The 114,608-nt window shown below is 56.1% G+C and carries 110 protein-coding genes and 1 pseudogene (1 of these 111 running past the window's edge); 70 read left to right on the forward strand and 41 right to left on the reverse strand.

The features are described 5' to 3' along the window. Positions 1-721 precede the first annotated feature (721 nt). The 3 genes from AACY26_RS01920 to AACY26_RS01930 all read left to right on the forward strand — a co-directional run bounded on the left by AACY26_RS01920 (position 722) and on the right by AACY26_RS01930 (position 5,889). Positions 722-3,631 (forward strand): ribonucleoside-diphosphate reductase subunit alpha, encoded by a 2,910-nt coding sequence (locus AACY26_RS01920; RefSeq protein WP_339510434.1) that lies wholly within the window; start codon positions 722-724, stop codon positions 3,629-3,631. A gap of 430 nt (positions 3,632-4,061) precedes the next feature. Further along, the gene (locus AACY26_RS01925; RefSeq protein ID WP_339510436.1) at positions 4,062-5,315 is read left to right on the forward strand and encodes a ribonucleotide-diphosphate reductase subunit beta; all 1,254 of its coding nucleotides are present in this window, start codon (positions 4,062-4,064) and stop codon (positions 5,313-5,315) included. Positions 5,316-5,559: 244 nt separating this feature from the next. Beyond that, entirely contained in the window at positions 5,560-5,889 is a 330-nt protein-coding gene (locus AACY26_RS01930; RefSeq protein WP_339510438.1) for a hypothetical protein, read from the forward strand. A gap of 68 nt (positions 5,890-5,957) precedes the next feature. On the opposite strand, the gene AACY26_RS01935 is transcribed toward AACY26_RS01930, so the two are convergent. Further along, a complete protein-coding gene (locus AACY26_RS01935; protein ID WP_339510440.1) occupies positions 5,958-6,737 on the reverse strand; it encodes a class I SAM-dependent methyltransferase in 780 nt (259 codons plus the stop codon). 87 nt (positions 6,738-6,824) lie between these two features. Between AACY26_RS01935 and AACY26_RS01940 the strand changes: the two genes are divergently transcribed. Both AACY26_RS01940 and AACY26_RS01945 read left to right on the forward strand, forming a co-directional pair. After that, positions 6,825-7,277, forward strand: a complete 453-nt coding sequence (locus AACY26_RS01940; protein ID WP_339510442.1) for an Rrf2 family transcriptional regulator — start codon at positions 6,825-6,827, stop codon at positions 7,275-7,277. Positions 7,278-7,728: 451 nt separating this feature from the next. Then, positions 7,729-8,985, forward strand: coding sequence for an OprD family porin (locus AACY26_RS01945; RefSeq protein ID WP_339510444.1), 1,257 nt, complete (start codon positions 7,729-7,731; stop codon positions 8,983-8,985). A gap of 58 nt (positions 8,986-9,043) precedes the next feature. Here the strand turns inward: AACY26_RS01945 and AACY26_RS01950 are convergent, their stop codons facing one another. Continuing rightward, positions 9,044-9,787, reverse strand: coding sequence for a class I SAM-dependent DNA methyltransferase (locus AACY26_RS01950; RefSeq protein WP_339510446.1), 744 nt, complete (start codon positions 9,785-9,787; stop codon positions 9,044-9,046). 298 nt (positions 9,788-10,085) lie between these two features. Between AACY26_RS01950 and AACY26_RS21305 the strand changes: the two are divergent. Together AACY26_RS21305 and AACY26_RS21310 are read left to right on the forward strand one after the other, a co-directional pair. After that, a pseudogene (locus tag AACY26_RS21305) lies at positions 10,086-10,862 on the forward strand (MCP four helix bundle domain-containing protein); the annotation flags it as partial. Between the two features lie 102 nt (positions 10,863-10,964). Further along, positions 10,965-11,720, forward strand: coding sequence for a methyl-accepting chemotaxis protein (locus AACY26_RS21310; RefSeq protein ID WP_445261274.1), 756 nt, complete (start codon positions 10,965-10,967; stop codon positions 11,718-11,720). A gap of 29 nt (positions 11,721-11,749) precedes the next feature. Here the strand turns inward: AACY26_RS21310 and AACY26_RS01960 are convergent, their stop codons facing one another. Then, complete coding sequence (locus AACY26_RS01960; RefSeq protein ID WP_339510450.1) at positions 11,750-13,816, reverse strand: putative bifunctional diguanylate cyclase/phosphodiesterase; 2,067 nt, start codon at positions 13,814-13,816, stop codon at positions 11,750-11,752. 329 nt (positions 13,817-14,145) lie between these two features. Here AACY26_RS01960 and AACY26_RS01965 point away from each other — a divergent pair, with 329 nt between their 5' ends. The 19 genes from AACY26_RS01965 to AACY26_RS02055 all read left to right on the forward strand — a co-directional run bounded on the left by AACY26_RS01965 (position 14,146) and on the right by AACY26_RS02055 (position 31,227). After that, on the forward strand, positions 14,146-14,667 hold the full coding sequence (locus tag AACY26_RS01965) for a sigma-70 family RNA polymerase sigma factor (RefSeq protein ID WP_339510452.1): 522 nt from the start codon (positions 14,146-14,148) through the stop codon (positions 14,665-14,667). A gap of 2 nt (positions 14,668-14,669) precedes the next feature. After that, positions 14,670-15,614: a FecR domain-containing protein gene (locus AACY26_RS01970; RefSeq protein ID WP_339510454.1), complete on the forward strand. Its 945-nt coding sequence runs from the start codon at positions 14,670-14,672 to the stop codon at positions 15,612-15,614. Positions 15,615-15,726: 112 nt separating this feature from the next. Then, positions 15,727-18,231 carry a TonB-dependent siderophore receptor gene (locus AACY26_RS01975; protein WP_339510456.1) on the forward strand — a complete coding sequence of 835 codons (2,505 nt, stop codon included), beginning with the start codon at positions 15,727-15,729 and terminating at the stop codon, positions 18,229-18,231. 195 nt (positions 18,232-18,426) lie between these two features. Next, positions 18,427-18,717 carry a DUF3649 domain-containing protein gene (locus AACY26_RS01980; protein ID WP_339510458.1) on the forward strand — a complete coding sequence of 97 codons (291 nt, stop codon included), beginning with the start codon at positions 18,427-18,429 and terminating at the stop codon, positions 18,715-18,717. Further along, the gene (locus tag AACY26_RS01985) at positions 18,714-20,351 is read left to right on the forward strand and encodes a PepSY-associated TM helix domain-containing protein (protein WP_339510460.1); all 1,638 of its coding nucleotides are present in this window, start codon (positions 18,714-18,716) and stop codon (positions 20,349-20,351) included. Before AACY26_RS01980 ends, AACY26_RS01985 begins: the two co-directional genes overlap by 4 nt. After that, entirely contained in the window at positions 20,351-20,695 is a 345-nt protein-coding gene (locus tag AACY26_RS01990; RefSeq protein WP_339510462.1) for a DUF3325 domain-containing protein, read from the forward strand. The genes AACY26_RS01985 and AACY26_RS01990 overlap by 1 nt, the downstream gene beginning before the upstream one ends. A gap of 32 nt (positions 20,696-20,727) precedes the next feature. Further along, positions 20,728-21,894, forward strand: coding sequence for an efflux RND transporter periplasmic adaptor subunit (locus AACY26_RS01995; protein ID WP_445261275.1), 1,167 nt, complete (start codon positions 20,728-20,730; stop codon positions 21,892-21,894). After that, the gene (locus AACY26_RS02000; RefSeq protein WP_339510466.1) at positions 21,888-23,840 is read left to right on the forward strand and encodes a MacB family efflux pump subunit; all 1,953 of its coding nucleotides are present in this window, start codon (positions 21,888-21,890) and stop codon (positions 23,838-23,840) included. The genes AACY26_RS01995 and AACY26_RS02000 overlap by 7 nt, the downstream gene beginning before the upstream one ends. 13 nt (positions 23,841-23,853) lie before the next feature. Then, entirely contained in the window at positions 23,854-25,239 is a 1,386-nt protein-coding gene (locus AACY26_RS02005; RefSeq protein WP_339510468.1) for an efflux transporter outer membrane subunit, read from the forward strand. A gap of 118 nt (positions 25,240-25,357) precedes the next feature. Beyond that, positions 25,358-25,606 (forward strand): hypothetical protein, encoded by a 249-nt coding sequence (locus AACY26_RS02010; RefSeq protein WP_339510470.1) that lies wholly within the window; start codon positions 25,358-25,360, stop codon positions 25,604-25,606. 70 nt (positions 25,607-25,676) lie between these two features. Then, positions 25,677-25,958 carry a peptidylprolyl isomerase gene (locus AACY26_RS02015; RefSeq protein ID WP_339510472.1) on the forward strand — a complete coding sequence of 94 codons (282 nt, stop codon included), beginning with the start codon at positions 25,677-25,679 and terminating at the stop codon, positions 25,956-25,958. A 321-nt stretch (positions 25,959-26,279) separates the two neighbouring features. Next, complete coding sequence (locus AACY26_RS02020; protein ID WP_339510474.1) at positions 26,280-26,891, forward strand: hypothetical protein; 612 nt, start codon at positions 26,280-26,282, stop codon at positions 26,889-26,891. Positions 26,892-26,901: 10 nt separating this feature from the next. Next, positions 26,902-27,480: a hypothetical protein gene (locus AACY26_RS02025; RefSeq protein WP_339510476.1), complete on the forward strand. Its 579-nt coding sequence runs from the start codon at positions 26,902-26,904 to the stop codon at positions 27,478-27,480. 317 nt (positions 27,481-27,797) lie between these two features. After that, positions 27,798-28,499 carry a YebC/PmpR family DNA-binding transcriptional regulator gene (locus tag AACY26_RS02030; protein WP_339510478.1) on the forward strand — a complete coding sequence of 234 codons (702 nt, stop codon included), beginning with the start codon at positions 27,798-27,800 and terminating at the stop codon, positions 28,497-28,499. 153 nt (positions 28,500-28,652) lie between these two features. Further along, positions 28,653-29,288: a hypothetical protein gene (locus AACY26_RS02035; RefSeq protein ID WP_339510480.1), complete on the forward strand. Its 636-nt coding sequence runs from the start codon at positions 28,653-28,655 to the stop codon at positions 29,286-29,288. Positions 29,289-29,317: 29 nt separating this feature from the next. Beyond that, the gene (locus AACY26_RS02040; protein ID WP_339510482.1) at positions 29,318-29,740 is read left to right on the forward strand and encodes an NUDIX hydrolase; all 423 of its coding nucleotides are present in this window, start codon (positions 29,318-29,320) and stop codon (positions 29,738-29,740) included. Positions 29,741-29,851: 111 nt separating this feature from the next. Then, positions 29,852-30,109, forward strand: a complete 258-nt coding sequence (locus tag AACY26_RS02045; protein ID WP_339510484.1) for a hypothetical protein — start codon at positions 29,852-29,854, stop codon at positions 30,107-30,109. A gap of 134 nt (positions 30,110-30,243) precedes the next feature. Then, a complete protein-coding gene (locus tag AACY26_RS02050; protein ID WP_339510486.1) occupies positions 30,244-30,768 on the forward strand; it encodes an ankyrin repeat domain-containing protein in 525 nt (174 codons plus the stop codon). A gap of 123 nt (positions 30,769-30,891) precedes the next feature. Next, the gene (locus AACY26_RS02055) at positions 30,892-31,227 is read left to right on the forward strand and encodes a DUF2025 family protein (protein WP_339510488.1); all 336 of its coding nucleotides are present in this window, start codon (positions 30,892-30,894) and stop codon (positions 31,225-31,227) included. Positions 31,228-31,372: 145 nt separating this feature from the next. Here AACY26_RS02055 and AACY26_RS02060 read toward each other — a convergent pair whose 3' ends face one another. Then, complete coding sequence (locus tag AACY26_RS02060) at positions 31,373-31,528, reverse strand: hypothetical protein (RefSeq protein ID WP_339511750.1); 156 nt, start codon at positions 31,526-31,528, stop codon at positions 31,373-31,375. 21 nt (positions 31,529-31,549) lie between these two features. Between AACY26_RS02060 and AACY26_RS02065 the strand changes: the two genes are divergently transcribed. The 3 genes from AACY26_RS02065 (at position 31,550) to msrA (ending at position 33,236) form a co-directional block, all read left to right on the forward strand. Continuing rightward, positions 31,550-31,963, forward strand: coding sequence for a GNAT family N-acetyltransferase (locus AACY26_RS02065; protein WP_339511686.1), 414 nt, complete (start codon positions 31,550-31,552; stop codon positions 31,961-31,963). Between the two features lie 62 nt (positions 31,964-32,025). Beyond that, a complete protein-coding gene (gene msrB / locus AACY26_RS02070; RefSeq protein WP_339510490.1) occupies positions 32,026-32,550 on the forward strand; it encodes a peptide-methionine (R)-S-oxide reductase MsrB in 525 nt (174 codons plus the stop codon). Positions 32,551-32,552: 2 nt separating this feature from the next. Next, positions 32,553-33,236 carry a peptide-methionine (S)-S-oxide reductase MsrA gene (gene msrA / locus AACY26_RS02075; protein ID WP_339510492.1) on the forward strand — a complete coding sequence of 228 codons (684 nt, stop codon included), beginning with the start codon at positions 32,553-32,555 and terminating at the stop codon, positions 33,234-33,236. A gap of 84 nt (positions 33,237-33,320) precedes the next feature. On the opposite strand, the gene AACY26_RS02080 is transcribed toward msrA, so the two are convergent. Beyond that, positions 33,321-33,665 (reverse strand): hypothetical protein, encoded by a 345-nt coding sequence (locus AACY26_RS02080; RefSeq protein ID WP_339510494.1) that lies wholly within the window; start codon positions 33,663-33,665, stop codon positions 33,321-33,323. 84 nt (positions 33,666-33,749) lie between these two features. After that, the gene (locus tag AACY26_RS02085; protein WP_339510496.1) at positions 33,750-34,592 is read right to left on the reverse strand and encodes a CvfB family protein; all 843 of its coding nucleotides are present in this window, start codon (positions 34,590-34,592) and stop codon (positions 33,750-33,752) included. A gap of 319 nt (positions 34,593-34,911) precedes the next feature. Here AACY26_RS02085 and AACY26_RS02090 point away from each other — a divergent pair, with 319 nt between their 5' ends. Beyond that, a complete protein-coding gene (locus tag AACY26_RS02090) occupies positions 34,912-35,100 on the forward strand; it encodes a hypothetical protein (protein WP_339510498.1) in 189 nt (62 codons plus the stop codon). A 385-nt stretch (positions 35,101-35,485) separates the two neighbouring features. Further along, on the forward strand, positions 35,486-37,750 hold the full coding sequence (locus AACY26_RS02095) for an LTA synthase family protein (RefSeq protein ID WP_339510500.1): 2,265 nt from the start codon (positions 35,486-35,488) through the stop codon (positions 37,748-37,750). A gap of 99 nt (positions 37,751-37,849) precedes the next feature. On the opposite strand, the gene AACY26_RS02100 is transcribed toward AACY26_RS02095, so the two are convergent. Beyond that, positions 37,850-39,199 carry a DEAD/DEAH box helicase gene (locus AACY26_RS02100; protein ID WP_339510502.1) on the reverse strand — a complete coding sequence of 450 codons (1,350 nt, stop codon included), beginning with the start codon at positions 39,197-39,199 and terminating at the stop codon, positions 37,850-37,852. Between the two features lie 173 nt (positions 39,200-39,372). Here AACY26_RS02100 and AACY26_RS02105 point away from each other — a divergent pair, with 173 nt between their 5' ends. Then, positions 39,373-39,789 (forward strand): anti-virulence regulator CigR family protein, encoded by a 417-nt coding sequence (locus AACY26_RS02105; protein WP_339510504.1) that lies wholly within the window; start codon positions 39,373-39,375, stop codon positions 39,787-39,789. Here the strand turns inward: AACY26_RS02105 and AACY26_RS02110 are convergent. From AACY26_RS02110 to AACY26_RS02130, 5 genes are all read right to left on the reverse strand, one after another. Further along, positions 39,759-40,457 (reverse strand): cupin domain-containing protein, encoded by a 699-nt coding sequence (locus AACY26_RS02110; protein ID WP_339510506.1) that lies wholly within the window; start codon positions 40,455-40,457, stop codon positions 39,759-39,761. The two genes, AACY26_RS02105 and AACY26_RS02110, sit on opposite strands and share 31 nt — an antisense overlap. Positions 40,458-40,487: 30 nt before the next feature. Next, positions 40,488-41,390 (reverse strand): EamA family transporter RarD, encoded by a 903-nt coding sequence (gene rarD, locus AACY26_RS02115; protein WP_339510508.1) that lies wholly within the window; start codon positions 41,388-41,390, stop codon positions 40,488-40,490. Continuing rightward, positions 41,390-42,283, reverse strand: coding sequence for a carboxylate/amino acid/amine transporter (locus tag AACY26_RS02120; RefSeq protein WP_339510510.1), 894 nt, complete (start codon positions 42,281-42,283; stop codon positions 41,390-41,392). Before AACY26_RS02120 ends, rarD begins: the two co-directional genes overlap by 1 nt. Positions 42,284-42,419: 136 nt before the next feature. Continuing rightward, entirely contained in the window at positions 42,420-43,019 is a 600-nt protein-coding gene (locus tag AACY26_RS02125) for an FMN-dependent NADH-azoreductase (protein WP_339510512.1), read from the reverse strand. 157 nt (positions 43,020-43,176) lie between these two features. Continuing rightward, on the reverse strand, positions 43,177-43,491 hold the full coding sequence (locus AACY26_RS02130; RefSeq protein ID WP_339510514.1) for a 3-phosphoglycerate kinase: 315 nt from the start codon (positions 43,489-43,491) through the stop codon (positions 43,177-43,179). Positions 43,492-43,642: 151 nt separating this feature from the next. Here AACY26_RS02130 and AACY26_RS02135 point away from each other — a divergent pair, with 151 nt between their 5' ends. The 5 genes from AACY26_RS02135 (at position 43,643) to AACY26_RS02155 (ending at position 48,476) form a co-directional block, all read left to right on the forward strand. Further along, positions 43,643-44,569 carry a LysR family transcriptional regulator gene (locus AACY26_RS02135; RefSeq protein WP_339510516.1) on the forward strand — a complete coding sequence of 309 codons (927 nt, stop codon included), beginning with the start codon at positions 43,643-43,645 and terminating at the stop codon, positions 44,567-44,569. A gap of 12 nt (positions 44,570-44,581) precedes the next feature. Next, positions 44,582-45,385 (forward strand): alpha/beta fold hydrolase, encoded by an 804-nt coding sequence (locus tag AACY26_RS02140; RefSeq protein WP_339510518.1) that lies wholly within the window; start codon positions 44,582-44,584, stop codon positions 45,383-45,385. Between the two features lie 11 nt (positions 45,386-45,396). After that, positions 45,397-45,951, forward strand: a complete 555-nt coding sequence (locus tag AACY26_RS02145) for a peptidylprolyl isomerase (RefSeq protein WP_339510520.1) — start codon at positions 45,397-45,399, stop codon at positions 45,949-45,951. A 122-nt stretch (positions 45,952-46,073) separates the two neighbouring features. Continuing rightward, positions 46,074-47,903 (forward strand): ABC transporter ATP-binding protein, encoded by a 1,830-nt coding sequence (locus tag AACY26_RS02150; protein ID WP_339510522.1) that lies wholly within the window; start codon positions 46,074-46,076, stop codon positions 47,901-47,903. Between the two features lie 306 nt (positions 47,904-48,209). Beyond that, positions 48,210-48,476, forward strand: a complete 267-nt coding sequence (locus tag AACY26_RS02155; protein WP_339510524.1) for a DUF2790 domain-containing protein — start codon at positions 48,210-48,212, stop codon at positions 48,474-48,476. A 42-nt stretch (positions 48,477-48,518) separates the two neighbouring features. Here AACY26_RS02155 and AACY26_RS02160 read toward each other — a convergent pair whose 3' ends face one another. The 5 genes from AACY26_RS02160 to AACY26_RS02180 form a co-directional block, all read right to left on the reverse strand. Next, positions 48,519-49,649 carry a GNAT family N-acetyltransferase gene (locus AACY26_RS02160; RefSeq protein ID WP_339510526.1) on the reverse strand — a complete coding sequence of 377 codons (1,131 nt, stop codon included), beginning with the start codon at positions 49,647-49,649 and terminating at the stop codon, positions 48,519-48,521. A gap of 147 nt (positions 49,650-49,796) precedes the next feature. Next, positions 49,797-51,110, reverse strand: a complete 1,314-nt coding sequence (locus AACY26_RS02165; protein ID WP_339510528.1) for an OprO/OprP family phosphate-selective porin — start codon at positions 51,108-51,110, stop codon at positions 49,797-49,799. A 241-nt stretch (positions 51,111-51,351) separates the two neighbouring features. Continuing rightward, complete coding sequence (locus AACY26_RS02170) at positions 51,352-51,585, reverse strand: zf-HC2 domain-containing protein (RefSeq protein WP_339510530.1); 234 nt, start codon at positions 51,583-51,585, stop codon at positions 51,352-51,354. Further along, positions 51,579-52,190, reverse strand: coding sequence for an RNA polymerase sigma factor (locus AACY26_RS02175; protein WP_339510532.1), 612 nt, complete (start codon positions 52,188-52,190; stop codon positions 51,579-51,581). Before AACY26_RS02175 ends, AACY26_RS02170 begins: the two co-directional genes overlap by 7 nt. Next, positions 52,190-53,317 carry a beta-ketoacyl-ACP synthase III gene (locus tag AACY26_RS02180; RefSeq protein WP_339510534.1) on the reverse strand — a complete coding sequence of 376 codons (1,128 nt, stop codon included), beginning with the start codon at positions 53,315-53,317 and terminating at the stop codon, positions 52,190-52,192. Before AACY26_RS02180 ends, AACY26_RS02175 begins: the two co-directional genes overlap by 1 nt. A gap of 484 nt (positions 53,318-53,801) precedes the next feature. On the opposite strand from AACY26_RS02180, the gene AACY26_RS02185 reads away from it, so the two are divergent. From AACY26_RS02185 to AACY26_RS02200, 4 genes are all read left to right on the forward strand, one after another. Beyond that, positions 53,802-55,412, forward strand: a complete 1,611-nt coding sequence (locus AACY26_RS02185; protein ID WP_339510536.1) for an FMN-binding glutamate synthase family protein — start codon at positions 53,802-53,804, stop codon at positions 55,410-55,412. A 60-nt stretch (positions 55,413-55,472) separates the two neighbouring features. Then, positions 55,473-56,084 (forward strand): LysE family translocator, encoded by a 612-nt coding sequence (locus AACY26_RS02190; RefSeq protein WP_339510538.1) that lies wholly within the window; start codon positions 55,473-55,475, stop codon positions 56,082-56,084. Positions 56,085-56,166: 82 nt separating this feature from the next. After that, positions 56,167-56,865 (forward strand): substrate-binding periplasmic protein, encoded by a 699-nt coding sequence (locus AACY26_RS02195; RefSeq protein ID WP_339510540.1) that lies wholly within the window; start codon positions 56,167-56,169, stop codon positions 56,863-56,865. 124 nt (positions 56,866-56,989) lie between these two features. Further along, positions 56,990-58,186, forward strand: a complete 1,197-nt coding sequence (locus AACY26_RS02200; RefSeq protein ID WP_339510542.1) for an MFS transporter — start codon at positions 56,990-56,992, stop codon at positions 58,184-58,186. A 60-nt stretch (positions 58,187-58,246) separates the two neighbouring features. On the opposite strand, the gene AACY26_RS02205 is transcribed toward AACY26_RS02200, so the two are convergent. The 7 genes from AACY26_RS02205 to fadD2 all read right to left on the reverse strand — a co-directional run bounded on the left by AACY26_RS02205 (position 58,247) and on the right by fadD2 (position 70,488). Beyond that, complete coding sequence (locus AACY26_RS02205; RefSeq protein ID WP_339510544.1) at positions 58,247-58,552, reverse strand: cell division protein ZapA; 306 nt, start codon at positions 58,550-58,552, stop codon at positions 58,247-58,249. Further along, complete coding sequence (locus AACY26_RS02210; RefSeq protein ID WP_339510546.1) at positions 58,549-58,794, reverse strand: hypothetical protein; 246 nt, start codon at positions 58,792-58,794, stop codon at positions 58,549-58,551. The genes AACY26_RS02205 and AACY26_RS02210 overlap by 4 nt, the downstream gene beginning before the upstream one ends. Positions 58,795-58,977: 183 nt before the next feature. Further along, complete coding sequence (locus tag AACY26_RS02215) at positions 58,978-59,403, reverse strand: 3-isopropylmalate dehydratase (RefSeq protein WP_339510548.1); 426 nt, start codon at positions 59,401-59,403, stop codon at positions 58,978-58,980. A 187-nt stretch (positions 59,404-59,590) separates the two neighbouring features. Next, a complete protein-coding gene (locus tag AACY26_RS02220) occupies positions 59,591-62,458 on the reverse strand; it encodes an HD domain-containing phosphohydrolase (protein WP_339510549.1) in 2,868 nt (955 codons plus the stop codon). A gap of 100 nt (positions 62,459-62,558) precedes the next feature. Continuing rightward, positions 62,559-66,551 (reverse strand): ATP-dependent RNA helicase HrpA, encoded by a 3,993-nt coding sequence (hrpA, locus tag AACY26_RS02225; protein WP_339510551.1) that lies wholly within the window; start codon positions 66,549-66,551, stop codon positions 62,559-62,561. A gap of 169 nt (positions 66,552-66,720) precedes the next feature. After that, a complete protein-coding gene (gene fadD1, locus AACY26_RS02230; protein ID WP_339510553.1) occupies positions 66,721-68,409 on the reverse strand; it encodes a long-chain-fatty-acid--CoA ligase FadD1 in 1,689 nt (562 codons plus the stop codon). A gap of 390 nt (positions 68,410-68,799) precedes the next feature. Further along, entirely contained in the window at positions 68,800-70,488 is a 1,689-nt protein-coding gene (gene fadD2, locus AACY26_RS02235) for a long-chain-fatty-acid--CoA ligase FadD2 (RefSeq protein WP_339510555.1), read from the reverse strand. A gap of 311 nt (positions 70,489-70,799) precedes the next feature. On the opposite strand from fadD2, the gene AACY26_RS02240 reads away from it, so the two are divergent. The 5 genes from AACY26_RS02240 (at position 70,800) to codA (ending at position 76,252) form a co-directional block, all read left to right on the forward strand. Then, positions 70,800-71,762 carry an alpha/beta hydrolase gene (locus AACY26_RS02240; protein WP_339510557.1) on the forward strand — a complete coding sequence of 321 codons (963 nt, stop codon included), beginning with the start codon at positions 70,800-70,802 and terminating at the stop codon, positions 71,760-71,762. Beyond that, complete coding sequence (locus AACY26_RS02245) at positions 71,759-72,229, forward strand: MaoC family dehydratase (RefSeq protein WP_010490527.1); 471 nt, start codon at positions 71,759-71,761, stop codon at positions 72,227-72,229. The genes AACY26_RS02240 and AACY26_RS02245 overlap by 4 nt, the downstream gene beginning before the upstream one ends. 271 nt (positions 72,230-72,500) lie before the next feature. Next, positions 72,501-73,778 carry a cytosine permease gene (codB, locus tag AACY26_RS02250; protein ID WP_339510561.1) on the forward strand — a complete coding sequence of 426 codons (1,278 nt, stop codon included), beginning with the start codon at positions 72,501-72,503 and terminating at the stop codon, positions 73,776-73,778. Further along, positions 73,779-75,020, forward strand: coding sequence for a PucR family transcriptional regulator (locus tag AACY26_RS02255; RefSeq protein ID WP_339510563.1), 1,242 nt, complete (start codon positions 73,779-73,781; stop codon positions 75,018-75,020). Then, positions 75,017-76,252 (forward strand): cytosine deaminase, encoded by a 1,236-nt coding sequence (gene codA / locus AACY26_RS02260; RefSeq protein WP_339510565.1) that lies wholly within the window; start codon positions 75,017-75,019, stop codon positions 76,250-76,252. Before AACY26_RS02255 ends, codA begins: the two co-directional genes overlap by 4 nt. A gap of 72 nt (positions 76,253-76,324) precedes the next feature. On the opposite strand, the gene AACY26_RS02265 is transcribed toward codA, so the two are convergent. From AACY26_RS02265 to AACY26_RS02295, 7 genes are all read right to left on the reverse strand, one after another. Then, positions 76,325-77,185: an HlyD family secretion protein gene (locus AACY26_RS02265; RefSeq protein WP_339510567.1), complete on the reverse strand. Its 861-nt coding sequence runs from the start codon at positions 77,183-77,185 to the stop codon at positions 76,325-76,327. A 17-nt stretch (positions 77,186-77,202) separates the two neighbouring features. Continuing rightward, positions 77,203-77,406, reverse strand: a complete 204-nt coding sequence (locus AACY26_RS02270; protein WP_339510569.1) for a DUF1656 domain-containing protein — start codon at positions 77,404-77,406, stop codon at positions 77,203-77,205. Further along, a complete protein-coding gene (locus tag AACY26_RS02275; RefSeq protein ID WP_339510571.1) occupies positions 77,393-79,381 on the reverse strand; it encodes an FUSC family protein in 1,989 nt (662 codons plus the stop codon). Before AACY26_RS02275 ends, AACY26_RS02270 begins: the two co-directional genes overlap by 14 nt. Positions 79,382-79,767: 386 nt before the next feature. Beyond that, entirely contained in the window at positions 79,768-79,878 is a 111-nt protein-coding gene (gene ccoM / locus AACY26_RS02280) for a cytochrome c oxidase subunit CcoM (RefSeq protein WP_010490515.1), read from the reverse strand. 155 nt (positions 79,879-80,033) lie between these two features. Then, positions 80,034-80,195 (reverse strand): hypothetical protein, encoded by a 162-nt coding sequence (locus tag AACY26_RS02285; protein ID WP_339510573.1) that lies wholly within the window; start codon positions 80,193-80,195, stop codon positions 80,034-80,036. Between the two features lie 8 nt (positions 80,196-80,203). After that, the gene (locus AACY26_RS02290) at positions 80,204-80,806 is read right to left on the reverse strand and encodes an alpha-ketoglutarate-dependent dioxygenase AlkB family protein (RefSeq protein WP_339510575.1); all 603 of its coding nucleotides are present in this window, start codon (positions 80,804-80,806) and stop codon (positions 80,204-80,206) included. A 46-nt stretch (positions 80,807-80,852) separates the two neighbouring features. Then, positions 80,853-81,155 (reverse strand): aspartate-semialdehyde dehydrogenase, encoded by a 303-nt coding sequence (locus AACY26_RS02295; RefSeq protein ID WP_339510577.1) that lies wholly within the window; start codon positions 81,153-81,155, stop codon positions 80,853-80,855. 180 nt (positions 81,156-81,335) lie between these two features. On the opposite strand from AACY26_RS02295, the gene rapA reads away from it, so the two are divergent. Continuing rightward, positions 81,336-84,182, forward strand: a complete 2,847-nt coding sequence (gene rapA / locus AACY26_RS02300; protein WP_339510579.1) for an RNA polymerase-associated protein RapA — start codon at positions 81,336-81,338, stop codon at positions 84,180-84,182. 59 nt (positions 84,183-84,241) lie between these two features. Here the strand turns inward: rapA and AACY26_RS02305 are convergent, their stop codons facing one another. After that, complete coding sequence (locus AACY26_RS02305; protein ID WP_339510581.1) at positions 84,242-85,591, reverse strand: spinster family MFS transporter; 1,350 nt, start codon at positions 85,589-85,591, stop codon at positions 84,242-84,244. A gap of 318 nt (positions 85,592-85,909) precedes the next feature. On the opposite strand from AACY26_RS02305, the gene AACY26_RS02310 reads away from it, so the two are divergent. Continuing rightward, entirely contained in the window at positions 85,910-88,084 is a 2,175-nt protein-coding gene (locus AACY26_RS02310; protein ID WP_339510583.1) for a putative bifunctional diguanylate cyclase/phosphodiesterase, read from the forward strand. 21 nt (positions 88,085-88,105) lie between these two features. Here AACY26_RS02310 and AACY26_RS02315 read toward each other — a convergent pair whose 3' ends face one another. Next, the gene (locus tag AACY26_RS02315; protein ID WP_339510585.1) at positions 88,106-88,900 is read right to left on the reverse strand and encodes a hydroxypyruvate isomerase family protein; all 795 of its coding nucleotides are present in this window, start codon (positions 88,898-88,900) and stop codon (positions 88,106-88,108) included. A 5-nt stretch (positions 88,901-88,905) separates the two neighbouring features. Next, positions 88,906-89,793: an NAD(P)-dependent oxidoreductase gene (locus tag AACY26_RS02320; protein WP_339510587.1), complete on the reverse strand. Its 888-nt coding sequence runs from the start codon at positions 89,791-89,793 to the stop codon at positions 88,906-88,908. A gap of 159 nt (positions 89,794-89,952) precedes the next feature. Here AACY26_RS02320 and AACY26_RS02325 point away from each other — a divergent pair, with 159 nt between their 5' ends. Next, positions 89,953-90,306, forward strand: coding sequence for a RidA family protein (locus AACY26_RS02325; RefSeq protein WP_339510589.1), 354 nt, complete (start codon positions 89,953-89,955; stop codon positions 90,304-90,306). Positions 90,307-90,311: 5 nt separating this feature from the next. Next, positions 90,312-91,133: an AraC family transcriptional regulator gene (locus AACY26_RS02330; RefSeq protein WP_339510591.1), complete on the forward strand. Its 822-nt coding sequence runs from the start codon at positions 90,312-90,314 to the stop codon at positions 91,131-91,133. On the opposite strand, the gene AACY26_RS02335 is transcribed toward AACY26_RS02330, so the two are convergent. Then, a complete protein-coding gene (locus AACY26_RS02335; RefSeq protein WP_339510593.1) occupies positions 91,134-91,721 on the reverse strand; it encodes a LysE family translocator in 588 nt (195 codons plus the stop codon). Between the two features lie 148 nt (positions 91,722-91,869). Between AACY26_RS02335 and AACY26_RS02340 the strand changes: the two genes are divergently transcribed. From AACY26_RS02340 to phnE, 5 genes are all read left to right on the forward strand, one after another. Then, entirely contained in the window at positions 91,870-92,229 is a 360-nt protein-coding gene (locus tag AACY26_RS02340) for a VOC family protein (protein ID WP_339510595.1), read from the forward strand. Positions 92,230-92,363: 134 nt separating this feature from the next. Next, positions 92,364-93,215 carry a putative selenate ABC transporter substrate-binding protein gene (locus AACY26_RS02345; RefSeq protein WP_339510597.1) on the forward strand — a complete coding sequence of 284 codons (852 nt, stop codon included), beginning with the start codon at positions 92,364-92,366 and terminating at the stop codon, positions 93,213-93,215. Then, the gene (locus AACY26_RS02350; protein WP_339510599.1) at positions 93,212-94,015 is read left to right on the forward strand and encodes a phosphonate ABC transporter ATP-binding protein; all 804 of its coding nucleotides are present in this window, start codon (positions 93,212-93,214) and stop codon (positions 94,013-94,015) included. The genes AACY26_RS02345 and AACY26_RS02350 overlap by 4 nt, the downstream gene beginning before the upstream one ends. Next, complete coding sequence (locus AACY26_RS02355) at positions 94,009-94,836, forward strand: PhnE/PtxC family ABC transporter permease (RefSeq protein WP_339510601.1); 828 nt, start codon at positions 94,009-94,011, stop codon at positions 94,834-94,836. Before AACY26_RS02350 ends, AACY26_RS02355 begins: the two co-directional genes overlap by 7 nt. Next, the gene (gene phnE / locus AACY26_RS02360; RefSeq protein ID WP_339510603.1) at positions 94,833-95,600 is read left to right on the forward strand and encodes a phosphonate ABC transporter, permease protein PhnE; all 768 of its coding nucleotides are present in this window, start codon (positions 94,833-94,835) and stop codon (positions 95,598-95,600) included. Before AACY26_RS02355 ends, phnE begins: the two co-directional genes overlap by 4 nt. A gap of 20 nt (positions 95,601-95,620) precedes the next feature. Here phnE and AACY26_RS02365 read toward each other — a convergent pair whose 3' ends face one another. After that, a complete protein-coding gene (locus tag AACY26_RS02365; protein ID WP_339510605.1) occupies positions 95,621-96,361 on the reverse strand; it encodes a DUF5064 family protein in 741 nt (246 codons plus the stop codon). Positions 96,362-96,428: 67 nt separating this feature from the next. After that, on the reverse strand, positions 96,429-96,746 hold the full coding sequence (locus AACY26_RS02370) for a DUF2288 domain-containing protein (protein WP_339510607.1): 318 nt from the start codon (positions 96,744-96,746) through the stop codon (positions 96,429-96,431). A gap of 295 nt (positions 96,747-97,041) precedes the next feature. On the opposite strand from AACY26_RS02370, the gene AACY26_RS02375 reads away from it, so the two are divergent. From AACY26_RS02375 to AACY26_RS02395, 5 genes are all read left to right on the forward strand, one after another. Continuing rightward, positions 97,042-98,163, forward strand: coding sequence for a branched-chain amino acid ABC transporter substrate-binding protein (locus AACY26_RS02375; RefSeq protein ID WP_339510609.1), 1,122 nt, complete (start codon positions 97,042-97,044; stop codon positions 98,161-98,163). A gap of 118 nt (positions 98,164-98,281) precedes the next feature. Continuing rightward, positions 98,282-99,205 carry a high-affinity branched-chain amino acid ABC transporter permease LivH gene (livH, locus tag AACY26_RS02380; protein WP_339510611.1) on the forward strand — a complete coding sequence of 308 codons (924 nt, stop codon included), beginning with the start codon at positions 98,282-98,284 and terminating at the stop codon, positions 99,203-99,205. After that, a complete protein-coding gene (locus AACY26_RS02385; RefSeq protein ID WP_445261255.1) occupies positions 99,202-100,470 on the forward strand; it encodes a high-affinity branched-chain amino acid ABC transporter permease LivM in 1,269 nt (422 codons plus the stop codon). Before livH ends, AACY26_RS02385 begins: the two co-directional genes overlap by 4 nt. After that, a complete protein-coding gene (gene livG, locus AACY26_RS02390; RefSeq protein WP_339510613.1) occupies positions 100,467-101,234 on the forward strand; it encodes a high-affinity branched-chain amino acid ABC transporter ATP-binding protein LivG in 768 nt (255 codons plus the stop codon). The genes AACY26_RS02385 and livG overlap by 4 nt, the downstream gene beginning before the upstream one ends. After that, positions 101,234-101,935, forward strand: a complete 702-nt coding sequence (locus AACY26_RS02395; protein WP_339510615.1) for an ABC transporter ATP-binding protein — start codon at positions 101,234-101,236, stop codon at positions 101,933-101,935. The genes livG and AACY26_RS02395 overlap by 1 nt, the downstream gene beginning before the upstream one ends. Positions 101,936-102,024: 89 nt before the next feature. On the opposite strand, the gene gltS is transcribed toward AACY26_RS02395, so the two are convergent. The 3 genes from gltS to AACY26_RS02410 all read right to left on the reverse strand — a co-directional run bounded on the left by gltS (position 102,025) and on the right by AACY26_RS02410 (position 104,985). Next, entirely contained in the window at positions 102,025-103,239 is a 1,215-nt protein-coding gene (gene gltS / locus AACY26_RS02400; protein WP_339510617.1) for a sodium/glutamate symporter, read from the reverse strand. A 61-nt stretch (positions 103,240-103,300) separates the two neighbouring features. Next, entirely contained in the window at positions 103,301-104,239 is a 939-nt protein-coding gene (hutG, locus tag AACY26_RS02405) for a formimidoylglutamase (RefSeq protein ID WP_339510619.1), read from the reverse strand. Positions 104,240-104,259: 20 nt separating this feature from the next. Next, the gene (locus AACY26_RS02410) at positions 104,260-104,985 is read right to left on the reverse strand and encodes an IclR family transcriptional regulator (RefSeq protein ID WP_339510621.1); all 726 of its coding nucleotides are present in this window, start codon (positions 104,983-104,985) and stop codon (positions 104,260-104,262) included. A gap of 205 nt (positions 104,986-105,190) precedes the next feature. Here AACY26_RS02410 and AACY26_RS02415 point away from each other — a divergent pair, with 205 nt between their 5' ends. The 10 genes from AACY26_RS02415 (at position 105,191) to cyoE (ending at position 114,311) form a co-directional block, all read left to right on the forward strand. Next, positions 105,191-105,904 carry an rRNA pseudouridine synthase gene (locus tag AACY26_RS02415; protein ID WP_339510623.1) on the forward strand — a complete coding sequence of 238 codons (714 nt, stop codon included), beginning with the start codon at positions 105,191-105,193 and terminating at the stop codon, positions 105,902-105,904. Between the two features lie 124 nt (positions 105,905-106,028). Continuing rightward, entirely contained in the window at positions 106,029-106,505 is a 477-nt protein-coding gene (locus AACY26_RS02420) for a YehS family protein (protein WP_339510625.1), read from the forward strand. A gap of 155 nt (positions 106,506-106,660) precedes the next feature. Further along, positions 106,661-107,431, forward strand: a complete 771-nt coding sequence (locus AACY26_RS02425) for an SDR family oxidoreductase (protein ID WP_339510627.1) — start codon at positions 106,661-106,663, stop codon at positions 107,429-107,431. A 71-nt stretch (positions 107,432-107,502) separates the two neighbouring features. After that, positions 107,503-108,198: a tRNA (N6-threonylcarbamoyladenosine(37)-N6)-methyltransferase TrmO gene (gene tsaA, locus AACY26_RS02430; RefSeq protein ID WP_339510629.1), complete on the forward strand. Its 696-nt coding sequence runs from the start codon at positions 107,503-107,505 to the stop codon at positions 108,196-108,198. A 154-nt stretch (positions 108,199-108,352) separates the two neighbouring features. Beyond that, positions 108,353-108,781, forward strand: coding sequence for a DoxX family protein (locus AACY26_RS02435; protein WP_339510631.1), 429 nt, complete (start codon positions 108,353-108,355; stop codon positions 108,779-108,781). A 712-nt stretch (positions 108,782-109,493) separates the two neighbouring features. After that, entirely contained in the window at positions 109,494-110,429 is a 936-nt protein-coding gene (gene cyoA / locus AACY26_RS02440) for a ubiquinol oxidase subunit II (RefSeq protein ID WP_339510633.1), read from the forward strand. Between the two features lie 6 nt (positions 110,430-110,435). Beyond that, entirely contained in the window at positions 110,436-112,454 is a 2,019-nt protein-coding gene (cyoB, locus tag AACY26_RS02445; RefSeq protein ID WP_339510635.1) for a cytochrome o ubiquinol oxidase subunit I, read from the forward strand. A 5-nt stretch (positions 112,455-112,459) separates the two neighbouring features. Further along, positions 112,460-113,086 (forward strand): cytochrome o ubiquinol oxidase subunit III, encoded by a 627-nt coding sequence (gene cyoC / locus AACY26_RS02450; protein ID WP_339510637.1) that lies wholly within the window; start codon positions 112,460-112,462, stop codon positions 113,084-113,086. After that, positions 113,083-113,421: a cytochrome o ubiquinol oxidase subunit IV gene (locus AACY26_RS02455; protein WP_339510639.1), complete on the forward strand. Its 339-nt coding sequence runs from the start codon at positions 113,083-113,085 to the stop codon at positions 113,419-113,421. Before cyoC ends, AACY26_RS02455 begins: the two co-directional genes overlap by 4 nt. A 2-nt stretch (positions 113,422-113,423) precedes the next feature. Next, positions 113,424-114,311, forward strand: a complete 888-nt coding sequence (gene cyoE, locus AACY26_RS02460) for a heme o synthase (RefSeq protein WP_339510641.1) — start codon at positions 113,424-113,426, stop codon at positions 114,309-114,311. Between the two features lie 97 nt (positions 114,312-114,408). On the opposite strand, the gene fpr is transcribed toward cyoE, so the two are convergent. Next, positions 114,409-114,608, reverse strand: the 3' portion of a protein-coding gene (gene fpr / locus AACY26_RS02465; protein WP_339510643.1) for a ferredoxin-NADP reductase. It continues 580 nt past the right edge of the window; only the last 200 of its 780 coding nucleotides appear in the window; its start codon lies beyond the right edge, outside the window; it ends in the stop codon at positions 114,409-114,411.

The raw sequence follows: 114,608 nt of genomic DNA on the forward strand, positions 1-114,608 counted from the left end.
CTACACCTGCATTCTTGCTGCAGGGTTCACAGCGAATACTGCCTCGCGTAGAGTGCGCCGCCGCACCTGCATAAAGCGCTCCAACTCCTGTAATAAAAACCCTACATATTGTGTTTATGTGATTGACTAAAAACTCTCTTTGAGAGACTGAAAAAAACATTTTCGACAACGACGAACGGTGCAGCGAGACAAATCCCAGCAATATCGGGGCTTTGCGAAAACTACCCAAGGTTAACCCACAGCTTTATCCACAGGCTGGCACAATATGTTGACTTGCCATCCCTCCCACACCGCACTATCTTGTATCTCACGCGAGATAAACACCTACATATTGGGTTTTCGCAGAATAAACAACCAAGCATATTTGCACCTAAAAGATCCAGCCCTGAACTGAAAAAGTGCGCCTTATTTGCTGTTCAACCTGTTTCAAAGCGGTACACAGCGGTCACAGTGTGAATAACGCCAGCAGAGCGTACCCAGCGTGACCGCGCTGCAAAATCGAACCAGGCCAATTACTACATCTAGTATCGCCAACCACAAATTGGCACAAGACTTAAAGAGCCAGGAAGGCGTTTATCAGACACGCCTTCTCTGCCCTGTTTTGCAAGCCCCATGCGCACAGTTCTGCGCATGGCGTTGTTGAAATGGAATGAACGACAGGTGACTTGCAGTAAACCACTGTAAATGCCGGTCTACATAAATACAGAACACGGAGACATCCATGCATACCGACACCAATCGCGAGAACCCGCAGGCCAAAGCGCCGCAGGCTTCTGACGCCACCCAAGACCTGGCAGCAACCGCGCCAGGTCAGCTGCGTGTGATCAAGCGGAATGGCACTGTTGTGCCCTATACCGATGACAAGATCACCGTAGCCATCACCAAGGCGTTTCTTGCAGTTGAGGGCGGCACCGCTGCCGCCTCGTCACGTATCCATGAGACGGTTGCGCGCCTGACTGAACAAGTCACCACCACATTCAAGCGCCGCATGCCTTCGGGCGGCACCATTCACATCGAAGAAATCCAGGACCAGGTAGAACTGGCCCTCATGCGTGCTGGCGAACAGAAAGTCGCGCGTGACTACGTGATCTACCGCGAATCGCGCTCGCAAGAGCGTAAGCGCGAAGTCAGCGGCAACATTGCCGAGCCGCACCCAAGCATCCGCGTCACTCATCCTGACGGCAGCGTTGCACCGCTGGACATGGGCCGCCTGAACACCATCATCACCGAGGCCTGCGAAGGCCTGGCCGAGGTCGATGGCGAGCTGATCCAGAAAGAAACCCTGAAGAACCTCTATGACGGCGTTGCCCAGAGCGACGTTAATACTGCGCTGGTAATGACCGCGCGGACCCTGGTAGAGCGCGAGCCAAACTACACCTATGTCACCGCTCGCCTGCTGATGGACAACATTCGCGCAGAAGGCCTGACCTTCCTCGAAGTCGCCACCAGCGCCACCCATCACGAAATGGCTGACCTGTACGCCAAGGCACTGCCTGCCTACATTGCCAAAGGTATTCAGTTCGACCTGCTCGATCCGAAGCTGCAAGACTTCGATCTGGAGAAGCTCGGCAAGGCCATCAACCACGAGCGCGACGGCCAGTTCACCTACCTTGGCCTGCAGACCCTGTACGACCGTTACTTCATCCACAAGGACGGTATTCGCTTCGAATTGCCACAGGTGTTCTTCATGCGCGTGGCCATGGGCCTGGCGATGGAAGAGCAGCAAAAAGAAGACCGCGCCATCGAGTTCTATAACTTGCTGTCGTCGTTCGACTACATGAGCTCGACCCCAACCCTGTTCAACGCCGGTACCCTGCGCCCGCAACTGTCGTCCTGCTACCTGACCACAGTGCCGGATGACCTGTCTGGCATCTACCACGCGATCCACGACAACGCCATGCTGTCGAAATTCGCTGGCGGCCTGGGCAACGACTGGACACCGGTTCGCTCGCTAGGCGCTTACATCAAGGGCACCAACGGCAAATCCCAGGGTGTTGTGCCCTTCCTTAAAGTGGTCAACGACACCGCCGTTGCCGTAAACCAGGGTGGCAAGCGTAAAGGTGCCGTGTGCGCCTACCTTGAAACCTGGCACATGGACATCGAAGAGTTCATCGAGCTGCGCAAGAACACCGGTGATGACCGTCGCCGCACGCACGACATGAACACCGCTAACTGGATTCCTGACCTGTTCATGAAGCGCGTCTTCGATGACGGCAAATGGACCCTGTTCTCGCCAAGCGAAGTGCCGGACCTGCACGACCTGACCGGTAAAGCCTTTGAAGAGCGCTACGAGTACTACGAAGCGCTGATCGAATACGGCAAGATCAAGCTGCACAAAACCATTCAGGCCAAAGACCTGTGGCGCAAAATGCTGTCCATGCTGTTTGAAACCGGCCACCCATGGCTGACCTTCAAAGACCCATGCAACCTGCGCAGCCCGCAGCAGCATGTTGGCGTGGTCCACAGCTCGAACCTGTGCACCGAGATCACCTTGAACACCAACAAGGACGAGATCGCGGTCTGTAACCTCGGCTCGATCAACCTGCCGAACCACATCGTGGATGGCAAGCTGGACACCGCCAAGTTGCAGAAAACCGTCAACACCGCGGTACGTATGCTCGATAACGTTATCGACATCAACTACTACTCGGTGCCGCAGGCGCGCAACTCCAACTTCAAGCACCGTCCAGTTGGCCTGGGCATCATGGGCTTCCAGGATGCGCTGTACCTGCAGCACATTCCTTATGGTTCGGATGCGGCAGTCGAGTTCGCCGACAAGTCGATGGAAGCGGTCAGCTACTACGCGATCCAAGCCTCGTGCGACCTCGCTGATGAGCGCGGCAGCTACGAGACTTTCCAAGGTTCCCTGTGGTCGCAAGGCATCCTGCCGCTCGACTCGCAGCAGATCCTTATCGAACAGCGTGGCCAGAAGTACATTGATGTAGACCTTAATGAAACCCTCGACTGGGCACCGGTTCGCGCCCGTGTACAGAAAGGTATTCGTAACTCCAACATCATGGCCATCGCACCGACCGCGACCATCGCCAACATCACGGGCGTCTCGCAGTCGATCGAACCGACTTACCAAAACCTGTACGTGAAATCGAACCTCTCCGGCGAGTTCACCGTGATCAACCCATACCTGGTTCGCGACCTCAAAGCACGCGGCCTGTGGGACTCGGTCATGATCAACGACCTGAAGTACTACGACGGTTCCGTGCAACAGATCGAGCGCATCCCGCAAGAACTGAAAGAGCTCTATGCCACCGCGTTTGAAGTTGAAACCAAGTGGATCGTTGACGCTGCCAGCCGTCGCCAGAAGTGGATCGACCAGGCGCAGTCACTGAACCTGTACATCGCTGGCGCATCGGGCAAGAAGCTCGACGTGACCTACCGCATGGCGTGGTACCGTGGCCTGAAAACCACTTACTACCTCCGTGCCCTGGCCGCAACCAGCACCGAGAAATCGACAGTCAACACCGGCAAGCTCAACGCAGTATCGAGCGGCGGCAACGACGGTTTGAGCGCAGCGCCAAGCAAGGCAGCCCCGGAAGTCGAGATGGCGGCCGGTCCAGCGCCAGTGCCAAAAGCCTGTGCCATAGACGAACCCGACTGCGAAGCCTGCCAGTAAGTAGAACGTGACGCGCGATGCTGAGAGGCATCCGCGTTGTTGCCGACTGGCCCTGCCCCATCACGTACATGCGTACGCTCAGGGGTTCAGGGCCAGTCGGCGCCTAGCGGCTACTCTCTCAGTCTCACGCTTGGGCTGTTGTAAGCAAAGTGATGAAGATGAAAACCGACGCTTGTGCGGATGATTCAGATCAACAGACCCGGCGCAATAACACAGCAAGATTGCTAGGCTTGGTTATCAGCTAGCGATAAATACAGCGTTAGAACCTTTGGTTTCTAACTACAGATTTAGAGTATTGCCAGCGACGTTCAGGCAAGACAAACAGGGTTGAGCCCAGCTGTATACAGGCAGGCGATTACCCGGTTTAACGCAGTATGAACAGCACGCAGCAGACTCAGATGTCCACCCACCTGAAAGGAGCCAACCGACTATGTTGAGCTGGGACGAATTCGAAAAGGAAGACGACGCAGAAACTGCAGTCGCTACCGCTAACAACGCTGCCGCCATGGCGGATATGAACATCGACAAGCTCGATCAGGTTGGCGGCGCAGCGGCTGAAGAGGCCCGCGCAGTATCGGCTGACGACAGCGCTGCAATCGCCCGTGCCAAGGCGGCACTGGACGAGCTCGACGTCGCTGAAGGCTTGGCTGAACTGGAAGGCACCTCGGCCCGCGTTGCGGTTGACGAAAAACGCATGATCAACTGCCGCGCCGACCTGAACCAACTCGTACCCTTCAAGTACGACTGGGCCTGGCAGAAGTATCTTGATGGTTGCGCCAACCACTGGATGCCGCAAGAAGTTAACATGAACGCCGACATCGCCCTGTGGAAAAGCACCGACGGCCTGACCGACGACGAGCGCCGCATTGTCATGCGCAACCTCGGCTTCTTCTCCACCGCCGACTCCCTGGTTGCCAACAACCTGGTGCTGGCCGTATATCGTCTGATCACCAACCCGGAGTGCCGCCAGTACATCCTGCGCCAGGCATTCGAAGAGGCGATCCACACCCACGCCTACCAATACTGCATTGAGTCGTTGGCCATGGATGAAGGTGAAATCTTCAACATGTACCACGAGATTCCTTCGGTCGCGAAGAAAGCCTCCTGGGGCCTGAAGTACACCCGTTCGATCTCCGATCCGAAGTTCGAAACCGGCACTGTTGAAACCGACAAGGAACTGCTGCGTAACCTGGTCGCCTACTACTGCGTACTGGAAGGCATCTTCTTCTATTGCGGCTTCACCCAGATCCTGTCCATGGGCCGCCGCAACAAGATGACCGGCGTTGCCGAACAGTTCCAGTACATCCTGCGTGACGAGTCGATGCACCTGAACTTCGGCATCGACGTGATCAACCAGATCAAAATCGAAAACCCACACCTGTGGGATGCATCGATGAAAGAAGAAGCCACGCAGATGATTCTGCAGGGCACTCAGCTGGAAATTGAATATGCCCGTGACACCATGCCACGCGGCGTACTGGGCATGAACGCGGCAATGATGGAGGACTACCTCAAGTTCATCGCCAACCGCCGCCTGACCCAGATCGGCCTGAAAGAAGAATACCCAGGCGCCACCAACCCATTCCCATGGATGAGCGAAATCATGGACTTGAAGAAAGAGAAAAACTTCTTCGAGACCCGTGTGATCGAGTACCAAACCGGCGGTGCCTTGAGCTGGGATTGATTCTGCCCAGGCGCTAAACGCTGCAAGCACCTTGTTTTTCGCAAGGTTTGCGAAATGGAAAGCCTCGCTTGATGCGGGGCTTTTCTTTGCCTGCGCAACAGGCCCTGCACGTTGGACTTCAGCAACTGAAGAACAATGCATATCCCTATGCGACCTCTACTTGTGCAAAAAAACTAAAGCACTCTCTACAGTTGCCGATAAACCAATTAGGAAAATTACGTTTATGCGATAGAAAGGTATTACCATGAACAACAATAAATATCGGTTCGCACCTTTGGCTCTCTTGGCTATCTTCTCCCCTGTCACACTCGCAGAGACTGCCGCAAACGCCATCAGCATTTTTGGAAAAGTACTCGAACCCTCATGCCAAGTCAGTGTCGAGCAACCGTCTGGCACGCAGCTAGTAAAGGTTCAGGTGACAGAGTGCAAGTCACCGGTCAATGCATCCTTAAGCGCGCGTGACTCAGGTGTCAGCCTTGCCTCTGCAAGCATCTCGCCCTTGAATGGCATGAGTTACAGGCAAACATCCGGCACGTCTGTGCAAGCTGCGATTATTACACTGGACTACAACTGACGGCTTCGGGACTGAGGCAATTGCCGAGCACACAAACGCTGCTAGAGAGCGTTTGTGTGCTCGGAGCCTTAGCGTTTCGCCACAGCGATCAGCGCTGTTGACGGAATCGCCATAAACGCCTGGTCACCGGCCATGCGCCTGACCTCGGCGATTACTGCCGTTTTTTCTGAATCACTCAGGCAGGTCCAGTCGGGCGACATGCCAAACAAGGTGTCGGGTTCAGCAAGGGCTGCCACATCGAGTTGGTAATCGTAAGTCACGCTTTCAATCACTGGGTCTCGAAAGCCCGCCAAAATCAACTCATTGCTAAAGTCTTGCGGCTCACTGAGCGCCTGCACAGCGTCGGGCATGGCCATGGATGAACGCTCAGGAAACAGCTTGCGGCGTATATTGCCGAGCAGCAAAAATGTCGCGGCGCCCTGCTCCCGCCAGGTAGCGACTATCCCGTAGCCGCCTGGACGCGTAACCCGCTGCATCTCTCTCAGGCCTTTACGCCAGTCCGGAAACATAATTACGCCAAAGATCGAAAAGACCGCATCGAAACTAGCGTCAGGCAGGTCAAGCGCTTGGCCGTCCATCACTCGCGCTTCGACATTGTCCAGCCCAGCGCTGGCCACGCAAGCCACCATCCCTTCAGAAAAGTCTGTCGCCATGACCGCGGCACCGGTGCGCGCCGCAGCCAATGCCAGTGCTCCAGTGCCCGTTGCCACGTCAAGCACCTGACTGCCTGGCGTAAGCGTGACTCGGGCTAGAGCCGCCTCTGCAAAATGTGCAGTGAATGGATGTGCAGTCTGCTGGTAGTGCTTGGCCGCCGCGTTCCAGTGGTCCGGATTCTCAAATTCGCGCATATCCTCAACCCTTTTATTTCATGTAACTTTATAAGTATCATGAAATAACATACCTGCCAACGGCAACCAAGATGCAAAGGATCGACCATGCGCAATGACAGCCGCCTTTCTCGAATGCTGCACGTCCTGATTCATATGGCGCGGCACGAAGGACCAATGACATCCGCCGGGATTGCCATGATGCTGGGAACCAACTCAGCCGTTATTCGCCGAACCATGGCTGGCTTGCGTGATGCGGGCTACGTTCGCTCGGAGAAAGGCCATGGTGGAGGCTGGGCCATTGACTGCGATCTTGACCGGGTATCTTTGCTCGATATCTATCGCGCAGTCGGTGGCACAAAGCTATTTGCACTGGGTAACGAGCACTCCAATCCTGATTGCCTGATTGAGCAAGTCGTCAATCAAACGGTAGCGGATGCACTCAACGAGGCAGAGTCACTTTTGATGGGGCGCCTGGCCGACATCAGCCTTGGCCAACTCAGCCGAACATTCGACATGCATTGCGAAACCGCGACCATTCCTCGCGACTCAGCCAAATAAAGCAGCAGTTCATCAATGCCTAACAGGGTGTTAGAGAATGGTGAATATCGAGCCTTGGAGCGCTGCGTTAGAGTCCGGGACTGAGCTTTCCGGACAACTATAAGAACCTGGCAAGGAGGCCGATCATGAGCACTCTACCGAGCTATTCGTTAACTGCCTGCAAGGGGCGCAACAGCCCATACCCCGCTGCCACACAATGGCCTACAGCGACTGATGTGCCAGCTCGCCTGTCTGGTCGACGGTCACTGACAACAGCCCTGCCCAAGCCGCATGGAATCAGCCGAGGACAGCGCATCACGTCCTTGCCGCGACTCACCGCTTAACCCTTTGTATCGCGCCGTGGTGAATACGACGTCCATTGCGCTGCCTGCAATTCACCCTCGCCACGCTGTCTGCCAACAACAAAAATGACAGCGGGGTTTACCACCCCCTGAAAATGAAGAGCAATAAGATGAATAAACACTGCCTCAACATTGCCATCACATCCGGCGTTGTCAGCCTGTCCCTGTGCTCAGCAGCCAACGCTGAGTTGATCAAGGACACTACCGCCACCCTGGAAGCACGCAATTACTATTTCAATCGTGACTTCCGCCAGGAAGGGGCTAGCCAGAGCAAGCGTGAAGAGTGGGCACAAGGCTTTATCCTGCGCGTGGACTCAGGTTATACCGAAGGCCCGGTAGGTGTTGGTGTAGACGCCATCGGCATGTTTGGCTTCAAGCTGGACAGCGGCGGCGGGACTGCAGGAACCAACTTGCTGGTACCTGACCGCTCGGGCGGCTCGCAAGATAACTCATCTGACCTGGCTGTTGCGGCCAAGGCTAAATACTCGAATACAGCTGTGCGGGTTGGCAGCATGCAGTTCAAGAACATGGCGGTTAGCTCAAGCGATGGTCGCCTGCTGCCGCAAGTGTTCAGGGGCGGTCAATTGATTTCAAAGGAGATCGACCGACTCTTAATCGATGGCGGCTACCTGACCCAGGTCAACCATCGTGACTCAGGCGACTTCGAAGACTTGAGAGTGAATTCCGGAGGCCGGCGGGGAATCAATGTAAGCGGCGACAACACCAGCGACGCCTTTCAGTTCCTCGGCGGCGGCTACAGGATCACCGAAGACCTGACAGCTTCGTACTACTACTCCAACCTGGAAGACCTGTACAAGCAGAACGCCTTTAACCTGGTGCAAAAACTGTCGCTGGGTGAAGGCCAGAGCCTCAAAGCAGACTTGCGCTATGCACGCTCCACCGATGATGGCCGCAGCAATGTCGACAACAACAGCTATGGCGCCATGTTTACCTATAGCTTGGCGAGCCACAGCTTCGGCCTTGGTTATCAAAAAATGAGTGGTGATACTGGCGCTGCCTATATCGGTGGCACCGATCCGTTCCTGGTCAACTATGTGCAGATCAGTGACTTCGCCAACAAGGATGAATCCTCCTGGCAGGCGCGCTACGACTACGACTTCAACGGCATCGGCATTCCCGGCTTGAAGTTCATGACCCGCTACCTAAGCGGTGACAACGTCGACCTGGGCACAGCAGCAGGTGATGGCAAAGAGTGGGAGCGCGACATCGAGCTGAAATATGTATTCCAACAAGGCCCGATGAAGAACTTTTCCGTGCGCTGGCGCAATGCGATGGTGCGTTCCAACTTCACCAACGATCTTGACGAAAACCGCCTGATTCTCAGCTATACCCTGCCCCTGCTCTGATACAGACACCGCTCATTGGCTAAAGCGCTCAACCGCGTGCGCTTTAGCCAATGGCGGATCAGAGCTTCACACAGGCAAACAGCGCGTTTCCCGACTCGGTATTCCAGGGCATGATCGTACCGTAGTCATGTTCGAGCATATGCACCTCGAAGTAGGGCTGTAGCAGAGCCTGCAACTCAGCAAAACTCACGGCCACCATCGGGTGCTCGTCATGCCAAACCTGGGTTTCGCCCGCCACGGTCTTCTGGATACGCAGCCTCAACGATTGCTGCGAACCTGCGCCGCGGTAATGCCAGGCAGAGCTGAAATTGAACAGACTGTTATCCTGATGAGCGCTGTGCGACACAAACGACTGGTTGTCGATCAGGTTCTTGTCGACAGCATTGAAGCAGAACAACCCATCGCGCTTGAGTGCGCCGTGGACACTGGCGATACACGCCTTGAGCCGGTCAATGCCAGCGCTGTAGTGGATCGAGTACAAAAAGCAGGTAATCAGATCCACAGGCTCGGCCACCTTGAAAGCACACATATCCTGCATGGAAAACCGTGCTTCCGGGCAACGCAGCGAGGCTCTGTCGAGCATCGGCTGATTGATGTCCAGCCCGCTGCTTTGGTAGCCCGCATCGATAAAGTGACGAACATGGGGCCCGGTACCACAAGCCAGGTCAAGATGCTGCTTACCAGCATTACCGAATAGCTGCTGTAAGCGGTGAATGCACTGGCTTTGCGTCTGGTAATCGATATCAGCGCACATCAGATCGTAATAACCCGACAAGTCGGTATAGAGAGCATTGCCGGGCATGATGACCTGAGGGAATTAGCAGGATTTTAGGGGCGCGAATCATATCCCAACTCATGCAAGGCGCAATACGAATAAGCGCTGATAAACACCTTTGTTTTATACAGCCAAACCGCCCTGCCGATTGGGCCCTGTACTTTCAACTCAAAGACCCCTTTCCCCGCAGCCTTTGCAAGCATCATCCGGCTTGAGTGGTGCATTGCCAACCGCCCGTTGGAGTGAGAAAAGCAGGTCCTGGCAGCCCGGTTTTTTGTACGTGGTATAGACTCAAGCCACAAGGTAAATACTCGGGAGAACCAACATGCTTCGTGCCTTCGCCGATTTGGGGTTTCGTTGGAAAATTGCATTGCCCATCCTGTTATTGGCAGTGCTGCTGGTCACAATGGGCGTGCTGGGGATGCGTGGCATTGCGCAGGTTGCAGACTCAAGCACCAAGCTGACCAACCGTTATTTGCCCGGCATTAGCCTGCTACTCAATGCCGACCGTGATCTTTACCAGGCATTTGTAGCGGAACGCAGTTTGCTGGATGAGGCCGTTGCCGAGCATGCGCAAGCCCTGACCGCATCGCACGCGGAAAACATGCAGCAGGCACAGGACCGAGTACACAAATTTGCCGCGATGCAACCCGGTAGTGAAGCCATGCAGCTGGTGGCGCAATTTGATGCTGGATTCGAACGCTGGAAGGCGACCTCGCAGCAGGTCGTGCAATTGGTTGCCAGTGATCCAGAAGCCGCGAGCAACCTGAGTTTTGGCGCCAGCGAAGAACAGTTCGAGGCCATGCGCACAGCCATCGACAAGCTGGGAGAAATGGATGACCAAGCCGCGAATGCCGAGGGGCTTGCAGCTATCGATCTCGGTAAAACGCTGAGTTGGCAGCAGGGCCTGATCATCGCCATTGGCTTGGGTGTATGTCTGGTGCTGGTGATAGGCTTCCCGATTCTGGTGACTGGCCCACTGCACAATTTGCTCAATCGGATCAATCAGATTGCTGACGGCGATGGCGATTTACGCGTGCGCCTGGATGTTGTCTCCAACGATGAACTGGGCAAGCTGAGCCACGCATTCAATCGGTTTCTCGATAAATTACAACCACTGATCAAGGAGGTTGGCCGGGTCACCGGCGAGGTCGAAAGTTCGGCGCAGAATCTGGCCAACCTGGCAGTCGCCAATGATCGACTCATAAGCAGCGAGTATGCCGCGGTCGATCAAGTCAGCACCGCCGCCACCGAAATGTGTTCGGCAGTCCATGAAGTGGCGCGCAATGCCCAGAGCGCCGCAGATGCCGCGCGCAGCGCCGAGGCCCAGTCCAGAGAGGGTGCGCAGGTGGTTGGCGGAGTGATTGAGTCTATTCGTCAATTGGCCCGGGAAGTTGAAAGCGCTTCAACAAGCATTCAAACCCTTGAGATGGAGGCTGGAAATATCGGCGCAGTGCTCGCCGTTATCAGGGGCATAGCCGAACAGACCAACCTGCTCGCGCTCAACGCCGCCATCGAAGCGGCACGGGCTGGGGAGCAAGGTCGAGGGTTTGCCGTGGTGGCCGATGAGGTGCGGGCACTGGCTGCGCGCACACAAGATTCGACCAAGGATATCCAGGTGATGATAGAACGCCTGCAAATTGGCGTACAGAATGCAGTCAAGGCTACCCATTCAGGTAGCAGCATGGCCCAACAGAGTGTTGAGCAGGCCGCAGGCGTGGATCAAGCCCTGACCGATACCAGCGACTCAGTGCAGCGCATCAATGATATGGCCGCGCAGATCGCCACCGCCTGCGAAGAGCAGAGCAGCGTAACCGAGGAGATTGCGCGCAATATCAGTGATATCCGTGACCTCTCCAATGAAGCCGCGCAGACCTCGGAACAAAGCGCGCAAGCCAGCAAACACCTTTCAGAACTCTCCCACGGTTTGAGCACCCTGGTCGGTCGCTTCCGGGTCTAGGCCCACCCCACCCTGCTGGCATGCGCAAGCTAGCAGGGTGCCAAGGCTCCAACACCCACGCTTGCGAGCAACATATCAGCCGGTTGTGGCCTGCCTAAATGAAAGCCCTGCAGCGTATTGCAGCCCAAGCGGGTAAGCAGATCCTTTTGCTCGATTGTTTCCACGCCCTCGGCAACAATCTTCATATCCAGGGTTTGCCCCAAAGCAATGATCGCTGAGACGATCGCCGCATCATCGTTGTCCTGCGCCAGGGCCATGATGAAACCACGGTCGATCTTCAGTTCGTTCGCGGGCAGGCGCTTGAGATACAGCAGGCTTGAGTAACCGGTACCGAAATCATCGATGGAGATATTCACGCCCAGCGCCGATAAGCGATTGAGCACATCCAGGCTGGCCTCGGCATCACGCATGGCGGTGGACTCGGTGACTTCCAGGATCAAATACCGCGCATCGACGGCGTAACGCTCCAAGGCTGAACGCACCACATCCACCAGGCTTGCGTGAGCCAACTGCACCGTGGACAGATTGACCGCCATACTCCAGTTGCCATGACCTGCATCATGCCAAAAACGTAGCTGGCGGCAGGCTTCATTGATCACCCAGTTACCAATCGGAATGATCAGGCCCGTGCGCTCGGCAATGGGCAAAAACACATCAGGCTGGACCAGGCCGTGCTCGGCACTTTGCCAACGTAGCAGCGCCTCAACCCCGACCATCAAACCATTGGGCGCAAGCATCTTGGGTTGGTAGTGCAGGCAAAACTCCTGGCGCTCAAGTGCCAGTCGCAAATCTTGCTGCAACTGCATTTGCTCATGGGCGTTGACGTTCATGGTGCTTTCAAAAAAGCAATATCCGTTACGCCCGGTTTCCTTGGCGTGGTACATGGCGGCATCGGCATTGACCATCAACTCATGGGCTGTGGCGCCGTCATCGGGGAACAATGCAATACCGATACTCACGGACAAATTGAGGCTGTTGCCGTCGATGCTGTAAGGCTTGGCAATGACTTCGACCAGTCTTTGCGCCAGCGCTGCGGCGTCCCCCGGTTCGCTGGGGTCAACCAGTACCACGAACTCATCGCCACCCAGACGAGCCACGGTGTCCTCTGCGCGCTTGGTGTCGAGGGTGCGCTGTGCAACCTTCATCAACAGGCGGTCACCGGTAAAGTGCCCATAAGCGTCGTTGACCGCTTTAAAGCCATCAAGGTCCATAAACAACAGGGCAAACTGATGCTTTTTCCGGGCAGACTTATTGATCGCCTGCTCCAGGCGGTCATTCAAAAGCAGCCGATTGGGCAGCTTGGTCAGGTTGTCATGCAGGGCAAGTTGCACCAACTCGGTATTGGCGCGATCAAGCGAAGTGGCTAACAGGTTGGTGCGTACATCGAGCATGGACACAATCAAGGCAATGGCAAACACCGCCAGGCTCACCACTATCACCAATACCGCCAGCCATTTGCTGTCAATGCCACTGTTGGCCGCGCCGCAGAAACTGCCCACGGGAAACTGTGCAGCAGCCATGCCGGTGTAATGCATGCCGACGATGGCGCAGCCCATGACCAGTGACGCGCCAATCCGCGCATAGGTATTGAACTCGGAATCCAGGCGCAAACGAAAGGCAATCCACAGCGATGCCCAGGAAGCCGCCGCCGCAATGGCTATCGACAACACAAAAAGCCATGGAATGTAGACAATCCCGGGCGTCATCAACATCGCTTCCATGCCGGTGTAATGCATGGCGGCGATGCCGAACCCCATCAACAAGCCGCCCAACCACAGGCGTGCGCTTGGCAGGTTTTCCTGGCAAACCAGCCACAAGGCGAACGCTGAAGAAAAAATCGCAATGACCAGCGACAGTGCTGTAAGCGTTAGGTCGTAACCCAAGGATATGGGCAAGCTGAACGCGAGCATGCCAATAAAGTGCATCGACCAGACGCCAAAACCCATGGCAAATGAGCCGCCAATCAGCCACAAGATTGCGGCGCGCCCCTTTGAGCCTGAAACTCGCCCGACCATATTCAGCGCGGTATAGGCAGCAAGAATCGCAACAATCAAAGAAAATACGACGAAAACGCCGTTGTAACTGCTGACCAGCATGGAGAACTCACTGAAGGGAAGGTGCGACGCGGCGCGCATAATATCAAAAAGACATCACCCGTAAATCACATGGTGTGACTCATCAAGACCAGCGGTAGCCTGTCGTCGACTGCGCAAGATCCTATATCGGCCGGAAAGCGATTTAGCTGAGGCGCAGAGCGCATTTTCTACAGGCGGATTGAGTGATTGGCGAGACGATTGATGGATGTGCGTCGAGCCGCCAAAAGCGTCCAGTTCGTCTAAATGCCCTACCAGCCAAATAACGACACTTGCGTGCACGCTGCAATCCATAGAGAATAAATGATATCAATTATCATTTAGGCTCCGCGGTGTTCTCGCCTCCTCCCCCTTCCGAGCTGGCCAACCAGCAAGCGTTTCATTCGCTCTATCACCAGCATCACGCCTGGCTAAAAATGTGGCTGCGCAAACGCCTGTCTTGCGCAGAAAGCGCTGCTGATTTGGCGCAAGACACTTTTGTCCGCGTATTGGCCAACCGCCAAACTCAAGAGCTGCGTGAGCCCCGCGCCTACCTCAGCAGCATTGCCCGCAGTTTGATGATTGATGGTTTCCGCCGTCGGGCGCTGGAAAAATCCTATCTGGAAGCCTTGGCAGCCATGCCAGAGCAACTGGAAATATCACCGGAAACCCGGGTACTGATCCTCGAAACCCTAGTGGAAATCGACCGCATGCTCGACAACCTGGGCACGCGCGGCCGTGAGATTTTCCTCTTGGCCCAACTTGATGGCCTGAGCCAGGTCGAAATTGGTCGACGCCTTGGCCTTTCAACCAATACCGTGCGCAAACACCTGGTCCGCGCCCTGACGCAGTGCATGCTGTTGATTGAGGATTAAGCGTGAGCGCCCCTGTGTCTACCGCCGTTCTGCAGGCTGCCGCCAACTGGTATCTCGATCTGCAAGAAGCACCGGATAACACAGCCCTGCTTGACGCACACCAACGCTGGCTGGCCGCCGATGGCGCCCATCGCCAAGCCTGGACACGCCTGGAAAAACTCCAGGGCAAGCTGGCGACCCTGCCTGCAAGCCTGGCACGACCCACGCTGTCGGTTGCTGGAAATAAACGGCGCGAGGGCCTCAAGCTGCTCGGTTTGTTACTGGCAACTGGTGGCGTATCGGGTCTAGCCTGGCAATCGACCACCTTCAGCAGCCTGCGCGCCGACCAACGCACCGCCACCGGCGAGCGACGCAATATCCGGCTTGACGACGGCAGCACCGTGCAACTCAACAGCGCCACCGCACTGAATGTCGACTACGGCAAACAGCTCCGTGAAATCAGCCTGCTACAGGGTGAGATCCTGGTCCAGACCGCCGTAGATCAACAAGCTCGACCCTTTGTTGTACACACCGAGCAAGGCAGCATCCGTGCGTTGGGTACACGCTTTTTAGTCCAGCGTGAAGGCGAGTTCACTCAAGTTCGCGTGCTGCAACACGCGGTCGAAGTCCGCACAGCAGACAACCAACCGCCCGTGCGCGTGGAAACTGGCCAACAACTGCGTTTCAGCGCCAGTAAAGCGCTGGCTGTAGAACCGTTGGAAAGCCATGCGGATGCCTGGGTCAATGGCATGTTGATCGTCAGCGATTGGCCCTTGCCGAGATTTATCGCAGAGCTGGCCCGCTATCGCCCGGGCGTGCTGCGTTGCGACCCGAACCTGAGTCAGCTGCGTATTTCGGGCGCCTTCCAATTGGCGGACAGCGACGCGATTCTCGATAACCTGAGCACCACACTGGCGCTGCGCATTCGTAGAGTCAGCCCTTATTGGGTGAGTGTTGAGCGCGCCTAAGCCTTGATAAAAATATTTCAGCTGGGAGTTGTTGATTCGTATTCTCAACCGTCTTGGTAGTTAAAGCGCTTATTTGGCGCTGGACCACAGAACAACTATCAAAGGACCTTCCATGCCGCTCCAGACTGTCACGCGCCGCGCCCGGCTGCTTTACTCCGCCTTGCCTGATCCACTGTGCGTGGCCATTCATCGTGCAGTATTGGGCGCAGCGCTTGCCATACCGCTGGCCACGGCCTTGCAGGTCCAGCCAGCCTTCGCCGAATCGGTGGTGACAGAGCAGGAGTTCAGCATCGCCCCCGGTACGCTGGAGTCTGCACTCAATAGTTTTGCCGCTACCGCTGGCGTCAGTGTGTCGTCTACCCCGGAACTGATCCGAGGTCGGCAATCGGCAGGCCTACGGGGGCGCTACACCAATGATCAGGCGCTGGAAAAACTGCTGATGGGCAGCCGCCTGAAGGTGGTACGTCAAGCCAATGGCAGCTATTCACTGCTACCACCAACCGCCGCTGAAGCCAGCAGCAACAGCGCGCTGGAGCTGGATGCCACCTACGTCACCGGGCTCAGCCTTGGGGCAACCACCGAAGGCACGGGCTCCTACACCACCGGTTCGACCAGCACCGCAACAGGCCTGCCTTTGTCGATCCGGGAAACCCCGCAATCGGTGAGCGTGATGACCCGTCAGCGCATTGATGACCAAGGCCTCACCCAACTTAATGATCTGGTGCGCCAAGTGCCGGGGCTGAGCATTAACCAAAGCGGTAACGGCGGCTCGGATACCAGCGAGATCTATTCGCGCGGCTTTGCCGTGGAGAACTATCAGGTCGACGGCGTGCAGTGGCTCAGCAGCAACTATAAGTCGATCATCCAAAGCAACGACCTGGCGCTCTACGATCGGGTTGAAATCATTCGCGGCGCCACCGGCTTGACCAATGGCATCGGAACGCCGGGCGCAACCCTGAACATGATCCGCAAGAAACCGACATTCGAGCCACAAACCAGCCTCAGTGTCACTGGCGGCTCCTGGGACTACCAGCGCACTGAGCTGGACACCAGTGGCCCGCTGACCGAGAGCGGTAATATCCGTGGCCGTCTGGTTGGGGTTTATCAGGATAACGAGTCATATATCGACCGCTTTAACGAACGCAAGAAAGTCTTCTACGGCGTGATCGAGGCCGACCTTACGCCCGACACCCTGCTCAGCGTCGGCATGGATTATCAAAGCCATCAGGCCGATGACCATGCGCGCAGCGGTTTACCGCTGTACAACCAGGATGGCTCGCTCGCCGACTGGTCCGACTCTGATTCAGCGGGTGCAGCCTGGGCTTACTCAAACCGTACATTCACCTCTGGCTTTGCCACTCTGGAACAGCGTCTGAACGAGCGCTGGAAAGCCAAGCTGTCACTCAACCAGGGCCGCTACGAATACGATGAAGTCATAGGGTACGCCGCCAGTGGTTTTCCTGACCCGGCCACCGGAGCGGGCATGGGCTTGTGGGCGGGCCGCTGGGAGGCCAAGCCGGTGCAAACCAGTATCGACCTGAATTTTGCCGGTAGCTTCGACCTTTTTGGCCGCGAGCATGATGCGGTCTTTGGCTACAGCCAGCAAGACACCGAGTACCGCACCAACGGTTATCCCCTTTGGCGTTTCGCGGACTGGGACAACTCGATTGACAACATCTACAACTGGGACGGCCAGGACCCGGGCAAACCCGCGATGCCAGCCACCAGTCGAATCGATTACGAAGAAGCCCAAACCGCCGCCTATGGCAGCCTGAGACTGCGGGCTAGCGACGCGCTATCGGTGATTCTCGGGGCCAGGGTCAGCGACTGGGAAAACACCGTCAATACCGATTACTACGACCCGGCCGCCGCCGACACCGATGACAAACGCACCGAAACCGGCGTGGTGACACCCTTCGCCGGCCTGGTTTACGACCTTAACGATAACTGGTCGCTCTACGGCAGTTACACCAGTATTTTCAAACCACAGAGCAACATGACCGAAACAGGCAACTACATCGACCCACTCGAAGGCGTGGGCTATGAAGTTGGCAGCAAGGCGGCATTCTTTGATGATCGCCTCAACCTCGGCCTGGCGCTGTATCAAATCGAACAAGACAACCTGGCCGTGGCGATCCCCGGCGTGCTCGCGCCAGATGGCAACCAGGCTTACAAAGCCGAGTCCGGCACCAAGACCCGTGGCTTTGAGGTGGAAGTCTCCGGTGAACTGGCCCCGGACTGGGAAGCCAGCGCCAGCTTCAGCCGCAACATCGTACAAGACAGCGACGGCAACAAGCTCAACACCAATATCGCCCAAAACACCGCCAAATTGTTTACCACCTACACCCTGCGTAGCATCGGCAATGGCCTGACCCTGGGCGGCGGCGTCAATTGGCAGAGTGAGATCTACAGCGATGGTATGGGCCCGCTGGGCGTGCGCTTTACCCAGGATGACTACGCCCTGGTCGATGTGATGGCGCGTTACCCGCTGACCGAACAACTCAGCGCAACCCTCAACCTCAATAACTTGCTTGACGAGGAGTATTACACCAGCACCTCTTCCAGCTATTACGGTACGCCACGTAATGCAACCCTGGGGTTGCGCTTCAATTTCTAAGTCGCAACAGACTGCCAGGCAGGGCCGCCTGGCAGTCTGCGGATACATATTGTCACAGCTAAATATTGTGTTGCCTTGTGGTTTTGTCGTGCTCGTTCGTTTTAAGCTATACGTAACTGATTCTTGTTAAGATTATATTTCGTCCCGCGGCCATGCCGACGGACTTCCCTTGCTCCAAACGATGGCTGCTTGCTGATGAAATCGACTTCCCCTTCCCGTGGCCGCATCTTGCTGTCACGCACCGCCGCCGCGATTTTCGGCGGGTATGCGCTGACCTCGGCCAGCGTGATTTTTCTCGGCGCGGTGCTGCCCCTGCCCAAAAGCCAGGCGATTCTGGCGTCTTCATTGACCAGCTTCGCGGTCTACACCGCCGCCATCATTTGGGTTTTCGCAGTGCAGGACAACCGTCGGGCCTGGCTCGGCCTCTTGTTACCGGCAATGGTTCTGGCCCCACTTGGCTGGTGGCTTGGGAGGGGAATGGTATGACTCAGGCAGTCAAGAAAGAAGGCCTGCGCCAGTCGATGGCATGGCTACACACCTGGGGTGGCTTGTGGGCCTGCTGGATACTCTTTGTAGTCTTTATCACTGGCTCCCTTGGGGTCTTCGATGAAGCCATCACCCGCTGGATGAAACCGCAAATCCCGCAGGCTGGCGAAGTTCGCGGCATGGACGACGGCGTTGACCGCCCTCTGGCCGTGCGTGTCGGCCAGGCCTATTTGCGCGAGCATGTGCCAAGCAGCCATTTCTGGGGCATCGGCCTGCCGAGTGACACGGACCCGGCTGTGCGGGTTTTCTGGCAGGACGAAAAGGAGCAGTTCCAGAACCTGCGTCTTGATGCGACTAACGGTGAGCCGATCAAGGCCAGTACCGAGCGCGAGAGTGAAGGCGGCCACCACTTCGTGCACATGCACTTCGAGTTCCACGCTGGAACCGCGGGTATCTGGCTGGTTGGCTTTTTCACCATGGCCATGCTCGTCGGCTTGGTCAGTGGCGTCATTACCCACAAGCGCATCTTCAAGGACTTTTTCACCTTCCGGCCCGGCAAGCAGCAGCGCAGCTGGCTGGACGCACATAATGCGGTGTCGGTGCTGAGCTTGCCGTTCCAGTTGATGATTGCCTACACCGGCCTGGCAACCTTTTACATGCTGTACATGCCCGCCGGTATCGAGACCCACTACAGCACCGACGATGCCTACTTCGCCGACCTGCTGACCCAGCCGACGCCGCGTGAAGAGACTGGCATCAAGGCCGAGGTCACGGCGCTCGACCAGATATTGATCAGCAGCGAAAAACAACTGCAACGCCCACTCAGCTTTATCAGCGTCGAACACCCCGGTGACAGCAGCGCCTCGATTGTGACCTTTGGCCGCTTTATCGAAAAAACCGGTGAATACCGCTTGCTCGGCGATGGCGGTGGCCAGGTGTTCTTCGATGGCGTCAGTGGCGAGCAGCAGGATATCCAGGCGCCGGGAGAATTGCGCGGCGGCGCGGCCCAGGATGTGCAGTCGGTCATGCGTAACCTGCATTTTGCCGCCTTCGGTGGCCTTACCGCCCGCTGGCTCTATTTCATCTGTGGCCTGGCGGGTGCGGCGATGATGGCAACCGGCGCAATCCTGTTTATGGTCAAGCGTCGCCAGCGTTCTCTGAATGAGTTCGGAGCTCGTACACCGCAGGTTTACAGAATCATCGAGGTACTCAACATCGGCTCCATCAGCGGCATCAGCCTGGCCTGCATTGCCTTTTTCTGGGGCAATCGCCTGATCCCGCTGGGTGTCACTGACCGACCCGAATGGGAAGTCATCAGTTTCTTCGTGGTCTGGTTGCTGACCTACGTGCATGCCGCCATACGCCCGGCTACACGGGCCTGGATCGAACAGTTGCTAGCAGTAGCGGCGCTGTGCCTGGCCCTGCCGCTGCTCAACTGGCTGGTGGTCGGCGACCAGTTCATCAGCTATCTGCAACGAGGCGATGGCGAGCGTGCTGCAGTCGAGTTGACCGCCATGTTTATCGGCCTATTGAGTCTGTGGACCGCGCGCAAGCTCTGGCTGAAAAGCCGGCAAAAGGTCGAGCGCAAGACACCGCAACCCAGCTTGAACACCGCCAAAGTAGAGGTGGCTTGATGAACATCACACTCGCCCTGCTGCTCGGCGCAGCCCTGTGCTACGCCGGAATGGCTGCGCTATGCCTGGCGATGGACAGGCACCACCGCCAAGTCTGGAACCGCACCGGCGCAACCCGGCAAAAGGCCCTGCGCGCCATTGGCTGGTTGCTGCTGGCAGCCGCCATCTGGCCATGCGTCCGCGTCTGGGGCAGCTCGGTTGGCGTGGTCATCTGGTTTGGCCTGCTGAGCGCGGCGGCAATGGTTCTGGTCTTTCTTCTGCCCTATCGCCCGAAAGCAGCCGCCTTGTTAATGGGTGTGACAGCTCTGGGCAGCCTGCCTGCGTTGCTATGGAGTGCCGGCTAAGTCCGGAACCGTTAAAGGACTAACCCATGAGTTTGCGTCACCCCAAAGTGCTACAGCGTGCACTGCTGCTGGCGGTACCGCTGTTGCTGCTGGCTGCTGCGTGGCTATGGCCAAGCACCTCGGCCTCGGCCTTTGCGACCGAAGCGGTGCGCCGTGGCGATATCGAAGCCACGGTCATCGCCATCGGCACCTTGCAGCCTCGTGAGTCGGTGGATGTAGGCGCACAGGTGTCCGGCCAGATCATCCGGCTGCATGTCGAAGCCGGAGATCAAGTCAAGCAAGGCCAGTTGCTGGCCGAGATCGACGCCAGCCTGCACCAGGCCACAGTCGAGGCGGACCGTGCGGCGCTTGATGGTTTGCGCGCCCAGCTTGAAGCTCAACAAGCGCAGTTCATCCTGGCGCAACAGCAACACCGTCGCCAGGGACGCCTGGCACAGGCTCAAGCCACTCGCGATGAAGATGTGCAGATTGCCGCAGCAGCACTAGCAACCGCCCAAGCCCAGCTCAAGCAATTGCGTGCGCAAATCGCTGAAAGCCAGGCGCGGCTCAAGGGCAACGAAGCACAACTGAGCTACACCAAACTCTATGCGCCAATTGCCGGCACGGTGCTGGGCGTCGATGTGAAGCAGGGGCAAACCCTCAACGCTACATACCAGACGCCAACCGTAATGCGGATTGCCGACTTATCGGCAATGACGGCCTGGACCAAGGTATCGGAAGCGGATATTCGCCAACTGAAAACCGGTGTCAGCCTGTACTTCACCACATTGGGCGGCGACGGCAGGCGCTGGCACGCCAAGATCCGCCAGATATTGCCCTCGCCGCAGGTCGCCAGCACTAATTCAGCAGAGGCAGGTGCCCCTGCGCCAGCTACCAAGGCCGTGCAATACACGGTGTTGTTTGACGTCGACAACCTGGACGGCGAACTGATGCCGCAGATGACTGCCCAGGTGACCTTTATCACCGCCTCGGCCCAAAACGTACTCACCGCACCGCTGGAGGCACTGCAAGCGGTCGAAGGTGAAGCAGGCCTGTTCCGCGCGCGGGTGCTCAATGCCAAGGGTCGCCCCGAATGGCGCGACATTCAGATCGGCACCCGCAACCGTCAGCGGGTTGAAGTCGTTGGGGGCTTGCAGGAACACGAACTGCTGGTCACCGCTGAACTGGCCGACACCGCTGTGAATCGTTTCCAGTGGTAAGCCCTGCACCGCTCATTGAGCTAAGCAACATCCGCCGCTGTTATGGCGGCAGTGACGGCGCCCCGGAAGTCACTGTTCTGCGCGGCATCAGCCTGAGCATCAACGCCGGGGAATTTGTCGCCATCGTCGGCGCTTCAGGTTCTGGCAAATCAACCCTGATGAACCTGCTCGGCTGCCTTGATCGCCCAACCTCCGGCGCCTACCGGTTTGCCGGGCGTGATGTGGCCAACTTCAACAGCGACCAACTGGCCTGGCTGCGGCGCGAAGCCTTTGGCTTCGTGTTTCAGGGCTACCACTTGATCGCCACTGAATCGGCCCGGGAAAACGTCGAAATTCCTGCGCTGTACGCGGGCGCCTCGGCTGAGCAACGGCGTCAACGCGCCAGCCAGTTACTGGCTCGCCTTGGCCTGGCGGAACGGCTTGAACATCGGCCCAGCCAGCTCTCCGGTGGTCAGCAACAGCGCGTATCGATTGCCCGGGCGCTGATGAATGGCGGGCGCATCATCCTTGCCGATGAACCCACAGGCGCGCTCGATTCGCACAGCGGTCAAGAGGTCATGGCCCTGCTACGCGAACTGGCGGCGGCCGGGCATACCATCATCCTGATCACCCACGACCGCGACGTAGCCGCTCAGGCGCAGCGGGTAATCGAAATCCTCGATGGTGAAATCGTCAGCGACAGTGGCGCCGTTACGCCTGCCCAAGCCTTGCCAGCACCGGACATGCAGGACGCCGAGCGTCGGCAAAACCTGCCCTGGTGGCAAACCACAAGCGAAGTGGCACGTTCGGCCTGGCGGGTTATGGCGCTCAACCGTTTCCGCACCGCATTGACACTACTGGGCATCATCATCGGCGTGGATTCGGTGATCGTCATGCTGGCCATTGGTCTTGGCACCAAGCAAAAAGTCATGGCGCAACTGGCCTCGATGGGCGCCACCACCCTGTACCTGTACAGCGCCCAGCCGCCTGAAGGCGGGCCATGGGGCGTGCTCACCGAAGCCGATATGCAAGCGGTGGTAGCGCTGCCCGAAGTTGATCTGGCCACGCCGGTGATTGGTAATGCCTTGACCGTGCAATATGGCAATACATCGCGCGACATCTATGTCTACTCAAGCAACCAGCAACTGCCCGCCATTCACCATTGGCCACTGGCACTGGGCCGGTTCTTCAATGCGACTGAAGATCAGTCCCTCGCGCCGGTGGTGGTTCTCGGCCACAAGACTCGCCAGCAGTTCTTCCGCGATGAACCCAACCCGCTGGGACGCCAGTTGTTGATCGGCGATGCACCATTCGAGGTTATCGGGGTCATGGCGGAGAAAGGCAAAGAGTCTGGCGCAGACTACTACGACGAAATGGTGTTTATCCCCTACAAATCGGGCCGGGCACGGGTTTACCAAGATATTCTCGACCCCGAATACGCCACCCTTACCGCCGTCTCGACGCGCCAGGTGACGGCGGCTGGCGAGGCCGTGCGCGAGCTATTGCTGGCCCGTCATGGCCGCGAGGACTTTGCCGTGGACAACGCTGCCGCCAAGGTTCAGGCCGAAGCAGAAACCCAAGACAGCATGACCCGCATGCTCGGCCTGATCGCAGCAGTATCGCTGCTGGTTGGCGGTATCGGCGTGATGAATGTGATGCTGATGACAGTACGCGAACGCACCCGCGAAATTGGTATCCGCATGGCCACCGGCGCCCGACAACGCGACATCCTCCAACAGTTTCTCGGCGAAGCGGTGTTGGTCACCCTGGTCGGCGGCAGCATCGGCGTGCTGCTGGGCTTGCTGGTCGGCGCCGGGCTGATTTGGTGGCAGGTGCCGTTGATCTTTTCCCTAAGCGCAATGCTTGCAGCCTTCGCCTGCGCAGTCGCCACAGGCCTGCTGTTTGGCTACCTGCCAGCCAGAACCGCAGCGGCCCTCAACCCGGTTGACGCCTTGGCGTCGCAATAAAATGTACCTGCCCATGAACGCTCGTTTAGTGCTGCTCGCTCTGTTTGCCCTGCACGGATGTACGCGCCAGGAGCCTGTGCTCGACGAGTTGCCCGCCGCGCCACAAAACTGGCAGCACGCACCGGCAAGCACAGCCCCCACGCACCCAAACTGGTGGCGCGGCTTTGCCAGCAGCGAGCTGGATCAACTGGTCGAGCAAGCGCTGCTCAACAATTATGATCTCGCCGCTGCCCTGGCCCGGGTACAACAGGCCCAAGCCAGCGCCCGGATTGCTGGCGCGCCCTTGTTACCGCAACTGGATGCCAACCTTGGTGCAAGCCGCAATGGCCGCCTCAGTGGTGACAGCCAAGTCGATGGTAATCGCTACTTCACTGGGCTTGCCGCGAGCTACGAAGTAGACCTTTGGGGCCGCCTGCAAGCCGCTGACGACAGCGCCCTGGCCAGCCTCAGGGCCAGCCAGTACGACCGCGCTGCCCTGCAAATCACCCTAAGTGCCAGCGTCGTTTCCAGTTGGTTGCAACAAGTCGGCTTGCAGCAACGCGTGGCCATCGCCCAGCTCAACCTGAGCAACGCCGAACGGGTGCTGGGTATCGTAGAATCTCGCCAGCTCGCCGGTGCAGCGACCAACCTTGAACTGGCTCAGCAACGCGGGATTGTCGCTCAACAGCGCCTCAGCCTGGCCAGCCTGAAACAGCAACGTGATGACAGCCAAGTCACCTTAGCCGTGCTTTTGGGACAAACCAGTAGCGCCACGCTGCCACTGACGGAACAGCAGTTGGGCAACCTGCAGTTGCCCACAATCAGCGCGGGAATCCCCAGCCAGCTATTGCTCCAACGACCCGATCTGGCGCGTGCTGAAGCCCAACTGGCAGCGGCCGATGCAAACGTAAACGCTGCCCGTGCGGCCCTGTTGCCAAGGCTGAACCTGAGCGCAGCGGTCGATAGCAATGTCGGCCATGCCTCTGACTTGCTGTCTAATCCGGTCTATTCACTGGGTGCAGCCCTGCTCGCCCCGATTTTCGATGGCGGTCTGCTCAGCGCCCAACATGAGTTAACCAAGGCGCGACGCAGTGAGCTATTGGCCAACTACCGCACCGGCATCGTCAACGCCTTTGCCGACGTTCAGCAAGCGCTCAACGCCTTGGCTGGTATCGAGGCGCAATTACAAGCGCAGAGCCAGGTACAACAACAAGCCACCCTGGCTTTGCGTTTATCCGAAGAACGTTACCGGGCCGGAGCTGAAACCCTGCTGACCTTGCTCGATAGCCAACGCACGCTGTATGCAGCCCAAGACGACACAGCCCAGCTGCAACTCGCCCGCCTGCAAGCCGGGACCGCACTAAACCGGGCACTGGGGGGGCGGCTGGCAGAAAAATGCGCAACAGCTAAGCGCCGCTGAGCAGCAGTAGCCATACTCGGCGCCCTCCAGCCATCTGAGACGCTGCCTTCTCCCCAACGCAGCGGTTGAACTGCGCGTATACTCGCGCCCTCTCTTCTACTGTCGTATGCAAACCACCATGAAAACCACTGAGTCGCCAGCCCCTGTCCTCGACACCCAGGCCGTTGCATCAACCGCCACAGAGGTCGCTGGCGAAGCCGCGAACAAACCCGCAATCCCGGCCTTCAAGTTTCCGTTCTCACCCGCCAGCTATGCACCGGGCAAGAGCGATGGCCAGGCGTGGCACGCCAAAGGCAATAAATCGGCCCACGAGAAGAAAATCGGCCCAGCACCCAACGGTACGCGGCGCTCAATGGGCAAGCGCTAACGCGCTCAGCGATGCAATCGCCACCTAATTACGGTAGGCTCAGCAGCTTATCTGATAGGAGTACACCCCCATGGCCCGAGCCACTGCCCGTCACATCCTGGTTTCCAGCGAAGCCAAATGCAATGAACTGAAAGCCTCCATCGAAGCCGGAGCTGACTTTGCGCAAGTTGCGAAAGACAACTCCAGCTGCCCATCAAGCCGCGACGGTGGCAACCTGGGTACTTTCGGTCCAGGCCAGATGGTTAAGGAATTCGACACTGTCGTATTCAGCGCTCCGGTTAATGTCGTCCAGGGCCCAGTGAAAACCCAATTCGGTTATCACCTGCTCGAAGTCACAGACCGCCAAGACTGATGACGCTGCTACGCGCCGTTGCCTAACGGCGCGTTTGCTTCAACTTCCCGCTCCTCCCCCTCTGCACCAAGCCCTCGCGCTCGCTAAGCACCTCAATAGCCTAGAAACGCGCATTTGCGTTCGAGTCAAATCATTAGAACGGCTAAAAACCTCGGCAACCGAGGCAAACTCACCTTCGCACGCCAAATAAACAGCGCCAATAAAATACTAAAATGTGATGTCGTTTTGATATCATTTGTTTGCTGAGGCTAGAATTCGCGCCGTTTTTTACAGCACCCGCAAATGTTCATCCAAACCTCATTGTCCAAAACAAGGACGTTTATGAAGCCTTATCTATACCTTTGCCTCGGCACGCTGTGCCTGAGCCTGACCGGATGTATTTCCTTCACCCCGGCGGGGCCGATTGGCCCACCTGAACATAAAGCAGCACAGACTCAACCCCGTGCCGCAATGATCAGCGATGTGGTGATCTCAGATACTCAGATCAACAATGACTTGCGCGTGACATTAAGCCATCAATTCACAGAGCAACTGGCACGACGCATTGAACAAGGCGAGTACTTCAAACAAGTCTTGAGCTTTCCCGCCAAGTTAGGGGACGACGATGTAACCCTCAAATTCGATTTCAGCTCCTTGAAGGCCAAGCGCACGCCACACCCTGCCTACGTTCCCGGCGCGTTGCTCACGCTCACGGTCTGGATCTGGGCGAACGGCCCTATCTACGTCGATAAATATGACCTTGCAGGCGAGCTTTCGATTGCCGACGCGCAAGGCAAGCTGCTCGCTCAGAGCCACAAAGTCATCAAGCGCGAGCAGAACATCGGGCTCTGGGATGACGACTATATAACCATGACTCTAGGTTCAGACCAGGTTAATGAATTGGTCGAACAACTGATCCAAGACAGCACACAAAAACTTGCCAACAACGGATAAGGACATCGTCATGAAACAGCTTGTTGAAGCAATTTTCGCCTGTGCGCTGCTCTCTCTGAGCGGCTGCGTCTCATACTCCAACCATGAACTCGCCAGTGTTGAGCAATGGCCTCCGGCAGCCTCAAAGACCAACGAGCCATCGGCCTTTATCAACGTCAATACCCAATACTTATTGAATGACCAAGCCAGAGCCGGTGGCTTTAATCAGACTCAGTTAGAGGCACTGATACTCAAGCAGTATCAAAGCAGCGGACGTTTCAGCTCGGTGACAACCAACAAACAGGCAGCAGACCTGTATATCACCATTGACATCAGCAACCATGAACGCAGCAATCTATTCAGTGCAGTGCTGACAGGACTGACACTGTTTGTGATTCCGACTCGCGCCACCAACGAGCTGACGATGGAAACAACCTTCAAGGATGTTGACGGCAAGGTTCTTGGCCGGATCAAGAAGCAAGAAACCATCACCACCTGGATGCAGTTGCTGATGGTGTTTGCCCTGCCCTTCAATGAGTCTGCGGATAATATCTTGACCCAGTTGACGCAAAGCACGCTTGAAGCAGCCGCCCAACAAAAGCTGATTTAAAGCAAAGCCTGCTGCTCTCAAGTAACCCTTGGGTTCAGCAGGCCAATCCTGTCGGGTGGCCAAACAGGCTTGTGCCTCTGGATTTGATCGGCTGTCATGTGAACCCGCGAAGTCCTTGCCAAAACCGTAATTACTTGCCGAGAGCCCCAAGCTAGAGGGCTTGAGCTTTTAATCGCCAGCTTGTGTGAATTTGGTGGGTGCCAGCCTTGCTCGGAACGATTAAAATATCCGACTCACTTTCTGATGCCCGAGCCCCACGCCTGCAAGGCGGCTGCGTTTGGGTGAACTTATTCTATTACTGACTCAAGAGAATCCCCATGGGCGCACAGTGGAAAGCCAAACCTAAAGAAGCTGCAGCCAACGCACGCGGCAAGATTTTTGGTCGCCTGGTTAAAGAGATCATGATCGCGGCCCGAAATGGTGCCGACCCGGACATGAACCCCAAGCTGCGCCTTGCTGTGCACCAGGCGAAAAAAGCCTCCATGCCCAAGGACACTCTGGAGCGCGCGATCAAGAAAGGCGCTGGCCTGCTGGGTGAGACAGTCAACTTTGAACGCACCACCTACGAAGGCTTCGCGCCTCATCAAGTGCCGGTGATCGTCGAATGCCTGACCGACAACATCAACCGCACTGTTGCTGAAGTCCGGGTACTGTTCCGTAAAGGCCAGATGGGCGCGTCTGGCTCTGTGGCTTGGGATTTTGACCACGTGGGCTTGATCGAGGCATCGCCTGAAGGTGATGCAGATGCCGAGTTGGCCGCAATCGAAGCCGGCGCCCAGGATTTTGCCGAGGCTGATGAAGGCAACACCCTGTTCATCACCGAAATTACCGATCTGGACGCTGTGTCCCGCGCGCTGCCAGAACACGGCTTTACCGTGAACTCGGCGCATATTGGCTACCGTCCAAAGAACCCGGTGACCACTTTGAGCGCCGAACAACTTGAGGAAGTTGAAGCCTTCCTCGAAGCGATCGATGCCCACGATGACGTGCAAAACGTCTATGTAGGCCTGGCAGGTTAAATCCAGCCTGCGACCGGCAGGCTGTTTTGCCCAAAGCGGCACGGCGCTGCAGGTAAAGATCATCGCCGGATCACCTTTGAAACAGTGACTTTTCAAAGGTGCTCTAATTGGACCGGGATGCAGCCCCCAGCGTGATATCCCCAGGAGTTTGCTTTGCACAAATTGTTAATCCTCGCGGCCTGCGCCTTGCTTAGCGCATGCGCCAGCACCGCTCCAAACGAGGTCAGCTCGCAGTCGACCTACGAACATTCGGTCGCGGCAGGTTCCAGCCCTATGGCGAAAACCACCCTTGAAGCACTGCATAATGCCGAGGTTATCCCCCTGCCGGTAAACCCGGGTGTCCCCGTGCCTTCGTGGACAATCACCGCCGACCAGCCGCGCCTGGATTTTGGCAGTTCTATTTCAAATTACCGGGTGTTCTCACTGAGCCTGAAAAAGGGTGAACACTTCAATCTCAATGTTAATTCTCGCTGCAACGACTCGTGTCTGGGCGTGAGTAAATTCGCCATCAAACCGCGCGCCATGCTGCTCGACAGCTACGGCGTGGTAATAGCTAGCAAGCCATCCCATGCATCGACCAATATTGGTCAGGTGAATATGGGCTGGGAAGGCGAAGCCCCCGAAAGCGGGACCTATTACCTGCTGGTTGCAGCGGATAACGAAGATATCGGAAAAACCATTGTGATCGACGATGTATGGCTCAATAACTCGCCATTGATGTCAGTCAAGGTCGGCATGAACAGCCAATCACTCGACGAAACTAGCGCGTTCTCCAACACGCTGCGCTAACCCACATGTCTCATAACCAATAGCAGCGCATGCCAAACGAACTTACGGTCCTGAACATCGCTGCTATTTGCTTATTCGATTTGAATGGGCGCTTGCTTCTGGTGCGCAAGCGCGACACTCAAGCCTTTATGCTCCCGGGTGGCAAATGCGAGCCAGGAGAAAGCTCGCTTAACGCGCTACAGCGCGAACTGCTGGAAGAACTAGAGCTGCGCCTCGATGTGAGCAGCATCAGTTTGCTCGGCCAGTTTTCAGCGCCAGCCGCCAACGAGGTCAACACCCGCATTGCCGCAACGGTATACCGTGCCGCCCTGCCGCATAGGGTTTATCCAGCGGCTGAGCTTGAGCAGCTCGAATGGCTAGAGGCGCAAAAGCCATGGCCTGATAACCTCGCCCCGCTCCTTTCTGAGCATGTTTTGCAAGCACTTGGCGGCATCTGGACTGCGAATCTCTAAATCAGCCTTACAAAACTTCAATAGCCACTATTAGAACGATCGATTTCTACTGCCCAGCGCCCCTGAATAATCTATACGCATCCCCAAATGCTCAGATCAACAGGTGTCCAGATGAAACGCTCAATCGCTCTTTTGCTTACTGTCTTAACTGTGCTTCTCAGCGGTTGTGCCGCGCAACCTGAATCCAGGGAACCGGCCTACACTGACGCCGAAGTCAAGCAGTTCGCTCTTGAGGTGCTGAGCCGCAGCAGCCTGTCGATGGAAGATTACGAGAAAATCCGCAAGGCCTTGCTCAACCCGAATCACAGCATGTCCAACTCGATCAAGAACGTTAAAACGGCTGCCGAGTTTAGCCCCGACAGAGGTTAGAAAACTCAATGGCGACGCCCAGCTGGATAAATCACCTTGATCAATAAAGCCAATCGGTACATTTGCCCGAACCCCGTTATGCTGTAGGCAGACTAACTGCCTAAGCCCAAGATTTTTTTATCAAGGAGGGTTAAATGACCGAACAACAGAGCAATGCTGGCGAACCACTTGACGACGAAACCCTGGCATTCGCCGAGCGGGTCTTCGATCATGCGCGCAGTGGCGATACCGAAACCTTGAGGGCAATGATCGAACAGGGTCTACCCGTAAACCTGCGCAATCACAAAGGTGACAGCCTGTTGATGCTGGCGAGCTATCACGGGCACATCGAAACCTCGAAAATGCTCCTGGCGGCCAAGGCTGACCCTGACCTGCGCAACCAAAACGGCCAGACACCGCTGGCTGGCGCAGCCTTCAAAGGCAACCTCGACATTATCAAAATGCTACTTGAGCATGGCGCAGATGTTGAAGGCACTACGCCTGATGGCAAAACTTCACTGATGATGGCAGCGATGTTTAACAATGTTGCCGCCATTGACTTGTTGCTCAGCCACGGCGCCAACCCCAAAAGCTGCGACAACAACGGCGTGACGCCGTTGAGCGCAGCAAAACTCATGGGCGGCCCCGAAGCAGTGGCGCGCCTGGAGCAGGAGCAGTAACGCCCTGGCGGGAATTCCAACCCTTTGTCGAGCTTATTGCGCAGGGTATTGATCCTGAGCAATAAGCCCATCGCCAAGCCCATTAGCCTGTGATCATCCTTCGTTTATTACAGGCCAAGCATCATGAGCATTACCTCCGCCGACATCTGTAGCGCTGCCGATCAACTACAGGGACTTGTAGGGTTTAATCAAAAGACCGACCAGTACATCGTGCGGTTTAGTGAAGACTCCTTTGGCCTGGATATTCTTCAGGACTCAATACAAGCAACCAGCGAGTTCGTCTGGAGCCTGCATCGCGATAACCAGATGCGTCTAGACCGCACGCGCATCCAGTTGCTGCTTGACCAGCATATCGATGAACGCCTGAACATCACCCTGCCAATCCAGCTGTATATGCAGCGCAACGACTTGCCTGAAATAGTTGCCGAACGCCGCATCAGCAGCACTGGTCAGCAGTGATGCATTGCAATAGCTGCTTTTTTGGCTAATGGGCGTAGACTGAATCCGACCAAGGCTTATCGGAGGGAGGTGGCAATGATCCAAATGCTCCACGCTCACTCACTTTTCACCCACTGAGGTAAAGATCATGAGCAAAGGTATGGATTCAAAAAAGAACAGCAAAAAGAAACCCCTGAAAACCGCTCAGGAAAAGCGCATGGCCAAAAAATCCAAGCATGAGGGTCAAACCCTGCTCGGCAGCCACGCCGCACACAACTGATACAATCACCCAGCGCTCGCCAAGTGCCAGCGCTGGGCCCATATCGACTCATCCTCAATGCCAATGCCTGCAACCCGCCTTCGCCTCCTACCTGAAACGCTGAAACCCTTGGCCAACAAGTTTTACGGCGCGCATCGCTCAAAGATGAAGGCCACCCGTGAAGATCAGGTCTGGGTCCTGGAGCAATCACAGATCATTGCCGCACTTTGCCTGCGACCTGTTGCCCACGGACACTGGTTGACCAGCTTATTCGTGGCGCCCGAACACCGCCAGCAAGGTCTTGCCAAACAGCTTATAAAGGCGGTTACAAGCACCTGCAGCGGCCCGGTCTGGTTGTTCTGCCATCCCTCCTTGCATGGCTTTTACCAGGCTTCGGGCTTTAGCCCTGCCGTGCAGTTGCCAGCCTCCCTTGATGAGCGGCTAACACGCTATCAACGCAGCAAACCGTTGATCGCCCTCACAACCCAAGACAAGTGAGCCCTGTAACAAGTGTCCATTTTTAACCTCTATATTGCTCATGACAGAGGATGAAGATACTCATGAAACGCCGTTCTTTTCTGCACGGTCTGGCCTTATTACCGGCGGCACCGCTGCTAGGCTCATTGATACAACCTGCCTTTGCTGAAACAGCAACAACGCAATCAGCCATCACCCCGCTGAACAAAGCACACGAGGCGTGGCGAAAAATACTTGCCCAAGATGCATACGCAGTCCTGTTTGAGGAAGACACTGAGCGCCCGAACAGCAGCCCACTCAACCATGAAAAGCGTGTAGGCACCTATATTTGCGCGGCCTGCTACTTGCCGCTGTTCCTCAGCGAGAACAAGTTCGACAGTGGCACCGGCTGGCCAAGCTTTACCCAACCCATTGCCGGACACACCGGCTCGAAGCGAGACTTCAAGCTGCTTTGGCCGCGCACTGAATATCACTGCATCCGCTGTGGTGGTCATCAGGGTCATCTGTTTAATGACGGCCCAGCGCCGCGTGGGGAACGCTGGTGTAACAACGGCGTTGCGCTGAAATTTGTTGCTAAAGGCCAAGACTTACCTGCTTTAAGGAGCTAATGATGCCTGCTGAATTATTCGCAAGAACCAAGCGTTTCGCACTTGTCAGCGCGGCACTGCTGCTAAGTGCCCTGCTCAGCGCTTGCGGACCAACATCTTCGCAACCTGCCAATGCGCAAGCCGCATCAACACCCTCGAGCATCGCCCTTAAGCCCGGCGAACAAGGGGTTGCCGTGTTTGCAGGCGGCTGTTTCTGGTGCACCGAGTCGGACTTTGACAAAGTACCCGGCGTTTTATCGACGACTTCCGGCTACATCGGCGGCTCAGTCGACAACCCAACGTATGAGCAAGTCTCATCGGGTAGAACCGGGCATCTGGAAGCGGTACTGGTAAGTTACGACCCAAGCAAGACCAGCTACGCAAAACTGCTCGAAGCCTACTGGCCAACCATCGACCCGTTGACCGCTAATGCGCAGTTCTGCGACCACGGCAGCCAATATCGCAGTGCAATCTTCTACAGCGATGATGCCGAAAAAGCGGCCGCGCAGGCATCCAAGGCCGCACTGCAGGACTCAGGCAAACTCGAAGGCAAGATTGTCACCGAGATATTGCCGGGCACCACCTTCTACCCCGCCGAGGAGTATCATCAGGACTACTACCTGAAAAATCCGCTGCGCTATAAGTACTACCGCACCGCCTGCGGCCGTGACTCACGACTCGAAGACATCTGGGGCAGTAAAGGCTAAGCGCTAGAGCCACAATCTCCAACACACAAAAAAACACCAGCGAATGGCATTCGACTGGTGTTTTTTATGGCTTGCAGTAAAAGATCAACGGTTGCCTTGTCGCTCATAGGTTGAACTGCCTGGCGTGCGCTCAACCTCGTGGCCGCCGGGATACACAGTGGTTTGGCGGATGCCACCGCGAGTTTCGAATGATTGATTGGCACTGCTGTTTTGCTGGTGGACAGAGCCATAATCGCTCGGCACTTGATAACCGCCATAGCCATTGTACTGCTGCGAGCTGCGCGACTGGCCGATACTCCCCGTCGCCCCGGGGCTGATATAGGTTTTGGGGATCACCCGGATCGTCTGTTGCCCCGCCTGATCGGCCTGCGCCATACCGAATGCGCCGAACAACAGTCCGGCGCTCAGCAAAATGTTCAGTTTGATCATGGGTTTAGCCTCTGCGTGGAGAACTGTATTAAATCAGACAACACAATCCCACAGAGGCTCCCTTGCAGCGATCACCGGCAATCGCTATTTGCCGATCAGCTCGATACGATCTTCGTGAATGGTGATCAGCCCTTGCTTGTACAAGCCGCCGATGGCTTTCTTGAAGTTGCCCTTGCTGACGCGAAATAAAGCGGTAATGGCTTCGGGCGAGCTTTTATCGCTAAGCGGCAACACACCATCGTTGTCGCGCAGCTTGCTCAACACCTGCTCACTCAAGCTACCAACAGCCTCCTGACCGATCGGCTGCAAGCTCAGGCTGATTTTGCCGTCACTGCGCATTTCCTTGATAAAACCTTTCTCCTGCATACCGCTGCGCACAAACTTGAACAGCTCGTTCTTGTGCAGCAAGCCCCAGTGCTTACCATTGATAATGGCTTTGAAACCCATGTCAGTGGCATCGGCAATCAACAGGTCAACTTCCTGGCCCGTCTTGTATGTCGCGGGGACGTTATCAAGATAGCGATCCAGTCGCGCTGTAGCTGTAATACGCTTGCTGCGCTTGTCCAGGAACACATGGACAACACAGTAATCACCAACCTGCAGCGGACGCTTCTCCTCGGAGTGCGGCAGCAGCAGATCCTTTGGCAGGCCCCAGTCGAGAAACAAGCCAACATGATTGATATCAATCACTTTCAGGCTGGCAAACTCACCCACCTGAACTTTCGGTTTTTCAGTGGTCGCGATCAGCTTGTCTTCACTGTCCAGATAGACAAATACATTCAGCCAGTCTTCCACCTCACTCGGGGTGTCGCTGGGAATATAACGCTTGGGCAATAAAATTTCGCCGTCAGCCCCGCCATCCAGATACAGGCCAAAGTCAGTGTGCTTTACGACCTGTAAAGAATTCATTCGTCCAATTAACGCCATGGTGCCCAACCCTCTTTGCAATGCCTGCATTCTAACCGAGTTGCAGCCAGTATTCTCGCTGGGCGTTGCCAATCACCTTCGTCCCGGTGATTGGCCTCCAGCAGCCTCCCGACCAATGGCAAAAAAACGATCAAAGCCTGATCAAATATTAATATTTAATTGAATAAAAACAGTTATTTGGAGGGTTCATCTAGATAATTAATAGCTTAATAAATCACTTTATTATTTTCTCGCTTATAAAAGTTCGACGTTATTAATCGAATAATTGTCAAGCATTTCATGTATACTGGTCGACCGAGTTAATTTTGAGTAAAGGTTAATGGCCGTCATGCGCGTAAAAGCATCCAACACCAAATCCAAACCAGCTCCGGCTGTAGAAACCAGCGCCTCGATTGACGCGCAGATCGCAGCTTTCCTGAAGTCGGGTGGTGAAATCCAGCAGATCGCCAAAGGCGTCAGCGGCCAGGTGTACGGCGCAACCAAGCAGATCACCATCGGCAAGAAGTAACACGAGCCGCCAGGCTCTATTGCTTCTAGGGCAATGTGACGGCAACCGCCAAACAGCGCTGCGCAGTGCTGTCAGGTTTGAATCTGTTGCCCGCTTGCCCTTTCGCCCCCCCTCTGAAACATTCCCGTCTCGCAGTCAGCCGCGAAGTCAGCGCTATTTTTCATATCAGCACTGGCGGTTAGCACACAGTTGTTTCAAAATTACGACAGACCGCTTCAGCGGTTGATTCGGCGATGCCGTTGAATATGAATGGCATTGGCCCAGGAGTAATAGTGCGTTTTCTTAACCGCTGTCACAGCACCACCTACAGATCGCAACCCAAAGCCACCAAGTACTGGTCCGGCGCGGCAAGAATCGGCCAGCAAGCGCTGCGTACAAATTGTACATGAGCATTGCGAGCCGTTTTTTAACCAAGCGTCAGCCAACTCAAGCACTTTTCGTACAGTGCCTGGTGCTCTGCTCCTTGTTTATATTTATTCCGGTCATCAGCCGTTGCCTGCTCGGCTGGTCGCACGCCTATGGCTACCTTTCAGATATTGCCATAGGAGGCCTACTGGTCGTATTGCTTTACCAGCGCACACTGATCATCGCGCTGCCGGTGATGATTTTCTGGAGCGTCCTGGCCTTGGCCAACGTCGAGTTGATTACAGCGGTTGGACGCATGCCAGAGGCGTCCGACCTGCATTACCTCACCGATGCACAGTTTGTCAGTCGCTCCACCCATGGCGCAGGCCTGAGCCATCCTGGACTGGCCCTCGCCTTGTTGATCAACATCGGTTTGTACCTGTTGCTGCAATTACGCCAGCAAGCCGCAACACGCCGGCCAATTAGCAGTGCGTGGCTGTTGCTACCGATGGCGTTACTCGCTGTCCACGCGGTGCTGCAATACCGCGCACCGAGCGAAAGCAATCAATGGTTTCAATTCAACCTGCCACACAAGCTCGCGGCAGAAGGCTTTAGCAACGGCGAGCAAGACCTGCAAAGTTGGCTGGACAATCAAGCGCCAGGCGCGCCAGTCAATATTGCGGGGCTTCAACAACTCGATTTGGACGGCACGCCACTGTTAAACCAAGCCGGGCGGGCGCGTAACGTTTTGATCGTGACGCTTGAGGGCATCCCCGGCGCCTATCTGGCCCCGAGCCGTGATGCCTTGCGCAGCCCGTATATCGGCAACACCATGCCGCGCCTGAGCCGCTGGGCCGAGCGCGGCATGCTCACGGCCGATTATGTCTTGCACAGCCATCAAACTATCCGCGGCTTGTACGCAATGCTCTGCGGCGACTTTGGCAAACTCGACTCTGGTACGCCAAAGGGCGTCGAACTGCTCAACAACCCAAGTCGCAGCGAACAATGCCTGCCAGCGCAAATGCGCAAGAACGGCTTTAGCACTCATTACCTACAAGGCGCTGGCCTGCGTTTTATGGCCAAGGACCAGATCATGCCGCAAATGGGGTTCGACAAAACCCTTGGTCGCGACTGGTTCACCAATACGCCCCACCTGAATTTCCCTTGGGGCATGGATGACAAAGCCTTCTTTGAAGGCAGCCTCACCTACATAAACCAGCTGCGCCAGCAGGATAAACCTTGGATGCTGACGTTGATGACAGTGGGTACGCACCAGCCCTACTCGGCGCCAGCTGATTACCTAGAGCGTTTCCCGGACAGCAAATTGGCGGCGGTGGCGTACCTGGATGATGCCGTCGGTGATTTCCTCGATGCTCTCAAGCAACAGGGTGTGCTTGAGGACACCTTGGTCATAGTTACCTCTGACGAGTCCCACGGCATCGAAAACCTGCCGCTTGCCTCAGCTTGGGGCTTTAACTTGATTCTGGCTCCCGAGCAACAGCAGTTGCCCCATCTCAAGCAAGGCGTTTACGGCCACGTTGACCTCAGCGCCTCGGTGCTTGATTACTTTGCCCTGCCAGTGCCGGGCAATATCAGCGGTCGTTCGCTGCTGCGTGACTACACCCGTGGTCGGCAGATAATTTCCTACACCAACGGCTTGCTGCGTCAGCACGATGGGCAGGGCACTTTTACCGAGTGCGATTTCCAGCACGTATGCAGGCGCTACGCCAGTGAAGGTTTTATCAACGACAAATCAAACTACCTCGGGCGCTTTACCGGCAAACCTGCACGCTTGCTCAGTCAGCAGGCGGAGTTGCTCAACCAGTCTTTACGCCGTGCGGATACCAGCCAGCATTATCAGTTTGCCAATCGCCAACCGATTGACCTCAAGCCACAGCGAACTGACGACTGGGCTGACAATCTGGTTGGCGCGCAATACCTGGAGCTACCCCAAGGCACCCGAACCACAGTGACCATGACGGTTCGTGCGGTAAACCTTGATGCCGCCGGAGCCACCTTGCAGCTCAAGACCAAGGAATACGACCGGGATGTGGCAATCACAATTCCTGCGTTGCCCAAGCTCACGACAGATCAGCCAGTCAGCCTGACCTTTAGCTTCGATAATCTGGATACGCGTAAAGCCTTTTCCTTCCACCTGCTCGGGCAGGGTAACGGAGCGATTGTGCTAGACGAGTTTAGAGTCACGACCGAGCCCCGCACTGACAGCCTGGTTGCCGCCAAGGACGAAGCACAAGCAACGGTTGAACCCCCCACCGAAACGCCGATTGAAAAGGTACACAACTAAATTTGCGCTTAACCCAGGCTCCCCGCAACAGCCAATAAAAAGCCGCCAACGAAATGATTCGTTGGCGGCTTTTATCGCTCGGTGCAGCGAGCTGCGACTTTACTCAGCCGTTGGCGTACGGCGTTTCAACGGCGCCAGTCCATCCTGGCTGACCAACTGTGGCGTATCGCTTTTTGGCTTGTTGATGGTGTTGCGCTTGGCTTTGCCCGGTGTTTTGGCGGCGGCTTTCTTTACGACTTTCTTGCCAGTCTTCGGATCAACCTTCTTCTTTTTGGTACCTGCGGCCTTACCGGATGCCTTGAGGTTTTTCGGGCCTTGATAGATGCCTTTGACGTCCTTGATGTTGCGACGCTCAAAACGCTGCTTCAGGTAGCGTTCGATGCTCGACATCAGGTTCCAGTCGTTATGACAGATCAGCGAGATAGCCAGGCCTTCGCCGCCCGCACGCCCCGTGCGACCGATACGGTGAACGTATTCGTCGCCAGAGCGCGGCATATCAAAGTTGATCACCAGATCCAGGCCGTCCACATCCAGGCCACGCGCAGCAACATCGGTGGCCACCAGGACTTTTACCGCACCCTGGCGCAGACGGTCGATGGCCAGCTTGCGGTCTTTCTGGTCTTTCTCGCCATGCAATACGAAGGCTTTGACATCCTTGGCGACCAACTTGCCGTACAGGCGATCAGCCTGGACGCGTGTGTTGGTGAAGATGATTGCTTTCTGGTAAGTCTCATTCGCCAGCAACCACTCGACCAAACGCTCTTTGTGGTAATTGTGGTCAGCGGTGATGATCTGCTGGCGCGTGCCCTCATTGAGGTCGCTGACGCTGTTGAGCTGCAAATGCACAGGCTCTTTAAGCACCTTGTTGACCATTTCACGCAGACCAGAACCACCACTGGTTGCGGAGAACAACAAGGTTTGGTGTGGGCCACTACAGGCGTCAGCCAGACGCTGAACGTCTTCGGCAAAGCCCATGTCGAGCATGCGGTCGGCTTCATCAAGCACCAGCACTTCCACTTCGTCGAGCAGCAAGTTGCCGGCGTTGGCGTGCTCAATCAAGCGGCCCGGCGTACCAATCAAAATATCGACTCGGCGCAACATGGCGGCCTGGACCTTGAAGTCTTCGCCGCCGGTAATCAAACCCGACTTGATGAAGGTGAACTGCGAGAAACGCTCCACCTCTTTCAGGGTTTGCTGTGCCAGTTCCCGGGTTGGCAGCAAGATCACCGCACGAATACTCAGGCGCGGCTTTGGATCACCCATCAAACGGTTGAGCATTGGCAGCACAAATGCAGCCGTCTTGCCGCTGCCGGTTTGCGCGGTTACCCGCAGATCATGCCCTTGCAGCGCAGCAGGAATAGCCGCCACCTGCACCGGTGTAGGCTCAACAAAGTTAAGCTCAGCCACAGCTTTTAGCAGGCGTTCATGCAGGGCGAATTGGGAAAACACGGGGTAACCTCGACAAAAAATCTGGAATCAGTTGTATAGCGTAACGTTTTCCGGCGCTGGGGCCGAATGCTTTGTGCAAAAGTGCACGGAGATTTGTCATCTGTAGTTGAACATCGTGACTATTTAGCGCTCAAATGACATTGGAAAACCACAAGAAGCATATGGAGAACACCATGACTCTCGCCTCCCGCTCATTGGCCAGTTGCGCTGCTCTGGCGATTATACTCGCAAGCCAAAGCAGCATGGCAGCGCCCAAGCATGACAAAGGCAATCCGCACCATAATGATCAGGGTTCTGATGTCCGCATAGACCTGAACGGACCCTCGGTGGATATTGGCCGAGTACGCATTGTGCTGGGCGACAACCGTAATCTGATCGGCAATGTCAGCTCCCTGCCGCCGGGTATCCAAAAGAACCTTGCTCGCGGCAAGCCACTGCCGCCGGGTATCGCGAAAAAATTCGATAACCGTCTTATCGGCAAGTTGCCGCACTACGATGGCTACGAGTGGAAACAGGCCGGCACCGACGTAGTACTGGTCACAATCGCCACCGGGATCGTTTACGAAGTGCTCAGGAACGTGCTGGATTGAGCCCCAGCGTCGCATGCCTCGAGGTGCCCGACCTTTACGTAGATAAGGCAACCTTCGGTTGAGAAAGGCTTGTGCTGCGAGCCATGTGGACTACGCAGCCAGGTACCTGCCGGGTAATCACCAAACTCATCCTGGAATACCCCTTCAAGCACAAGAATCTCTTCACCGCCGAAGTGGCGGTGCGCCTTGAACGCGGTACCCGGCGCCCAGCGCACCAATGCGGTGTGTACAGTGCCAAAACTGTCCAAGGGCAATACGCTCAAGCCCTCGACCAGCCCCGCCTGCCAATGGCTGTCGCCGGTATTGATGCGCAGCGTCGTCTGATCATCCGGCTCTTGATAACAGAGCTTCACAAAGAGCAAGCAACCCGCTGCGCTTGAGGGTGCATGCTGGCTACCAGGTGGATTTTTCAGCCAATAACCTGCGGGGTATTCGCCGTGCTCGTCAGCAAACACGCCCTCAAGCACCAGAATCTCCTCGCCACCGGGATGCAAGTGGCTGCGAAAACTAGAACCTGGCGCATAACGCACCACCGAGGTCGTGCGCCCGCTTTCGGCGGCAAAGCGCTCCAATGGCCGCCGTTCAACACCCGGCAGCGGCGATGGCAACCACTCAAGCTGCGAAGTGTCGACCACCACCCGTGCCGACAGGTCATCATTTACCCGCATATTACTGCCTCTGAATAAGTGAACAGCCGGCTAGATCCGACCGCCAGTGCGCCATTGTTTAGTCAGCAAGCGCGCGCTATCCCAAGCCACAAGCAGCACAGCCAACCATATTGGCAGATAGGTAAACAGCTGAGCACTGTCAAAATTTTCGCCAAGAAACACCAGCGACACCGTAAACAACAACACCGGTTCGACGTAACTCAAAATCCCGAACAAACCCAGCGGCAGCAAGCGACTCGATGCGATCATCGCCGCAAAAGCCAAGGCGCCGAGCATGCCCAAGCCCGGCAACAGCCACCACAATTGCGGCGCCGTACTGAATGGCGCGACCGGGCCCCAGGCAATTATCAGGTAAATGGCAAGCGGCGACAGCACCAGCATTTCCAGCAAAAAACCGGACAAGGCATCCATTTTCATCCAGCGGCGCAGCATAAAGTACGGCGGATAACCCAATACCGTCACCAGCGTCACCCATGAAAACGCCTGCGTACGCCACAACTCATGCACAACCCCGAGCATGGCGCAAAACACCGCCACCTTGAGCAATGGCCTTAGGCGCTCCCCATAAAACATGCGTCCAGCCAGGACCATCGCCAATGGCAACAGGAAATACCCCAGCGAGACATCAAGCAAGTGCCCGGCCAGCGGCGCCCAGACAAACAGGCCCCACTGCACGCCAATCAGCACTGCCGCCAGGGGCAATGCTGCCAACAACAATGGCTCATTACGCAGGCGAACAAGCGCAGCCGCCAACAAGCGCCACTGCCGGGTGGCGACGAACAGCAACACAATTGCAGGCAGCGACCACAACACCCGCTGAGCAAAAACCTGCACCCCATCAAGAGGGGCCAGCAACTGGACATAGCCGGGAATGATGGAAAACAGTATTGAGGCAAAAACTGAAAGCCCGACGCCTTTCCCTGACAGATTCATTACTGCGCCTTGGTTGATGCCGCGCCCGAATTTTGTTCGCCCACAGGCGAACGTGCAAAATGGCTGATCACCAGCGACATGCCGATCACAGATGCCCCCAAGCCCAGCCGCAACCAGTCCGCCTGATGATTCCACAGCAGCAGGTTAACCAGTAAACCTGCGGGCACCAGCAGATTGTTCATCACTGCCAATGTTGCCCCATCGACCTGACTGGCGCCTTTGTTCCACCAGTAAAGCCCAAGTCCAGATGCCATCACACCCAACCAGAGCAATACGCCCCACTGAGTGACGGTGGCAGGCATGCGGGCGGCGTTACCGAATACCAAGTAGGCCGGCAAGGCGACCACCAAAGCACCGAGATAGAAGTAACCAAAGCGTTGGAACGGCGCAATGCTCGAGGGATAGCGCGGCAACAAGTGCTTGTAGAACACCTGGCCGGCGGCAAATGTTGCATTGGCCACCTGCAACAACATAAAGCCCCAGAAGAAATCGGGGCTGATTTGGTCATAACGAATCACCCCTGCACCGAGCACCGCGACGGCCGCAGCCACCAGCGCCCAAGGGTTGAATCGACGGTTCAGCGCATCCTCGATCAAGGTCACATGCAGCGGCGTAAGAATGGTGAACAGCAGCACCTCAGGTACGCTCAGAACGCTAAAGCTCAGGTACAAGCATAGGTAGGTGACACCAAACTGCAGCGCGCCAATGACCAGCATCGACAGTTTGAAACCACCGGCAACACCGCGCCAGCGGGTAAACGGCAGAAACACCAGACCAGCGATGACGATTCGCGTCAGCACCGCAAAGTAACTATCAACCTGCCCGGCGAGGTATTCGCCAATCAGACTGAATGAGAACGCCCACAATAGGGTTACAACGAGCAAATAGCGCATGATCACCTCAAAATCAGGCGCAGACCTTAGCCTGTCATGGGCCAATCAACAATCAGCAAAACGCACGCAAGAAAAAGCCCGCGCAACTTTCGGTTGCGCGGGCTCTGCTGTTGATCGTGGCAGTTAAATCAAGCCATCAAGCAACCTCGGCTAATTTCTCTTTAGCCTGAGCCAGGGCTTTATCCTGGAAGTCACCGCCAAGGTTGAGGCCTTCGGCGTTAATAAAGCTGACATCGTGGATACCAATAAAGCCCAATGCCTGGCGCAGGTAGGGTTCTTGATGATCCATGCTGCTACCCGCATAAATGCCGCCCCGAGCCGTGAGCACGAAAGCACGCTTGTCGCTGAGCAGGCCAACCGGGCCGGTATCGGTGTATTTGAAGGTCACACCGGCGCGCAGCACGTGATCCAGCCACGACTTCAGGGTGCTCGGAATCGCAAAGTTGTACATAGGCGCGGCAAGCACCAGCACATCAGCGGCCAATACTTCGTCAGTCAGGGTGTTCGATAAAGCAAGGGCTGCTTGCTCGGCCTCACTTTGCTGCTCTGCAGGAGTCATCCAGCCGCCAAGCAGGTTCATATCAAGGTGGGGCACCTGATCAACCGCCAAGTCGCGAACGCTGATCTGATCCGCCGGGTACTTGGCTTGCCAATGGGCAATAAATTGCTCAGTCAGTTGGCGTGAGATCGAGCCTTGTTTGCGGGCACTGCTTTCAATTACGAGGACACGGGCCATTGAATTTGCTCCATCAAGTGGTCATTGAGTGATGATGGGCAAAGATTATGAACAATCCTTACGATTGAAAAGCGCAAAAAACCGCCTATAAATATCAATAAATTTGATTTATAGCTATTTCCACTCTAGGATCTGAAGCGGATCACAAGCCAAGCCTCTAGCTCGGCTTACATTCCACATCCATGCGCAACTTGATAATTTGGCGTGAGAATCGCACGGATAAGTTGATGTCATCGCCGGGTTTAAGAAGGGCTTTACGTGTACGTGGCGCTTCAGGACCATTGCGGAATACCACCTTGCATTCGGCAGCCGTCTGGCCATAGTTGTATAGCCCCACGGCACCCAGGGTGTCGTCAATGTCCATGGGTGTTACCGTAATTTCGGCACCGTTAAGGTGTTTTTCGGTCTCTAGCGGGTAGGCAAAGGCATAAATTGGTAACAACGCGAACAACGCGCAACACAGCTTATTCATGCAACATATCTCCAGCAGGGACTCTTCAAAGGAGTCTCGATTGTGTATCCAGCTTAGCGCGCAAACAGCTTGAGGGCGCAACCTGAACACTGCAACAAGAAAAATAACCCGGTATTCAAGAGCCGAACGCTACAGATGAACAGGACTCGACATGAAAGCCCCTCGCGTAACCCTTGATCAGTGGCGAACCTTGCAAGCCGTTGTCGATAACGGCGGCTTCGCCCAGGCCGCAGAAATCCTTCATCGTTCACAATCCTCGGTTAGCTACACCGTTGCGCGCATGCAAGAACAACTTGGCGTGCCGTTACTGCGCATCGATGGACGCAAGGCGGTATTGACCGACGCAGGCGACGTATTGCTGCGCCGCTCACGCCAACTGGTTAACCAGGCCAGCCAACTCGAACACCTTGCCCATCACATGGAACAGGGCTGGGAAGCTGAAGTACGGCTGGTTGTCGATGCGGCCTACCCTAACGCCAAGCTGGTTCGCGCGCTGACGGCCTTTATGCCGCAAAGCCGCGGCTGCCGGGTACGCCTGCGTGAAGAGGTGTTATCCGGCACCGAGGATGTCTTGCGTGAAGGCACCGCCGATGTCGCCATCAGCGGGTTGAACATCTCCGGATTTCTCGGCAGCGAGCTGAGCAGTGTCGAGTTTATTGCCGTTGCCCACCCCGATCACCCGCTGCACAAGTTGCAGCGCCAACTGAGCTTTCTCGATTTGCAGACCCACATGCAGGTGGTCATTCGTGATTCGGGACGCCTGCAACCTCGCGATGTAGGTTGGCTCGGTGCGGAACATCGCTGGACAGTTGCGAGCCTCGCCACAGCGGCCTCCTTTGTCAGCAATGGCCTGGGCTTTGCCTGGCTGCCCCGGCATATCATCGAGCGCGAGCTGAAAGATGGCCAACTCTTGCCATTACCGCTAGACCAGGGCGGCACCCGCAACCCGAGCTTTTATCTGTATACCGACAAGGAAAAGCCCCTGGGGCCAGCCACCCAGATCCTTATTGAACTGATCAAAGGCTTCGATGCGGCACCACTCAATACCAGTTTCGCGGCGCCCCAGCCAACCAATTGACAGGAGTCGGGCATGGCTTATTTCGATAATGACGGCTGCCAACTTCACTACGAAGTATACGGCCACGGCAAACCACTGGTTTTGGTCCATGGCTTGGGGTCGAGCACACGCGACTGGGAATACCAGATCCCCGAACTGTCAGCGCATTACCGGGTTATTGCCATGGATGTTCGGGGCCACGGCCGTTCAGATAAACCACATGAACGCTACAACATGGCGACCTTTGCTGACGACGTGGCAGCGCTCATCGAGCACTGCCAGCTGGGCCCGGTTCATTTGGTCGGTATCTCCATGGGCGGCATGATCGGCTTTCAGCTGGCGGTGGATCGTCCAGAGTTGCTCGTCAGCCTGACCATTATCAACAGCGGCCCGGAAGTCAGAGCCAAATCCATCAGCGACTATGTGCAAATAGCCAAGCGCTGGACCTTGTCGCGCGTACTCAGTCTTGAAACCATTGGCAAGGCATTGGGCAAACTGCTGTTTCCAAAGCCTGAACAAGCCGAGCTGCGTACGAAAATAGAACAGCGCTGGCCGCAAAACGATAAACGCGCGTATTTGGCCAGCCTCGACGCAATTATTGGCTGGAGCGTGCGCGAACAAATTTCACGAATCACCTGTCCTACGCTGGTCATTAGTGGCGACCGAGACTACACCACGGTCGCGCAAAAACAGGCGTATGTGGACCAGTTGAGTAATGCCCGTCTCGTGGTGATCAAAGACTCACGCCACGCAACGCCCATGGACCAACCGCAACTTTTTAACAGCTGCCTGCTTGAGTTTCTTAACGAAGTCGAAACGGCCGTCACCCCAAAATAGGATCCCTGATAATGCTCAAGAAAATCATTCTCGCAGCCTGCACCCTAGTCTTTGCTTCCTCGTTGTGGGCAGCCACCAACCCCAAGGTCTTGATCAGCACAACCTTGGGCGACATTGAAGTCGAGCTCAATGCCGACAAGGCCCCCATCAGCGTTAAGAACTTCCTCGGTTACGTCGACAGCGGCTTTTACAAAGGCACCCAGTTCCACCGGGTAATTCCAGGTTTCATGGTTCAAGGTGGCGGCTTCGATGCTGACATGCAGCAAAAGCAAACGGGCCAGCCGATCCGCAATGAAGCTGATAATGGCTTGCACAACGTGCGGGGAACCCTGGCGATGGCCCGTACTCAAGTACGCGACTCGGCCACCAGCCAATTCTTTATCAACCACAAGGACAACGCATTCCTCGACAACGGCAGCCGCGACTTTGGTTATGCCGTGTTCGGCAAGGTCATCAAAGGCATGAACGTGGTCGACGAAATGGCCCAGGTACCAACCGGCAACCGTGCGGGCATGCAGAATGTTCCGCGCGAGCCGGTGATGATTTTGGACATCAAGCGCCTTTAACATCAGCTGTAGAATTTTGGCGGACGACAACAGGTCGTCCGCCCAGTTCTGTGCGCAGAAACGCTCGAATCAACACCACATAAGCGCTAAGCTGGCCGGCCAACTCCGGCAGGACGCCACTTATGTTTCGCCGCTTTGAATCTCTGATTGATGTCTTCAAACCAGCGCCCGATCAACCCCCGCCCGAAGATGTAGCGCGCTTCTACCTGCATTATCTAAAGCAAGCCTGGCCACTGCTCTGCGCCTTGTTGGTCGTGGGCTTCTTTGCCGCTGTGATCGAAGTCGCGCTGTTCAGCTTTCTCGGCCAGTTGATCGACATGGCCCAGCGTACACCCAGCAGCGAGTTCTTTGCCAACTACAGCCAGCAACTACTGTGGATGCTGATCGTGGTCATGCTCATCCGCCCTCTGGTTTTCGGCCTCCATGACTTACTGGTCAACCAGGCCATATCGCCGAGCCTGACCAATCTGATCCGCTGGCAAAACCACCGCTATGTACTCAAGCAAAGCCTGAATTTCTTCAGTAACGATTTCGCCGGACGCATTGCCCAGCGCGTCATGCAAACAGGCCCCTCGCTAAGCCAATCAGCCATACAGGTGGTTGATGCGCTTTGGCATGTGATCGTCTATGCCGGTAGCGCCATCTACCTCTTTGCCGAAGCCGATGTACGCCTGATCGCTCCGCTGCTGATCTGGATCATCGCCTACAGCCTGTTGCTCAAATATTTTGTGCCACGGATTAAACAGCATTCTGCGGCCGTGTCCTCCGCCCGCGCCAAGCTGACGGGCCGAGTCGTCGATGGCTACAGCAATATCAGCACCTTGAAACTGTTCGCCCACCCCCAGGAAGAGGAAGCCTATGCAGGCAGCGCCATGCAGCACCTGCTGGATAAAGCACGCAGCCAGACCCGAACCGTCACCGCACTGGATGTCAGCGTAACCTGCATTAACGGCTTATTGATTGGTTCAACAGGAGCACTGGCCCTGTGGCTCTGGAGCCAGGACCTTATCACCAGTGGCGCCATTGCCTTGTCCCTGGGCCTGGTCATTCGCATCAACAACATGGCCGAATGGATCATGTGGGTGGTCAACGGCATCTTTGAAAATATCGGCAACGTGCAAGATGGCATCCGCTCGATTGTGCAGCCTATACAGGTGGTTGACAAACCCGATGCAGCGCCACTGAAGGTCAGTAATGGCACCGTGCATTTTGACGATATCCACTTTCACTACGGCAAAGCCAGCGGCGTTATTGGCGGCCTCAGCCTAAACGTTAAAGCGGGTGAAAAAATTGGTTTGGTCGGCCCTTCTGGCGCGGGCAAATCTACCTTGGTCAGCGTGCTGCTGCGCCTGTACAACCTGCAAAGCGGGCGCATTCTGATTGATGGGCAAAACATTGCCGAGGTCAGCCAAGAGAGCCTGCGCGCGCAGATTGGCGTGGTCACTCAAGATACCGCCCTGCTCCACCGCTCAATTCGTGACAACCTGCGCTACGGCAAACCCGGCGCTACTGACACTGAATTAAATGAAGCCGTGCGCAAAGCCCGTGCTGACAGCTTTATCGAGCGGCTGGATGACGGCCAAGGCGGCTTGGGCTTCGATGCGCAAGTCGGTGAACGTGGCGTCAAGCTTTCCGGCGGCCAGCGCCAACGCATTGCGATTGCCCGGGTTTTGCTCAAGGATGCGCCGATCCTGGTGCTAGATGAGGCAACCTCGGCACTTGACTCTGAAGTTGAAGCAGCCATCCAGGAAAGCCTCGATAGCTTGATGCAAGGGAAAACCGTCATCGCCATCGCCCACCGCTTATCGACCATCGCCCGGATGGATCGTTTGGTGGTTATTGATCAAGGCCAGATAGTCGAGACCGGCACCCATGCTGAACTGATTGCCCAAGGCGGCCTGTATGCGCGCCTCTGGCAACATCAGACTGGTGGGTTTGTCGGCGTTGAATAGCCCGCGGCACTGATCGGCTGGCTCAAGGGGGCAATTTTTTGCCCCCTTGAGCCAGCCCATGACGAATGGGAAGCGTGCCCTTTGCCTTACGACTTATAGATAGCTTGCTTCGTAACTCAAAATTCAATAATCTCTGTAACAAGGTGTGACAAATAGTCACTACGCGCTATACACCCTTGCTTAAGCCTTCGGGCTTTGCTCGAGCTATTGAATCTGAGGCTTCTGGATCAATGTAATCCAGACCCACTCGATGACAATTGCGAGATTCAGTAAATGCGTTACTTCCAGTATTGAGGAAAGACCATTATGAAAATTGCGTCAGTCATAGCAGCCTTCATCACCAGCCTTGCTCCTTCTGCATTTGCCCAAGACATCGACCGCGAACCAGGCTCTGGCATTCCGGCGGTGAAATACCAATACGGTATGGAAGTCGATATCAGCAAAGTTCTACACCGCACCGATAACTCCAAAAAAGTTGGCGTAGTCCCAGTCAATGTTGTCTACGAAGACAGCAAAGGCGAGATTCACAAGATCCAGTTCCTGGAGTGGGGCAACGGCCCGCACAACGTCTAAACAGATCGCCTAGGTCCTAAGCCCTGAATCAAGGGCTTAGGCTCAGCCACCAGCTTGCCGATAGGGCAACATGCTACGCGCCTCATGGGCATAGCGATTGATCCCTTCACGTTCCTCGTCGAGAAACTGCGCCACAGCGGCGCGCAGCCCCGGATGGCATAGGTAATGCCAAGATCGGGTTATGACCGGCTCAAAACCACGAATCAGCTTGTGCTCACCCTGCGCTCCGGCATCAAAACGCTCTAGCCCGCTGGCGATTGCGTACTCCATGCCCTGGTAAAAACAGGTTTCAAAGTGCAGCCGATCAAATTCGGCCAAACAGCCCCAATAGCGACCGTAAAAGCTATCCCCGCCCACTAGGCTGAATGCCATCGCCACCGGTTGCGAGCCCTGCCTTGCGATCACCACGCGAATCGACTGCGGCATCTTTTCTGCCAACAGGCTGAAAAACATCCGGGTTAAATAGGGCGGCCTGCCGCGTACGCGATAAGTGTTGGCGTAGCAGACATAGACAAAGTCCCACTCGGACTCGCTTAGCTGATGGCCCTCTCGCCATTCAAACTCAATGCCCTGCCCGGCAACCTGCTCACGCTCTTTGCGCATTTGCTTGCGCTTGCGTGAGCTCAATGAGTCGAGAAAATCCTGAAAGTCGCGGTACTGCCGATTATGCCAATGGAACTGGCAGCCAAGCCGTTCCAACCACCCTTCACGCCCACGCATCTGCGCGTCGGCAGCCGTGTCTGTGAAGTTGATGTGCAGGCTCGATAAACCCTGGCTGTCTAATCTTTGAGTCAGGTTATCTAACACTTGGCCGATTAGCTGCGTATCACCCAGCAAACGCGGCCCGGTGACCGGAGAAAATGGAATGCCTGCCAGCAGCTTCGGGTAGTAATCGATCCCTGCTCGTTCGCAGGCATCGGCCCAGCCATGATCAAACACATACTCGCCGAACGAATGGGTTTTCAAATATGCGGGCAGTGCGGCACTGAGCTTGCCATCGACATCGAACACAAGCTGGTGGGCTGGCGTCCAACCCGTGCGGGCACCTACGCTGCCACTTAACTCAAGGGCTGAGAGAAAGCCATGCTTGAGAAACGGACTGTCGGCTGCGACCAACTGGTCCCAATCAACCGGATCAAGTTCAGGAAGGGAAATAGAGGTATTTGTCTGCATCTGTGCAGTCTGGACTTTCGCGCTGACGAAAAAAAGCCCCGCATCGAGCGGGGCTTAAAAAAGGAACAACCTTGGTACTCATTCACCAACCAGCAAACGGCTCTGAGGTTATAAGCCCCAGCCCCTTAGCCGTCTGCAAGGCAGGTTTTAGAATACGTACTGCAGACGCATTACAAAGGCATCGCCATCATCATCGCCGTTGGCATTGGTGATGCCATCAGTGGTCGTCATAACGTAGTTAGCTGCAACTTTCACCGCGTCGTTGGCATACCAGTTCACACCGATGGTGTTGACGTCTGCTTCAGTGTCACCCACTTCACGCGTTGGAGAGGCAACAACCACGTTGTCATCTTCAACCTTGATGTGGTCGTAACGGTAGAAAATTTCCCAGGCGCCGATTTGCTTGTTCTCAGGCTTGATGCTGTCGAACTTGGCACCATCAAGCTTATAGCTACGGGATTCGCCGGTCAGGGTATAGGCCAGTTGGCCATAGTAACCATCAGACTTAACGTCTTCGATCGTGCTGCGTGCAGATTTCATTGTACGGGTCAGGTACTCAGCTTGGGCCGAGAAAGGACCTGCAGCCCATGCAAACTCAGCACCCCATACCGAGTCATCATCAAAGTCGCCAGACGCGGCATCGAAGCCACCGAAGGTCGCACGGTTGCCATTGTCACCAGCTGAGTTACCACCGTTAGTGGAAACACCGCGAACGGTCAGACGTGGGCGAATACGGCCATCAACTGCAGTGTCAGTGAGATCACGATACGCGTAGTTCACGCCCATGTGCAGCACGTTGCCAGCCTCAGCCATTGGTGCGAACACACCACGCAGGTTGAACTGCTTGACGCTGTCACCGTCATCATCGTTAACGTCTTTGGATGAAACGCTACCTGACATATAGGCCATGTCGCCCATCACGGCGCTGACCTGGGCACCCAGGCCGTTTTCGTGACCATTGACCCAATCAGCCACTTCATACGCAGCGTTACGCTCGATAGCGGTGATCCACTTGGAGCTGGTGGCTTTTTCCAGGCCGAAATCCGGATCAAAGCGACCAAAGCGCAGCTTTACTGGATCGAAACCCGTGTAGGAGATAGAGGCTTCGTCGAAATAGCCATCATCCGAGCTGCCCGCATTGTGGGCAAAGTCGTAGCTGATTACGTATTTCCAGTCTTTGTAAGCGACACCACTCAACTCAAGGAATGCACGGCGGAAGTAGGCGGCGTCTGCTGTGTTACCGTTTTTGGTATAGAAGCCATCGAAGCGGCTGTAGTCAGCTTGCAAACGGCCGCCCAATTTGAAGCTGAATTCCTTGTCAGTAGTCGCTACTTCAAGACCGCCCTTGGTCTTAACTACAATATCAGCACCATCCGTGGTTACTGTGCCTGCGAATGCTTGAGCTGAAATGGCAAGAGCCAGCATGCTGGCTGCGACGCCCGCGAATTGCATACGGATCATCGAAAATTCCCCTTTGGACAAATGGTCAAAAACACCCGAGCGTTGGTGCTCGTTTGTGCTGGGGGGAATCTTGGAGTCAGCAGATGTCAGGCAAGTTGCCGATATATAAAGATTTGGTGACAGCGGAACTTTTTAAACCCATAAGGAATAAAGGTTTGACACACTTTTACAAGAGCATATAACCACATGATTTAAAAGGTTATATTAAAACAGGAAAACGAGCCGAAACGCTGCAAACCTACTAATCGGTCGAGCGTTGGGCTTCTGCTAATTTCTGTGCAAGCCCATCAAGGTCTTCAACTTGATCAAGCTGCATCTTGCGATAAACCGCTTGGCTTATCTTCATTTGCTTTACAAAACGCCTGCAATTAACACAGAGGGTCAAATGCAGGCGCACTTCAAGCCCACGGCTTAGGCTCAAGCGGTTATCTAGAAAGTCACTGGAATTGGCAACTAATTCTTTACAGCTCAACATTGACCTGTTTCCTCAAAATGCTCCAGGGTGGCGAACATCTTTAGGCGTGCCCGGTGCAACAACACCCTCACATTAGAGAGCGATATTTCTAAAAGATTACAAATTTCTTCAAGCTCCAACCCTTGGCGTTCTCTCAACACCAGCACACTGCTTTGCAGGTCGGAGAGACTACCAACGGTTTTTTCCAAGCACTCGCGCAACTCCTCCTGAAGGAGCATGGCTTCTGGCGTGTCCTGATGCCACTCGTGGGGCGCCAATAACCAATGACCGTCATCGGCAAAACGATCGTCACCCACGGTCCCGTGCGGGCCAGGCAGGTCGTCCATCAGCACTTCACGACGATTATGCTTCAAACGGGTTTTTGCAGTATTGGCCGTAATGGTGAGCAACCAGGTTTTCAAGCTCGAACGCCCTTGAAAACCTTTCAAGCTGTTGACCACTGCCAGCCAGGCATCCTGTACCACTTCATCAGAATTACGGCTGCCAACAATAGCAAGTGCCACTGCCCGCATGGGGCCTTGATAGGTCGCGACCAACTCCCTGTAAGCACTCTCTTCCCCGCTCAAAAGCCGGGCGAGTAACGCACTATCTTCTGGATATTCCATTAATGTTTTCGCAAAATTACGCTGCCAATTGAATAGCCGGCTCCAAATGAGCTAAGTACACCTAAGGAGCCACCCGCCAGATCGTCTTGGTGCTTGTGCAAGGCAATCACAGATCCTGCTGAGCTGGTATTTGCATACTCATCAAGAATCACCGGTGCTTCGCTAGGGTCGGCATCCCGGCCAAGTAGCTTGCGAGCGATCAGCAAATTCATGTTGAGGTTCGCCTGATGCAACCAAAACCGCTTAACGTCGCTGACGTTAAGCTTGTTTTCCTCAAGGTGGCCGGCAATCAACTCCGCCACCATCGGACAAACATCCTTGAAGACCTTGCGGCCTTCTTGAACAAACAATTTGTCGCGTGCGCCAATACCCTCTTCAGCCGCCCGGTTGAGGAAGCCAAAGTTATTACGGATATTGTTGGAGAACTGGGTCAACAGCTTGGTGCTGACCACGTCGAACTGGTATTTCGATGTCGCCTGATCGGCGCGCTCGATCACGACTGCAGTCGCGGCATCACCGAAAATGAAGTGGCTGTCGCGATCACGAAAATTCAAGTGGCCGGTGCAGATCTCGGGGTTGACCATCAACACCGCTCGCGCCTGGCCCAGCTGGACACTGTTGGCGGCAGCCTGAATGCCAAAGGTGGCGGAGGAGCAGGCAACGTTCATATCGTAACCAAAGCCCTGGATACCCAGCGCTGCTTGAACCTCAATCGCGACCGCTGGGTAAGCACGCTGCAAGTTGGAGCAGGCAACTATCACCCCGTCGATATCCGCCGGGGTCTTACCGGCACGCGCCAGGGCCTCATGAGCCGCGCCAACGGCCATCTCGCAGAGTACGCCCCATTGCTCATTGCTGCGCTCAGGAATACGCGGTGCCATGCGTTGCGGATCAAGGATGCCATCCTTGTTCATGACGAAGCGGCTCTTGATGCCGGAGGCTTTTTCAATGAATGCGCTGTTCGACTCGGTTAGCGCCTCAACCTCGCCACGGGCGATGGCTTGCGCGTTTTCAGCATTGAACAGTTGGACATAGCTATTGAAGGACTGGACCAATTCGTCGTTGGAAATACTATTAGCCGGGGTGTAGAGGCCCGTTCCACTGATTACGACGTTATGTAGGGTCATTACTGTTGTCCTCAGCCGCATGTGGCGGTCAATTTTTAGCTGGCTTGCAGTCATTTGCCACAAGCATCAATTCGGGTGCATACAGCGCGATTCGCTTGGCAGTGCGACCCGACAATCCGAACACGGATTTTGCCACAGCAAATCAAATTCGTCCTCAGAACCCATAAGCGTTCGACTGAAGGAAAACATTAAGGGCCCAACAATTGTGCGGATATTATGCAATTAGCAGTGTAAATGCCATCAACTTGGCCTGTGACTCATTGTGATCATAGGCAACACATCGGCTAAACCCTGCCCCTGAAGTCGCAATAACCACTCAATTTCGCGTATCGTTTGGTGACTTAGTTGCTAACCAGCCTATACCAAGCACAGACTTATGGAGCAGCAGCATGGCGCCTGAAAGCATTTATTTTAGATCTACAAGCACTCGCATCAAGATGATCCACAGTCAGGCGCTGGCAAATTTTCAACAAAAGGAACTTGTATGAATCTGTCTCTACTGAGCCGCTACGCATTTTTTGCGTTTTGTGTCCTGTTCACCCTGATCAACCTGCTGTTTGTAAAGCATGAATGGGTTTGGCCCCTGATCTTTATCGGCGCAACCCTGAGCATCATCGGGGTGATCGACTTGCTGCAAAAACCGCAGGCTGTTCGGCGTAACTACCCGATTCTTGGCAACATACGCTATCTGGTCGAAGGCATTCGCCCCGAAATACGACAGTACCTGCTTGAGGCAGATGGCGACAAACTGCCGTTTTCACGCGCGCAACGTACGCTGGTCTATGCGCGCGCCAAGAACCAAGGGGGCGACAAGCCATTTGGCACCTTGCTTGATGTTTATCAGGACGGGTTTGAGTTTATCGGCCACTCCATGCGCCCCGCCCCGGTCAGCGACCCCAAGGACTTCAGGGTCACGATCGGCGGCCCCTTGTGTACACAACCCTATTCGGCCTCGGTATTTAATATTTCTGCGATGAGCTTCGGCTCCTTGAGCGGCAATGCAATCCAAGCCTTGAACAAAGGCGCCATGCTCGGTGGCTTTGCCCACGACACCGGCGAAGGCAGCATCAGCCCTTATCATCGCCAACACGGGGGCGACCTGATTTGGGAACTAGGCAGTGGTTACTTCGGGTGCCGGGCGGCCGACGGTACCTTTGACCCTGAACGCTTTGCCGAACAGGCCAAGTCAGAACAGGTAAAAATGATCGAGATCAAGCTCAGCCAAGGCGCCAAGCCAGGCCACGGCGGGATTTTGCCAAAACATAAAATTTCCGAAGAAATCGCGCTGACACGCGGCATCCCCATGGGCATTGACTGCGTATCGCCGTCGAGCCACAGCGAATTCTCAACCCCCATCGAGCTGCTCAAGTTTATTGCCAGGCTTCGCGAACTGTCCGGCGGCAAGCCCGTCGGTTTCAAGTTGTGCCTGGGCCACCCATGGGAGTTCATGGGCATAGCTAAAGCCATGCACGAAACGGGGATTCTGCCCGACTTTATTGTGGTCGACGGTAAAGAGGGAGGCACCGGGGCAGCGCCCGTGGAGTTCACCGATCACATTGGCGTGCCAATGCGTGAAGGCCTGCTGTTTGTGCATAACACCCTGGTCGGGCTTAACCTACGGGATAAGATCAAGCTGGGCGCCAGTGGCAAAATTGTAAGTGCTTTCGATATCGCCAGCGTACTGGCCATCGGCGCTGACTGGGCAAACTCCGCACGAGGCTTCATGTTTGCGATCGGTTGCATCCAGAGCCAGTCGTGCCACACCAACAAATGCCCAACCGGCGTTGCCACCCAAGACCCACTGCGTCAGCGCGCGTTGGTGGTGGGCGATAAGGCCGAGCGCGTCTATAACTTCCATCACAACACCCTTCATGCATTGGCAGAGATGCTCGCTGCGGCTGGCCTGGAGCATCCGAAACAACTGGATGCCAAGCACCTGGTGCGACGTATTTCCGCCACTGAGATCAAGTTGTTTTCGCAGCAGCACGTTTTCCTCAAGCCTGGCGAATTGTTGAGTGGCAAGATTGAAGGCGAGTTCTATGAACGCATGTGGTCCATGGCGCAACCTGACAGCTTCGATGCAACAGTCATGTGATCGGGAATAATCACACTTCAACCAGCCTTGGCACACTCAACGACTAGATAGAGAGCATTGATGGCCCTTCAAACATGGTTGCTTTATCTGATTGCCATTACCGGCCTGTCACTCACTCCCGGCCCCAACGGCTTGCTGGCGATGACCCACGGCGCCCTATATGGACACCGCCGCGCGATGTGGACTGTGATGGGCGGGGTGATCGGTTTTACCCTGTTGATGGCGCTGTCGATGTTCGGCATCGACAGCCTGCTCAAGGCATCGGCCAATGCCCTGACCATACTCAAATGGCTGGGCGGCGCTTATCTGATCTGGCTCGGCATCCAACTGTGGCGCTCACCACCGCCCAACTTGAGCACACTCGGTGATGCACATGCGCGGCCGGCCACATCACTGTTCAGCCAAGGTCTGTTCGCAGCCCTTTCCAACCCCAAGGTAATTTTGTTCTTTGGCGCTTTCCTGCCGCAATTTCTCGACCCCAACGCCAACATCTGGCTGCAATTTGCAGTCATGGCGCTGACCTTTGTAATAGTCGAGGGGGCTGTCGAGTACCTGCTTGCGCGTATGGCACAGCGCATCCGTCCATGGCTGCAACGCAGCGGCAAAGGCTTTAATCGCAGTTGCGCAGTGATGTTTATAGCCATCGGCAGCGCCTTACCGATGACGCGATGAGCTCAGTTTTAAGCGAGTGTTAAATAGCGTGATGCATCGCATATTGGACAGGCGCGTTGCAAGCAGTTGCCTGGCGCTCTGTTTGACGCTGACTGCCATCTGCTCTCACGCTGAACAGCGCCAACTGAACTTCTCCATACCTGACAGCTGGGGCATGCCGCTGGTTGGCCTGGACAGCGGCCAGGCAACTAAGGGTTTTGTATATGACTTGGAAAACCGACTGGCTGATCGCGTCAATCGTCAGGCCCGGTTCATCATCGTGCCGCGACTGCGGGTAATCCAATTACTGCGCGCAGGTAAAGTCGACGTACATTGCTTCGTCAGCAAGGACTGGATGCAAGGCAATACCGCGGACTATGCCTGGAGCGAGCCCTTTATCGAACAATCTGACCTGCTGATTACGCGCACCGCCCTATCCTGCAAGAAACCACCGCAAGGTGCGTTAATAGGCACGGTGCATGGCTATAAGTACCCCGCTCTGGAAAGCGACTTTGCCAACGGCAGACTCGTACGTGACGACGCCAGAACTCAGGACCAGGTGCTTAACAAGCTGGCGATCAAGCGCTATGACTTTGCCCTGTCCAACGAATTCAGCGTCGACTGGTACAACAAGGGCAAGCGAGCAGAAGCCCAGTTCCAAAAAATCAAGCAGATAGGACAATCCCAGCTCGGCTGTATGGTTCGCAAGAGCCCTGATGTCCCTACACAAGAAATCCTTGCAACCATCGCCAAGATGAAGGCAAGCGATGAAATCGAGCAAATCTTCAAAGCCTACCGCTAGAGATTGAACTTCGCTGAACAAAAGCACCTAACCATCCGTTCCAGAGCGGGATTTAACTTACCTTCCACGCCAAAGAAGCCGATAATGCCGCGCCCAAATTCACGCCGTATGTGGAAAGCCGTCAATGCCCAACTCCAGCCAGCAAACACTCCGACCTCGCGCCATATTACTGATTGAGCTGGCGTTAGCCCTGGGCGGCTTTGCAATTGGCACCGGTGAGTTCTCGATCATGGGCTTGATGCCCAATGTCGCGCAGGACCTGGCAATTACCGAACCGCAGGTGGGTAACGTCATCAGCACCTACGCACTTGGCGTTGTTGTGGGCGCTCCGATTCTGGCCATTCTCGGCTCACGCTTGCTGCGCAAACACCTACTGTTGCTGTTGATGGGGATATTCGCGGTCGGTAACTTTGCCAGCGCCCTGGCCCCTGACTATCACACGCTGATGATTTACCGCTTCTTTGCCGGGCTCCCGCACGGTGCCTATTTTGGTGTCGCCATGCTGGTCGCGGCCTCGATGGCGCCCCCTCATAAACGTGCCAAGGCAGTCAGCCGAGTCTTGATGGGGCTCTCTATCGCGATAGTAGTGGGCAACCCGATTGCCACCTGGCTTGGCCAGTTGCTGAGCTGGCGGTATGCATTTGCCATGGTCGCATTAATTGCATTGTTAACCGTGGTCATGGTCGCCCTGTTCCTGCCATTGGATAAGCAACAACCGCGCAGCGATCCACTGTCCGAGATGCGGGCGTTTAACCGCCCACAAGTCTGGCTGGCGCTAGCCATCAGCTCGGTTGGCTTTGCCGGGATGTTCTGTGTGTTCAGTTATATGGCGCCGACGCTAATCGAAGTCACCCAGCTGAGCCCCAGTTGGATCCCCCTTTCGCTGCTGGCGTTCGGGCTTGGCGGGATTATCGGTAACATTGGCGGCGGCTGGCTGTTCGATAAACTGCAATTCAAGGCGGTCGCCTGGCTACTGCTTTGGAGCGCAGCGATTCTGATGATATTCCCAATTGCCGCGCAATCGGCCTGGACCGTGTTCCCGGCAGTGTTTGCCGTCGGCACCATGGTTGCGTTGTCACCAGCGCTGCAAACCCATCTGATGGATGTCGCCCATGGCGCGCAGACACTTGCAGCTGCATCCAATCATGCCGCCTTCAATGTGGCCAATGCACTTGGCCCGTGGCTCGGAGGCCTGGCCATCAGCGCAGGCTTTGGCTGGACCTCAACCGGCTACATTGGCGCGGTCACGGCATTGGCAGGTTTGCTGGTGTTTTTCTGGGCCTGGAAAATCGGCAACCCCGCAAAGCAGGCCAACCAATAATCGCCATGACAAGCTCGGTTTACCCTCTGCTCAGGCCAGGCCTGAGCAAGACTTGATCAGCTAGGCTTCACGAATCAAATTGTTGAGGCCAGCGACACGCTCACTGATTTGCGCTTCCAGCTGCTCGATCTGCGCCTGATGCTGCTGTTGCATTTCCAGTTGCTGGGCACAGAGTTTGAGTGCGGTCAGCACCAACAACTTCTCACCGACCAGCGTCGGCGATGCCTGTTTGGTTTCAGCCAGGAGTTTTTTGAGCATCAGTGCCGAAGCGCTCAGCGCCTCGTTCTTACCTTCCGGTGCTTTGATGCTGTAGTCACGCCCCAGGATGCTAATAACCGAGACGTTCTCTATGGATGTGCGGTTCATTGATTCAATGCTGCCTCGGATGATTGACCGGCGCTGGCCAACTCAACCAGTGCTTGAATGCGTGCCGCTGTCTGGCCCTGCAGTTCTTCCTGCTCAAGTGCGCTTAGCTGCAATGTTTCGTTTTCATCCTTGAGCGCTTGCAGTTCCTCGACCAATGACTCGTTGCGCTCAAGCAGGGATTTGTTGTCTTGCAAAAGGTTGCCGACGAGTTGTTCCAACTGCTTCAAATTGCTTTCTAACATAATGATTACTCAGGTCTTTTGCGCGGGGCCGCGACAATAAAGAAATTTTCTTGAAGAAGCCAGACACCTGCGCCCCATTAATACAGATGCCCTGCCCAATCCAACATAAAGTTTAAACCAAGAGTCGCTACGACCCGCTCACCCTGGCCTGAGTTCCAAGGTGAGGCTACAGAGCCCTATTGTTCAGGGCGTCTCGGCGCGGATATCAAAGCCACTGCTGGATTCACTGACAATGCGGAAATGCTCGTCCTGACCCTTGGTCACGGTCACTGCAACTTCTCGATTGAGACGGCCGTTGTTGCACAGGCTCTCTCCTTCTTCATCAATCGCAATTCCGACAATATGCCGCCCCGGGGCGACCGAGAAAGTGGCGGTTTCGCCAATGCCAATACGGGCAGCCAATTTGCGATCAAGCTTGAAGGCGACATAACAACCGCCGCCAATAAACCCCATGTCTCGGTTAATAATAATATTCCCGGCATCCTGATCGGCCCGCTGGTACTCGAACATACGGTCTTCTGGGATCTGGGTAATTTGGTCAGGATGGGTCTTGTACGATGAACAACCTGTCAACACAAGCATTGGTAGCACGGCATACATCAATCGCATTGGAGCCCTCCATGGGCGGCTGATTTATCTTGCTTTGCGAGCTTAGCGCATCGTTTCAGTATTGGCTCAAGCATAGGACCGCTCAAGCCAACGAGGGTAATCAATCAAACCAAAGTGTGTCAGTGCATCTGTGCAAAGCATGGGCCTGTCAACACCCGGCATCTTCAGGGTTGGCAGGTATGAATTTCTAAAACTCCTGGGTGTCGAGTTGATCTTCATGCAAAAACTGCTCGGCATACTGCATGCAGGCACCCGAGCGTACAAAGATACTAAACAGCTCGCGATCCAAATGCCCAGCCTCACACATTCCACGCATGATATGCAGGGCTTGGCTGAGCGTCTTGCTTGGCTTGTAGGGTCGGTCACGGGCGGTGAGCGCCTCAAATACATCGGCAATCGCCATAATCCGCGCCTGCGGGCTCAGCTGCTCGCCGCTCAAGCCACAGGGATAACCCTGGCCATCCATGCGTTCGTGATGCCCTCCGGCAATCTCAGGCACCTGCTTCAAGGCTTTGGGGAAAGGCAAGGCATTGAGCATCTTGATGGTCTGAATCACATGCTCATTGATTTTGTAGCGTTCTTCTTCGGTCAAGGTGCCGCGCCTGATCGACAGGTTTTTCAACTCGCCGCGGTCGTACAAAAACGGCGGGATCGCCATGTTGAATCCATAAACATTGTCTTTATCAAATGTCTCATTGGCCGGACGCGGAACCTGTTGCTCGGGCTTGTCGGCGATCAGGTTTTCCCACACCGGCAACTCGACCACAGGCTGGGCTTCCTTACGCACGCGCTCTTCACCGGAAATGCCCAGCCGGTCGTCGAGAGTGCGTAGCCAGCGTCTTTGGGCGATGAGCTGCAAACGCTGTAACTGCTCATCCCCCATGTACTCGCTGCCGGTGTTGCAACGCGCGACAAAGCTGAACTCGTCATCAAGCAATTGCCATTGTGCATCACGCGCGGCCAAGACCTGAGCACGGTCGGCACCGTCATTGATTGCTGTCAGATACTCAATCTGGGCATCGCGCTTGAGCACCTCGAACCGCAAGCGTATTTCATGAATACGGTCATAAATGGTTTCCAGCTTGGTGGCCTTATCAACCACATATTCAGGCGTGGTCACCTTGCCACAATCATGCAACCAGGCGCCTATATGCAACGCATACCAATCGCCTTCACTCATGCTGAAACCTGCGTATGGCCCTTGCGTTTCCTTGCAGGCCGCTTCGGCCAGCAGCTTTGCGGCCTGTGGTACGCGCTCACAGTGACCGCCGGTATAAGGGCTCTTGGCGTCGATTGCGGTCGCAACCAGATGGATCAGCGACTCGAACAAGGCCTTTTGCTGCTCGATCAAGCCCCGCGTTTCGAGCGCCATGGCCGCAAACCTTGAAAGCACACGGATAAATTCCACATGGCTTGCATCCAGGGCGTGATCATTGAACAACACCAGAACGCCCACCAACTCCTGCTCACGACTCAACAGCGGCACACTCAAGGTGGCAATCTCAGGCAGCCCCAGAATCGCGCAGGCGGGCTTGTCGGCGACCTGCTCGATTGGCTGCCCTGTAGCAGCGCATTGGGCCACGGCGAATAACTGTTGGTCGAGATCGACCTCACTCAGGTCGATGGGTTGTTGCAACCAACGTCCAGCGACAATTTTTAACGGCGACTGAGGCGTCAGTCGCATATAGAGCAAGGCCCCCTTTGACTGGCTGGCTTCGCTGGTCAAACGCAACAATGTCGGCAGGAACTTCTCAAGGTCAGGCTCGGCGCTAAGGCGGGTGATGATGTCCATAAAGCGCGCGAGGGTGATACTGCTCTGATTTAATGCGCCGCTCAGCTCCCGCACTTCGGTAATAAAGCTCTTGGTTTCAATCGGCTCACTGAAATTGAAGCTACGAATACCCTTGACCTTGAGTGTCAGCCGGGTGATCGGCGCAGCAATATAGCCTGAAGCCCAGGTAGCAAGAGGCACAGCCAAAAGCAGAACGAGCAAGGTCTGCAGGAAGATCTGATTACGCATGTTACGGGCAGCGCCGATCAGCTCATCATTTGGAACCGTGATCCCCAAGTAAACCTGAGCCGTTCCGGAGTCGGGCAAACGCAACAACTCGACGTGCCATAAATCATCCTCAACCTCGAGGCTGTTGAGCCTGAAGTCAGTATCCTGCTCCGCATTGAGCTGCTTGAGCATGGGCGCCAATGCCGCCAACTCTGGGGGCTGCAATTGCTCAACCTTGGGTGCTCCGCGCGTGCTCGTCTGAAATACCTCAGGCCGGTCAGACGCCAACACCTGCCCATCACTGTTAAGCAAAACCAATTGGCTGCTGGGAGTCAGGCGCCGCTGTACCAAGAGTTGATCAAGCGCGTTGTGACCAATATCCGCCCCCACAACCACACCATGGTGCCCCGTATCAAAAGCCAGGGTTGAACCAATGTCTCCGGTGTTAAAAAACTTATAAGGCATGGTGCGAATCAATTCGCCGCGCCCCAGCGCTTGCTGATACCAGGGTCGTTGCCGGGGGTCGTAACCTGCGGTGTCACGCTTGATCACCGGGCCAATCTGCTTGAGTTGGCTGTCCAGATACAAAAACCGCGTTCGGCTGGCCCCAAGCGTCGGATGTTCTATGCCATACACCAGATAAACCGCGCCCGCCGGCTCGGGATGGCCAAGGCTGACGCTGCGCCGCCTAATATCAGCGACCACAAAGTAGTTACCTTGCTGATCACCTGCAAAAAACGACACAGCCCCTCGTGACGAGCGCAGCTCTTCGACCATTGCCGGGACAGCTTTGAGCCAGTTATCAAAGCCTACTTCACGCAAATAAGGGCTGATCGCCAAGCGATGCACACTGGCGCGCACCGGCCTCATTAAGTTTTCGAAATCGATGGCCGTTTGTTTGGCTGATTGCTGGGTAGCAACCAAGGCTTTGCTGTAGATGTATGCGGCGCTCTGCTGATAAGCCCCGAGTGCGATAAACACACCCACGCTGCTGACCAAAAGCACGATGGCGCTAACGATTAAGACCCGTAACTTGACTGTCCGACCAATGCCCATGAGCGTCCCTTGAATACGTAAGCGCCGTAATAAAGCCAATCATTGCCCATACCACTATAGCCGCCTTGTCTATAAAGACTGAGGCGGCGCAGCCTTAGGATCAGGCTTCGGTTTGCGACCACTGTTTATTCAGGCGCTTATCCGAAACCGCCATTTTGGTCCCCAACTGCTGGGCAAATAGGGAGACGCGATACTCTTCAAGCATCCAGCGATACAACTGCAACTCTGGGTCACGCTTGGCTTCCTGGATGTGCTTGGCGTAGCGGGCTTGATATTGCTCCCAATAGCCTGCCAGTTCACCACTCCAGACACGGTCGCGCTGCACCTGGCTGCCAATTTTATCCAAGCGCTGCTCAATCGCCTTCAGGTAGCGCGGCAACTCCTTGATCCACTGCGCAGGTGTCTCACGGACAAAGCCTGGATAAACCAAATGGCTTAATTGCTGCTTGATGTCATTGAGAGCAATCGCCTGGGCCAGGTCGATTTTGCCTTTGAAGCGTTTTTGCAAGCCGTGCCAGAGCTTGAGGATTTCCAGGGTCAGCCGTGCCAGCCGCTCAGCATGATCAAGCCAATCGCCCCGTTTAGCCTCAGCCAGCGCCGCCAATGCCGCACCGTCGCGCGGCAAGGGTTCTTGACCATCGAGAATGCAGGAATCAAGACTGGCGAGAAGAATGTCCTCGACCAAGGCATCTATGCGCCCCATCTCTCGATACAACAACGCCAACTCGGTAAGACCCGGCAATTTGCTGCGCATGAACCTTGCCGACTCATTCAACTGCTGCAAGAGCAGGCGCTGCAAAGCGCGGCGATGCTGGAACTCGGCCTCGGCCTGAGTCGCAAAACGCCCTTCGTTAACCGTACCGGCCTCCTCGACCAGCGCCGGATAAACCGTCATGGACAACCCTGCAACCTGGTGCTGGGTTTTCTCGGCGATTTCGGCAAATGCCTTGGCTTCGATTGGCGCCTCGGCTTTAGCTGCCTGCGGCAATTCCAGGGCTTGTTGACTGGCCTTGTTGAAACGCACGGTCAACTCGGCCAGGTCGCGACCTTCACCCAGCACCTTGCCGTGGCTGTCGACCACCTCGATATTCATGCGCAAGTGGCTTTCAATCGCCGCAGCAGCCTCAACCCAGGCTTCATCCGGCACTCGCGCCCCGGTCATGCGCTGTAGCTCACGTCCCAACGCCTGCGGCAAGCTGTCTTGGGCAAAGGTGATCTTGCTCAGCGCCGCTGCTACAAAATCAGGCACCGGCACAAAGTTCTTGCGCAAGGCTTTGGGCAAGCCGCGCACCAGCGCCATGCATTTAGCATCCAGCAAGCCCGGCACCAACCACTCAAGACGCTGGGCAGGAAGCTGCGGCAACAAAGGCGCAGGGACTCGAACCGTTACCCCATCACGGGGATGGTTAGGTTCAAAGTGATAACTGAGCGGCAATTGCAACTCAGCCAAATGCAAGGTATCCGGATATTGTGCCGCGGTGACCTCGTTGGCCTCACGAGCGAGCACATCCTCCTCGCGCATGATCAGCAGCTGCGAATCCTTGGCGCTTTCGCGTTTGTACCAAGACTCAAAACTCGCGGTTTGATAAATATCCGCTGGCAGACGTGCAGCGTAGTAGTCAAACAGGGTTTCTTCGTCAGCCAGAATGTCGCGACGGCGCGCCTTGGCCTCCAGTTCGTCGAGGCGTTCAAGCAACTGACGATTGGCACTCAGGCACCGCGCACGGGAGTTGATCTCGCCACGCACCAGGCCTTCGCGAATAAACATCTCACGGGCCACCGGCGGATCAATGGGTCCGTAATGCACCGGCCGCCTGCCGACCACGATCAATCCGTAAAGGCTTATCTGCTCGTAGGCAACCACTTGGCCGCGCTTTTTTTCCCAGTGTGGCTCAAGGTGGTTTTTCTTAACCAGGTGCCCAGCCAGCGGTTCAATCCAGTCTGGCTCAATCTTGGCCACCATACGCGCAAACAGCTTGGTGGTTTCAACTAGCTCCGAGGTCATGATCCACTGCGGCCGTTTGCGCCCAATCACCGTAGAAGGGTGAATCCAGAAGCGTCGCTGGCGGGCGCCGAGGTAATCGCCATCCTCGGTTTTCTGGCCGATCTGGCTTAACAAGCCTGACAAAATGGCTTTGTGCAGTTTCTGGTAATCAACTGATCTGGCCTGCGCCTCATCCTTGGCCTGCTTGCTATCGGCCTTAGCCAAGCTCGCTTTTGCGCCATGTTTAGCCGCTGTTGTCGAACTTTCCTGGGGCTTGCCTTTGAGCTGCAGGTCGCGGCAAATCAGGGTCAACTGGCGGTGCGCGTCGCGCCATTCACGCAAACGCAGGTAATTGAGAAAGTTCTTGCGACACCAACTGCGTAAAGCGCTAGAACCCAGGGCTTGGCGTTGCTCTTCAAAACCGCGCCAGATATTGATCACAGCGGCAAAGTCGGAGTCGACATCTTTCCACTGCGCATGGGCTTGATCGGCAGCCTGCTGACGATCCGAAGGTCGCTCACGCGGGTCCTGTACGGACAGGTTACTGGCGATAATCAGCACTTCATCAAGACTGCCCTGCCTGGCGCCTTCAAGCACCATGCGCGCCAAACGCGGATCAACCGGCAGGCGCGCCAGCTGGCGCCCAAGCGCCGTCAATTGCCCATCACGACTGACCGCCGAAAGTTCTTGCAGCAAGTTGAAACCGTCACTGATGGCCTTGCCATCTGGCGGCTCAATAAACGGGAAGGCACTGATTTCACCCAGGCGCAGATGCAGCATCTGCAAAATAACCGCGGCCAGGTTGGTGCGCAGAATTTCCGGATCGGTAAATTCGGGCCGCGCAATGAAGTCTTCTTCACTGTAGAGGCGAATACAGATACCGGGCTCAACCCGTCCGCAGCGACCTTTGCGCTGGTTGGCGCTGGCCTGTGAAACCGCCTCGATGGGCAAGCGCTGGACCTTGGCGCGATAGCTGTAGCGACTGATACGCGCAGTGCCGCTGTCGATCACATAACGAATGCCGGGCACGGTCAGCGAAGTTTCGGCAACGTTGGTCGCCAGGACGATCTTGCGCCCCGGCATTGGTTTGAATATTTTCTGCTGCTCGGCAGGCGTCAAGCGGGCGTAAAGCGGTAAGACCTCGGTGTGCTTGAGCTGGGCCTTGCGCAGTATCTCCGCCGCATCGCGGATCTCGCGCTCACCCGGCAAGAACACCAATACATCACCCGGCAGTTTGCCTTCGCTGCGTTCATAGGCACTGAGTTCATCAATGGTTGCGATGATTGCCTGATCGACCGACAGGTCTTCTTCAACCCGGTTGCCATCTTCATCCTGCTCGGCAGTCAATGGCCGGTACCAGGTTTCTACCGGGTAGGTTCGCCCAGAGACTTCAACCACCGGCGCGCCATCGAAGTGCTTGGAAAAGCGCTCAAGGTCGATGGTCGCCGAGGTAATGATCAGCTTGAGATCGGGGCGCCGAGGCAGCAGGGTTTTCAGGTAGCCCAGCAAGAAATCGATATTCAGGCTGCGCTCGTGGGCCTCGTCGACAATGATGGTGTCGTACTTGTCGAGAAAACGATCATGCTGGGTTTCCGCCAGCAGGATACCGTCGGTCATCAGCTTGACCAGGCTACGCTCGTTGCTTTGGTCTTCGAAGCGTACCTGATAACCCACCAGCTCCCCGAGCGGAGTGCCGATTTCTTCCGCAACGCGCGTGGCAACGCTGCGCGCGGCCAGTCGCCGTGGCTGGGTGTGGCCGATTAAACCCTGGATACCGCGGCCCAGTTCAAGGCAGATTTTCGGCAACTGAGTGGTTTTACCCGACCCGGTTTCACCAGCAATGACCACGACTTGATGGCTGGCGATGGCCGCCTTGATTTCGTCGCGCTTAGCAGCGATGGGCAAGGCATCGTCATAGCGTATGCCTGGCACGCTCAGGCGCCGCGCTTCAACCTTGGCTGCTGAGGCCTGAAAGCGTTGCAACCACTGTGCAAGCTTGGCTTCATCAGGTTGTTTACGCAGTTCATGCAGCTGTCTGCGCAAGCGATGACGGTCAATAATCAGCGCTTGATCGAGGTTTTTCAGCAGGCGTTCTGTGTGATCAGTCATCGGTACCGTTCGGTGAGGTTGGGCGGCGGCGTGTTTCAACCCCGGCTAACAACCGCTAATTGTCGCAGATTTCCACTGGCGATGGGGCTGGGCAAGCGATCAGATAATTGTCCTCGCTCAAAACGACAAAACCCCGCAGCAGCGGGGTTTTGTCTAAAGCCAGCGACGCTTATTGGGCGCCAGCCTTCTTCAGCTCTTCGTCACGCAGTTCACGACGCAGGATTTTACCCACGTTGGTTGTCGGCAGCACGTCGCGGAACTCAACGCACTTCGGCACTTTATAGCCCGTCAGGTTGGCGCGCATGTGCGCCATGACTTGCTCTTTGGTGACGCTTTCACCCGGCTTGACCACAACGAAGACCTTGATTGCCTCGCCCGATTTTTCATCAGGCACACCAATGGCCGCACACTGCAGAACTCCAGGCAAGGTTGCCAGCACATCTTCCAGCTCGTTCGGGTAGACGTTGAAGCCTGACACCAGAATCATGTCCTTCTTGCGGTCGACAATGCGCAGGTAGCCGTCCGGCTCGATCAAACCGATGTCGCCGGTTTTCAGCCAACCGTCGGCATCGAGAATTTCATCGGTGGCTTCCTGTCGCTGCCAGTAACCTTTCATCACCTGCGGACCTTTGACGCAAATCTCGCCAGTTTCACCGAGTTCAAGCACCTTGCCTTCATCATCGACAATTCGGCAAAGCGTCGATGGCACCGGAATACCAATGGTGCCCAAACGAATAGCGCTGAACGGGTTGACCGTTGCAACCGGGCTGGTTTCGGTCATGCCGAAGCCTTCACACACCGCGCAACCGGTTACCGCCTTCCAACGTTCGGCGGTGGCTTGCTGCAGGGCCATGCCACCGGACACAGTCAACTTGAGCGAAGAGAAGTCCAGCTTGCGAAAGCCTTCGAAGTTGCTCAAGGCAACAAACAAGGTGTTCAGGCCCACGAAGCCTGTGAACTTGTACTTGGACAGGTCGTTAACCACCGCAGGCAAGTCACGCGGATTGGTGATCAAGATATTGTGTGCGCCGATCAGCATCATCGCCATGCAATGAAAAGTGAAGGCATAGATGTGATAAAGCGGCAACGGAGCCACCACCACTTCGCAACCCTCATTGAGGTTGGCGCCCATCAACTCTCTGACTTGCAGCATGTTCGCGACCAGGTTGCGGTGCGTGAGCATCGCCCCTTTGGCCACGCCTGTAGTGCCGCCTGTGTATTGCAGCACGGCAACATCATCATTGGCGGGGCTCGCCTCTTTCACAGCCTGGCCACGGCCTTTGGCCAAAGCGTCAAGGAAACTGGTTGACTGCGGCAGGTTGTAGGCCGGGACCATTTTCTTAACGTGCTTGACCACGGTGTTGACGATCAGGCGCTTGAACATAGGCAGCATATCGCCCACTTCGGTGACGATGATGCTCTTGACGCCGGTCTTGGGCACCACTTGTTCAGCCAAGTGCGCCATATTGGCCAGGCAGACCAATGCTTTAGCGCCGGAGTCATTGAACTGGTGTTCCAATTCACGTGCGGTGTACAGCGGATTGGTATTAACCACAACCAAACCGGCACGGATAGCACCGAACACAACAATCGGATATTGCAAGATATTAGGCATTTGCACGGCGATACGATCGCCAGGCTGAAGGTCGGTATGGTTTTGCAGATAGGCTGCAAAATCACCGGACAGCTGGTAAATCTCGCCGTAGGTCAGGGTTTTTCCCAAATTGCTGAAAGCAGGCTTATCAGCGAAACGCTGGCAGGACTGTTGCAAGACCGCTTGGATATTAGGGTATTGGTCCGGGTTGATCTCGGCAGCAACCCCAACTGGATACTTATCCTTCCAGAAGTTTTCGATCATGGAAGCCCACTCCTCAGTTACATCTATTCATCACTGCCGTCTAGGCAGTTGTATTGTTGTTTATATGCCTGAAGCTTGACCATCGCACAGGCCAAAAGCGGGCCGAGAGTAGCAGCTTTGCCTGAGATCGACCAGCACCAAACACAACCCTATCAGTCACAACTGATACGATTACAATTATTTCAGTCACGCACTTGCCGCGTTAGCCAATGCGCGCCTAGCTTAAACAGCCCAGCCAAATACTCTACGCCGGTTGCCTTGTGGCGCGCCGAATAATCAAATGCGCCCAAGGGCGCAATAAAAAAGCCGGGCCCGGAAGCAACATGCTCCATGGCCCAGCTTGTTTAATGACGCCTGAGCTTGAGACTCAGGCAGGGCTAACGCTACAAATCAAGCGATATCGCGAAGCTCGCGGCGCAGAATTTTACCGACGGGTGTCATCGGCAGAGAATCGCGGAATACGATCTGCTTGGGCACCTTGTACGCAGTGAAGTTTTCTTTGCAGAACGCTTTTAGCTCGGCTTCATTAAGGCCACCTTCGCGGGCAACCACGAAAAGCTTGACCGCCTCGCCTGATTTTTCATCAGCGATGCCCACTGCCGCGCAACTGGCGACCTGTGGATGGCTCATGACGACGTCTTCGATTTCATTCGGGTAGACGTTAAAACCAGAGACAATGATCATGTCTTTCTTGCGGTCAACGATGCGGGTGTAGCCATCTTCATCGATCACCGCGATATCACCGGTCTTGAACCAACCTTCAGCATCCAACACTTCCGCCGTGGCTTCAGCACGCTGCCAATAACCTTTCATGACTTGCGGACCTTGCACACACAGCTCGCCACGCTCACCAAACGGCTGCTCGACGCCCTCGTCGTCAATCACTTTGAATGCCGTACCTGGCACAGGAAGCCCAACAGTGCCTAGACGTGCCAGCTTGCCATAAGGGTTGGTGCTGGCAACGGGCGACGTTTCGGTCAGGCCGTAGCCTTCGACCACAGTGCAGCCTGTCACCTCGTGCCAGCGCTCAGCGGTGGCCTTGACCAAGGCAGTGCCGCCCGAATTGGTTAGCTTGAGGTTGGAGAAATCGAGATTCTTGAACTCCGGATGCTCCATCAAGGCGACAAACAGCGTATTCAGGCCCAGCAACGCCGAAAACTGCCACTTACCCAGCTCCTTGATAAAGCCTGGAATATCGCGCGGGTTGGTAATCAGTACGTTGTGGTTACCGTTAACCATCATGCACATGCAATTAGCGGTGAATGCATAGATATGATAAAGCGGTAGCGGCGCAATCATCACTTCCTGGCCCTGCTTCATCAGCGGCGAGCCATTGTCATCGAGCTGCTGCATGCAGGCATCGATCTGCAACATATTGGCAACCAGGTTACCGTGGGTCAGCATTGCGCCCTTGGCCACACCCGTTGTGCCGCCGGTGTATTGCAGCACTGCAATATCATCATGACCGGCACTGACGGGATGCAGTGCACCGCCCTGCCCCTGCTTGAGCACGCTTTTGAAAGCCAGTGCTTGCGGCAGGTGATAATCAGGCACCATCTTTTTGACTTTCTTGACCACGGTATTGACCAGCCAGCCTTTGAGCGTAGGCAGCAGGTCGCCCATCTTGGCTTCGATCAAGTACTCGATATCGGTATCTGGCAGCACATCCTGCACCAGCTTGCCGAACATGTTCAGGTAGACCAGTGCGCGTGCGCCCGAGTCCTTGAACTGGTGGCGCATTTCACGCGCGGTGTACAACGGGTTGGTATTGACTACGATAAGCCCGGCACGCATCGCACCGAACACTGCAATGGGGTATTGCAGGACATTTGGCATCTGCACGGCAATGCGGTCGCCGGGCTTGAGATCGGTGTTTTTCTGCAGATAACTGGCAAAGGCACCTGAGAGGCGATCCAGCTCAGCGTAGGTCAATGTCACGCCCATATTGCTGAATGCTGGACGGTCAGCGAACTTTTTACAGGATCTTTCAAACACTTCGTTGACCGAGCGGTAGGTGCTCAGGTCAATGTCATCGGGTACACCGGCGGCGCGCTTACCGCTCCAGAACTCAGGTTGCATTATTTTTATCCCCTTCCCCTGAAAAATGTCTGCCCGTTCAAGCAGGCCGTTGACTGATGCGTTCACCGCGACGATACATCCTCTATCGAGCAGCGAACGGATGCTTTGCATAGAGTGGCGCACGCAATAAGCGTAGCGGGTAATTGCCGAGCCAGGCCTGCGCGGGTTGGATGAACGTTATCAGTAACTCATCAATACGCATATAGCCTGGCAGGCTCCATCAATGACATGAATCTTTGCTCACCTTATTCGACTGTCAAAGCGCACGGGCTGGTCCTACAATAGCCACTCACGCCTGCTAAGGAATCGTCATGCAACACGAGGCTTTTTGGCATAAAAGTACTGATTGCACGCCGTTGTATGTCAACCACTGGTTTGGCGAACAGCCGCCCAAGGCGGTCGTCATGCTGGCCCACGGCATGGCTGAACATAGCGGCCGCTATGCAGGTTTTGCCCAAGCGCTGGTCGCCAATGGATTTGAACTCTATGCGCACGATCAGCGCGGCCACGGCAAGACAGCCGAAAATGGCATCCTTGGCCACTATGCAGACGCCAATGGTTGGGACCTGGTGGTCGATGACCTGGCCTGCATCAACCACCTGATCCGCCATCAACATGCGCAAGCCCCGATATTGTTGTTCGGCCACAGCATGGGCAGCTATATCGGCCAGGCCTATCTGATGCAGCACAGCAGCAGTGTGCATGGCGCTGTGCTTTCCGGCTCCAACTATCAACCCGTTGCGCTGTATAAAAGCGCGCGGGCCATCGCCCGGTTTGAAGCCTGGCGCCAAGGGCCATTGGGCCGCAGCGCATTGATCGACTTTCTTTCATTCGGCTCATTCAATAAGGCATTCAAACCCAACCGCACTCCATTTGACTGGCTAAGCCGCGACCCGGACGAAGTCGACAAGTACATCCATGACCCGCTCTGCGGTTTTCGTTGCAGCAATCAGCTGTGGCTCGACTTGCTCGCCGGCCTGCAGGAAATCACCCCGCCAGCAAAGCTCGCCCAGATCGAAGCCAGCCTGCCGCTGTTGATAATTGGCGGCGCGCGTGACCCGGTAAGCCAAGGCAAACGTCTTGCAGACTTGGCCGGTGCACTTAAAGAGGCCGGCAAGCAGAATGTGGAACTGAAAATCTATCCTGACGCTCGCCACGAATTGCTCAACGAGAGCAATCGCGATGAAGTCCACAGTTTTATTATTGAATGGTTGGAGCAGACCCTTGGCCAACCACGCCCATTTCGATCCACGATCCAGGAGATCCACCAATGAGCCAACTTAGCAACACGCCTTACGATGAACTCGAGGTCGGCCAAAAAGCCAGTTACAGCAAGACCGTCGAGGAGCGTGACGTGCAGCTATTTGCCGCCGTTTCTGGTGACAACAACCCAGTTCACCTGGATGCCCAGTTTGCCGCCGAAAGCATGTTCAAGGAGCGTATTGCTCATGGCATGTTCAGCGGCGCCTTGATCAGCGCAGCAGTTGCCTGTGAATTGCCCGGTCCCGGCACGATTTACTTGGGCCAGACCATGCGTTTTACCCTGCCGGTAAAGCTCGGTGACACCCTGACTGTGCAGTTGGAAATTCTCGAGAAGCTACCCAAGTTCCGGGTGCGCATCGCTACTCGCGTGGTTAACCAGCGTGATGAAATGGTGGTTGACGGCGAAGCCGAGATCCTGGCTCCACGCAAGAAACAAACAGTCGAGATGCCGCCGATGCCACAGGTTACTGTCAGCTAAAGCAATAGCGTTTGACGAACACATATTGTGCTTTGTGCATGAGTCATCAGACAATGCACAATAGCTGTGCATGCAGGACCTGCATGCACATTACCTGACCCTATAGATTTATCCAGCACATAGCCTAGTCAATATATCCACCGATATTTTGTGCATCATGCACAAATCGCTTTGTAACAATCATTCTGTGTGAAGTGCATTCTCAGAATCTAGCGGACTGGCACGCCATCTGCTATGCCGAATACTTCACTACCCCCTGTGGAGTTCCCCCATGTCAACCAACAACGATAGCGACTACCCGCTTAGCGAAGTTCCGCAAGGCGCCCGCAAAGGCCTGTTCTCAACCTCGATTCTGCTATTCGGCTTCACCTTCTTCACCGCCACCATGTTCGCTGGCGGCAAAATAGGCATGGCCTTTGATTTCACATCACTGATCTGGGCCGCGGTCATAGGCAACCTGCTGCTCGGCCTCTATGCCGCCGTCTTGGGGCTGATCGCCTGTCGCAGCGGTTTGAACTCAGTATTGATGGGACGCTTTTGTTTCGGTGAGGTCGGCAGCAAGCTGTCTGATGTTCTGCTCGGTTTTACCCAGATTGGCTGGTACGCCTGGGGCACAGCAACCATCGCCATCGTGCTGGTGAAAATTCTCGGCCTGCCAGAAGGCTTAACCACAACACTGATGGTGCTGTTTGGTTTTGGCTTCTGCATCACCGCTTTCATCGGCTACAAGGGCCTGGATATGCTTTCGCGGGTGGCCGTGCCGGCGATGATAGTGCTGCTGGGCTGCTCATTGTGGATTGCCACTCGCGATGCCGGAGGCATGAGCGCCTTGATGGCGATCGAACCCAAGGAAAGCATGAGCCTGAGCGTGGCCATCACCATGGTGTTTGGCACCTTCGTCAGCGGTGCCACCCAAGCCACCAACTGGACGCGCTTTGCCAAAAGCGGCCGTGTGGCGATGCTCTCCAGCCTGCTCGGATTCTTTATCGGCAACGGCTTGATGATTATTGCCGGTGCTTACGGCGCCATCGTTTACCAACAGCCTGACGTTGTAGAAGTATTGGTCCTGCAAGGCTTGTCGATGGCCGCAGTGGTGATGCTGTTTCTCAATCTGTGGACCACTCAAGACAACACCATTTATAACTTCGCCGCCGCTGGCTGTAACTTGCTGCGTACTGACCGTCGCAAGCTGGTCACTGTTGCCGGGGCGGGTATTGGCACCTTGCTGGCAATTGCCGGCATGTACGAAATGCTGATTCCGTTCTTGATCCTGCTCGGTTCGATCATTCCACCGATTGGCGGTGTGATCATGGCTGACTTTTTCTACGGCCATAAAGGCCGCTATCCAAAGCTTGCCGAAACGCAGCTACCGGCCTTCAACTGGATTGGCCTCGGCGCTTATGCGATTGGCGCGGTGTGCGCGTACGTATCGCCTTGGGTTGCCCCGCTTGTGGGGATTGGCGTAGCTGCATTTGCCTACATGCTGCTGTCTAAAATCATCAGCCCGATGCCGACAGGCACGATCAACGCCTCAGGTTCAGTCAACTAAATGAGCCTGACCCTGGCCGATGTATTGGCTCTCCCCGGCCTCGAAAGCATGCGCTTGCGGGCTGGCGAGGCCATGCAGAACAATCCAGTGCGCTGGCCTTATGTGGCGGAAAACAGCAGCATCGCCGAATGGATCATGGGCGGCGAGCTGGTCTTCGTCACTGGCATCAACCATCCACGCAATGAAGAAAACCTGTTGCTGCTGGTACGCCAGGCACAGGAACGCGCTGCCGCCGGCCTGGTCATCCTGACTGGCCCGGAATACATCAAGCAGATTCCACAGAGCGTTATCGACGCTGCACAGCAGTTGGGTGTACCGCTGATCGAGCAACCATACTCGCTGAAAATGGTGGTGGTCACGCAAGCTATTGGCACGGCCTTGGTCCAGGCACAAATGCTTGGGCGTTCGCGCCAGCACTTGCTTGAGCAACTGCTCGAAGGTGATGTGCAATCCCTCGATTCTTTGCTGCAAAGGGCGCACAGCCTGGGCTTGCCGTTGACCACTGCCCGGCAAGTTGCGCTACTCAAGCTCGAAGGCAGCGAACGCCTGATCGAAGCCTTTGGCGCGGATCAGGCCGAATCCATCTTGCAAAGCAGCCGCGAACGCCTGCAGCGTGCACTGCAACAGCTTCTGGACAACCTTGGCCAGGCACTTTCGCCCGTATGCCAAGGCGAACACTGGATCGCCCTGCTCCCAGCTGTCGCCAGGCTCGACCAGCAGCGTAATCGCCAAGCGATGCAGGCGCTGATCGAAGCGCTCAACCCGGAACTGGCACCGCTGCGCCTTTATCTCGGCCTAAGCACAGAGGGTCATGGCCCGGAACGTTTTGCCCATGCCCTGCACGAGGCCCGCCAGGCGTTGGTTGCAGCGCAGTCATTCCCCGAACGCCTGGGAGTGTGCAGCTACAACGAACTGGGGGCGATTGAACTGCTCGGCGCGATTCGTGATCGCAGTGTGCTCGACCAATTCGTCAACAAGGTGCTCGGCCCCATCATCAGTGATGACAACCGTCACGAACCCGTATTGATTCCTACGCTTGAGGCCTGGTTCCACGAGAGCGGTAATCTCGCCCTCGCGGCCCAACGCCTGGGCGTACACCGCAATACCATGAGTTACCGGACCCAGCGCATCGAAACGCTAACAGGCAGCTCATTTAACAACCCCCACGACCGCCTGAACATCAGCATCGCCTTGTTGATTTGGCGCCTGTCTTCTTCACGCCCTGCCCGGAGTACCGAATGAACATTATTAATGCCCGACTACGCGGTCGCGAAGGCCTATATCGAATCGTCCTGGAACAGGACCGAATCACTGAGATCAGCCCCCATAACCCGACAATCAGCGCAGTGCCGAACGACCTTGATGCCGGCGGCAACCTGGTGATTGCTCCCTTTGTCGAGCCACATATTCACTTGGACGCCACACTCACCGCGGGCGATCCGGCATGGAACATGAGCGGAACCCTGTTCGAAGGCATCGAGCTATGGGGCAAGCGCAAAGCGCAGGTCACCCACGAAGACACCAAGTTGCGCGCCAAAAAAACCATCGACATGCTGGTTGAGCACGGCATCCAGCATGTACGCACCCACGTTGATGTCACCGATCCCACCCTGGGCGCGCTCAAGGCCATGGTCGAGGTGCGCGAAGAAACCCGGCACCTGGTCGATATGCAAATTGTGGCCTTCCCGCAAGAAGGTATTGAGTCGTTCACAAACGGTCGTGCGCTGATGGAGCAAGCGGTTGAACTTGGTGCCGACGTGGTCGGCGGTATTCCGCACTTTGAAAACACCCGCGACCAGGGCGTCAGCTCTATCAAGTTCCTGATGGACCTGGCCGAGCGTACCGGATGTCTTGTCGATGTGCATTGCGACGAAACCGACGATCCTCACTCGCGCTTTCTGGAAGTGTTGGCAGAAGAAGCCCGGGTACGCGGCATGGGCGCTCGGGTCACCGCCAGCCACACCACTGCCATGGGTTCATACGACAACGCTTATTGCTCGAAGCTGTTCCGCTTGCTGAAGATGTCGGGCATCAATTTTATCTCCTGCCCGACCGAGAGCATTCATCTGCAGGGACGCTTCGATACCTATCCCAAGCGCCGCGGCCTGACCCGGGTTGCCGAGATTGATCGCGCCGGAATGAATGTCTGCTTCGCCCAGGACTCAATCGTCGACCCTTGGTATCCCTTGGGTAACGGCAACATCCTGCGCATACTCGAAGCGGGCCTGCACATCTGCCATATGCTCGGCTACGCTGACTTGCAGCGCGCCCTGGACCTGATTACCGACAACAGTGCTCGCACCCTGAACCTCGGTGAGCGCTACGGCCTGGAAGTCGGCCGCCCTGCCAATCTGCTGCTGCTGTCAGCGCCAAGTGACTACGAGATGATCCGCACCCAGGGTTATGCCCTGACCTCGATTCGTGCCGGCAAGGTGATCATGCAGCGCACACCCGCCAAGGTGGCGCGATTCTAGGACAATGCGCAAGACGGTCGATGCTCGACTTGGCGCCGCACTTAAGGAACCTCCGGGATTTGCAGAGGTTCCTTAGCGCTTGTCCAGCACCTTGACGCTGGCGGTCATGCCCGCACTCAACAAGACATCTTCCGGCATTTCATCAAGCTGGATGCGCACCGGAATACGCTGCGCCAGGCGCACCCAATTGAAGGTCGGCTCGACATTGGCCAGCAATTGGCTATCAGGGCTGGCGTTGCGGTCAGTGATGCCACGGCTAATGCTTTGCACATGACCTTTGAGTGGATGCTGATAACTCATCAGCCAAATCTCGACTTCATCACCGACCGCAATCTTGGGCAGCTTGGTTTCTTCAAAGTAGGCCTGCACGTAGTAGGAATCTTCATCCACCAGCGCCAGCACCGGCTGGCCGGTGTTCACGTAATTGCCTTCAGCCAGCTGCAAGTTGGTGATGTAGCCGTTACGTGTTGCCAGCAATCGACTGCGCGAGACATTCAACTCGGCTTGCTTCACCTCAGCCTGTGCCTGGTGATATTCAGCCAAGGCAATTTGCGCGCTGATCTGCGAGTTCTCCCGCAACTCGGCGCTGATTGCCTGCGGCCCCAGACGAGCACGCCTGGAGGCTTCGTGCTGACGCAAATTCAATTGTTGCTTGCGGGTTTCCAACACCGCCTTGGCCTGCTCAAGGGCAACGTCATAGCGTTCGGGGTCGATCTCCATCAGCAGGTCGCCCACGCCAACCCGCTGGTTGTCCTTGACCGACAACCCCACCACGGCTCCGGAAACATCAGGCGCAATGGTGACGATATCGGCGCGTACTCGTGCATCGCGCGTCCATGGCGAGTACATGTAGTAATTCCACAGCCAGTGGCCGGCAAACAATGCTGCCAGCACAACAGCCAAGGTGATACACACACGAATAGTTGAACGCATAAATTGATTCTCCATGACTAACGCCCAAGCACCGCAACAATGCCTGCCAACACACACACAAACAGCGCCGTATCAAACAAGGCTTCATGCCAGATCCAGCGCGAGGCCCCCAGGCGTGCAAACAACAACCGCAAGATCCCGGTCACTGCAAACGCCAACACCAGGTAAATAAGAAACGGGCTGAGCAGGACACCGCCTATCGACCACTCATGCAAGCCCATATTGCTCTCCTTTATGAGCACACCAGTTTTTCCAGCCTAACTGCAATTGCAACAGAGCGGCTCGCGCCAGACGCCGATCAATACTTGAGGTATTGGCATTGAGCGCCTGCAATAATTCGTCAACGGCTGCATCCAATACCTGTCCACGCTCGGGCGCCGGACCAATGCCCAACTGTTGGTCAAGTTGCTGCAAGAAATGCTGCTCGGCGATACCCACTGACTTGTCACCGGCCTCAAGACAAGCACGCAGGTGCAGTAACTCGTCACCCAGGTCAAGGCTGGCGATACCATCATCCCAGCGCGTGCGGGTTGCGTCGGGCAACGCGGGGTAATGTCGCGCCAGCTGCAATAGCCGATCGGCAATACGCCCGCCGAACCAGTTTTCGGCACCATTGAGCGGGCGCCGGGTCAAGCGCCTCAAGTCATTCAATGTTGCGTCCAATAACCGACTGCCCAGCCAGCGAGGACTGCGGATAGAGATCAGTTTGAATGCCAGCACGGCAAAGCCAACACCCATGATCAGTGCCTGCGAGGTGTTGAGGAAATAAGTGACACTGAAATTCATCTGGTTTTGCGGCGAACAAAGCAAAATGAAGTGCAGCGCAAAAGACGTGGATGTAGCGCCCATCGCCGGGTTACACATGCCTAACGCAGCGAAAAACAGCGGCACGCCCATGGCCAGACAAAGCATGGCAAAGCTACTCAGTTGAGGCAGGACAAGTTCCCCCACCACAAATGCCACTGGAATCGCGTAGAAAATTCCACGCAGGAACATCATGCCGATCTGCGCTGCATTATCACGGCTGGCAAACAAGCTGCAGACCACCGCCGTCATCAAGATACCGCCGGAGGCGAAGGTCCAGCCGGTCGCCATCCAGAACGCAGAAAATGCCAGGAAGGCCAAGGCGCTGCGGGCACCATAAATCAATGCCGTTTGCCAGTCGCTGTGCCATGACAAAGGGTCTGGTGCATTGCGCGGGGCAACCCCCTGCTCGACAGCATGCAGCGATTGATCGGCAACCTGCATGCGGGTGACCAACAGCAACAAGCGCTCCAGGCAGATCTGTTGTGCAGGATTCAATCGCTCGCTCAGCGCGGCCAATCTAACCCGCTCGGCCAGCTCATCCAAACCGCTCATCTGCTCCATATCAAACTGCTCACGGGCAGCGATAATCAAGGGCTCGATACATTCCCGCTCTTGCGCACTGAGCTGACGCAACTGACGCCCCACGCCGCGCGCGAGGCGCAACATACTGAGCAGGTCACGGCTCAAGACCCGCAGCGCAGCAGCACGCTGACGCCCGCGTGAGCCCTCAAACCAGGCATGTTCGCGCTGTGAGTCGACCGCCACTATATGCCCAAGCACCTGCAGCAAGCCTTGCCGTGCATGGCTCTCTTGCGCCAAAGCCAACGAGGCCGCATTCAAGCCAGCGCGCCAGGCAACATTGGCCTGTTTGATCAGTTGCACCTCGACCCTTTGCGGCCAGATGATTGCGCTCGCTGCAGTGGCACAAAGGATACCCAGTGATATTTCGGTGCAGCGTGCCACTGCTTGATCAAACACCGTCAGCGGATTGCCCACTGCTGGCAAGCCAATGATGGCCACGGTGTAGCCCGCCAGCACAAAGGAATATGACCAGGCGCTGCGCAGCATGGTTGAAGACGCCGTACACATCGCCAGCCAGACCGCCAGCGCGCCGATGAACACCCAAGGGGTCTGCGCGAAAAGACCGATGAATGCCACGGACATTATGGTCCCGACCAGGGTGCCCACCATTCGCGCCAGCCCTTTTTGCACAACCATGCCTGACAATGGCTGGGCCACGATAAAGGCGGTCATCATGGCCCACACCGGTTGCTCCAGGCCAAAGCGCATTGCGCACCACAGCGCCAGCCCTGCTCCGAGCAGCGTTTTGATTGCAAATTGTATGGCTTGTCGGCTAGGCGCAATGAAGGCCAGCGATGCGTGGGGCATAACTGCGTCCGAGGAATTGCTCACATATGAAAATAGCGGATTGACACCAACACGCCTCTGAAAACTTTCACCCAAGGTATTGATTGCTCATCGATGATCACGGGCGGCGCAGCCGCTTTGGTAACCCGTGATCCTGCAATTGGGTTTTGCACTGGAGGGTTTGTAGAAGCCTTTCGCGTGACAATTATTAGCCAGCTAACTAAATTCGTCCAGCCCATACTCGAAATTTATGCAAAATCGGCGGTTGCAAATTTAGCTGATTCAAGCGCGGGGTTGGGCAGTCAGCTTAGCCTTCGGCCATGCCCATTGCAGACGATGACCCATAAAAAAAGGCGACCTAAGTCGCCTGAAGCTGCCTTGCGTGCAGTCGAGTTGAAAGACCCGCCTTACTTGCGCTTGTGCGCGTCTTTCCAAATGAACATACCAACCCCGCCAAAGAAGGCGAACATCAGCAATACAGTGCCAATACCTGCAAGAACGACAGTGTCGATAAACATGGTTGCCTCCTGAGCGGCGTGTAATCTGGAATAGCTCCAAGTTACGCAATGTCAGGCTGGCTGGTCTTGACTTGGATCAATAATGATCCCGGGGCGGGGCTGAATCAGTAGCAGACACTGATCCAGATCAATAGACAACAGAGGCTTGTAAAGACTTAGCGCTTCTTCGACTTGCCTTTCGACTTTTTCTTGGCCTTAGGCAATGGCAAGGCCTGCTCGAATGCCTTGCGCATTTCATCGAGCCTCTTGTCGTGCAGGTCGTGAATCCGCTTGCCACGCTCGACGTTAAAGTCGATCAGGTTGTTTTCATTGCTCATGGGCAAAATCATCCCCCGTCCAGTACATAACGAAAAGTCAGATTAAGCCGTGGTGCGCAGGGTTTACGCGTTTTGGCGATCTGGTGTTGCCAATAATGCTGGGTTGATCCGCGCATGACCAGTAGCGAGCCATGATCCAAGTGTAACGAGTGCTCAATGCGTTGCTGGCCTTTACGGCGCAAGTCAAAACGCCTGCTGCCGCCAAGACTCAATGAAACCACAATCGGATCGCGACCCAGCTCGCTTTCATCATCGCTGTGCCAGCCCATGGAATCTTGGCCGTCGCGATAGTAATTGAGCAGCAATCCATTGAGCGGTTGACCCACATAAGTTACCAGTTGCGCACGAATCTCGGCCAGCAGAGGCGTCCAAGGCAGGGGCGCGTGATACAGGCCAGAATAACGATAGCCAACGCCAGCGTCACCATACCAGGCCAGCAGGCGCGGCACCGGATGGCGGCGCCCAAACAAATTGACCTGGGGTTGTTGCCAAGGCGTCTGTTGATATAGCTGTAGCAACCAGAGGTCGGCAAGCTCGGCACTGAGCCATTGCGGACGAAAATCCAACTCGGCATCAGGCAATTGCAGCGGGGTATCAGCGAACAAACTCACAGCGCTATTCACTCAAGGCAAAGGTGTGCGGACCATTGTTGGTTGTTCAGACCTCAATATCCACCCACAATCCCCGGCGCGGGAGTTCCTCGCCGTCCTCCTGGGGCTCGGCGTCGACCGCCTCGTCACCCGCTTCGGCCAGCAAAGCTGCAACATAGCGCTTTTGTTGGCGGCGCTGCTCTTCGCGCAATATCGCCTCGGCGTCCTGCGGATGACGTTTGTCGAGGTTAAGCGCGCTTTCCTTGCTGGTTTCTGCCACGGGCATGACCGGCGGGGTGAGCGGTTTGGGCTTGACCACATCCTGGCTAGCAGTGACGGGGACCAAGCTCTGCGGGATCGGTGGCAACACGATTGGACCCTCCTTTGGTCAGGCTGTCGGCAGCTTTAGCGCAAACATGAGCCTGGCCTCACTACACTTTCGACTCAACGGCTGATTTTTATATCCAGCGAAACGCAAAAAGATCAATGGGGCTTTGGCCTAAACCGGCGTTGCGGTTACCATAGCCGGCTTTTCACGCGGGAGACAGGCATGGCGCAGCAGTACGAACCGGGGCAACGCTGGATCAGTGACAGCGAAGCAGAGCTGGGCTTGGGGACCATCCTCATGCAGGAAGGTCGCATGCTCACGGTACTTTACCCGGCGACTGGCGAAACCCGTCAATACGCTGCGCGCAGTGCACCACTGACGCGTGTGCGATTCTCGCCCGGCGATGAGATCACCCATTTTGAAGGCTGGAAGCTGACCGTACAGGAAGTCGACGATATCGACGGCCTGCTGGTCTATCACGGCCTCAATGCGCAACACCAAAGCGTGACAATGCCTGAAACGCAGCTTTCCAACTTCATCCAGTTCCGTTTGGCCAGCGACCGCCTGTTCGCCGGTCAGATTGACCCACTGGCATGGTTTGGCCTGCGTTACCGCACGCTTGAATTCACCAGTAACCACATGCAATCGCCGCTCTGGGGTCTGGGTGGCGTGCGTGCGCAGCCAATCCCGCACCAGTTGCATATTGCCCGCGAAGTTGCAGATCGAATTGCACCGCGCGTATTGCTGGCCGACGAAGTAGGCCTGGGTAAAACCATCGAAGCAGGCATGGTGATCCATCGCCAGCTGCTCTCTGGCCGCGCCAATCGTGTGTTGATTCTGGTCCCTGAAAACCTGCAACACCAGTGGCTGGTGGAAATGCGTCGCCGCTTCAACCTCGACGTCGCCCTATTCGACGCCGAACGCTTTATTGAAAGCGACGCCAGCAACCCGTTCGAAGACTGCCAACTGGCGCTGGTTGCCCTGGAATGGCTGCGCGAAGATGAAAAGGCCCAAGACGCTTTATTTGCAGCAGGCTGGGACTTGCTAGTGGTCGACGAAGCGCACCACTTGGTTTGGCACCCTGAACGCTCCAGCCCTGAATACTCGCTGGTTGAACAGTTGGCTGAAGTGATTCCCGGTGTTCTGCTGCTCACGGCAACGCCTGAGCAACTTGGCCAGGACAGCCACTTTGCCCGCTTACGCCTGCTCGACCCGAACCGCTTCCACGACCTCGAAGCCTTCCGCGCCGAAAGTGCCAACTACCGGCCGATTGCCGAGGCCGTGCAAGAATTGCTGGATCAAGGTCGCTTGTCGTCCGAGGCCCATAAAACCATTCATGACTTCCTTGGTGCCGAAGGCGAAGGCCTGCTGGCGGCGGTTAATGACGGCGACAGCGAAGCCTCTGCACGCTTGATCCGCGAACTGCTCGATCGCCACGGCACTGGCCGTTTGCTATTCCGTAACACCCGTGCTGCTGTCCAAGGCTTCCCTGAACGGGAACTGCATGCCTATCCGCTGCCGAGCCCGGATGAGTACATGGAGCTGCCGATCGGCGAGCATCCTGACCTGTACCCGGAAGTCAGCTATCAAGCCCAAGCAGAGGTTGACGAAGAGCAGCGCTGGTGGCGCTTCGACCCTCGGGTCGAGTGGTTGATCGACACCTTGAAGATGCTGAAAAAATTCAAGGTCTTGGTGATCTGTGCCCACGCAGAAACCGCTCTGGACCTTGAAGACGCGCTGCGTGTGCGCTCGGGTATCCTCGCCACCGTATTCCACGAAGGCATGAGCATTCTTGAGCGTGACCGTGCCGCCGCTTACTTCGCGGACGAAGAGTTCGGCGCCCAAGTGCTGATCTGCTCCGAGATCGGCAGTGAAGGCCGCAATTTCCAGTTCGCCCACCACTTGGTGTTGTTCGATCTGCCTGCCCACCCCGACCTGCTTGAGCAACGCATTGGCCGTCTTGACCGTATCGGCCAGAAGCACCGGATTCAGTTGCACGTTCCCTACCTTGAGAGCAGCCCGCAAGAACGCCTGTTCCAGTGGTATCACAATGCGCTCAACGCATTTCTGGCCACCTGCCCGACAGGTAACGCCCTTCAGCATCAGTTTGGCAGCCGCATGTTGCCGCTGCTGGAAAGCGGTGATGACAACGAATGGCAAGCCCTGGCTGACGAAGCCAAAACCGAGCGTGTACGTCTTGAAGGCGAGCTGCATGCAGGCCGCGACCGCTTGCTGGAACTCAATTCCGGCGGCGCAGGTGAAGGCCAGACCCTGGCAGCCGATATCGAAGAGCAAGACGACCAGTTCGCCTTGCCGATCTATATGGAGCAACTGTTCAATGCCTTTGGTATTGACAGCGAAGACCACTCGGAAAACGCATTGATTCTGCGCCCAAGCGAGAAGATGCTCGACGCCAGCTTCCCGCTCGGCGACGACGAAGGCGTGACCATCACCTACGACCGCAACCTGGCGCTAAGCCGCGAAGACATGCAGTTCCTGACCTGGGAACACCCCATGGTGCAAGGCGCCATGGATCTGGTGCGTTCCGGCTCGATGGGCAACACCGGCGTGGCCTTGATCAAGAACAAGGCGCTGAAGCCAGGCACCGTACTGCTTGAGCTGCTCTATGTCAGTGATGTAGTCGCACCACGCGCCCTGCAACTGGGTCGCTATCTGCCGCCAGCAGCGCTACGCTGCCTGCTCGATGCCAACGGTAATGACCTTGCCAGCAAAGTGGCCTTCGAGACGCTCAACGATCAACTGGAAAGCGTGCCCCGTGCCAGCGCCAATAAATTCGTCCAGGCCCAGCGCGATACGCTCAACCCGCAGATCGCGGTGGGTGAAGAAAAAGTCATGCCCCGCCATCTGGAGCGTGTTGCCGAAGCCAAGCGTCGCCTAGCGGCTGATATGGATGAAGAACTTGCGCGCCTCACCGCACTTCAAGCGGTCAACCCAAGCGTGCGCGACAGCGAGATCGAAACCCTGCGCAGCCAGCGCGAGCAAGGCTTGAGCTCGCTTGATAAAGCGGCGTTACGCCTCGAAGCAATCCGCGTGTTGGTTGCTGGTTAATCGACTGCGGCAAACAAAGAAGCCCGCAGACGCGGGCTTCTTTTTGGGCGCGTAAAAACTCAGCTTAAGGCGACGCCTGCGTCCAGCGGCACATCGGCGGACATTTTGTGCTGCATACGCTGAGCATCCGCAGCGAAGCAGAGCGAGGCCTGAACCAACGCCAGCATGGTCAGGAACAACGCCACTGGAATCAAATACATCGCATCATGCAAGCCAACTGCCTTGAACGCCTCGTTCATCTCACTGGCTCCCGCCGCAAGCATGGCTGCCTGGGCAAAATGATCAGACAACAAACCAACCGCCAATGGCCCGAGACCACCGCCCAGCAAGTACAGACCAGCAAAGAACAACGCCATTGCCGTGGCCCGCAAGCGAGGTTCAACAACATCCTGAATCGCCGTGTACACGCAAGTGTAGAAGTTGTAGGAAAACAGCCAGCCAAGACTGAATACACCGACAAATACAGCGACTTCGATACGTCCTGAAAACAGCGCGTAGCCGGTTGCCAGAGCTGCTATCAACATGCTCAGGGCCGCAAACAGCAAGCGGCCGGTCTCCGATCGCTGGTGAATTTTGTCCGCGACCCAACCGCCCAGGGTCAAGCCAACAAGGCCAGTCAGGCCCACGATCACGCCAGTCGCCACCGCCGCCTGCTCCAACGGCAGCAAGAAGTAGCGTTGCAGCATCGGCACCATAAATGAGTTACACGCATAGGTTGCAAAGTTGAACGCCAAACCGGCCAGCACCAACCACCAGAAGGTACGAATGGCCAAGACTTTACGCAGCGGCTTTTCAACTTTCGTAGTTGCCACTGCAACGCGCTCGGCTGCGCCACGCGTTGGCTCCTTGATAAGGAACATCATCACCGCCAACAGCAAACCCGGTACTGCCGCGATAAAAAATGGCGCGCGCCAGCTGTCAAAGATTCGCACCATGCTGCCGATGGTAAAAAAGGCCAGCAATAAGCCAATCGGCAAACCGAGCATAAAGATGCCCATCGCCCTGGCACGCTTGTGCGCCGGAAACAGATCGCCAATCAACGAATTTGCGGCAGGTGCATAGCTGGCTTCACCAATGCCGATGCCCATGCGAATCAGCAAGAAGCTCCAGAAATTCCAGGCCATCCCATTCACTGCAGTCAAACCGCTCCACGCAGCCAGGCCCCAGCCCATGATTTTGCGTCGCGCGCCGGTATCCGCCATGCGCCCAAGCGGCACACCGGCAATGGCGTAGACAATGGTAAATGCAGTACCCACCAGACCAAGCTGCAGATCGCTCAGGCTCCACTCTTTACGCAGCGGCTCGATAATGATCGCCGGAATGGTGCGGTCGAAAAAATTGAACATATTGGCCAGAAACAGCAAAAACAAAATGCGCCACGCATTGGCTGCCTGCTGAGTGGGTTGCATGCGAAGTTTCCTATTATTCTTGTTGTTTTGCTGAAACCTCAAACAGCGTTCCAACTATCGATGTTGGGTGCACGCTAGAGCCTATAGCGGCCTATGTCTGTGACTATTCGCGCGCTGAATCCATGACCCTAACCCAACCCTATCCGATCCCTCCAAGGCATGAGGCCTAGCCCAGCGCTCACTCAGTGCTAGCGGCATAATCGTTGTTTTCCAGCGTTTTTTTTCGCGCATTAGTTGCCAATGGCTACACTTGCCTGAGCCAGTGTCATTTGGCCACTCCGAGGCTAATGACACCCTGTTGGTACTGGAGAAATAATCATGGATTGGTTTGATCTGCGATTTACCCGGCATATTCCACCAGATGGACACTTACTGGAAAGCAGCCATCAAAGCCTGGGCATGATGCTCTTGGCTTTTCTACTTGCCTGTATTGCCTGCTACACCGTACTCGAAGTGATTGAGCGCATCAGCCATGCGCAACAGCCACTGAGCCGCTGGTTGTGGCGGATAGTCGGTGCACTCTGCTTGGGCAGTGGTTCATGGGTACTGCACTTTATTAATCAGTTGCCCGCAGCGGAATATGCACAAACTGCTGTAGTTGCGTCGGCAAACTTCAGTTCCTTGTGTGTCGCCACGGTCTCGGCCTTTGTGGTTATGTTGAGCATCTCCAAGGGTCAGGCCAAGCCAGTACGACTCTTCACCAGCTCATTGCTTATCGGCTTGAGTAGCACAACGCTGCATGTGTTTGCGATAACCCAGAATGCCCAAGTGATCGCCCTGTTTTACTCGCCCCTACTGATCATGGCGTCACTCACCTTCGCCTGCGCCTTCAGCTATGCCGCCCTGTACAGCTACGACCGCCAACATGCCCAGACCACTCCATCGATGTCACGGTTGAGCCGGATTACCGCCAGCGTAGCGCTCGCACTGGCGATCGAGTTAACGCATGGCTTCGGTATTGAAGCAGTAGTCGCCGACCTCGCAAGCGCGACCCCAACTGAGGTGCTCATGGCTGAGTCGCACATGGCCCTGATTGTCTCGTGCCTGGCATTGCTGGGATTTGCCGCGAGCCTGATTGCTGCTGCGCGGGACAAGCACCAAGTCGTTAGCCAGTTTAATGTTCATCGCGTAAATAGCTTGCTCAACCAACTTGATCAGGCCCGCACATCACTACAGCAAGCAGCCAACTACGATGTGCTAACCCAGCATTTGAACCGCCGGGGCCTGAATCTCGCATTCACCGAGAAGCTGCTCAAGCACCAGCAAACCAATACACCGCTGGGCATATTGGTTATCGATATCGACCATTTCAAGCGGATCAATGACAGCTTGGGCCATGCTATTGGCGACAGCATGCTTAAGATAATCGCCGAGCGCGTGGGTTCCGCATTGCGCAATGACGACGTGCTCTCACGCCTGGGCGGCGACGAATTCTGCGTGCTAGCCAGCCTCAAATCCAAAGATGAAGCACGGGTTTTGGCCGGACGCATTTTACTGGCGATGAAAGAACCCATAGTGATCAATGGCCGGTGCATGATGATGACCTCGAGCATTGGCATCTGCATGTTTCCCGAGGACGGCAACACCCCGGATGAACTGCTCAAGCATGCCGATCTGGCGCTGTACCAGGCCAAGGGCAGCGGCCGCAATCAGATGCACTCATTTAGCTCGCCGCTAAAGGCCAGGGCCAGCGTTGAGTTGCTGCTCGAAGAAGAATTGCACAGCGCGCTGCGCAACGATCAAGGTTTGCAACTGTTCTATCAACCGATTCTCGACCTGCACAGCGGTGAGCTCAGCAAACTTGAGGCGCTCGTGCGTTGGCAACACCCGCAGCGCGGACTGCTCAGCCCAGACCGTTTTATTGGTATTGCTGAAGCCAACGGTTTTATCGCTGAGCTGGATAACTGGGTACTGCGCCGCGCTTGTTGCGACCTCTCACGCTTGGCCGATGAGGGGCACGGGCATATCAAGATCGCAGTGAATTGCTCTGCCCTAAACCTGGGGCGCAAGGAGTTGGCCGAGGAAGTCAGCGAGGCGCTGTCGCACTTTTCAGTTCCTGCGCAACGACTCGAACTGGAAGTCACTGAAAACGCCCTGATGGGAAATATCGGCCAAGCCGTCGATCTACTTCAGGAGCTGCGCGCCCAGGGCGTCAGCTTATCCATTGATGACTTCGGCACCGGCTATTCATCACTGGCTTACCTGAAGCGCTTACCCATCGACACTTTGAAAATCGACCGATCCTTCATCCAGGACATTCCCGGCGCCCATGAAGACATGGAGATCGTCCAGGCCATAATCGCAATGGCTCATTCACTGCGACTCAAAGTGGTCGCCGAGGGCGTGGAGACGCCCGAACAATTGAACCTGCTCGCCAGATTGAAATGCGACAGCATTCAGGGTTACCTGCTCAGCCGTCCCATTCCAATGCAGCAATTATTGACCTTTCTCGCAGACTTCAAGGTCGAGAGCAGCGCTGCATATCATTTATAGATAAGCGCCTGAACACGCAAATCAGGCATGTTCCAGCTGCGCGCGCCACTCGCGCAGCCAGCTCAAACTGGCCTGCGTGCCCTGAGCTCCAGGTTTGTACTCAGCACCTATCCAGCCGCCATAGCCGCTGGACCTGAGTGTTTTGAACGCGGCCATAAAGTCCAGCTTGCCGCTACCCGGCTCGCCACGACCGGGGCAGTCGGCAAACTGCACATGACCGATACGGCCCTTGAGCCGATGGATACCCGTGCTGATGTCCTCGCCCTGCATGGCCATGTGATAAAGATCGTACTGGGCGCTGCAGTTGGCGTGATCAACCCTCTCCAGCAAAGCCTGCAAATGCGCGCTGCCATTGATTAAAAAGCCGGGCATATCCGTTGTATTGACCGCCTCGCAGACCACTCCAATGCCCAGTAAAGCAAAGGCGTCGGCGGTCTTGCGCAGGTTGGCAGCCAAGGTCTGCAACGCGTGCTCGCGTTCGACACCCTCAGCCAGCCGCCCTGGCAGCACGTTAACCAACGCCGGTCGGACCATCGCCGCATAGCTCAAAGCAGTCTCCAGCGCTTGATCAAACTCGGCCTGGCGCGCCGGTACCGCCGCCAGGCCATCGCCGCCAGTCATTAAATCCGCAGCAGGCAGATTGATCACGCGCAGCGGCATACCTGCGGCTTCAAGCGCCTCCTTCAAACGAATAGCCGGGACCTCATAGGGAAACTGAATCTCAACCCCGTCAAAACCTGCCGCGCTGGCGGCGACTATTCGATCGACCAGAGGCAGTTCGGTAAATAGCAGTGATAGATTGGCGCAGATTTTCATAGGCTTTACTCACAGTCACGGTATTGCTTGACCAAAGTGGCAGGGTCTTTTTCCAGATAACCTTGGCTACCATGCAAACGCATCAGTTGCGCAGCCAAGCCAGTCACAGGCGTTGCCGACCCCGTCTGCTGGGCGACTCGAACGGCGGTATCCAGATCCTTGAGCAAGGTGCGTACGTGCCACTTGATGGGTTCAAACTCACTCGCCGCCATTTGTGGTGCAAGAATCTGCAGGGGTTTTGAATCCGCAAAACCACCAGCTAGCGCTGGCGCGATCAAACTGGCATCCACCCCGGACTTTTCAGCCAGAGCAACGACTTCAGCAATGACCAGAGCGTTGCAGGCAACGATCATCTGGTTGCAAACCTTGGTAACCTGCCCCGCACCCACATCACCCATGCGCGTGAGACGCTGGCCGAGATGAGCCAGCACGGGCCTGATCTGTTCGATATCTGCATGGGCACCGCCCGCCATGATTGCCAATGACCCCGCCTCCGCGCCAGCAGTGCCGCCAGAGACAGGCGCATCGATCCAGCGCATGCCGCTGCGACGCTCAAGCTCGGCTGCCATGTCCCGGGTTTGCGCGGGGTCAAGGCTGGAAAAATCGACCAACAACTGGCCCGGTCTTGCTGTCTCGACCACGCCACCCGGGCCGAACACAACGTCACGTACCACATCGGTATTGGCCAGACACAACATGACGATGTCAGCCTTGGAACAGAGTTGCGCCGGTTGATCCACTGAAGCTGCACCCAGTTCGATCAACGGCTGGCATTTATCAGGTGAGCGATTCCACACAGTCAATGGATAACCCGCCGCCAGCAGGCGACGCGTCATCGGCAGGCCCATCAGACCAATTCCGGCAAAAGCTAAAGCGTGTAAACCAGCAGACATCATCAACTCCAGTCGTGACCAAGGTTATGCGGCTATCTTAATCCCAAAGCATGGTCGTCATTCAGCCGCGAGCTGATTAGACTATGGGCTTTCGGGCATAGTAAGCCGCAGCATATTGCGACTGCGCCCATTTCACTGTCAAAAGACCAAGGGACTTCCATGAGCATCACTCGCTTAGAAACCTCCGCACGCATGAGCCGCGTTGTCGTTCATAACAATACGGCCTACCTCTGCGGCCAGGTTGCTGAAGACCGCACCGCGGGTATCGAGGATCAAACCAGGACCATGCTGGCCAAGGTTGATGCACTGCTGGAATCGGTTAACAGCAGCCGTGAGCAGATCCTTTCTGCAACCATTTATATCAAGGACATGAGCCATTTTGCAGCCATGAACAACGTGTGGGATAACTGGGTTCCAAGCGGTTTTGCCCCGGCCCGCGCCTGTGTACAGGCCAGCATGGCCAGCCCTGAACTGCTGGTTGAAATTTCCGTCGTTGCGGCGATCAAAGAGTAAAGGTCATGACCAATAGCGTGCCGCAATTCTGCCGTGATCCGGCATTGCCAGCCATTGAGGCACGCTCGATCGTTGATGGGCGCAAGGTCTGTTATGCACTGCATGCCCATGCCCATTTTTCTATTGGGGTGATCACCGCCGGGGCCTGCACCTACATCAACGGCGCGCAACGCCAGGCTATCAGCCAAGGCACGACCGTGCTGATGAATCCGCAGGCAGTGCATGCCTGCAACCCGATTGACGAGCAACCCTGGTCGTATCGAATGCTTTATATCGACTGCCAATGGCTGGCCGGAGTGCAGGCCTCTGTGCGGGAGCTTTCAGCTGGGCAATTTCAAGGCTATCAGCCGATCCTGAGCCTTTCTCCAGCGCTCTTTGATGCCTTCAATCAATTCTACGACAAGCTGCTCGACACCTCGCTCACACCAGAGGTGAAGCAGGCATCGGCACTGGCGTTCTTCGCCTTGATGGATCGCACCCTTGCTCCGCAGGCTGGCGCGGCCAGCGAACCCGAACAGGCCCACGCAAAACTTGAATTGGCCGCTGCGTTTATCCGTGAAAACTGCGCACAGCCGTTGAGCCTGCAACAGATCAGTGACGCTGCTGGTCTCTCCCGCTCGTACATGATTCGCGCATTCCGCCAGCATTTCGGCATGACACCACACACCTACCTGACCAACCAGCGCGTACAGCTTGCGCAACGCCTGCTTAAGCGCGGTGAATTGATTGTCGATGCGGCGCTGGCGGCAGGCTTTGCCGATCAGGCGCACCTGCAGCGCACCTTCAAACAGTTTATGGCCGCCACACCCGGGCAATACCGGGGCTGATCAAGCCAACAACAAATAACCACAGCACAGCACCAGCAACGCCGCCATCAAGCGGTTGAACACGCGCATGGCAGTTGGTGAACTCAAGTACTGCTGCAAGAAGGTCCCAGCCACCGCCCAGCAGGCAATCGACAGGTAACAGACAATAAAATAAATCGTTGAAAACTCAGCAATCTGCTGCACGTCGCCATCCGCCACAAAGGCGCCCATGCCAGCAACACAGGCCATCCAGGCCTTGGGGTTAAGCCATTGCAAGGTTGCCCCATAGAGCATCGACGGCGCTCGCCCCTTATGCGTCGTATTCAACTCGCCGTTATCGGTCGCCAACTTGAATGCCATAAACAGCAAAAAGGCAACACCAGCCAACTTGATCAACTCGGTCAGAAACGGCCACAGCTGCAAGACTTTATGCAAGCCCAGTCCAGTCAACACCAGCAACAAAGTGAAGCCCAGCGTTGCACCCGTGACATGCCGCAGGCTGGCCCGCAAACCAAACTGAACCGCGCTGCTCAAGGCGATGATATTGACCGGCCCCGGTGAAATTGAACTGGCCAGGGCAAACGCCGCCATCGACAACCAAACACTCATACCCAACCCTCACCCGACTGTTTATGCAAGAAGCGCAAGGCTAAACAGTGGCCAATCGCAAGGATTGAAGAAAAATACCCTGGGTAGCTGGTCTACTCTCAAACGGGGGGTTAGCTTGAGCCCAGTAACATCGACACAGGAGCCGCCAATGCCCGCACATGAAAAAATCAATTACGTCGAGTTCCCGGCCAAGGACCTGAGCGCTACCAAAGCATTTTTCAGCGCTGCCTTTGGTTGGTCATTTGTCGATTACGGCCCGGACTACGCGGCATTTTCCGACCAGGGGCTCGACGGTGGATTCTTCGCCTCGGACCAATGCTCGACCTGCGCCAACGGCAGCGCACTGATCGTCCTGTTCAGTGACGAGCTTGAGGCCACGCAGGCCAAAGTCAGCGCTGCCGGAGGCACAATCAGCAAAGCAATCTACAGCTTCCCCGGTGGGCGCCGCTTCCACTTCGTAGAACCCAGCGGCAATGAGTTTGCTGTGTGGGCGCTGCCAGCTAGCTGATCCTTGGAGCACCCGGCAGATAAAACATTTATAGGTACCCCAGTGGCAAGCACGTTATGCTTCGCATCCACATTTACCAAGACTTGCCCTTATAATTAGCTCGCTTTCCCCGCTATTTAACCGGAGAACCCGCCATGTTTAAACGTACCCTTGCGCTCGCCGCAGGCATCGCGCTGTCTGTTTCCGCCGTTTGCAGCCATGCAGCTGAAGTACTACGCGTTTCCGCGATTCCAGATGAAGCCCCGACTGAACTGCTGCGCAAGTTCAAGCCGCTGGGTCAATACCTTGAGCAGCAACTGGGCATGAAGGTTGAGTTTGTACCGGTTGCCGACTACGCCGCGGTGGTCGAGTCATTGGCCTCAGATCGCCTCGACATGGCTTGGCTCGGAGGCTTCACCTTCGTCCAGACCCGACTGAAAACCGGTAATGCCGTGCCGCTGGTTCAGCGCGAGCAGGACGCCGAGTTCACCAGCAAATTCATCAGCGCCGACCCGGCGGTTAAGTCGGTCAAAGACCTTAAAGGCAAAACCTTTGCCTTCGGTTCCGTGTCGTCGACATCTGGCAGCCTGATGCCACGCTATTTCATGCTGCAAGATGGCATCAAGCCTGAAGAGTTCTTCAGCCGGGTTGCCTACTCCGGTGCCCACGACGCAACAGCTGCCTGGGTCCAGGCGGGTAAAGCAGACGGCGGTGTACTCAATGCATCGGTCTGGGACAAACTGGTTGCCAGCGGCAAGGTCGACACCAGCAAAGTCAAGGTAATCGCCACCACGCCAACCTACTACGACTACAACTGGACTGTGCGCGGCACGCTTGATCCAGCGCTGCAAGCCAAGATCAAGGCGGCGTTCCTGGCGCTCGACCCAGCAGTGCCTGAGCAGAAAGCCATTCTTGATCTGCAAGCAGCCAGCCGCTTCATCGAAACCAAGCCTGAAAACTATGAAGGCATCGAGCAAGCAGCACGCGCAGCTGGCTTGTTGAAGTGACTGTAACGCTACAAGGCGTGGGTCTGACCCACGCCAACGGCCAAGTTGCGCTCAGTGATATTGATTTGACGGTCAAAGCAACTGAGCGCATCGCCATCATCGGCCCTTCAGGCGCTGGTAAAACCACGTTGCTGCGCTTGCTTGCGACCAGCTTGCAGCCAAGCACCGGCGCCATCAGCCTGCTTGAACAGCATCCGTGGGCGCTCAGCGCCAGCCAGCGTCAACGCTTGCGCGCACGTATTGGCTTGATCCACCAGGCACCGCCACTACCGCCGCGCCAACGCGTAGTCACCGCAATTCTCGCCGGTAAGCTCGGCCAGTGGTCACTGTTTAAAAGCCTGCTCAACCTGTTTTACCCAGTCGACATCGCTGGCGCTCAAACCGCTTTGGCACGCTTAGATCTGGCCGACAAGCTGTTCGAGCGCTGCGACCAATTATCCGGCGGCCAACTGCAACGCGTGGGTATCGCCCGCGTCTTGTATCAGGGTGCGCAATTAATTCTCGCTGACGAACCTGTGTCGGCCATGGACCCTGTGCTCGCCGGCCATACACTCAGCGTATTGAACAACGAGGCTGCCGCGCGTGGGGTGACCCTGCTTGCCAGCTTGCATGCGGTCGATCTGGCCATGGCGCATTTTCCCAGGGTAATTGGCGTACGCGCGGGACGCATTATGTTTGACCTGCCAAGCGACCAGATCAGTCCTGAGCAACTGGATACCCTCTACGCCAACGAAAAACTGCAGCCAGCGCCAGACGTGCTCACGCCTACCCCGCTTGTGGTGCAGATTCCGCGATGCTGAAACCTGCACTACGCGATCCAGCCGCCCTGCCACGTCTGGCACTGGCCCTGCTCGCGATAATAATCCTGTGGCCCGGAATCAAGCTAAGTGAAGTTGATTTGGCGGTCTTGTTCGACGCGGAAAACAGCAAAACCATGGGCAATTTTGTCAGTGGCTTCTGGCCGCCCGCCCATGATCCCGAGTTTCTGCAGATACTGCTGCGCGCCACTCTTGAAACACTGGCGATTGCCACCGCAGGCATGGCGCTGGCACTGTTACTGGCGATTCCTTGTGGGCTGCTGGCTAGCCGCGCATTGTCACTATCGGCAGCGCATCGCAATGGCCGCCCCGCCTGGTGGTCACTGGCCCTGCGCTGGCCGGTTCGTGGTGTGTTGATCGTGCTGCGCAGCGTGCCCGAAGTTGTTTGGGCATTATTATTCGTGCGCGCGGTGGGCCTTGGACCAACGGCAGGCGTGCTGGCCATCGCCATTACTTACAGCGGCATGCTGGGTAAGGTCTACGCCGAAATTTTCGAGTCAGTTGATCAGCGCCCCGCTCGCGCGCTGCTGGTGGCTGGTAGCCCACGGCTAATGGCATTTGCGTATGGCGTGCTGCCCAATGCCGCGGCTGAAATGCTTTCCTATACGGTGTACCGCTGGGAGTGTGCAGTGCGGGCATCGGTGGTCATGGGCTTTGTCGGTGCTGGCGGACTCGGCCAGCAAATTGATTTGTCACTGCGCATGTTCGCCGGTGGTGAAGTCGCCAGTATGCTCCTGACCTTCCTGTTGTTGGTGCTGCTTGCTGACCAACTGAGCAGATTGCTGAGGGCGAGGCTGCAATGAAGTACCTGCTCAACTACAGCCTGGTGGCATTGCTGCTGGCTTCGGTGTTCGCCTCATTCAGCTACCTGAACATTGACCTGACAACCCTGTTTGCCGGTGACGGCTTGAGCCAGATGGCCAGTTATGCCAATGGTTTCTTCAGCCCTGACTTTAATGCCTCGCACTTGCGCGCTATAGGCAAAGGAGCGCTGGAAACCCTGGCGATGTCGTCCATTGGCACTCTACTGGCCGCTCTGCTTGGCATGCTGCTGGCACTTCCAGCCGCCGGACGCTTTGGTCTTTTCGCCATGAGCTTAAGCCGTCTGCTACTCAATGCCTTACGCGCGATTCCTGAACTGGTCTGGGCTGCGCTGGTGGTGCTGGCTGCAGGGCTGGGCCCAAATGCAGGCACCTTGGCCTTGGCGCTGCATACCGCAGGCGTGCTCGGCAGGCTGTTTGCCGAAGCCTTGGAAAACGTCAGTGATGAGCCCGCACAAGCGATTCGCCTTGCCGGTGGCGGGCGCGCTGTTGCCTTTTGCTACGGCACGCTGCCGGAAGTCTGGCCACAACTGATTGCCTACACCCTGTACCGCTGGGAAAACAATATCCGCATGGCCAGCGTATTGGGTTTTGTTGGCGCAGGGGGGCTGGGACAAATGCTCTACTTCCACCTAAGCCTGTTCCAGGAAGCTCAGGCTGCATCGGTGATTCTGGCGATGCTGGTGCTGGTACTGGCGGTCGATGCGTTGAGCGCCTGGGCACGTCAACGCTGGGTCAGCCAGTAACCCAGCGCCAACGCATACCTTTACAGGCCGTCTTTGGCCAAGTGTTCTAAATCTACTGCTTCACCACTGCGCAGCTGCAGCTTTTCGCGGATATCTGCAAACATCAAGTCGTACTCTTTGTGGCGACGCATGATGATGCCGTTGTTCACCGGGATGCCGTGCTTGGCCACGACGCGGGTTGCCACACTGCTGAAGTTGTAGGCGGTGTCACGGTGTAGCTCGAATTTCTCCTCGAAGTCCTTGCCATTGCAGTTACCAACAAGACGCACCGAAAGCATCGGCCCTTCAACTGGGTCCTGGCGAACGTCGTAGTACATATCCAGGGAGTAGACCGGGCAGCCATTGCTGGCGACCTTGTTGGCCCGGTGCAGGTGACCCTCGGTATATTTGGAAACCGGCGGTACGGCCTCCTCGACCGTCTCGGGCTCCAGCACTTCGACAGGCACGCCAAGCTTGGCTTTGATGTCGGCGTACATCCGGTCGTAGTCTTTGTGGTTGCGTGCAATCAGGCCGTCGCTGCCAGGCACCCCGTATTTTTTACCGATGCGGCCAATCACGCTTGCGAAATTGAATGCCTCTTCACGGGCCAACTCAAAGGACTCTTCAAACATTGAGCCGTTAACATTACCGGCCATGCGCATGCACAGTATCGGCTTGAAGTTCTCATCACGGTGCACGTCATAATAAATATCGACACTGAATTCAGGTATATCGCTCGAAGCGCGTTGCTTGGTGCGATGTACGTGTCCGGGCTCAAACATTGTGCTACTCCATGTAAAAATTAATCACGCATCTAAATGGGTACGACCACTGAGACGATCTGACCGTTCAGCGCTTATTTGGTGCATCCATGCGTTCTTGCACCAGCACCCAAGGTGCAACCACCACGGCCCACAACTGCGGGTCACGGGTCAATACACCTTGGGCTTGCTCGTCGGTCATTTTAGTAACAAGCCCACTCGACAACCAGTCCGACACTTTGGCGCTGTCATTCTCGACCACGGCCTGCGCGACCTCAATTAAATCCTGTGCCGGCTCAATCCACAACAAGACGCCCTTGGCAAAATGGGGTTGCAACTCTTGCCAGGTAATCGCAGCTGTTTGCCCGAGGAGTTTGGCATAAAGGGTGCTTGGTTGCTCTGTCATGGTTGTGCCTATTTTTTAGCCGATTTTTGATTGCCATCATGATAACGTCGGCATGCTGGCAGGCAAGTTCGCCTGACGTCATAAAATGAAGCCAAGGCACGCCGTTTTTCTATACATTTCTTATATTTAAGCGACAACTTCGGTTATTGTCCCCTGCTTCCGGCTTTTCAAGGCGCAAATCCGCGCTCTACACTGTACCGGTACAGTTGCTAGGGGTATGGCCGAGGGATAGGACTCGGTTCTGCAGCTTTGGCCGCGAGAACTACAACAACTAAAAACACAAGAGTGGAGCATTATGAAAAAGGCAACTCAGCAGATGACCAAACTGTTAGCCGCCATGGCAATGGCCGGCGTTGCAAGCTACTCAATGGCTGCAGACACAATCAAAATCGGTTTGGCGGGTCCGGTTACTGGCGCTGTTGCCCAGTACGGTGAAATGCAGTTCATCGGCGCTAAAATGGCCATTGAGCAGATTAACAAGGCAGGTGGTGTAAACGGCGAAATGCTCGAAGGCGTAGTCTATGACGACGCTTGCGACCCAAAACAAGCCGTGGCCGTAGCCAACAAAATTGTTAACGATGAAGTTAAGTTTGTTGTCGGTCACCTGTGCTCCAGCTCCACTCAGCCTGCTTCGGACATCTACGAAGACGAAGGCATCTTGATGATTACCGCGGCCTCGACCAGCCCTGAGATTACCGCTCGCGGTTATCAGCTGATCTTCCGCACCATCGGTCTGGACAGCCTGCAAGGCCCTACCGCCGGTAACTTCATCGCTGACCACATCAAGCCGAAGAACGTTGCCGTTATCCACGACAAGCAGCAATACGGCGAAGGCATTGCCACTGCCGTTAAGCAAACTCTTGAAGCCAAAGGCGTCAAGGTCAGCATCTTCGAAGGCATCAACGCTGGCGACAAAGACTTCTCGTCGATGATCTCCAAGCTCAAGCAAGCCGGTGTCGACTTTGTTTACTACGGTGGCTACCACCCAGAACTGGGTCTGCTGCTGCGCCAATCTGCTGAAAAAGGCCTGAAAGTTAAGTTCATGGGTCCAGAAGGCGTGGGTAACAAAGAGATCTCTGCAATCGCTGGCCCTGCTTCTGAAGGCCTGCTGGTTACCCTGCCGAAATCATTCGACCAGGATCCAGCCAACAAAGCACTGGTTGAAGCGTTCAAAGCCAAGAACGAAGACCCAAGCGGCCCATTCGTATTCCCTGCTTACGCAGCGGTACAAGTGATTGCCGGTGGTATCGAGAAAGCCGGTAGCACTGACACTGACAAAGTGGCAGCTGCTCTGCGCGCTAACAGCTTCAAGACGCCAACCGGCGACCTTTCCTTCGACGAGAAGGGCGATCTGAAGGACTTCAGCTTCGTGGTTTACGAATGGCACCAGGACGGTACAAAAACCGAAGCTAAATAAGCCTCACTGTCCGAACCCAAAGCCCACTGCAGCCGCAGTGGGCTTTGTTTATCAGAAGAATCCCGGTCTTGCGCGGCGCCACAAGCGATGCATTACGCAATGACCCAGGAGCTAGGCAATGCCTGATCTTTATCACTACCTGCAACAGCTGGTTAATGGCCTGACCATTGGCAGCACTTATGCCTTGATTGCTATTGGCTACACCATGGTCTACGGCATCATCGGCATGATCAACTTCGCCCACGGCGAGGTTTATATGATTGGCTCTTACGTGGTGTTTATCGCAGTCGCCGGTCTCGCCATGTTTGGCATCCATAGCCTGCCCATTGTGCTGATCGCAGGATTCGCGGCCAGCATCATTGTCGCCAGCGCCTATGGCTACAGTATTGAACGGGTCGCCTACCGGCCTTTGCGCGGTGGCAACCGTTTGATCCCCCTGATTTCGGCAATTGGTATGTCGATATTCCTGCAGAACGAAATACTGCTTGCGCAGGACTCCAAAGACAAAGCCATCCCCAACCTGCTTCCGGGTAACTTCGTGTTCGGCGAAAACAGCATGAACGGCGTGGTGATTTCCTATATGCAGGTGCTGATTTTCATCGTGACCTTCCTGGTCATGGTCGGCCTGACCTGGTTTATCTCCCGCTCACGCCTGGGTCGCGCCTGCCGCGCCTGCGCTGAAGACTTGAAGATGGCCAATCTGCTAGGCATCAACACCAACAACATCATCGCCCTGACCTTCGTCATCGGCGCGGCACTGGCTGCCGTCGCCTCGATACTGCTGAGCTTGCAGTATGGTGTGATCAACCCGCACCTGGGCTTCCTCGCGGGCATCAAGGCCTTCACCGCAGCAGTACTGGGCGGTATCGGCAGTATTCCGGGTGCGGTTCTAGGCGGCTTGGTTCTCGGTGTTGCTGAAGCATTCGGTGCCGACATCTTTGGCGACCAATACAAAGACGTTGTCGCATTCAGCCTGTTAGTGCTGGTGCTGCTGTTCCGCCCGACTGGCATCCTGGGTCGTCCGGAGGTTGAAAAAGTATGAGTTCGGCAATTACTAAAAACCTCAAGACGGCATTTTTCAGTGCCCTGCTGGTATTGGCCGTGGCCTATCCAGTGCTGGGGCTCAAGCTGACCACCGTCGGTATCAAGCTCGAAGTTCATAACGCCAGTCCGGCTGTTCTGTGGACTATCGCGGCATGCACCATCGTGATGTTCTTCTGGCAGCTGTTTCGCGGCCCGATCAGCGCGGCCTGGTCCCACGCCCCGAAGCTGCCAAGTGTTCCGAGCAAGGCATCCAACTTCATTACCCTGCCTTCGACCCAACGCTGGATCATTCTGGGTCTGATCGTGGTTGCCCTGGCGTGGCCGTTTTTCGGCAGCCGTGGCGCGGTGGATATCGCCACCCTGATCCTGATCTACGTAATGCTTGGCCTGGGCTTGAATATCGTTGTGGGCTTTGCTGGCCTGCTCGATCTGGGTTACGTCGGCTTCTACGCTGTTGGCGCCTACACCTACGCCTTGCTGTCGTATTACTACGGCCTGGGTTTCTGGGTGTGCTTGCCGATTGCGGGGCTGATGGCAGCCTTCTTCGGCTTTATTCTCGGTTTCCCGGTGCTGCGCTTGCGCGGTGACTATTTGGCGATTGTGACCCTTGGTTTCGGTGAAATTATCCGCATCCTGCTGCGTAACATGACCGAACTGACTGGCGGCCCGAACGGCATCAGCAACATCGACAAACCAACCCTGTTTGGCCTGTCGTTCGATCGCAGAGCGGCTGAAGGCATGCAAACCTTCCACGAGTTCTTTGGCACCTCTTATCAGTCAATCAACAAGGTGATCTTTCTCTACCTGATCGCCCTACTGTTGGTGTTGCTAACCCTGTTCGTGATCAACCGGTTGCTACGCATGCCGATTGGCCGGGCCTGGGAAGCCTTGCGTGAAGACGAGATTGCTTGCCGCGCGCTGGGCATGAACCCAACGGTCATCAAACTCTCGGCCTTCACCCTTGGCGCCTGTTTCGCGGGCTTTGCCGGCAGTTTCTTTGCCGCTCGCCAAGGCCTGGTTACACCAGAGTCGTTTACCTTCATTGAGTCAGCAATCATCCTCGCCATTGTGGTTCTGGGCGGCATGGGTTCTCAGCTCGGGGTGATTCTCGCCGCGATCGTGATGATCCTGCTGCCGGAACTGATGCGTGAATTCAGCGAGTACCGCATGTTGTTCTTCGGTGCCCTGATGGTATTGATGATGATTTGGCGTCCGCAGGGCTTGCTGCCCATGCAGCGCCCACACCTGGAGCTGAAACAATGAGCCGCCCGATTCTGGAAGTAAGCGGCTTATCCATGCGTTTTGGCGGCCTGCTGGCCGTCAACGGTGTGAATCTGACCGTCCACGAGAAACAAGTAGTGTCGATGATCGGCCCCAACGGCGCCGGTAAAACCACTGTATTCAACTGCCTGACCGGCTTTTACCAGCCAACCAGCGGCAGCGTGCGCCTCAATGGCGAGCAAATCGAGGGGCTGACCGGCCACAAGATTGCCCGCAAAGGCGTAGTGCGTACCTTTCAGAACGTGCGTTTGTTCAAGGACATGACGGCGGTGGAAAACTTGCTGGTGGCGCAACACCGTCACCTCAATACCAACTTCCTCTCTGGCCTGTTCAAGACCCCGGCGTTCCGCAAAAGCGAGCGCGAGGCCATGGACTATGCCGCGCATTGGCTGGACCAGGTCAACCTGACCGAGTTCGCCAACCGCCCCGCAGGCACCCTCGCCTACGGTCAGCAGCGCCGCCTGGAAATCGCCCGTTGCATGATGACTCGTCCAAGCATCCTGATGCTCGACGAACCAGCTGCAGGCCTGAACCCTCGGGAAACCGAAGATCTCAAGGCACTGATCGGCATGCTGCGCGACGAACACAACGTCACCGTGCTGCTGATTGAGCATGACATGAAGTTGGTAATGAGCATCTCTGACCACATCTTCGTGATCAATCAGGGAACACCGCTGGCAGACGGAACGCCGCAGCAGATCCGCGATAACCCGGATGTAATCAAAGCCTATCTGGGGGAATCGTAATGCTCTATTTCGAAAACGTTTCGACTTTCTACGGCAAGATTCAAGCACTGCACGACGTTAACGTTGAAGTTCGCCAGGGTGAGATTGTGACCCTGATCGGCGCCAACGGCGCAGGCAAATCAACCCTGTTGATGACCCTGTGCGGCAACCCGCAAGCCACCAGCGGCAGCATCCGTTATCAGGGTGAAGAACTGGTCGGCATGCAAACGCCAGACATCATGCGTAAAAGCATTGCCGTGGTTCCTGAAGGCCGCCGGGTGTTCGCACGGCTGACGGTCGAAGAAAACCTGGCCATGGGTGGATTCTTTACCGACAAAGCTGATTTCCAGGAGCAAATGGACAAGGTGCTGCACCTGTTCCCGCGCCTGAAAGAACGCTTTGAGCAACGCGCCGGCACCATGTCCGGTGGCGAACAGCAGATGCTTGCCATTGGCCGCGCGCTGATGAGCAAGCCAAAACTGCTGCTGCTCGACGAGCCTTCACTGGGTTTGGCGCCGATCATCATTCAGCAGATTTTCGATATCATCGAACAACTGCGCGAAGATGGTGTGACAGTGTTCCTGGTTGAACAAAACGCCAACCAGGCCTTGAAACTGGCCGATCGTGGCTACGTACTGGAAAACGGTCGTATCGTCATGCAGGGCAGCGGTGAAGAGCTGCTCAACGATCCAAAAGTACGCGATGCCTATCTCGGCGGCTGACCGAGTTCATTGCAACTAAAAATGCCGCTGATTTCAGCGGCATTTTTTATGGGTGTGACTTATATAAAGTGACTATGCTTAGCCACCGGTCAGACGGCGGCGAAGGCGTTGAGGAACCAGGTGATCAAGGGGATCGCAACAATATCGATCAGTACCGCGCCACACAGCGGCACAATGATAAAGGCCTTGTAGGAAAACACTTTGTAGTGCTCACACACCGCGCCCATGTTCGCGACCGCGTTTGGCGTAGCCCCAAGACCATGCCCCATAAAGCCTGCACACAACACCGCCGCATCATAGTTCCCGCCCAGCAGACGAAACAGCACGAACACCGTCAGCAAGACCATCACCACGACCTGCACGACCAAGATGCCGAGCAGCGGCAAACCAAGTTGCTCCAGTTCCCAGAACTTGAGGCTCATCATCGCCATGGTCAAGAAAATACCCAGGCACACATCGCCGACAGTGCTGATGGCCGAATCAGGAATCTCGATGACCCGCGCCCGATCATTCAGATTACGCAGCAGCACCGCAACAAACATTGCGCCCACATAGCTCGGCAGAACAATGCCCAGATGGTCATTCAAGGCGCTGCCGAGCCAGAAGCCCAACACCATGATCACCAAGATGCAGGCCAGCAACCGTAAAAGCGTCGGCGCGTCCAAGGACTGAGCCGGCTCCTGCGCGCCAGGCTTCAGTGAGCCTAGCGCCCCCACCTGCTCGGTCACGACGGCGAGCTTTTTGCGCTCGATCAACCAGCGGGCAACAGGCGTTCCAAGCAAGCCACCGGCCACCATACCGAATGTTGCGGCAGCCAGTGCGGCAGTGGTTGCACCCTGCGCGCCAAGGCTTTCCGCCACGGGGCCAAATGCAGCAGCAGCACCGAAACCACCCTCAAGCGAAACAGCGCCAGCCATCAAGCCCAGCAGCGGATCGATCCCCAGCAGGCTAGCCACGCCTACGCCCAAGGCATTTTGCAGCAATGCCAAAAACCAGCAAGCGCCCAGGTATACAAACAAAACCTTGCCGCCTTTACGCAATAACCCAAGGCTGCCACCGAGCCCCACAGTGGTGAAGAACGCAACCATCAAGGGCGTTTGCAAAGCCGTATCAAACTTCAGGCTCAACAGTTCTTGGTTACGTAGCAACCACACCAGCAAGGCAAAACCAAAACCGCCAATTACCGGTGCAGGTACACAAAGTTGAGTGAGCCAATAGCTGCGTTTTTTCAGGAATGATCCCGCCCCGAGCAGTAGCAATGCCAAGGCGGTGGTGGTTAATGCATCCAGTTCTAGGGTCAACATGGCAAGTTTCTCTATTGTTATTGCTGATCAAATTCTGACCAGGTGAGTGAATTCAAAAACCTCAATCGACCATGCTGGCCAACAGTCGGGCACCAATGCGTGCGGTGCGATTGTCTTGATCCAGGCTTGGGTTAAGTTCGGCAATATCAGCCAGTCGCAGTTTGCCGCTGGCCTTGGCAAGTCGAACCAGATGCTCGATTACCATCACATCCACGCCATGGGCCGATGGCGCACTCACGCCCGGCGCCTGGCTTGCAGGCAGAACGTCCAGGCAGACCGTCATGTACAGGTGGTCAACGCTGCTCAGAAACCCTTGGAGAAATGCTTCGATGGCCTGCAGGTTCCAGCCTTGCATTTGCCGGTCGAGCAGATAGCGCACATTCAGCCTTTGAGCTTGATCAAACAGCGACTGGGTATTGTTGTGCTCACTAACCCCCAGGCAGCAGTACTCAAAGTCCATGCCTGCTGCCTGGCAATACTCGGCAATCTGTAGAAAGGGCGTGCCGGAGCTGCTCTGCGCAGCGAAGCGCAAATCAAAGTGCGCATCAAAATTGAGGATGCCCAGCCTTGGCGTGGGCTCTTGCTTGCGCAGGTGATCCGCCAGCCCGGTAAAACTGGCGAAGGCAATCTCGTGACCACCTCCCAGCCCCAACGGCCGATGGCCATTGCCGAGCAGTTCGGTGATTGTTGCGGCATAGCGCTGTTGTGCAGACTCCAGCTTATCCGCTTCGCACCAGACATTGCCCGCGTCATAAACCGGCGCCGAGCCATGCCAGGCAAGATTGGCCAAGGCTTTGCGTAGCGCCTGAGGGCCTTGACGCGCGCCAATACGCCCTTGATTTCGCCTGACGCCTTCGTCGCAGGCAAAACCCAGCAAGGTCACGCCAGATACCTGTTGTAACGCATAGGGCTGAACCCACTGGTGCCAGCGCAATGCGCTTTGGCCTTCGGCGGCATCGGTGCGGCCGGTCCATACCTGCATATCAGCGGTGTCGGTCATGCTTTGGCTCTCTTAAATACTCAATCAAGACGTGCACTGACCCGCAGCGCCGCATCCTGTGTCCAACGAATCAATTGATCGCTGCGTTGCTCTGCTCTGATCGCCGGTGCCATCAGGCTGATTACAGCCTGCAAGCGCTCGCGACTATCAAATAGCGGCGCGCTAACGCCCCAGACGCCTTCATCAATCTCGCCATTTGAAACGGCATAACCGGCTTGTCTGATTTCATCGAAATTGCGCATGTAGTCGTCCAGCGCCGTCGCCTCGACCCCTTTGGCTGCCAATATCGCCAGGCTTTGTGCCGGCTCCATAAAGGCCAGTAATGCCCGAGCCGATGCCCCGATCAACAAGGGCTGGGCCAGGCCTTTCTGATAACAGCAGCGCAAGGGTTGCTGGCTATCGACCAGCTCCACGCATATCGCCTGGCCATTGATTGGCACCATCAAGGCAACGCTTTCCCGGCTCAGCTCAGCCAGGCGCTTGAGTTCGGGCTTGGCCAATGTCACCAATACCGCATCACGATCAAACTTCTTGGCCAACTGCATGCACGTTGGCCCAGGCAGATAGCGCCCCTGACCGTTATCCTCGGCCAAGCCCCAGCGCAACAGGGTTTTCAGGTGGCGATAAGTGCTACTCAAGGGCTGCTGCAGGTTTTCTGATAATTCCTTGGCCGAGATAACTTCGTCGGCTTGACCCAAGGCGACCAATATCTGTAGCAAGCGATCAGTTGGGGTTTTGTAGTTCATGGGCGCTCCTTACTTTTAGGATGCTCGAACTTTCTCACTTAATGAAATAGCAGTCCCATCCAGTGGGAATGGCCAGCAAATTAGGCGACCAACGGCTCAGGCGCCGGGCTCTAGCGGGACGATCTTCGACCTAAAAGCCGCACCATCCGCACACAAGGGTTGCGGCCAGTTACAATAGGAGGATTACTTTATTGATGACTGCCTGATGACCGAGCCAATACGCCTTTCCAAACGCCTGATCGAACTGGTCGGTTGCTCCCGACGCGAAGCTGAGCTTTACATTGAGGGCGGCTGGGTAACGGTGGATGGCGAGGTGATCGACGCGCCTCATTTCAAGGTTGCCGAACAGCAGGTTGAACTGCTGGCAAACGCGATTGCCGCACCGCTGGACCCTGTGACCTTGCTGGTGAATATCCCACCTGGACACAACAGCGCCGAGCGAATCACCGAAGAGCTCAGCACCGCCAGCCACTGGCCCGAGGACGCCTCAGGCATCCGCCCCTTGAAAGGCCACCTGCTGAACCTGACCGCCTGCATTCCCTTGCAAGCGGGTGCCGAAGGCCTGCATGTACTGACTCAGGATTGGCGTATCGAGCGCAAGCTGCGCGATGACATCGTCAAGATGGAGCAAGAGTATGTGGTCGAGGTCAGCGGTGAGCTTAGTGAGCGTGATCTCAAGCGCCTCAATCACGGTTTGATCTTCAATAACTACGCCCTGCCGCCCTGCAAAGTCAGCTGGCAGAACGAAACCCGCCTGCGTTTCGCCCTGAAAAACCCCATACCCGGCCAGATCGTATTTATGTGCAACGAAGTCGGGCTCAAGGTCTTGAGCTTCAAGCGCATACGCGTGGGCGGCGTGTCCATGTCGAAAGTCGCACCGGGGCAATGGCGCTATCTAGCGGCGAAAGAACGCTTCTGAGGAACCGCTGAAAAACTACTGCGCTCGCTACCTTTTTCAGAGGGTCCCAAAACTCCGCACCAACTCCATATTTTCTAGCGCAGACAATCTTGAATCCTGTCTGCGCCTTTATCAGGAATCGATGATGCTTAATAACGATGTGCTGCGCAGCGTGCGCTATATGCTTGATGTCAACGATGCAAAACTGGCTGAAATCATTGCCCTGAGCGGCAAGACAGTTACCAGCGCCGAGCTTGAGCCACTGCTGAAAAAAGAAGATGAAGATGGCTTTATCGCCTGTGACGATGAGCTGATGGCGCATTTTCTGGATGGCCTGGTTTACTTCAAGCGCGGCAAGGACGACAGCCGTCCAGCGCAGCCATTCGAGCTGCCAATGACCAATAACATGGTGCTGAAAAAGCTGCGCGTGGCCTTCGAACTGAAAGAAGATGACATGCACGCGATCATGCAAAGCGTTGATTTCCCGGTGTCGAAACCGGAAATGAGCGCCCTGTTCCGCAAGTTTGGCCACAGCAACTACCGCACCTGCGGCGACCAGTTCCTGCGCAACTTCCTCAAGGGATTGACCTTGCGCGAGCGCCCTCAAGCCGCCGTGGAATAGCCGTTGGACAGTGCTTGAGCCGCGGCGCTAGTCGGCTCTGCACGAACCCGGCTATCGCGCGCCACACATGGCGCCGTATTTGCGCCAACAATAATGCATCCACTGTTGGCGCTGGCCGATTAGGGTGATGGCACCTGTTGATCCAAGGACTCGCCATGCACCCTTATTTTTCTCTAAAAGACCGCACCGCACTGGTTACCGGTGGTACTCGTGGTATCGGCAAGATGATCGCCAAAGCCTTTGCTGAAGCAGGCGCCACCGTTTATGTGTGCGCCCGCGACGCTCAGGCTTGCAGTGACACTGCAAAAGAACTCAGCGCCTTCGGCACCTGCCACGGCATAGCCGCTAACCTGGCAACCGAAGAAGGCGTGCAGGCACTCGCTCAAGCGCTTGGCGGCAAACTCACTCAGCTCGATATCCTGGTTAACAACGCAGGCACAACCTGGGGCGCGCCACTTGAGTCCTACCCGGTCAAGGGCTGGGAAAAAGTCATGCAACTCAATGTCACCTCGGTTTTCAGTTGCATCCAGCAATTGCTGCCGCTGCTGCGAAAAGCCGGGAACAGCGCCAATCCAGCACGCATAATCAATATTGGCTCGGTGGCTGGGATCAGCTCATTCGGTGAAAACGCCTACGCCTATGGCCCGAGCAAAGCTGCATTGCATCAACTGTCGCGCATGCTCGCGCGTGAACTGGTTGAACAGCACATCAACGTCAATGTGATTGCGCCTGGACGCTTCCCAAGCAAGATGACCCAGCATATTGCCAATGATGACGAGGCAATGGCTGAAGACACTGCGGTCATCCCGATGAAACGCTGGGGCCGTGAAGAAGAAATGGCAGCACTGGCGATCAGTCTGGCCAGCACCGCAGGCGCCTACATGACCGGCAATATCATACCGATTGATGGTGGCTTCAGCCTTTAAGGTGGATACGCGGCTCCAACAGCCGCGCTTTGCGGTTTAAGATAGGCGACTTCCAGTTGTGGCCGCCTGTAATGTCTTACTCCGTTTCACCCATCGGTTTTGTGCGCTCGTGCTTCAAAGAGAAGTTCGCCATTCCGCGCCAGCCGCATTTAGCGCCGGCAGCCCGTGGCGTGCTGGAACTGGTTGCGCCCTTTGACCAGCCTGAAGCCATCCAGGGGCTTGAGCACGTCAGCCATGTCTGGCTACTGTTCTTGTTTCATCAGGCCCTTGAAGACAAACCCCGCCTGAAAGTGCGCCCACCGCGCCTGGGCGGCAACCAGTCGATGGGCGTGTTCGCCACTCGCGCGACACATAGGCCCAATGGCATCGGCCAATCAGTGGTCGCGCTGGATAAGATCGAGCCAGGCAAGTTGTATTTGTCGGGCATTGACCTGCTCGACGGCACCCCGGTGCTGGATATCAAACCCTATGTGCCCTACGCCGACTGCATCAGCAACGCAACCAACAGCATGGCTGATGCAGCACCGCGCTTGATCGAGGTTAACTGGCAACCTCAAGCCTTACAGCAGGCATCTGAACAGGCCCAACGGCTTCAGCAACCCGTGCTTGAGCTGATTGAACAATGCCTGGCCCAAGACCCGCGCCCGGCTTATCAAACCCCTCAGCCTGAACGTCGCTACGGCACCCGCTTATGGGATGTCGAGGTACGCTGGCACTATCCGCAACCGGATCAGATTTGCGTTTTGGAAGTGGTTCCAGGCACTTGACCTGAGTCATTTGCACCAGCCTACAGCGGGCGCCACTCACGCGCCGCCACGTCAAACGGCCCAATACAGCACCTTTAGCCAAGGGCGCTTGTAATTTACTGCCGAGCACCCAGTCACATCAGTACTTCTCTTACTGCTCAAGGAAAATCTGATAATGAAACAATGGAGCCTGATGCTGCTGCGCATCTCACTGGGCTGGCTGCTGGTAATCTGGGGCGTCGATAAAGTGGTCAATATTGAGCACGGTCTGGCGGTCGCCAACAAGTTCTACTTCGGTCTGTTGGCCTTCGATAACGTGTTGCAAGCGGCTGGCGTACTGCAGGTGCTTGTTGGCCTGCTGATTGTTGCAGGGTTTATGCGCCGCTTGGTCTACCCCATTCAATTGCTACTCAGCGCTTCCACTCTGTTGGCTGTGTGGCAATCGGTGATTGATCCATGGAGCTGGTTCTTTACCGGCAGCACTGCTTTGTTTTATCCGTCGTTGATCATATTTGCAGGCTGCCTGGTGGTAATGGCCTGGCGTGACGAAGATCTGTTAGCGCTCGACACCTTGCGCAAAAAAACAGCGCCACCAAGCGCTTGAGTACCGGGGGCGGGCGACATAAGACGCAGCTTTTGTGCGCCTCGCCTGCCTCACCCTCCCCCTCGATTTTCGTGCCCGACAACTGCTCAAGCGCAGTTTCCTTTACCAACAAAGCACGAAAAATCCGCTGACCTGCATCAATTCCAAGCGCTCTAGTGAAGCCCAAAAGTGCGGCCCGGTGTCGCACCTGACGCAGCCCTCCAAAATGCTGGCCCAGGCGCTACAGGCCAGTAAACATAGTGGCCCTGCAGCTTTTCCCAAATAAAAACAAGCCGCAGATTCAGCGCCCACGAAGGTGATCCGCAAATATGTAACTTGAAGTTGCGGTTGTAATAATTTGTAATGTCTTTGCCATCTTTCATCAGTAGCCGTGAACTAGCTCACGCTTTGACCGAAAGCTTTCCTCGCGCAGGCATTGCGCGCCATGGCCGAAATCCGCACGGCTAGCCATGCGGCATTCACTTCAAAGGATTGTCTGCTGCAAGCCCCTTAAGGGGTCATAGCACACGCTGACTAACAATATTCCAAACAGCGCACAACTCAGTTTCGCCACGCGAGAACTAGACGGGAGAGGCTTGCCCGAATTCTGGTGGCGGCTGGCTATGCGCAAAAAAGCGTCCAGCAGTTAACGCTGTCAGGACGGTGTCGGCTACGTCACCTCAGTAAGAGAAGACTGGGGCGACGGGGTCAATTTATCCATTAAGGCCGCAAGATGAAAACTGAGCAGTACCTTGGATACCTGAAACGACTTTCGTGGCTGCCGCTGCTGATGCTCGGCGGTTGCAACATGACCTTGCTCGACCCCAAGGGTCAGGTGGGCATGGATGAAAAGTCGCTGATTATCACCTCCACCTTATTGATGCTGATCGTGGTGATTCCGGTCATCGTGATGACCCTGGCATTTGCCTGGAAGTACCGCGCATCCAACACCAAGGCAACCTACAAGCCGAACTGGTCCCACTCAACGCCCATCGAACTGGTGGTGTGGTTGGTGCCCTGCGCGATCATCGCGGTACTCGGCACCCTGACCTGGACGTCCACCCACGAGCTCGACCCCTATCGTCCGCTGGATTCCGAGGTCAAGCCAATCGTGATTCAGGCGGTATCGCTGGACTGGAAGTGGCTGTTCATCTACCCCGAGCAAGGTATTGCAACGGTCAATGAGATTGCTTTCCCAACCGATACTCCGGTGAACTTCCAGATCACCTCGCAGAACGCGATGAATTCCTTCTTCATTCCGCAACTGGGTAGCCAGATCTACTCCATGGCCGGTATGCAGACCAAGCTGCACCTGATTGCCAACGAAGAAGGCAAGTTCGATGGTTTGTCCTCGAATTTCAGTGGTGACGGCTTCTCCGGCATGAAATTCCAAGCCATAGCCACTTCGGAAAAAGGTTTCGCGGACTGGGTCGCCAAGGTCAAGGCCGCGCCGAAAACGCTGGACCAGAGCAACTACCCGGAGCTGGTCAAGCCCAGCGAAAACGATCCGGCGCAGTACTTCTCCTCGGTCAGCCCGACGCTCTACAACTCAATTCTTATGCAATACATGCACGGCCCGTCAACGCCGAAGCTTGGCGCTGGGACCCAAGGTGAGATGCAGGATATGAAAAACATGCACATGCCCATGAACGCGAGTATCGAGGAGTAACCACTGATGTTCGGTTTGTTAACGCTCAAAGCAGTGCCCCTGGACGTCCCAATTATCATGGGCACCCTGGCTGTCGTCGCCCTGCTTGGCCTGGCCGTAGTGGCTGCGCTGACCTATTACCGTAAGTGGTCCTATTTGTGGACCGAGTGGCTGACTTCGGTCGACCACAAGAAAATTGGCGTGATGTATATTTTTGTCGCCATGATCATGCTGCTGCGTGGCTTCGCTGACGCCATCATGATGCGCGGCCAGCTGGCCATGGCCGAAGGCGCCAATCACGGCTTCCTGCCGCCCGAGCACTACGACCAGATCTTCACCGCCCATGGCGTGATCATGATCATCTTCATGGCCATGCCCTTTATGGTCGGCCTGATGAACATCGCCGTACCGCTGCAGATCGGCGCTCGCGACGTGGCCTTCCCTTTCCTCAACTCGCTGAGTTTCTGGCTGTTCGTGGCCGGTGCGATTCTGGTCAACCTTTCCCTAGGCGTAGGTGAGTTCGCGCGCACCGGCTGGGTCGCCTATCCACCGCTTTCTGAACTGGGCTACAGCCCGGGAGTTGGGGTCGATTACTACATTTGGGCCTTGCAACTATCCGGTTTGGGGACCTTGCTGACCGGGGTCAACTTCCTGGTCACTGTGCTGAAGATGCGCACCCCAGGCATGAAGCTGATGCAAATGCCGATCTTCACCTGGACCTGCACATTCACCAACATCCTGATTGTCGCGTCTTTCCCGATCCTCACCGCAACCTTGGCGCTGTTGAGTCTTGACCGTTACCTGGACATGCACTTCTTCACCAACGAGTTGGGCGGCAACGCCATGATGTACATCAACCTGTTCTGGGCCTGGGGCCATCCAGAGGTGTATATCCTGATTCTGCCGGCATTTGGCGTGTTCTCCGAAGTCATCTCCACCTTCACCGGCAAGCGCCTGTTTGGCTACACCTCGATGGTCTGGGCCACAGCGGCAATCACCATTCTCGGCTTCGTGGTCTGGCTGCACCACTTCTTCACCATGGGTTCGGGTGCCAACGTCAACGCCTTCTTCGGTGTTGCGACCATGATTATCTCGATCCCAACCGGGGTGAAACTGTTCAACTGGTTGTTCACCATCTACCGTGGCCGCTTGCACTTCACCACGCCAGTGCTCTGGACCCTGGGCTTTATGGTGACCTTCACCATCGGTGGCATGACTGGTGTGCTGTTGGCCGTACCGGGTGCCGACTATGTGTTGCACAACAGCCTGTTTCTGATCGCCCACTTCCACAACACCATCATTGGTGGTGCAGTGTTCGGTTACTTGGCTGGCTTTACCTTCTGGTTCCCCAAGGCCTTCGGCTTCAAGCTCGACGAGCGCCTGGGCAAATGCGCCTTCTGGTGCTGGATCACCGGCTTCTTCGTGGCATTCATGCCGCTGTACGTGCTGGGCTTCATGGGCATGACCCGACGCCTGAATCATTACGACAACCCACTGTGGCATCCGTACCTGATTGTTGCCTTCTGTGGTGCCGTACTGATCTTCTGCGGGATCGCATTCCAGATCGCCCAGATCCTGGTCAGCATCAAGAACCGCGATGCGCTGCGTGACCACACTGGCGATCCATGGGGTGGCCGTACCCTAGAATGGTCAACCTCCTCGCCGCCGCCGTTCTACAACTTTGCCCAGCTACCTACCGTGCATGCTGTCGACGCGTTCCACGAGATGAAAGAAAACGACACGGCTTACCTGCGCCCTGCCAGCTACAGCCCGATCCATATGCCAAAGAACACCGCTGCTGGCTTGGTTATCGGCATGGTTGGTGCCGTCTTCGGCTTCGCCATGATCTGGCACATCTGGTGGCTGGCTGGCCTGAGCTTTATCGGCATGGTCGCCACTTTCATCGTGCGCAGCTACAACCAGGACGTTGACTACTACGTGCAGCCGGATGAAATCGAACGCATCGAAAGCCAGCGCTTCCCACGCGAGGCTGGCCATCCCCAAAACCGTGCGCAACACGCCCAACAACTCGCGCAAGAGGTGTAACCCGCATGTCTACGGCAATCCTTGATTCTCAACACGGCACCAGCCAGGCCCATGATCATGACCACGGTCACGACAGCGGCGACATGACGGTATTTGGCTTCTGGCTGTACCTGATGACCGACTGCATCCTGTTCGCCAGCGTGTTCGCCACTTACGCAGTCTTGGTTAACCACACCGCTGGCGGCCCTAGCGGCAAGGACATTTTCGAGCTGCCTTATGTGCTGGTCGAAACTGCCTTGCTGCTGGTCAGCAGTTGCACCTACGGCATGGCCATGTTGGCTGCCCACAAGGCAGACAAGGGCAAGACCATTGCCTGGCTGTTCCTGACGTTCCTCTGTGGCCTTGGCTTTATTGGCATGGAGATCAACGAGTTCCATCACCTGATCATGGAAGGCTTCGGGCCAAACCGCAGCGCATTCCTGTCTTCGTTCTTCACCCTGGTTGGCATGCACGGCTTGCACGTAACCGCCGGCCTGGTGTGGATGGTGGTCATGATGGCGCAGGTTTACAGCCGTGGCCTGACACCGCAGAACACCACGCGACTGTCGTGCCTGAGCCTGTTCTGGCACTTCCTCGATATCGTCTGGATCTGCGTCTTCACCGTTGTCTACCTGATGGGAGTTGCCCAATGAGCCACGCACATGCACAGAGTCATGCCGGTGAAAGCCACGGCAGCGTGCGGTCCTACGCTATCGGCTTCATCCTCTCGGTGATCCTCACGGTGATTCCGTTCGCCATGGTCATGAGCGGTCACTTCTCGCGCAACGTCGCGCTGACCAGCATGGTCGTGTTGGGCGTGGTCCAGATACTGGTGCATCTGGTTTGCTTCCTGCACATGAACACCTCTTCGGAAGGTCGCTGGAACTTGCTGGCCTTTCTGTTCACGGTGTTGATCATTGTGATGCTGGTGGGCCTGGCGATCTGGATCATGGTCAATGCCGACAACTTGATGATGCCCTGGATGTGACCATGAAGTTCAAACGCTATCTCCTGATCACCAAGCCCGGGATTATCTTCGGCAACCTGATTGCAGTTGCGGGCGGCTATTTTCTGGCGGCGCAAGGTCACATCGACCTGAGGTTGTTGCTGTCCACCGTGATCGGTCTGTCGCTGGTGGTGGCCAGCGGATGCGTGCTGAACAACTGCATTGATCGCGATATTGACCAGCACATGGAACGCACCCGCGACCGCGTGCTGGTAACCGGTAAGATCTCGCTCAAGGCAGCGCTGGCCCACGGCCTGGTACTCGGCATAGCCGGGTTCAGCCTGCTCTGGTTCGAAACCACCGGATTGGCAACGGCCTTGGCGGCTGTCGGCTATGTGGTCTATGTCGGGCTGTACAGCCTGTGGCTCAAGCGCAGTTCGGAGTACGGCACCCTGGTCGGCAGCTTGTCCGGGGCCATGCCACCGGTTGTAGGCTACTGCGCGGTGTCCGGCCACTTCGATACCGGCGCGGCCGTGCTGCTGCTGATCTTTTGCCTGTGGCAGATGCCGCATTCCTATGCGATTGCGATATTCCGCTTGAACGATTACAAGGCAGCAGGCATCCCGGTGTTGCCAGTCAAGCGCGGGATCAACGCCACGAAACTGCAGATCGTCCTGTATATCCTGGCATTCAGTGGCGCCTCGCTCCTGCTGACATTGACTGGCTTTGCTGGCTACGGTTACCTGCTGATCGCGCTGCTGGTCAGTGCCTGGTGGCTGGTAATCGCCCTTTCCGGCTATCGCGCCGTGGATGATCGCTTGTGGGCGCGCAAGTTGTTCGCCTTCTCCATCGTCGCCATAAGCGCCTTGAGCCTGATGATGTCGATCGACTTTCAAGTCATGCCAAGCGCAAGCCTGCTAGCCCTGCTGTAAGTATTAACATCCTCCCTTTGTCCCGCTCGATGCGGGACTTTTTTTTGCAGCAAAAAAAATCCCACCGCACAGGGTGGGATTTTTCATGACCAACAGCTTACTTCTCGACGAAGGCTCGCTCGATCAAGTAGTCGCCTGGCTCACCCATGCGTGCAGAAACCTTCAGGCCGAAGCTGTCGAGCACTTCACTGGTTTCATCAAGCATGCTCGGGCTGCCGCAAATCATTGCGCGGTCATCCTGGGCGTTGATTGGCGGCAGGCCAATATCGCGGAACAACTTGCCACTGCGCATCAGGT

It is taken from the genome of Pseudomonas sp. RL_15y_Pfl2_60, assembly GCF_963970595.1.
GTDB lineage: Bacteria > Pseudomonadota > Gammaproteobacteria > Pseudomonadales > Pseudomonadaceae > Aquipseudomonas.

Coding starts and splice junctions, on each gene's coding strand:
- AACY26_RS01920 (WP_339510434.1), top strand. CDS start 722: ATGCATACCGACACCAATCGCGAGAACCCGCAGGCCAAAGCGCCGCAG.
- AACY26_RS01925 (WP_339510436.1), top strand. CDS start 4,062: ATGTTGAGCTGGGACGAATTCGAAAAGGAAGACGACGCAGAAACTGCA.
- AACY26_RS01930 (WP_339510438.1), top strand. CDS start 5,560: ATGAACAACAATAAATATCGGTTCGCACCTTTGGCTCTCTTGGCTATC.
- AACY26_RS01935 (WP_339510440.1), bottom strand. CDS start 6,737: ATGCGCGAATTTGAGAATCCGGACCACTGGAACGCGGCGGCCAAGCAC.
- AACY26_RS01940 (WP_339510442.1), top strand. CDS start 6,825: ATGCGCAATGACAGCCGCCTTTCTCGAATGCTGCACGTCCTGATTCAT.
- AACY26_RS01945 (WP_339510444.1), top strand. CDS start 7,729: ATGAATAAACACTGCCTCAACATTGCCATCACATCCGGCGTTGTCAGC.
- AACY26_RS01950 (WP_339510446.1), bottom strand. CDS start 9,787: ATGCCCGGCAATGCTCTCTATACCGACTTGTCGGGTTATTACGATCTG.
- AACY26_RS01960 (WP_339510450.1), bottom strand. CDS start 13,816: ATGCTGGTCAGCAGTTACAACGGCGTTTTCGTCGTATTTTCTTTGATT.
- AACY26_RS01975 (WP_339510456.1), top strand. CDS start 15,727: ATGCCGCTCCAGACTGTCACGCGCCGCGCCCGGCTGCTTTACTCCGCC.
- AACY26_RS01980 (WP_339510458.1), top strand. CDS start 18,427: ATGAAATCGACTTCCCCTTCCCGTGGCCGCATCTTGCTGTCACGCACC.
- AACY26_RS01985 (WP_339510460.1), top strand. CDS start 18,714: ATGACTCAGGCAGTCAAGAAAGAAGGCCTGCGCCAGTCGATGGCATGG.
- AACY26_RS01990 (WP_339510462.1), top strand. CDS start 20,351: ATGAACATCACACTCGCCCTGCTGCTCGGCGCAGCCCTGTGCTACGCC.
- AACY26_RS02005 (WP_339510468.1), top strand. CDS start 23,854: ATGAACGCTCGTTTAGTGCTGCTCGCTCTGTTTGCCCTGCACGGATGT.
- AACY26_RS02010 (WP_339510470.1), top strand. CDS start 25,358: ATGAAAACCACTGAGTCGCCAGCCCCTGTCCTCGACACCCAGGCCGTT.
- AACY26_RS02015 (WP_339510472.1), top strand. CDS start 25,677: ATGGCCCGAGCCACTGCCCGTCACATCCTGGTTTCCAGCGAAGCCAAA.
- AACY26_RS02020 (WP_339510474.1), top strand. CDS start 26,280: ATGAAGCCTTATCTATACCTTTGCCTCGGCACGCTGTGCCTGAGCCTG.
- AACY26_RS02025 (WP_339510476.1), top strand. CDS start 26,902: ATGAAACAGCTTGTTGAAGCAATTTTCGCCTGTGCGCTGCTCTCTCTG.
- AACY26_RS02030 (WP_339510478.1), top strand. CDS start 27,798: ATGGGCGCACAGTGGAAAGCCAAACCTAAAGAAGCTGCAGCCAACGCA.
- AACY26_RS02040 (WP_339510482.1), top strand. CDS start 29,318: ATGCCAAACGAACTTACGGTCCTGAACATCGCTGCTATTTGCTTATTC.
- AACY26_RS02045 (WP_339510484.1), top strand. CDS start 29,852: ATGAAACGCTCAATCGCTCTTTTGCTTACTGTCTTAACTGTGCTTCTC.
- AACY26_RS02050 (WP_339510486.1), top strand. CDS start 30,244: ATGACCGAACAACAGAGCAATGCTGGCGAACCACTTGACGACGAAACC.
- AACY26_RS02055 (WP_339510488.1), top strand. CDS start 30,892: ATGAGCATTACCTCCGCCGACATCTGTAGCGCTGCCGATCAACTACAG.
- AACY26_RS02060 (WP_339511750.1), bottom strand. CDS start 31,528: ATGGGCCCAGCGCTGGCACTTGGCGAGCGCTGGGTGATTGTATCAGTT.
- AACY26_RS02065 (WP_339511686.1), top strand. CDS start 31,550: ATGCCTGCAACCCGCCTTCGCCTCCTACCTGAAACGCTGAAACCCTTG.
- msrB (WP_339510490.1), top strand. CDS start 32,026: ATGAAACGCCGTTCTTTTCTGCACGGTCTGGCCTTATTACCGGCGGCA.
- msrA (WP_339510492.1), top strand. CDS start 32,553: ATGCCTGCTGAATTATTCGCAAGAACCAAGCGTTTCGCACTTGTCAGC.
- AACY26_RS02080 (WP_339510494.1), bottom strand. CDS start 33,665: ATGATCAAACTGAACATTTTGCTGAGCGCCGGACTGTTGTTCGGCGCA.
- AACY26_RS02085 (WP_339510496.1), bottom strand. CDS start 34,592: ATGGCGTTAATTGGACGAATGAATTCTTTACAGGTCGTAAAGCACACT.
- AACY26_RS02090 (WP_339510498.1), top strand. CDS start 34,912: ATGGCCGTCATGCGCGTAAAAGCATCCAACACCAAATCCAAACCAGCT.
- AACY26_RS02095 (WP_339510500.1), top strand. CDS start 35,486: ATGAGCATTGCGAGCCGTTTTTTAACCAAGCGTCAGCCAACTCAAGCA.
- AACY26_RS02105 (WP_339510504.1), top strand. CDS start 39,373: ATGACTCTCGCCTCCCGCTCATTGGCCAGTTGCGCTGCTCTGGCGATT.
- AACY26_RS02110 (WP_339510506.1), bottom strand. CDS start 40,457: ATGCGGGTAAATGATGACCTGTCGGCACGGGTGGTGGTCGACACTTCG.
- rarD (WP_339510508.1), bottom strand. CDS start 41,390: ATGAATCTGTCAGGGAAAGGCGTCGGGCTTTCAGTTTTTGCCTCAATA.
- AACY26_RS02120 (WP_339510510.1), bottom strand. CDS start 42,283: ATGCGCTATTTGCTCGTTGTAACCCTATTGTGGGCGTTCTCATTCAGT.
- AACY26_RS02125 (WP_339510512.1), bottom strand. CDS start 43,019: ATGGCCCGTGTCCTCGTAATTGAAAGCAGTGCCCGCAAACAAGGCTCG.
- AACY26_RS02130 (WP_339510514.1), bottom strand. CDS start 43,491: ATGAATAAGCTGTGTTGCGCGTTGTTCGCGTTGTTACCAATTTATGCC.
- AACY26_RS02135 (WP_339510516.1), top strand. CDS start 43,643: ATGAAAGCCCCTCGCGTAACCCTTGATCAGTGGCGAACCTTGCAAGCC.
- AACY26_RS02140 (WP_339510518.1), top strand. CDS start 44,582: ATGGCTTATTTCGATAATGACGGCTGCCAACTTCACTACGAAGTATAC.
- AACY26_RS02145 (WP_339510520.1), top strand. CDS start 45,397: ATGCTCAAGAAAATCATTCTCGCAGCCTGCACCCTAGTCTTTGCTTCC.
- AACY26_RS02150 (WP_339510522.1), top strand. CDS start 46,074: ATGTTTCGCCGCTTTGAATCTCTGATTGATGTCTTCAAACCAGCGCCC.
- AACY26_RS02155 (WP_339510524.1), top strand. CDS start 48,210: ATGAAAATTGCGTCAGTCATAGCAGCCTTCATCACCAGCCTTGCTCCT.
- AACY26_RS02160 (WP_339510526.1), bottom strand. CDS start 49,649: ATGCAGACAAATACCTCTATTTCCCTTCCTGAACTTGATCCGGTTGAT.
- AACY26_RS02165 (WP_339510528.1), bottom strand. CDS start 51,110: ATGATCCGTATGCAATTCGCGGGCGTCGCAGCCAGCATGCTGGCTCTT.
- AACY26_RS02170 (WP_339510530.1), bottom strand. CDS start 51,585: ATGTTGAGCTGTAAAGAATTAGTTGCCAATTCCAGTGACTTTCTAGAT.
- AACY26_RS02175 (WP_339510532.1), bottom strand. CDS start 52,190: ATGGAATATCCAGAAGATAGTGCGTTACTCGCCCGGCTTTTGAGCGGG.
- AACY26_RS02180 (WP_339510534.1), bottom strand. CDS start 53,317: ATGACCCTACATAACGTCGTAATCAGTGGAACGGGCCTCTACACCCCG.
- AACY26_RS02185 (WP_339510536.1), top strand. CDS start 53,802: ATGAATCTGTCTCTACTGAGCCGCTACGCATTTTTTGCGTTTTGTGTC.
- AACY26_RS02190 (WP_339510538.1), top strand. CDS start 55,473: ATGGCCCTTCAAACATGGTTGCTTTATCTGATTGCCATTACCGGCCTG.
- AACY26_RS02200 (WP_339510542.1), top strand. CDS start 56,990: ATGCCCAACTCCAGCCAGCAAACACTCCGACCTCGCGCCATATTACTG.
- AACY26_RS02205 (WP_339510544.1), bottom strand. CDS start 58,552: ATGAACCGCACATCCATAGAGAACGTCTCGGTTATTAGCATCCTGGGG.
- AACY26_RS02210 (WP_339510546.1), bottom strand. CDS start 58,794: ATGTTAGAAAGCAATTTGAAGCAGTTGGAACAACTCGTCGGCAACCTT.
- AACY26_RS02215 (WP_339510548.1), bottom strand. CDS start 59,403: ATGCGATTGATGTATGCCGTGCTACCAATGCTTGTGTTGACAGGTTGT.
- AACY26_RS02220 (WP_339510549.1), bottom strand. CDS start 62,458: ATGGGCATTGGTCGGACAGTCAAGTTACGGGTCTTAATCGTTAGCGCC.
- hrpA (WP_339510551.1), bottom strand. CDS start 66,551: ATGACTGATCACACAGAACGCCTGCTGAAAAACCTCGATCAAGCGCTG.
- fadD1 (WP_339510553.1), bottom strand. CDS start 68,409: ATGATCGAAAACTTCTGGAAGGATAAGTATCCAGTTGGGGTTGCTGCC.
- fadD2 (WP_339510555.1), bottom strand. CDS start 70,488: ATGCAACCTGAGTTCTGGAGCGGTAAGCGCGCCGCCGGTGTACCCGAT.
- AACY26_RS02240 (WP_339510557.1), top strand. CDS start 70,800: ATGCAACACGAGGCTTTTTGGCATAAAAGTACTGATTGCACGCCGTTG.
- AACY26_RS02245 (WP_010490527.1), top strand. CDS start 71,759: ATGAGCCAACTTAGCAACACGCCTTACGATGAACTCGAGGTCGGCCAA.
- codB (WP_339510561.1), top strand. CDS start 72,501: ATGTCAACCAACAACGATAGCGACTACCCGCTTAGCGAAGTTCCGCAA.
- AACY26_RS02255 (WP_339510563.1), top strand. CDS start 73,779: ATGAGCCTGACCCTGGCCGATGTATTGGCTCTCCCCGGCCTCGAAAGC.
- codA (WP_339510565.1), top strand. CDS start 75,017: ATGAACATTATTAATGCCCGACTACGCGGTCGCGAAGGCCTATATCGA.
- AACY26_RS02265 (WP_339510567.1), bottom strand. CDS start 77,185: ATGCGTTCAACTATTCGTGTGTGTATCACCTTGGCTGTTGTGCTGGCA.
- AACY26_RS02270 (WP_339510569.1), bottom strand. CDS start 77,406: ATGGGCTTGCATGAGTGGTCGATAGGCGGTGTCCTGCTCAGCCCGTTT.
- AACY26_RS02275 (WP_339510571.1), bottom strand. CDS start 79,381: ATGCCCCACGCATCGCTGGCCTTCATTGCGCCTAGCCGACAAGCCATA.
- ccoM (WP_010490515.1), bottom strand. CDS start 79,878: ATGTTTATCGACACTGTCGTTCTTGCAGGTATTGGCACTGTATTGCTG.
- AACY26_RS02285 (WP_339510573.1), bottom strand. CDS start 80,195: ATGAGCAATGAAAACAACCTGATCGACTTTAACGTCGAGCGTGGCAAG.
- rapA (WP_339510579.1), top strand. CDS start 81,336: ATGGCGCAGCAGTACGAACCGGGGCAACGCTGGATCAGTGACAGCGAA.
- AACY26_RS02305 (WP_339510581.1), bottom strand. CDS start 85,591: ATGCAACCCACTCAGCAGGCAGCCAATGCGTGGCGCATTTTGTTTTTG.
- AACY26_RS02310 (WP_339510583.1), top strand. CDS start 85,910: ATGGATTGGTTTGATCTGCGATTTACCCGGCATATTCCACCAGATGGA.
- AACY26_RS02315 (WP_339510585.1), bottom strand. CDS start 88,900: ATGAAAATCTGCGCCAATCTATCACTGCTATTTACCGAACTGCCTCTG.
- AACY26_RS02320 (WP_339510587.1), bottom strand. CDS start 89,793: ATGTCTGCTGGTTTACACGCTTTAGCTTTTGCCGGAATTGGTCTGATG.
- AACY26_RS02325 (WP_339510589.1), top strand. CDS start 89,953: ATGAGCATCACTCGCTTAGAAACCTCCGCACGCATGAGCCGCGTTGTC.
- AACY26_RS02330 (WP_339510591.1), top strand. CDS start 90,312: ATGACCAATAGCGTGCCGCAATTCTGCCGTGATCCGGCATTGCCAGCC.
- AACY26_RS02335 (WP_339510593.1), bottom strand. CDS start 91,721: ATGAGTGTTTGGTTGTCGATGGCGGCGTTTGCCCTGGCCAGTTCAATT.
- AACY26_RS02340 (WP_339510595.1), top strand. CDS start 91,870: ATGCCCGCACATGAAAAAATCAATTACGTCGAGTTCCCGGCCAAGGAC.
- AACY26_RS02345 (WP_339510597.1), top strand. CDS start 92,364: ATGTTTAAACGTACCCTTGCGCTCGCCGCAGGCATCGCGCTGTCTGTT.
- AACY26_RS02355 (WP_339510601.1), top strand. CDS start 94,009: ATGCTGAAACCTGCACTACGCGATCCAGCCGCCCTGCCACGTCTGGCA.
- phnE (WP_339510603.1), top strand. CDS start 94,833: ATGAAGTACCTGCTCAACTACAGCCTGGTGGCATTGCTGCTGGCTTCG.
- AACY26_RS02365 (WP_339510605.1), bottom strand. CDS start 96,361: ATGTTTGAGCCCGGACACGTACATCGCACCAAGCAACGCGCTTCGAGC.
- AACY26_RS02370 (WP_339510607.1), bottom strand. CDS start 96,746: ATGACAGAGCAACCAAGCACCCTTTATGCCAAACTCCTCGGGCAAACA.
- AACY26_RS02375 (WP_339510609.1), top strand. CDS start 97,042: ATGAAAAAGGCAACTCAGCAGATGACCAAACTGTTAGCCGCCATGGCA.
- livH (WP_339510611.1), top strand. CDS start 98,282: ATGCCTGATCTTTATCACTACCTGCAACAGCTGGTTAATGGCCTGACC.
- AACY26_RS02385 (WP_445261255.1), top strand. CDS start 99,202: ATGAGTTCGGCAATTACTAAAAACCTCAAGACGGCATTTTTCAGTGCC.
- livG (WP_339510613.1), top strand. CDS start 100,467: ATGAGCCGCCCGATTCTGGAAGTAAGCGGCTTATCCATGCGTTTTGGC.
- AACY26_RS02395 (WP_339510615.1), top strand. CDS start 101,234: ATGCTCTATTTCGAAAACGTTTCGACTTTCTACGGCAAGATTCAAGCA.
- gltS (WP_339510617.1), bottom strand. CDS start 103,239: ATGTTGACCCTAGAACTGGATGCATTAACCACCACCGCCTTGGCATTG.
- hutG (WP_339510619.1), bottom strand. CDS start 104,239: ATGACCGACACCGCTGATATGCAGGTATGGACCGGCCGCACCGATGCC.
- AACY26_RS02410 (WP_339510621.1), bottom strand. CDS start 104,985: ATGAACTACAAAACCCCAACTGATCGCTTGCTACAGATATTGGTCGCC.
- AACY26_RS02415 (WP_339510623.1), top strand. CDS start 105,191: ATGACCGAGCCAATACGCCTTTCCAAACGCCTGATCGAACTGGTCGGT.
- AACY26_RS02420 (WP_339510625.1), top strand. CDS start 106,029: ATGCTTAATAACGATGTGCTGCGCAGCGTGCGCTATATGCTTGATGTC.
- AACY26_RS02425 (WP_339510627.1), top strand. CDS start 106,661: ATGCACCCTTATTTTTCTCTAAAAGACCGCACCGCACTGGTTACCGGT.
- tsaA (WP_339510629.1), top strand. CDS start 107,503: ATGTCTTACTCCGTTTCACCCATCGGTTTTGTGCGCTCGTGCTTCAAA.
- AACY26_RS02435 (WP_339510631.1), top strand. CDS start 108,353: ATGAAACAATGGAGCCTGATGCTGCTGCGCATCTCACTGGGCTGGCTG.
- cyoA (WP_339510633.1), top strand. CDS start 109,494: ATGAAAACTGAGCAGTACCTTGGATACCTGAAACGACTTTCGTGGCTG.
- cyoB (WP_339510635.1), top strand. CDS start 110,436: ATGTTCGGTTTGTTAACGCTCAAAGCAGTGCCCCTGGACGTCCCAATT.
- cyoC (WP_339510637.1), top strand. CDS start 112,460: ATGTCTACGGCAATCCTTGATTCTCAACACGGCACCAGCCAGGCCCAT.
- AACY26_RS02455 (WP_339510639.1), top strand. CDS start 113,083: ATGAGCCACGCACATGCACAGAGTCATGCCGGTGAAAGCCACGGCAGC.
- cyoE (WP_339510641.1), top strand. CDS start 113,424: ATGAAGTTCAAACGCTATCTCCTGATCACCAAGCCCGGGATTATCTTC.